The organism is Arthrobacter humicola (genome assembly GCF_022803015.1).
Taxonomy (GTDB): Bacteria; Actinomycetota; Actinomycetes; order Actinomycetales; family Micrococcaceae; genus Arthrobacter; species Arthrobacter humicola_A.
Genome location: NZ_JAFKON010000001.1, coordinates 1 through 115,343, shown reverse-complemented (window position 1 = coordinate 115,343; position 115,343 = coordinate 1). Strand labels below are relative to the sequence as shown.

The window sequence follows — 115,343 nt, the reverse complement described above, 5'->3', positions numbered from 1 at the left end:
GCGAACACCAACTGGTCCTCCTCGGCGAGCTGATGGGCGGTGGCCTGGGTGAAGCGCTCCCCCGCCGGTGACGGAACGATCAGGACAGGCTTGGCGGCACCGTCCGGGCCGGCAGACTCTGGGGTGCCGCCGTCGTCAGGGGCACCGGCGTCCCCGGACCGCCCGGCGGCCACGGCGGTGAGGGCCTGAGCCCAGGGTTCGGGCTTCATGACCATGCCGGCGCCGCCGCCGTAGGGGGTGTCATCGACCGTGCGGTGCCGGTCGGTGGTGTAGTCACGCAGGTCATGGACCTTGAGGTCCAGCAGGCCGTCCTGGCGGGCCTTGCCGATCAGCGACAGCTCCAGCGGGGCCAGGTACTCCGGAAAGATACTGACGACGTCGATTCTCATCTACGCGTTGCCCTGCTCTTCGGAGTTCCGGGCCGCGGCACCTTGGGCTTTGGGATCCTGGGCTGCGGGGTTTTGGGCCTCGGGGTTTTGGGCCTCGGGCGCCTCGTCCGTGTTGACTTCGAACAGTCCGGGCGGCGGGGTGACGAGGACGTACTTTTCAGCCACGTTAACCTCGGGCACAATCTGCTCGACAAAGGGGATCAGGACTTCCTTGCCGTCATCCGTCGTGACCACCAGCAGGTCCTGGACGGGCAGCGTGTGCAGCGCCGAGACCTTGCCGACCACATTGTCGCCCACGCGGACCTCCAGGCCCACGAGCTCATGCTCGTACCAGCCCTCGTCGTCGTCCTCGGCGCCGATGTCTTCGGTTTCGATGAACAGCTTGGCGCCGCGCAGGCCCTCAGCCTCGTTGCGGGTCTCGATCTCGTCAAAGGCCAGCAACAGGATGTCCTTGTTCCAGCGGGCGCTGAACACCGTCAGCGGCCCGGCCGAGCCGGGTTCCACGATGAACTGGGTGCCGGGGACAAAACGGTCGCCGGGCGCGTCGGTGAGCACCTGGACAGTCACTTCGCCGCGGATGCCGTGGGGCTTGCCGATTCGTGCCACCTGGAGCTGCATCTGTTCCTCTGTTCGGGGTTGGTGATTCTGTATTCTCTGGTGCGGAATAACGGGAAAACAGTCCGGCCCCTCCACCATTATCTGGTGAAGGGGCCGGACTCAAGACAAGTAGTGCTGAAAGCGTTACCGGCGGCGGTCGGTGTCGACGACGTCGACCCTGACCGGCTCGCCGTCCGCCAGCGCCGCAACCACAGTGCGCAATGCGCGTGCGGTCCGGCCCTGCCGGCCGATCACCCGTCCGAGGTCGTCCTGATGAACGCGCACCTCGAGGGTTTCCCCGCGGCGGTTGTTCTTCGCACTGACCTTGACGTCCTCGGGGCTGTCAACAATCCCGCGGACCAGGTGTTCGAGCGCTTCTGCCAGCAATTTACTCAGCCTCGGTGGTCTCTGCTTCGGCGGCGTCGGCGGGAGCCTCGGCAGCTTCGTCCTTCTTGGCCTTCTTGGTGATGGCTTCCGGGATGATCACGGAACCCTTTTCCGGGGTAACGAAGGCAGCCTTGGGAGCCTTGGTCTTCAAGGTTCCCTCCTGGCCCGGGAGACCCTTGAACTTCTGCCAGTCACCGGTGATCTTCAGGATCGCGGCAACCTGCTCGGACGGCTGTGCGCCGACGCCGAGCCAGTACTGGGCACGGTCCGTGTCGACCTCGATGTACGAGGGCTCTTCGGTCGGGTGGTACTTGCCGATCTCTTCGATAGCACGGCCATCACGCTTGGAGCGTGAGTCCATGACGACGATGCGGTAGTACGGTGCGCGCATCTTACCGAAGCGCTTAAGGCGAATCTTTACGGCCACTTTTGTGGTCACTCCTGTTTCTGAAACGGGGTCGAGCCCGGCGTTCTGCACCCGTGGGGCGGGCCGTACTTGGGGGTTCTAAAGGACAAGATCCAGACGCGGAGAGAGGGGCCACGCAGATCGAGTACCTTTTCATTGTGCCAGATCACCGGCAGGATTTCGACTTGACACGAGCTTGGCGCACCACCGCGCGGCCTGGAAGCGGCCTCGAGGGCCGGTCAGGACGTCCAGACGAAGAGGCCGGACCTGGTGGCGGGGTCGACGCCGGCGGCGAGCTCGGCAATCCGGCGCACGTAGTCCCGGGCCTCGTCCGGACCGAAGGGCATGTCCTCCTCGGCGGCCCAGTTGGCGGCGACATCCTCCAGGACGTCACCCTCCCCTTCGGTTTCATAGCTGAGCAGTTCCGCCAGCGTGCGGACCATTGCCGCCGGGACGCCGAGCAGCGAGTCGCTGGCCACGTCGACCATGGCCAGTTCATAGTCCGCGCCCGGGGCGTGCACGGCGACGCCGGCGAGGTCCCCCAGCCGCTCCACCTCGAAGTCGCTGATCTCCGGGATGCGGACGGCGCCCGGGGCGGCCGGACTGCCGCCTTCCAGTGCGCCGGCGCGCTCGAGGGCTTCTTCGTGGGTGGACACAAAGAGTTCGGTGAATCCCATGCAGCTGGTCCTTAGGGTTCGGCGGTCCGCAGACCGCTGTTTTCGACGTCGCTTCAGCCTAGCCGCTTCAGCATGGCCCCCCGCCCGCTGCACATGCCCTCCTCCGACTCTGAGCACTGGACATACGGCATCTATGTCGATTCCCGGCCGCGGGCACTGGACATGTTCCGATGTCCCGCCTGGGAACAGTGGACATGTTCCGACGTCCCGCCTGGGAAGAGTGGACATGTCCAGCGGTCCCGCCGGCGAAGAGTGGACATGCCCAACGGTCCCGCCGGCGAAGAGTGGACATGCCCAGCGGCCAGCTTGCCGGGCAGAACTTCTAGCGCACGGCGACGCGGATCCGATTGCGCCACGGGTCCTCGAAGCGCAGCTCGGCGCCGGTGTGGTGGGATTCGACGCCGGCAGCCTTGAGCCGGTCGGCCAGGGCCGCGACGTCGTCGCCGGAGGGCACTTCGATGAGGACCTCGCCCAGGCCCAGCGTGTCGCGCCGGGGGCCCGCGCCGCGGCTGTTCCATACGTTCATGGCCATGTGGTGGTGGTATCCGCCAGCCGAGACGAACAGCGCCTGGCCGTGCCAGCCCGCGGTCTTCTCGAAGCCGAGCGTGCCGACATAGAACTCATGCGCCGACTGGACGTCGCCGACCTGCAGGTGGACGTGCCCGACGCCGGCGGCGGCCTGGCGCTGGCCGGCCACGGACTCCTCGGTCAGGTATTGCTGCAGGTAGCGCTGCGGCGGCAGGGCGAGACTGTCCATGACGACGTTCTTGCCCTCCCAGGACCACGCCGCCCGCGGCCGGTCCCAGTACAGCTCGATGCCGTTGCCTTCGGGGTCGTTGAAGTAGAACGCCTCGCTGACGAGGTGGTCCGCGCTGCCGGTGAAGGACTGGGGCTCGTACTGGGCCGCGGTGGCGATGGTGGCCGCCAGGGAGTGCTGGTCCTCGAAGAGGAGGGCGGTGTGGAAGAGCCCGGCCTCGCCGCGGGAAGGTAGAAACAGGTCCGGGGCAGGCGCCAGATGCACCAGCGGCTTCTGCTGGCGCCCAAGGTAGAGCCCGCCGTCCTGTTCGGCCACAGTCTCCAGGCCGAGGGCGCGCTGGTAGTAGTCGGTCATGAGCTTCATGTCGCCGACCTTGAGCATCACGGTGCCCATGGTGAGTTCGGCAGGAAGGAGGTCCTGGGTGCTGGCTTCTGCGATCATGGCAACGCTCCGTGGATTTGTTAGCCGCCGGCCTTCGGCGACTCTATAAAACTAAATTACTTGAAGCTTCAATTTATTCCTCATGGCCGCTTGGCTCCCGGTCTACCGGCAGCCCACGCAGCACGATATGCCGGATCCGGCGGAGCGTGGCCGGATTGCTCCGCGGATCTTCGGCCGTGACGAGGACATCAGCGCTTGCCCCTTCACCGATGGACTCCGCGCCGAGCCAGGTCCGCGCGGACCAGCTCGCGGCGTTGAGGGCGGCAGCGGCGGAAAGGCCGGCGGCGTGCAGGGCCTGGATCTCGTCCACGATCCTGCCATGGCTGATCACGCTGCCGGCGTCGGTACCGGCATAGATCGCCAGCCCGGCCTCGTGGGCTTCGAGGATCCGCTCCGCCCGGCGCTCCCACAGCGAGCGCATGTGGGCTGCGTAGCGGGGGAACTTGGCGGCCGCCCGGGCGGCGATGTCCGGGAACGTGGCGATGTTGATCAGGGTGGGCACGATCGGAACACCCTGTTCGAGGAAGCGCGGCAGGTGCCGCGGCAGCAGCCCGGTGGCGTGCTCGATGCAGTCGATCCCGGCGTCGAGCATGTCATCGAGGGTGTCTTCGGCGAAGCAGTGTGCGGTGACGCGGGCCCCCTCATCGTGGGCGGCCCGGACGGCGTCCTTGACCGTCCGGGCGGGAAAACTGGCGGCGAGATCGCCGGCGTCGCGGTCGATCCAGTCCCCCACGAGCTTGACCCAGCCGTCGCCCGCGCGGGCCTGCTTCCGCACGGCCTCGACGAGATCCTCCGGCTCGACCTCGACGGCCAGGCCCGGCAGGTAGCGCCGGGTCCTCGCGAGGTGCCGGCCCGAGCGGATGATTCGGGGAAGGTCCACGCGTTGCTGGAGCCAGCGTGTGTCGTGGACGGCGCCGGCGTCGCGGACCAGGAGCGTCCCGGCGTTGCGGTCCGCCAGGGCCTGGGATTCCGCGGTGTCCTCGGTAACGTCCCCGCCCGGGCCCAGGCCGATGTGGCAGTGTGCGTCCACGAGGCCGGGCATGACCCAGCCGTCCAGCACGAGCTCCGGCGCGGCCGCGGGCCGGCGAAAGGTCAGCCGGCCATCTACCGACCACAACCCGTAGCGGACCTGGTCCGCCGCCGTGAGGATGGGCCCGCTGAACTCGATGATGCTGGTCATGGCCTAAAGCCTAGCCCTCTGGCTCCGCCGTCCGCGTCACACTCGACGGCCGGCCGGAGGTGCGTGGTAGCTTCGTCTACGACCACACGGGTGCCCCTGCAGGGGCTGAGATCGGGCTGACGCAGCCCGCGACCGTTGAACCTGTCCGGGTAATGCCGGCGAAGGAAGTGAGTATTTCCGTGAACTCCCAAGTGACACAGCACAGCCCTGCCCACAATGAGTCAGCCCCCACTGGGCTAGCCCAGCACGGGTCTGCCGCAAGCCAGCCTCTGGCCCCCACACAGTCGCTGAAGTCCCACTCGCTGGCCTTCAGCACGGACCCGGAGCACGGCATCCGCGTGCCGGTGACCGAGATCGCCCTGGAACCCTCCCCGGGCGGCGTCCGGAACCCGCCGTTCCGGGTCTACCGCACTGCCGGCCCGGGCAGCGATCCGGTCCGCGGGCTGGAGCCGTTCCGCACCCCCTGGATTGAGGACAGGGCGGACACCGAACCCTACGCCGGCCGCGAACGCGAGCTGCTCGACGACGGCAAATCGGCGGTGCGCCGCGGTGCCGCGTCGGCCGAGTGGCGGGGCGGCCGGCCGGTGCCGCGCCGGGCCGTTGAGGGCAGGACCGTCACGCAGATGCGCTACGCCCGGGACGGTGTCATCACCCAGGAAATGCGGTTCGTCGCGCTGCGCGAGAACTGCGATGTGGAGCTGGTGCGCAGCGAGGTGGCCGCGGGCCGCGCGATCATTCCCAACAACGTCAACCATCCCGAATCCGAGCCGATGATCATCGGCAAGGCGTTCCTGGTGAAAATCAACGCCAATATCGGGAACTCCGCCGTGACCAGCTCCATCGCCGAGGAGGTCGACAAACTCCAGTGGGCCACGCAGTGGGGCGCGGACACCGTCATGGACCTCTCCACCGGGGACGACATCCACACCACGCGCGAGTGGATCATCCGCAACTCCCCCGTCCCCATCGGAACGGTCCCGATCTACCAGGCACTGGAGAAGGTCAACGGTGAGGCGAACGCCCTGACCTGGGAGATCTTCCGGGACACCGTGATCGAACAGTGCGAGCAGGGCGTGGACTACATGACCATCCACGCCGGCGTGCTGCTGCGGTATGTGCCGCTGACGGCCAACCGGGTCACCGGCATCGTGTCCCGCGGCGGTTCCATCATGGCCGGCTGGTGCCTGGCGCACCACCGGGAGAACTTCCTGTACACCCACTTCGACGAGCTGTGCGAGATCTTCGCACGCTACGACGTCGCCTTTTCCCTGGGCGACGGGCTGCGGCCCGGCGCGACGGCGGATGCCAACGACGCGGCACAGTTCGCCGAACTGGACACCCTGGCCGAGCTCACGCAGCGGGCCTGGGACTTCGACGTGCAGGTCATGGTGGAGGGCCCCGGGCACGTGCCCTTCCACCTCGTCCGGGAAAACGTGGAGCGCCAGCAGGAACTCTGCAAGGGCGCCCCGTTTTACACACTCGGGCCGCTCGTCACGGACATAGCACCGGGCTATGACCACATCACCTCGGCGATCGGCGCCACCGAGATCGCCCGCTATGGCACCGCGATGCTCTGCTACGTCACGCCCAAGGAACACCTCGGGCTGCCGAACAAGGACGATGTGAAGACGGGCGTGATCACTTACAAGATCGCGGCCCATGCCGCGGACCTCGCCAAGGGCCACCCCGGCGCGCACGAACGCGACGATGCCCTGTCCAAGGCAAGGTTCGAGTTCCGCTGGCGGGACCAGTTCGCGCTGTCCCTGGACCCGGTCACGGCCGAGGCTTTCCACGACGAGACGCTTCCCGCGGAGCCGGCCAAGACAGCCCACTTCTGCTCGATGTGCGGTCCGAAGTTCTGCTCCATGCGGATCAGCCAGGACATCCGGGACGAATACGGTTCAGCTGATTCGCAGGCGGCCCTGGCGCAGATGGCGGCCGGAATGCGGGCGAAGAGCAACGAGTTCCGCGCCTCGGGCGGCAAGGTCTACCTGCCGCAGCCCTCGGTGGGAGGACGCGCAGCTTCCTAGGAGGCCCGGGCGTGCTGGTGCCGGCTGACTTCGGCGATGTAGGAGCGGATGGCCCGGTCCCCTTCGGCTGAATCCTGGGGCCGGTGCCCTCCTGGTGCCGTGCGGTGCAGGGCGCCGGTCTCGCGCAGGTAACCGGCGATTTCCTCATACAGCGGTTCCCAGCCGCCGGTCAGGACCAGGGTCGGCACGCCCGGCACGATCTGCAGCGGGGCTTCCCACGGCGGCGCCTGCAGGCGGAGCCGGCGCGCAGCCCGGAGGGCCTCCGGCGTCGTGGCCCCGGGGGCGTCCGCCGCGAACGCGCGGCGGATGAACTCCCGCTGGAAGTCGTCGTCGCTGAGGTTGTGGCGGACGTCGAAGAGCGGCTGCATCAGGGCCCGGTGCGCGGCGGTGGCCGGGAGTTCCGCGGTCAGGGACAGGCAGGCCGGTTCCACCAGGGTCAGCGACTGGACGAGGTCGGGCCGTTCGACGGCGGCCATCATCGCCGCGATCGCGCCCTGCGAATGGGCCACAACGTGGCCGCCGGCCTCGCCGCGGCCGTCGTCTGCCAGCGAGGCGAGCACGATGGCGGCGTCGGCGGCGAAGTTGGATTCGAGCGGTTCCGCGACGGCGTCAAACCCGTGCCGCCGCAGGAACAGGGCGTCGTAGTCCAGCGCCATTCCGTGCTGTTTTGGCCACGCGGCGGCGCCGAAGCTGCCGTCCCCATGGACGAAGACTACGCGCTGCTTGAACATTGTCTAACCCTATGGCACTTCAGTGCTGATGCCGCCGGCGACACAGTGCCGGCGGCCGTCAGCACTTATGGCTACTTGCTGCCGCCGAGGAACTTGTCGAAACCCTTGGGCAGGTTCAGCTGGGACGGATCGAAGTCGCCGCCCTGCTGGCCAAACGACGCGCCGGTGGGCAGCGCCTTGGGGCCGGCGGCACGCCGGGCCTCGGCGTCGCGCAGTTCCTGCGCCGCCTTGGCCGGGTTGCCGGAGCGGGCCTTCTTCTTGGGCGCGGATTTGGCTCCCTTGCGGGCTCCGCCCCCGCCGCCCATGCCGGGCATTCCCGGCATGCCGGGCATCCCGCCGCCGGCGGCCATCTTCTTCATCATCTTCTGGGCCTGGGCAAAACGTTCCAGCAGTCCGTTGACCTCGGAGACGTGCACGCCGGAACCGCGGGCAATACGGGCCCGGCGGGAGCCGTTGATGATCTTCGGAGCCACACGCTCGTGCGGGGTCATCGAGCGGACAATGGCCTCGACGCGGTCGATCTCGCGCTCGTCGAACTGCTCCAGCTGCTGGCGGATGTTCTGCGCGCCCGGCATCATCATGAGCATCTTCTTCATGGAGCCCATGTTGCGGATCTGCTGCATCTGCGCGAGGAAGTCATCGAGGGTGAAGTCTTCCTGGTCGGCGAACTTCTTCGCCATCCGCGCGGCTTCATCCTTGTCCCAGGACTTCTCGGCCTGCTCGATCAGGGTGAGGACGTCACCCATGTCGAGGATGCGCGAGGCCATGCGGTCCGGGTGGAAGAGCTCGAAGTCGTCCACGCCTTCGCCCGTGGAGGCGAACATGACCGGCTTGCCGGTCACCGACGCGACGGAGAGCGCGGCGCCGCCGCGGGCGTCGCCGTCGAGCTTGGAGAGCACGATGCCGGTGAAGTTGACGCCCTCGTCGAAGGCCAAGGCCGTGTTGACGGCGTCCTGGCCGATCATGGAGTCGATCACGAACAGGACTTCGTTCGGGACGATCGCGCGGCGGATCTGGCGCGCCTGCTCCATCATGTCGGCGTCGACGCCGAGACGGCCGGCGGTGTCCACGATCACGACGTCGTGGAGGGTGCGCTTGGCTTCCTCGACGCCGGCGCGGGCGACGGCGACAGGGTCGCCGGCAGGGTGGTCCAGCTCGGTGGACGTGGCGCCTGGGTGCGGGGCGAAGACGGGCACGCCGGCGCGCTGGCCGACTACCTGCAGCTGGGTGACGGCGTTGGGGCGCTGGAGGTCGCAGGCCACCAGCATCGGGCTGTGGCCCTGGGACTTGAGCCACTTGGACAGCTTGCCGGCCAGGGTGGTCTTGCCGGCGCCCTGGAGGCCGGCCAGCATGATGATGGTGGGTCCGGTCTTCGCCAGGCGGATCCGGCGGGTCTCACCGCCGAGGATCTCGACGAGTTCCTCGTTGACGATCTTCACGATCTGCTGGCTCGGGTTCAGCGCCCCGGAGACCTCGGCGCCGAGGGCACGCTCGCGGACGCGGCCGGTGAACTCCCGGACCACGGGCACAGCGACATCGGCGTCCAGGAGGGCACGCCGGATCTCGCGGACTGTGGCGTCAACGTCCGCCTCGGTCAGGCGGCCCTTGCCACGCAGATTCTTGAAGGTTGCTGTCAACCGGTCAGAGAGTGAATTGAACACGCGCCGTGCACTTCTTTCAGTGGATCTACAGGTGGCGGCCGGTGCGGCACGCCAGCGTCGCGACTGGTATTCGCCTGGACGAACCGCCTCGACAACAGGACTCGACTATCTAGGGTACCAAGATGCGCCTTCAAGATGGCATGCTGGCGTAGGTGACCAGCCAAACAACTGTAAAAACCCTGCTCATCCTGGGCGCTTCCGGCGATCTCACCGGAAGGCTCCTGTTACCGGGGCTTGCCCGCCTGGTGTCCCGGGGCCGCGCCGACGGCCTCACCCTGGCGGGAGCGGGATCGGACCCGTGGACGCCGGAGCAGTGGCTTGGCCGGATCGAGGAGTCGTTCGCGGACGAGGACTCCAAGGCCGACGCCCACGGCAAGCGGGAGCTCAAGCGGATCCGCAAGGAGAGCACCTACCACCAGCTCGATGTCACGGCCAAGGGCCAGCTCGCCGGGCTCCTGGCGCAACTGGAGGGGCCCGTGGCGGTCTACTTCGCCCTGCCGCCGCGGGTCAGCCAGCTCGCGTGCGAGGCCCTGGCGCCGGAGGATGTGCCCGCCGGCACCCGGCTGGTCATGGAGAAGCCGTTCGGCTCCGACGAGCAGTCGGCGCGCCACCTGAACAAGACGCTGGCGGCGCTGGTCCCGGAGGACCACATCCACCGCGTGGACCACTTCCTCGGCAAGGCAACGGTCCTGAACATCCTTGGCCTGCGCTTCGCGAACACGTTCCTGGAGCCGGTGTGGAACCGGCAGAACATCGAAAAAATCGAGATCATCTTCGACGAGGACCTCGCCCTCGAAGGCCGCGCCCGCTACTACGACGGCGCCGGGGCGCTCCGTGACATGATCCAAAGCCACCTGCTTCAGATCATGGCCCTCATGGCAATCGAGCCGCCGGCATCCGTGGACGAACGCGATCTCCGCGATGCCGTGGCCACCGTGCTGCGGGCCAGCAGCATCAAGGCCCCCTACCGGCAAAGCACCCGCCGGGCCCGGTACACGGCGGGTTCGATCAACGGCCGGGACATTCCGGACTACGCCAAGGAGGAGGGCGTGGACGCGTCCAGGGGTACTGAAACCCTCGCCGAGGTGCAGGTGGAGATCGACAACTGGCGCTGGCAGGGCGTGCCGTTCATCCTGCGCTCGGGCAAGGCGCTGGGCCAGAAACGCAAGGAGGCCGTGGTGACCTTCCGGCCGGTGCCGCACCTTCCGAAGGGGTTCACCGGTGTGGACGCCCCCAACCAGCTGCGGATCGGCTTTGGCCCGGACACGCTGCAGTTCGACGTCGACGTGAACGGACCGGGCAATGTCCTGAGCCTGGACCGGGCCACGCTGCAGGCCGAACTGAGCGCCTCCGAACTCCTCCCCTACGGTGAAGTGCTCGAGGGCGTGCTGACCGGGGATCCGCTGCTCTCGGTGCGGGCGGATACGGCCGAGGACTGCTGGCGCATCCTGGCGCCGGTGCTGAAATCCTGGACCGCCGGACATGTCCCGCTGGAGGAATATCCGGCCGGGACCCCGGGGCCGGAGGGCTGGCCAGCCTAGATTCGTACCGGCAGGGCCCGCGCGGATCCGGCGGTGCGCCGGTGCCGACCAAGCAGCAACGACCAGGCAGCAACGACACAGCGGGCCGGACACCTTCTCAGGTATCCGCCCGCTGTGTCAGTGCCGTGTCAACGCCGCTGTGTCTGTTGGCTCTAGCGGCATGGAGCGGGGAGCAACTAGATCGCTGCCGAACCACGCTCTCCGGTACGGACCCTGACAGCTTCGAACACATCCATCGTCCAGACTTTGCCGTCGCCGGCCCGGCCGGTGTTGGAACTGGCGATGATGACATCCAGGATGTCGTCCGCCTGTTCGTCGGTGGCCAGGACTTCCACCCGGATCTTTGGCAGCAGGTCCACGTTGTACTCGGCCCCGCGGTACACCTCGGTGTAGCCGCGCTGCCGGCCGTAGCCGCTGGCTGCGCTGACCGTGAGGCCCTGCACACCGTAGGCTTCCAGGCCTTCGCGAATAGCCTCAAGCTTTTCCGGTCGGACGATTGCCGTGATCAGTTTCATGCCCCCACACTTTCCTTGCCCGTTGCGTTCTGCTTGCCGTTGGACGCGGCGTCCACCGGCACTTCGGCGGCTGTGCCTTCCTCCTGCGGCTCGCCGCCCATCGGCTTGCCCGTGATCAGTTCGTGCAGCGGCTGGAAGCTGCCGCCGTGCCCGCCGACGCCGAACTCGTAGGCGGTCTCTGCGTGCAGGCTCAGGTCCACACCGACAACTTCCTGTTCCTGGGAAACCCGGAAGCCCATGAGCTTGTGGATCGGGAAGGCAATGATGAAGGTCATCACGGCGGTGAAGACGATGGCCATCATTGCCGCGAGGGTCTGGGCGACCAGCTGCGTGGTGCCGCCGCCGTAGAACAGGCCTGCGGCGCCCTGGGTCGGGGTGGCAAGGAAGCCGATTGCGACCGTGCCGACAACACCGGAGACGAGGTGGACGCCGACGACGTCGAGCGAGTCGTCGTAGCCGAACTTGAACTTCAGGCCGACGGCGAGCGCCGAGGCCACACCGGCCACGACGCCGAGGGCGATCGCACCCAGCGGGGAGACGTTGGCGCAGGCCGGAGTGATGGCGACCAGGCCGGCGACCACGCCGGAGGCGGCACCGAGGGAGGTCGGGTGACCGTCGCGGAAGCGCTCCACGGCAAGCCAGCCGAGCATGGCGGCGGCCGGGGCGGCCAGGGTGTTGATCCAGATCAGGCCGGCCTGCTCCACCGTCGCGGCGGCACCGGCGTTGAAGCCGAACCAGCCGAACCACAGGATTGCGGCACCGAGCATGACGAACGGAATGTTGTGCGGGCGGTGGTTCGGGTCCTTGCCGAAGCCCTTGCGGTTACCGATGATCAGGACCAGGATGAGGCCCGCGACGCCGGCGTTGATGTGGACCACGGTGCCGCCGGCGAAGTCGATGACCGGCGCGAACGTCTGGCCGAACCAGCCATTCGCGGAGAAGAGTCCGCCGCCCCAGACCATGAAGGCCATCGGCGCGTAAACCAGGGTCGCCCAGATGGGGGTGAAGACCACCCATGCGGAGAACTTGGCGCGGTCGGCGACCGCACCGGAAATCAGGGCCACCGTAATGATCGCGAAGGTGGCCGCGTAGCCGACCTTGAGCAGGTCGGCCGGTTCGGTGAAGTTGTGCAGGCCGAAGTGGCTGAACGGGTTGGCGAAGATCTGGTAGAAGTTGTCTTCGTTGGTCGTAGCCATCGAAGCGCCCCACAGGATCCACATGATGCCGACGGTTCCAATGGCGACGAAGCTCATCATCATCATGTTCAAAGCCGACTTGGCGCGGGTCATGCCGCCGTAGAAGAATGCCAGGCCCGGGGTCATGAACAGCACGAGTGCCGCGGCGACCAGGAGCCAAACGAGACCTGCGGTGAGTTCCATGGTCTACGTCCTCTCTTGCTATTAGGTGCGGAGTAGTCCGCCGGTCCCAACGCATTTATTTGCGTTCTAGAAAGAGTTTCGCGGGGCAGTGTTTCGCTGGCGGAGGATTTACATTGCCGGGTTGTTACAAGAACCTCCCGGACGTAAATGGTGCATCTCACACTTGTTACGGTTATGTTTCAGCGGATTATTCCCGCACTTGTTGAACCCGCCGCCAGCCGGCACCGCATCTTCCCAAGGACGAACGCATTATGAGCAAGACCTCCCGCCCCGCCGGCGACGCCGCAGCCAAGGTCCCTTCCCGGGCTGCGGGCCGTTCCCGGCTGCCCCGGGACATCAAGGTGATGCTGGTGGCGGCCTTCCTGATTGCGATCGGCTTCGGCCTCGTGGCACCGGTTCTGCCCCAGTTCGCCACCACGTTCGACGTCGGGGCGACCGCGGCGGCGGTGATCGTGAGCATCTTCGCTTTCATGCGGCTCGTCTTTGCACCGGCCGGCGGCGCCCTGATCGTGAAGCTGGGCGAACGGCCGGTCTATGTGGCCGGGCTGCTGATCGTCGCGGCGTCCACGGCGGCCTGCGCTTTCGCCCAGAATTACTGGCAGTTGCTGGTCTTCCGCGGCCTCGGCGGGGCTGGTTCGGTGATGTTCACGGTGGCGTCCATGGCGCTCGTGGTCCGGCTCGCGCCGCCGGAAAGCCGCGGCCGGGTCTCCGGGGCCTATGCCTCCGCCTTCCTGATCGGCAACGTCTGCGGCCCCATCGTCGGCGGGATGCTGGCCGGCTTCGGCTTGCGGGTGCCGTTCCTGGCCTACGCGGCGGCCCTGGTGCTGGCCGCCGTCGTGGTGCAAACCCAGCTCAGCCATGTCCCCGCCGCCTCGCGGCAGCCCGGCGCCACGGCCCCGGCGATGGAACTGCGGGACGCGCTGCGGGACAGCGCCTACCGGGCCGGCCTGTTTTCGAGCTTTGCCAACGGCTGGGCCACCTTCGGGGTGCGGATGGCCACAGTGCCGCTCTTCGCCGTCGTGGCGCTCGGCGCCGGTCCGGAATCGGCCGGCTGGGCCCTGGCGGTGTTTGCCGGCGGCAACGCGGTGGCGCTGACGTTTTCGGGCCGGCTCGCGGACAGCCTGGGCCGCAAGCCGCTCCTGCTGGCCGGGCTGCTGGTCACCGGCACCGCCACGGCGGCCATCGGGTTCACGCACCAGCTGCCCTGGTTCCTGCTCGCCTCCGCTTGCGCCGGGATCGGCTCCGGGCTGCTGGGACCGGCCCAGCAGGCTGCCATCGCCGATGTGATCGGCAACGAGCGCTCGGGCGGCCGCGTCCTGGCCGTCTTCCAGATGGCCTCGGACAGCGGCGCGATTGTCGGACCGGTGGTGGCCGGGCTGCTGGCGGACCGGCTGGGCTACGGATGGGCCTTTGGGGTCACTGGCGGCATCCTGTTGGCCGCCGCCGCCGTGTGGTTGCCGGCCCGCGAAACGTTCCGCCGGCCGGCCCCGGATCGCGCCTGACCTGCGGCGTTGCCGCCACCGGTCCGCCGGGCACGTGCCCCCTCCGGGAAATTGGACGGGACCGTGCACGGGACGCTGTCCGGGACCTTCCGGTCAGCGTCGGCCGCCGCCCTTGGCTAAGCTGGGGGCACGTGCTACAAACTTCCGGAGGTAATCCCCCATGGCCAAATTCGACTCTTCCCCCGGGAAAGCCGAAAGCCCCGACGCCGCCCAACCCGCCGACGCGGGAGCCGACGCGGGAGCCAACACAGGAGCCAACGCAGGAAAGAGCGCGGGCAACAGGAAGCGCGCAGGGCTGATCGCCGGCGCAGGAATTGTCGCCGTCGCCGCAGCAGTACTGGTTCCCCTCGCCCTCGGAAACCCGACCCCGGCACCGCCGGCCGCTTCTTCCCCCGCCGCCCAGTCAGCCCCGGCACCCGCCCCGGCCGAGGTGGGACCGCCCGTCACCTATTACGCACAGCCGGGTCCGCCGGCCGGGTCGCCGCTGGAAAAGGTTGAGCCCCTCAAGGTCGATGTCTCCAGCGACCTCGTGGGCACTTCCCTGAACAAGGGCATGGCGGGAATTTCCCTGGAGGCCACGGATCTGGCCGATCCCGACCTCAGCAGCGACAACGCGTCGATGGTCAAGCTGCTCAAGGAGATCGACCAGCCGGTCCTGCGTTTCGGCGGCAACGCCGTGGACCGGCGTTTCTTCTGGACCTCCAGCGGCGAGGCTGTCCCCGCCGACTACAAGGGTGACAAGACGCACCCGGTCAAGGCCGTGGGCCCGGCAGACCTGGTCCGGCTCAAGACCCTGCTGGAGGCAGGCGACGCCAGGGTCAGCCTCACAGTGGATCTGGGCCACTACAACCCGGCGCGGGCTGCGGACATGGCCAAGAACGCCTCGGCGATCCTCGGCGACCGGCTGCTGAGCATCACTGTGGGCAATGAGCCCAACGGCTTCGTGTTCAACGATGTGAAGTCCGGCAGCGGCTACAGCCTGGATCAGTACATTCGGGAATTGAAGGACTACGCCAACGCGATCTATGCAGTGGCGCCGAACGTGCCCATCTCCGGCCCGGGCGCCTACGACCAGAAGTGGTGGCAGCCGTTCGTCGACGCGGACCTCCCGCAGAAGAAGATCCTGACGTTCCACCACTACCCGCTCTCCAACTGTGACGGCAGCTTGCCCCAGGACTCGCCTACCTTGGCAAACGCGATGAGCCGAACGATGCACGACCGTGGCGTCAACTACCAGAAGGCGGCCCTCGCGGTGGGTCAGGCCGCCGGCCTGGAAACCTGGATTCCGGAAACCGGGATCTCGGCGTGCCCGGGTTCCAATGAGACCTCCCGTACTCACGCATCTGCGCTGTGGGCGGCAGACTATGCCCTCACCGCCGCCCAGCTGGGCATCACCCGAATCGGCTTCCACAGCTCGCTGCTGACCTGCAAGGGCGGCCCGCCCCTGTCCGCCATCTGCAGCGCCGGGGCCTACCCGTTCGGCAATGGCCAGATGTCCGGCCGTGCCAACTTCTTCGGCATCTCCATGGTGGCCGAGCTCGAGGCCGGCAAGTTCATGAAAGTGAACAGCTCCGGCGGCGGCCCGGCGTTCAGCTATGCGCTGCAGAACGCGGACGGCAGCACCAGCGTGGTGATCGTCAACGAAAACGACCCCGAAAAGGCCGCGCAGACTTTAGTAACCTTGAACCTTCCGGGCAAGCCTGTCACCGGGACCATGACCCAGCTCAGCGGACCCAGCTACGCAGCCGAGGACGAGACCGTCATCGATGGCGCCAAGACCGAGCCCACACCCCTCGCCAAGCGCGCCACGGTGCCCGGCTTCGCGTTCAAGTCCCAGACGCAGCAGTTCAAGCTGACAGCCGGCACAGTAACGGTCCTGAACTTCAAGTACTAGCCACTCGAACAAAGAGTGCCCCGGTCCTGTCTGAACTGACCAGACAGGACCGGGGCACTCTTTTTGTTGCGGTGCGCGCTAGTTCAGCAGCGCGTCCACGAAGCCTTCGGCCTCGAACGGCGCGAGGTCGTCGGCGCCTTCGCCCAGGCCGATCAGCTTCACCGGGACCCCAAGGGATTTCTGGATGGCGACGACGATCCCGCCCTTGGCGGTGCCGTCCAGCTTGGTCAGGACGATCCCGGTGATGTTCACGACCTCGGAGAACACCCGGGCCTGGTTGAGTCCGTTCTGGCCGGTGGTGGCGTCCAGGACCAGCAGCACCTCGTCCACCTCGGCCAGCTTTTCGATGACCCGCTTGACCTTGCTGAGCTCGTCCATGAGGCCCACCTTGTTCTGCAGGCGCCCCGCGGTGTCGATCATGACGACGTCGACTTCCTGGTCGATGCCGGCCTTGACGGCCTCGTAGGCCACCGAGGCCGGGTCCGCGCCGTCGATGTCCGACTTCACGGTGGGCACGCCGACGCGCTGGCCCCACGTGGCCAGCTGCTCGGCGGCGGCGGCGCGGAAGGTGTCCGCCGCGCCCAGCAGCACGTCCTTGTCCTCGGCCACGAGCACGCGGGCAAGCTTGCCTACGGTGGTGGTCTTGCCAACGCCGTTGACGCCGACAACCATCATGACGGCGGGCTTGTCGCCGTGGCGCTCGACGTTCAGGCTCCGGTCCATGGTCGGATCCACGAGCTTGATGAGTTCCTCCCGGAGCAGGGCCTTGACGTGCTCAGGGTCCCGCGTGCCCATCACCTTGACGCGTTCGCGGAGCGAGTCCACGAGCTGCATGGTCGGTTCGGTGCCGAGATCGGCCAGCAGCAGGGTTTCCTCGACCTCATCCCAGACGTCTTCATCGATCTTGTCTGCCGAGAGCAGGGCCAGGAGCCCCTTGCCCAGGATGTTGTTGGACTTGACCAGCCGCTCACGCAGCCGCATCAGCCGCCCGGCCACCGGCAGCGGGGTTTCCACCGGGACGGTTTCCAGCCCGGCTGCGTCGTCCGGAACTTCGAGGGTTGGTTCTTCGAGTTCGACGCCGTCCGGCGAGGTCCGTGCCGGTGCCGGCGCCTGCGCGGGACGGTCCTCCACAAGGGTTCCGGCTCCCGGGGCCTGCACGGGGTCGTTTGCGTCACGCGGGCCGGTGTAGGTCTTGGCGCTCTTCCGGGTCTTCATGAGCACCGGGATCAGCACACCGAGGACCACCAGGACAGCGAAAATGGGCAGAATGATGGGGAGGATATCGTTCACTCCCCTAGCTTCTCACAAACCCCAAATGGGCCGTGGCCAGCGCTTTTGTTGCGCGCGGACGCAGTCGTGCCGGGACCTGGACGTTTGCCTAGATCTCCGCACTGAGCCGCTGGCTGATCACCGTGGAGACGCCGTCGCCGCGCATTGTGACGCCATAGAGGGCGTCGGCGACTTCCATGGTGCGTTTCTGGTGCGTGACGACAATCAGCTGGCTGGATTCGCGGAGTTCTTCGAAGATGGTGATGAGCCGGCCCAGGTTGGTGTCATCAAGCGCGGCCTCGACCTCGTCCATGACGTAGAAGGGAGAGGGCCGTGCCTTGAAGATGGCCACCAGCAGCGCCACGGCCGTCAGGGAGCGTTCGCCGCCGGAAAGCAGCGAGAGCCGCTTGATTTTCTTGCCGGCCGGGCGGGCTTCGACCTCGATGCCGGTGGTGAGCATGTCGGTGGGGTCGGTCAGGACCAGCCGGCCCTCGCCGCCGGGGAACAGCCGGGCGAAGACGCGGACAAACTGCCGGGAGGTGTCCTCGAACGCCTCGGCGAAGACCTTCTGGACGCGGTCGTCGACTTCCTTGATGATGTCCAGCAGGTCTTTGCGGCTGGACTTCAGGTCTTCGAGCTGGCTGCTGAGGAACTGGTGGCGCTCCTCAAGCGCGGCGAACTCCTCGAGCGCCAGCGGGTTTACCTTCCCCAGGGCCGCGAGGTCGCGTTCGGCGCGTTTGAGCCGTTTTTCCTGTTCCGCACGGACGAAGGGCTTGCCTTCGGAAATCTCGCGTCCGTCCTCGTCCACCGGGGCGCGCAGTGCGGCCCATTTGTCCGCCGAGTCGCCGGCAGGGACCGGGACGGGAAGGTCCGGTCCGTAGTCGGCCACGAGCTGCCCGGCAGTCAGCCCGAGCTCCTCCACACTCTTCAGTTCCAGCGCCTCGATCCGCAGCCGCTGCTGCGTGCGGGCGAGCTCGTCGCGGTGCACGGAGTCGGTGAGTTCGGCCAGTTCTCGGGCCAGCGCGTCGTTGCCGCTGCGGACCCCGGCCAGTTCAAGGTCCATGGCGTCCTTGCGTTCCTCGGCGCTGTCCCGCTCGCGGCGGGCCAGCTCCACGGACACGTCGATGAATCCGATGACCTGCTGCACGGCGACGGCGACGGCGGCGGCGCGCCGGGCCTGGAGCCGGCGCCGGCTGGCCCGTTCGGCGGCTTCCTCGCGGGCGCGGCGTTCGGTGGCGGCGGCCCGTTCCAGCGACGCCGCCCGGTTGCGGGTGGCCGTGAGCTGTTCCTCGGTGCTGCGCAGGGCGAGCCTGGCCTCCATCTCGGCCGTGCGGGCCAGCGAGGCGGCCAGGGCCAGGGCATCCCGGTGCTCCGGGGAAGGTTCCTGCTCCGCGGGGGCCTCTGAGGCCGCGGCGAGCCGGGCCGCCACCGCGTCCAATGCACCTTGTTCGCTGACAATCTGGGCCTCAGCCCTGGCCAGGGAGGCGGCCAGCCGCTCACTTTCGGCGACGGCGCTGCGCAGCACCGCGTTCAGGTGGCCCAGGCGTTCGGCGACGGCCGCGAGTTTCGCGTCGGAATCGTGGAGTTTCGCGAGGGCCGCGTCGGCATGGTCCTGGGCTTCAGCGCGCCGGGTCCGGGCGGTGGAGAGGGCGAAGCGGTTGCGTTCGAGCGCGGCGGTGACGGCAGCCAGCTTCGACGCGGCGTCGTCGACGGCGGCCTGGACTTCCAGCAGCGACGGCGCCGACGCGGACCCGCCGGTCACGGTCAGCGCCGTGAAGACGTCCCCGGTCCGGGTCACGGCGGTCAGCTCGGGACGCGCGGCGATCAGCTGCGCCGCGGCATCCAGGTCCTCGACGACGGCGATGCCGGCCAGCAGGGCGGGCAGCGGCAGGCCGGCGGCGTCCGGTGCCGCAGCCGACACAAGATCCACAAGATCCACAGCCCAGCGCGCGCCCGCGGGAAGCGTGCTGCCGCCGGCTAATGCATCGGCCGAAAGCGCATCGGCCACCGGCGGCGGGGACCCGGCCGGGGGGCCGGCCAGCAGCAGCGCGGCACGGCCGGCGTCGTCCGCGCGCAGCAGCCGCACGGCAGCGGCGGCCGCCTGCTGGTCCCGGACCACCACGGCGTCGGACGCGCTGCCGAGTGCGGCGGCGACGGCGGCCTCGAATCCGGGATCCACGGTGATCATGGATGCCAGCGATCCCAGGACCCCGTCGGCCAGGTCCCCGGCTGCCGCGCCGAGCACATGCCCGGAGCCGTCTTTGCGGTTCAGGCCCAGCTGGAGGGCATCGCGGCGGGCCATAAGGGCGCCGCGTTCCCGCTCGCCTTCGCGCTCGGCCGCCTTCAGGGCGTCAATTTCGGCGATGATGGTTTCGAGGGCCTCGCTCGCGGCCTCGTAATCGGCGTCGAGCGATTCCTCGCCGTCTTCGACCCCTGCGACCTGCGCTTCCAGGGCTGTGAACTCGCTGTGCGCCTGCCGTCGGCGCTCCTCGCCGGCCTTTTGCGATTCGCGGAGACGGCCGAGCTCGGACTGGGCAGACTCGACGCGGGACCGTGCCGCGCCGACCTGCCCGGCGAGCTTGGCCAGGCCTTCACGTCGGTCCGCGGCGGCCCGGAGCAGGGCCGCGAGCCGCTTGTCCTCGGCGGCGGCGGCCTGTTCGGCGTCGTGTTTGGCGGCTGTCGCGGCGTCCAGGGCCTCGGTGCGGTCCAGGATCTGCCGTTCCAGCCCGGCCTGCTCGTCGCGGACGCGGGCGGCCTGCTGCTCCAGCTGGTCCGGGTCCCGGCCGGTGTCCGGAACCACATCCGCGGCGCCGAGCAGGCGGCGGCGTTCCTCGGCGAGCGAGCCGAGGGAACGGAGCCGTTCGCGACCGGTGGAGAGCGAATACCAGTTCTCCCGCGCGGCGTTCAGCGCGGGCGTGGCCTCGGCTGCGAGCCCTTCGAGGACGGCCTGGCGCTGCCGCCCCGCCTCGAGGTCGCGTTCGACGACGGCGCGGCGTGCCTTGAGCGCCGATTCATCCGCCACGTCCTGCGCCAGCGCGGACTGCAGCGCAACGAGGTCGTCGGCCAGGAGCCGTGAGCGGGCGTCACGGACCTCGAACTGGACGCTCTGGGCGCGCCGGGCCACCTCGGCCTGTTTGCCCAGCGGGGTCAGCTGCCGCCGGATTTCGCCGGTGAGGTCGCTGAGCCGGGACAGGTTGGCCTGCATGGCTTCGAGTTTGCGGACCGTCTTTTCCTTGCGGCGGCGGTGTTTGAGGATGCCGGCGGCCTCCTCGATGAAGCCGCGCCGGTCCTCGGGGGTGGCGTGCAGGACCTTGTCCAGCTGGCCCTGGCCGACAATCACGTGCATCTCGCGGCCCAGCCCCGAGTCGGAGAGCAGCTCCTGGATATCGAGCAGCCGGCATCCCGCGCCGTTGATGGCGTATTCCGAGCCGCCGGTCCGGAACAGCGTGCGCGAGATCGTGACCTCGCTGTATTCGATCGGGAGGGCGCCGTCGCTGTTATCGATGGTCAGTGAGACGTGCGCCCGGCCCAGGGGCGGCCGGCCCGAGGTGCCGGCAAAGATCACGTCTTCCATCTTGCCGCCGCGGAGGGTCTTGGCTCCCTGTTCGCCCATGACCCAGGCCAGCGCGTCCACCACGTTGGATTTGCCCGAGCCGTTGGGGCCCACCACGGCGGTGACGCCCGGTTCGAATTCAAAGGTCGTCGCCGAGGCGAACGACTTGAATCCCCGGACGGTCAGACTTTTCAGGTGCAAGGCGCTTCGGTTCTCCTGGTCGGCGGACTGGCCCGCTGTCCGACGAAAGCATGATTCGGACGGACGCGGGGGGGTTCGGGGCGGCCCCGGATACATACAATCTACTGCGCATCTGCGGTCATTCCGCGCAGAACCAGCGCGAAGCCGCCGCAGATGGCGGAGGCCGCATATGCGGGAATTGACCTGCACGGGGCATAGTTAAGCTCTCGGGCTTGTGAGCGGCCACCGCCGGAGCGCAGGACGGACATGAACAGGGGCTTGAATTGGTAGGCAATGCAACATTCCGGCACAGCAACACCGCTCTACTTTCGGTAAGCAGCGTCGAAGCTCCGACGATCGTCAGTTCCATGGATTTCGACCGCAGGCTGGCTTCGACCCTGCGGCGGCTGAGGGTCCCCCCGAAACTGCTCGAACGGGTCGCGGGCATCACGCACCGGCGCTGGTGGGCCCCCGGGACATCGTTCGACGACGCAGCCATCGAGGCGGGTGCAAAGGCCCTGGCCGAGTCCGGCATCGAAGCGTCCGAGATTGGCCTGCTGATCAACACCTCCGTGACGCGGCGCAACCTCGAACCGTCCGTCGCGGTAAAGATCCATCACGGACTGCGCCTGCCTTCGTCGGCCATGAACTTTGATCTGGCCAACGCCTGCCTTGGATTCGTCAACGGCATGACCCTGGCGGCCAACATGATCGACTCCGGCCAGATCAAGTACGCGATGATCGTCAACGGTGAAGACGCCCAGGCAACGCAGGAGGCCACCCTGGCCCGGCTGCAGCGGCCCGAGACGACCCGCGAGGACTTCAACCGCGAGTTCGCCACACTGACGCTCGGCTCCGGAGCGGCTGCGGCCGTCCTGGGCCCGGCGGACGAGCACCCCGGGGCTCACCGGGTCCTCGGCGGCGTGATGCGTGCCGGCACCGAGCACCATGAACTGTGCGTGGGCAGCATTGACGGCATGGCCACCGACACCAAAGGCCTGCTCGACGGCGGCCTGCAGCTCGTGGTCGATGCCTGGCACGAGGCCCAGCCGGAGTGGGACTGGGCCTCGATGGACCGGTATGTCACGCACCAGGTGAGCAATGCCTATACCCAGGCCATCATCAACGCCATTGACCTGGACCCGGACAAGGTGCCGATCACGTTCCCGCACTGGGGCAATGTGGGCCCGGCCTCCCTCCCCATGACCCTCGCGGCCGAAGCGCAGACTCTCGCGGCCGGGGATCGCGTGCTGTGCATGGGCGTCGGTTCCGGCCTGAACACCGCCATGGTGGAAATCGTTTGGTAGCCGCCGACTGGCCCGGCGTCGACCCCGAGTGGTCGCGCGAAATCGATGTGGCTTCCACCTCCGCCGCGGATCAGCCCGGCACCGTGCGCCGCTGGCACCTGCTGGACAACGGTGCCCAGCTCGCGCGCCGCGGCCTGACACCTGCCGGCACCCTGCTGTGCGTGCATGGCAACCCGACGTGGTCCTACCTGTGGCGGACCCTGCTGGCCGCCGGATCCGACCCCGCACATCCGTGGCGCGTGGTGGCCGTGGACCAGCTGGACATGGGCTTCTCCGAGCGCACCGGCACGTTCCGGCGCCTGGAGGACCGGATCAACGACCTGGGCGACCTCACCGCGTCGCTCGGCCTGGACGGCCCGGTCGTCACCGTCGGCCACGACTGGGGCGGCGTGATCAGCCTGGGCTGGGCCGTGGCCCATCCGCAGCAGCTCGCTGGCGTCGTGCTGACCAACACAGCCGTGCACCAGCCCTCCGGCGCCCGCATCCCGCCTGCACTGCGGCTTGCCTTGCACCCTGCCGTGCACCGCTGGGGAACGACGGGGACGGACACCTTCCTGCGCGTGACGCATGCCCTGGCCCACCCACCGCTCGCCGCCGATGTCCGTGGCGCCTTCATGGCCCCCTACCGCGGCGCCGGCCGCCGCGCCGGCGTGGGGAACTTTGTCGCGGACATTCCCGCCGACGCGTCCCACCCCAGCTTTCCGACGCTCAGCCGCGTCGCGGAAGGGGTGCGCGGGCTGAGGGTTCCGGCCCTGATGCTCTGGGGCCCGCGCGATCCGATCTTTTCCGACCGGTACCTCAAGGACCTCATCGGCCGGCTGCCGGACGCGAAAGTTCACCGCTTCGAGGGTGCCGGCCACCTGGTCGCGGAAGACAGGGACATCGCCGCGCCCGTCTTCGAGTGGCTGGCCGGGTGCGGCCCGGACAGCGGGCCGGCCAACGAACTGGCCGACGGCCCGGCCGACGACTCGATGCTGGAATTCGGGACAGGGCCCCTGAAGCCCGGCGCCGGGGTCCCGCCCCTGTGGGCGCCCCTCGCCGAGCTGGCGGCGGGACCAGCGGCCGGGGATACCGCCGTCGCGGAAATGGCCACGGACGGCAGCGTCGCCCGCTCGCTCAGCTGGCAGGAGCTCGAACAGAACATCGCCGCCCTCGCTGCGGGCCTGCAGGACGCCGGTGTAGGGAACGGCACCCGGGTGAGCCTGATGGTTCCCCCGGGCGTGGACCTGACCGTGGTCCTCTACGCCTGCCTGCGGCTCGGCGCGGTGGTCATCGTGGCCGACGCCGGCCTGGGTACCCGCGGCCTGAGCCGTGCGGTGAAGGGCGCCACCCCCGACTTCCTCATCGGAATCGACAAGGCCCTGGCGGCCGCCGCGGTACTTGGCTGGCCGGGACGGCGCATCAGTGTGCGGGACCTGCCGGCCCGGCGCCGCGGGCTCCTCGCCGTCGAGACCTCCCTGGCTGCTCTTGCCCGCCGCGGAGCCGGCCTCAGCCCCGGACTCCCTCGCCCGGGCACGGCCCCGGTTCCGGACCCGGACGCCCCCGCCGCGGTGCTGTTCACCTCCGGTTCCACGGGGCCCGCCAAGGGCGTGGTCTACACGCACGGGCGGCTGGCGGCGATGCGCGATGCCGTGGCCGCGACGCTGGAGATCCGCCCGGGCGCACGCCTGGTGGCGGGCTTCGCGCCGTTCGCCCTGCTGGGACCGGCGCTCGGAGCCGTTTCGGTAACGCCCGCCATGGACGTCACCGCCCCCCGCACCCTGACGGCCAGCGCGCTGGCGCACGCCGCAGCAGCCATCGACGCCACGGTGGTCTTCGCCTCCCCCGCGGCGCTGCGCAACGTCCTGGCCACCCGGGCCGGCCTGAGCCGGGCCGGACACGAGGCCCTGGGGCGCGTGGAGCTGCTGCTCTCCGCCGGCGCGCCGGTCCCTGAAGCCCTTCTCGCAGAGGTGCAGCGGCTGCTGCCGCGGGCCTCGCTGCACACCCCGTACGGGATGACCGAGGCGCTGCCCGTCACGGACATCAGCCTCGAACAGATCCGTGCCGCCGCGGCCGACGCCGCCGCCGGAACCATGGCAGGCGCCGGCAACGGCGTGTGCGTGGGCCGGCCGGTACAGGGCGCCCGCGTGGCCATCATCCCGCTGGCCGCGGACGGCACCGCACCCGGGAACGAGCCCGTCAGGGAGGCCGGAGTGAGCGGGGAGATCCTCATCAGGGCCCCGCACGTGAAAGAAGCCTACGACCGGCTCTGGCTGACCCAGCGCGAGAGCGTCCGCACGGCCGGATGGCACCGCACCGGCGATGTGGGGCACCTCGACGCCGCCGGCCGGCTCTGGGTGGAAGGACGCCTCGTGCACGTCGTGACGGCTCCGGGCGCGGTGGTGACTCCGGTGGGCGCCGAGCAGGCCATCGAACGCCTGGACGACGTCGGGATGGCAGCCGTCGTCGGGGTCGGTCCGTCCGGGACCCAGGCTGTCGTCGCCGTCGTCGAAACCGTTCCGCCGGTCCGCCGGGCCGGTCTGGCCGCCCCTCAGCTGGCGGGCCGCGTACGGGACGCCGCCCGCGCGGCAGGGGTCAGCGTCTCCGCCGTGCTCGCTGTCCCCTCCCAGCCGACCGACATCCGCCACAACGCCAAGATCGACAGGAGCCGACTGGCCCGGTGGGCTTCGGCGGTGCTGGCCGGCGGCCGTCCGGGCACGCCGTGAGGGTCCTCGTCACCGGCGCCAGCGGACTGCTCGGCGGGGAAGTCGCGCGGCTGCTGGTGCGGCAGGGCCACGCCGTCAGCACGTTCCAGCGCCGCCCCTCCGGCGTCGACGGCGCCACGGACCTCCAAGGGTCCGTTACTGACGAGGCCGCCGTGCGCCGCGCCGTCTCCGGCGCCGAGGGCGTCATCCACCTGGCCGCGAAGGTCTCCTTTACCGGCCGCGCCGCGGAGTTCGACGAGGTCAATGTCGAAGGCACGCGCCGCCTGCTCCGGGCCGCCCGCGAGGCCGGTGTGCGGGAGCTGGTGTTTGTCTCCTCCCCGTCCGTGGCCAATTCCGGGGCCGCCATCGCCGGGCTGGGCGCCGAGGCGGCGGACCCGGTCCGCGCGCACGGTGACTACTCCCGCACGAAGGCCGAGGCCGAACTGCTGGCGCTGGCCGCGGACTCGCCGGGTTTCCGGGTCACGGCGGTGCGCCCGCACATCGTCTGGGGCCCGGGTGACACGCAGCTGGTGGAACGGGTGCTGGAACGTGCCAGCCGCGGCCGCCTGCCGCTGCTCGACGCCGGTGCGGCCCTGATCGACACGACCTACGTGGACAACGCCGCTTCGGCCATCGTCGCCGCGCTTGACCGGATGGAGTACATCCGCGGCCGGGCGCTCGTGGTCAGCAACGGCGAACCCCGCCCGGTCGGTGAGCTGCTGGCGGGCATTTGCGCCGCGGGCGGCGTCCCTGCGCCGTCGTGGACGGTGCCGGGCAGCCTCGCGCGGGCTGCGGGATCGGTGGTGGAGAAGGTGTGGTCCCGGTCGGGCCGGTCCGGGGAGCCGCCGATGACCAGATTCCTCGCTGAGCAGCTTTCCACCGCCCACTGGTTCGACCAGCGCGAGACCCGTGAACTCCTCAACTGGTCCCCCGCCGTTTCGCTTGACGAGGGCCTGGCGAGGCTGGCCGGGCACTACGCCCGGATTCCCCCTACCAGCGCCCGTTCCGCGGCCGGGGCTGGCAGACGGGGCAGGTGTACGAGGACCGGTTCATGAACTGTTCCCGCAAGAGCCGGCTGACCCGGCCGGCGGCGGCGCAGCGTTTGCACTCGAGCCCCTCCCGGCCGTAGGCGTTCAGGGAACGGTCGAAGTACCCGGAGGCTCCGTTGACGTTGACGTAGAGCGAATCGAAGCTCGTGCCGCCGGCGGCCAGGGCATCTGTCATGACCGCACGGGCGGCGTCGAGGACCCGCAGCGCATCGGGGCGGCGCAGGGTGTCGGTGGGCCGGGCGTAGTGCAGCCGCGCCGTCCAGAGGGCCTCGTCCGCGTAGATGTTGCCGATCCCGGACACCAGGCCCTGGTCCAGCAGCGCCCGCTTGAGCCCGGTTTTGCGGGCCCGCAGGCGCCGGTAGAAGGTCTCGAAGGAGAACCGGGGATCCATCGGGTCACGGGCAATGTGCGCGGCTTCCTCGGCGATGAGCGGCAGCGGCGTTTCGGCGAGGCCGCCAGGGCCGCCGTCGTCGGTGGGGATCAGCGTGGTCAGGAACAGGCCGCCGAAGATGCGCTGGTCCACGAACCGGAGCTGTCCGGGCATGCCGTCGGCTGGGCTGAGCCGCAGCCTGACCTTCAGGTGTTTTTCATCCGGAACGCCGGGGTCCTGCATGAGCAGCTGGCCGGACATGCCCAGATGGGCCATGAGCGCGACGGCGGTGCCCGGCCCGCCGGCCGGGGTACCGTTTCCGGGCGGGGCGGGCGTGTCCGCCAGCGGCATCCACAGGAATTTGCCGCGGCGGACCACGTCCAGGACCCGTGCGCCTTCAAGGTTGCCGGCAAAGTCTTCCGGTCCCAGGGCGTGCCGGCGCAGGGAGCGCGGGTCCAGGACCTCGACGGAGGTGATGGTCCGGCCGCGCACCCAGCTCACCAGGCCGCGCCGGACCACCTCGACCTCGGGCAGTTCAGGCAATGCCGCTGCCTAGCTGCCGGTCTGGGACTGCAGCTGCTGCGGATCCGGCGCGGCCGGGGCGGTCAGCCGGCGCCAGGCGTCGGCGGCGGCTTCCTGTTCGGCCTCTTTCTTGGAGTTGCCGGTGCCGGTGCCGTAGTCCGTGCCGCCGATCCGCAGCACGGCTTCGAACGTCCGGGCGTGGTCCGGCCCGGAGCCGTCGACCGCGTAGTTGATGGTCCCAAGCTGCCGGCTGGCGGCGAGCTCCTGGATGGAAGTCTTCCAGTCGGTGCCCGCGCCGAGGGCGGCGGCGTCCTTCAACAGCGGGCCGACCAGCCGCATGACCAGCTGCCGGGCCGTCTCGATGTCGTTGGAGAGGTAGGTGGCGCCGATCAGCGCCTCCATGGTGTCCGCCAGGATGGAGGCCTTGTTCTTGCCTTCGGTGAGCTTTTCGCCCTGTCCAAGGTAGATGAACTCCCCCAGCCCGATGCTGCGGCCGATGCCGGCCAGCGCCCGGGTGCTGACGACGGCGGAGCGGCGCTTGGCCAGGTCGCCTTCGGGCAGCGTGGGGTTGTCACGGTACAGCGCGTCCGTTACGGAGAACCCCAGGATGGAGTCGCCCAGGAACTCGAGCCGTTCGTTGGTGGGGATGCCGCCGTTTTCGTAGGCGTAGGAACGGTGTGTGAGCGCAAGACGAAGCGTCCCGGCGTCAATAGTGACACCGAGACGCTTCAGAAGCTCTTCAGTTGAAGACATCTTTTTCAGCCTGTTGGCGGATTAGACGTCTGCGACCTTGCGGCCCTTGTACTCAAGGAACAGCGCAGTGCCAGCCGAGTCGGTAACGACCTTTGCCTGGTGCGGCAGGCTGTACGTGACCTGGCCGTTCTCGACAGTCTTCACCAGGTGGGGGGCAGTTGCCTTCCACTGGGAGCGGCGGGCGCGGGTATTCGAGCGAGACATTTTCCGCTTCGGGACAGCCACGGCTAACTCATTTCTCTCTAGAAAAACACTTACAAATCAGTTTTGCCGGTCAGGCTTAGCCAAGTCAGCCAGGGCGGCCCAGCGAGGATCTACGACCTCGTGGTGATGCCCCGGCTCGTCTTCCAGGCGCACTCCACATTCGGAGCAAAGGCCCTGGCAGTCTTCCCGGCACACCGGCTGGAACGGCAGTATGGTGACAACTGCGTCCCGCAACACCGGCTCAAGATCGATCAGATCGTGCTCGACTCGACGTTGCTCTTCTTCGTCTTCTTCGTCGGAGAACACAGCATCCTCGTAGAAGAAAAGTTCTTGCACATCAACCTCTTGGTCATACGCAAGGGGATCCAGGCATCGGCCGCATTCGCCAGTAACTTCAACGTGCGCGGTTCCTGATACCAGAATTCCTTCGTGTACGGCCTCAAGCCGCAGGTCCAGCTCGACATCCGAGCCTTCCTGCACGCCAATGAGCGCCACGCCAAGATCACTTGGCGCGGGTACATGTTCCGTCAGCGTCCGCATGCTTCCCGGACTGCGTCCGAGGTCCTTGACGTCGAACGCCAAGGGCGAACTAGCATCTCGTTTAATGAGAACTCCTGTTGAACATATGACCGACGTACTATCTTAGCCTGAACTTCCGGACGGACTCAAACCGGGGGCACGCCGGCGGTTCACACCACAAGCGGCCTCGGATTCGGGCCACGCAACCGGCAGCAGACCGCCGAGTACCGGTCAAGCTTACACTTTGCGCGCCCGGTTCGGGACCGGCTCGCCCGGGGCCAGCCGTTTCAGCACAGAGCGGGGAACAAAGTCCGAGACGTCCCCGCCGAGGGCGAAGACCTCTTTGATGAGGGTGGAGGACAGGTGCAGGTAGTGGCCTTCCGCCGGCAGGAACACCGTCTCGACGCCGGTCAGCTGCCGGTTCATCGTGGCCATCGGCAGCTCGTAGTCGAAGTCCGAGGACGAACGCAGGCCCTTGACGATCGCCGACACACCGCGCTGCCGGCAGTACTCGGCCAGGAGACCCTCCCCCACGGGTTCAACCACGATCCCGCGCAAGGACGCGAACGTTTCCCTGGCCATGTCGATCCGCTCCTCCAGGCTGAAGCGGTACTTCTTGGAATAGTTCGTGGACACGGCCACGATCACCTCGTCGAAGAGGCCCGCGGCACGCGCAATGACTTCCAGGTGTCCGTTGTGGATGGGGTCAAAAGAGCCAGGGCAAACAGCGCGTCTCATGCTCCGAACCTACCGTATCCGCGCCGCAGCCCGGGATAACATGACTGAATGTCAGCATCGAACAATCGCGCGACTTCTCCTTTCACTGTGCGGCCTGTCACTGTGCGGCCCGTCACTGCGCCGCCTTTCACCGTGGACGGCGGCGTGGTCCTGGTCACCGGTGCCGCCAGCGGCATGGGCCGGCTCTACGCCCTCCGCGCCGCCCGGGAAGGCGCCGAGGTAGTGATCCTCTGGGACGTCGACGCCGATGCCCTGGCCGGCACCGCCGTTGAAGTCGCCGCTTTGGGCGCCCGCGCCGTCCCCCGCACGGTGGACCTGGCGGATCGCGCCGCGATTGCCGACGCCGCCCGGGAGGCCAGGGCTGAGGGACCGCTGGCGCTGCTGGTCAATAACGCCGGGATTGTCCGCGGCGCGTACTTCTGGGACCACGCCCCGGACCGTGACATCGCCCTGACCATGGACATCAACGCCCTCGCCCCCATGTACGTTACCCTGGAGTTCCTGCCGGACATGCTGGCCGGCGCCGGCCGCCCGCGCCGGATCCTCAACGTTGCCTCCGCCGCCGGCACGGTCTCGAATCCGCGGATGAGCGTTTACGCGGCCTCAAAATGGGCCGTCATCGGCTGGAGCGACTCGCTCCGGCTCGAGCTTGAGCAGCAGGGCTACGGCCACCTGAAAGTCACCACCTTCTGCCCCAGCTACATTTCCACCGGCATGTTCGAGGGAGCCCGGGGTCCCCTGCTGACCCCGCTCATGACACCGGAGGATGCCGTGGACAGGGCATGGCGTGCTACGGCCGCCGGGCGGCCGCAGCTGATCGCCCCCGCCATGGCCATGCTGGGGAAAGTACTCAAGGGCATCCTGCCGGTGCGGGCGTGGGACTTCGTGGGCGGAAAGGTCTTTGGGATCTACACCACCATGGACAGCTTCACCGGCCGGGACGAGAAAGCGGGCACCCGATGAGCCCCCGCATGCCGCTGCCGTGGCAGCGCGCCGCAACCGGCGCCAACCTGCTCTCCCCCGATGGCTCTCTGGGCGTGACGATCTTCGAGGAGATGACCACCCTGGCCCTGAGCACGGGCGCCATCAACCTTGGCCAGGGCTTCCCGGACGAGGACGGCCCCGTGGAGATCAAGGAGGCCGCCCAGGCAGCGATCGCCGCCGGAGCCAACCAGTATGCGCCCGGCAAGGGCATCCTGCCGCTGCGGGAGGCGATCTCGGTGCACCAGCAGCGGTTCTACGGGCTGGCCGCGGATCCGCAGACCGAAATTATCGTCACTACCGGCGCCACGGAGGCCATTGCCGCTGCCCTGCTCGCGCTGGTAGGTCCGGGAGATGAAGTGCTCACCTTCGAACCGTTCTACGACTCCTATGGCGCCATCATCGGGCTCTCCGGCGCCACGCACGTCACCGCCCCGCTCCTGGCCCCGGATTTCATGCCGGATCTGGCCGCACTCGAGGCCGCGTTCAGCAACCGCACCAAGGTGGTGCTGATCAACAATCCGCACAACCCGACCGGGGCGGTGTTTCCCCGCGAGGTGCTCGAGCGCGTCGTCGAACTGGCCGCGAAATACGACGCCGTCATCGTCACCGACGAAGTGTACGAGCACCTGACCTTCGGTGTGCGGCACATCCCGGTCGCGACGCTGCCCGGGGCGGCGGAGCGCACGCTGACTATTTCCTCGGCCGGCAAGACGTTCTCCTTCACCGGCTGGAAGATCGGCTGGCTCTCCGGGCCGGAGGAGCTCGTGGCCGCCGCCCGGACGGTCAAGCAGTTCCTTAGCTACAGTTCCGGCACGCCCTTCCAGGCCGCCATCGCGGTGGGCCTGGGGCTTCCGGACGAGTTTTACGCCGGCATCGCCGACACCCTCCGGTACAAGCGCGACATCCTCAGCGAGGGACTGCGCGCGGCCGGCCTCGACGTGCTGACCCCGCAGGGGACCTACTTCGTCAACGTGGACACCTCACCGCTGGGGATCACCGATTCCGTGGAGCTGGCCCGCAGGCTGCCGGCCCTCGTGGGCGTCGCGGCGATCCCTGTGCCCGTCTTCTGCCACGCCGACGGCGCCGAACGCACCCGCAGCCTGCTCCGCTTCGCGTTCTGCAAGCAGCTGCACGTGCTGGAGGAGGCCGCCGAGCGGCTGGCGACCTTGCGCGACAGGCTGTGAACATGGCCGGGCAGCAATTCGGGGCCTCGCGGTTCCTGCGAACCACCGGGCAGCACGCCGTGATCGAACCGGATGCCTTTACCGACGGCGGCTTCGTGCTGAGCATCGGCGGCGCCGAGCAGTCCCACGTCAACCTGGCCGACCCCGCGGACATCTTCTACGAATACCTGCGCAGGATCGGGCACGTGGTGGACCTCGCCGCCCCGTGGGGCGAGCCGATCACGGCGCTGCACTTGGGCGCCGGGGCCCTGACCCTGGCCCGCTACATCCAGGCCACCCGGCCCGGCTCGGTTCAGTACGCGGTGGAGCTGGAGCGGGAACTGCTGGACTTTGTGCTCGCTCAGCTGCCCCTGCCGGAGGGGACCGAGCTGCACACGGTGATCGGCGATGCCCGCGACGCCCTCGCCGGGCTTCCGGCGGGCCTGCGGTTCGACGTCGTGATCCTGGACATCTTCTCCGGGCCGGAGGCGCCGGAACACATCGCGTGTACCGGGTTCTACCAGGAGGCGGCGGCCCGGCTGACGCCGCGCGGCGTGTTGATCGTCAACGTGGGCGACGAACCCGGACTGACCCTGGTCCGGAGCCAGATCGCGGCCATGGGCCGGGCCATGGCCGACGTCTCGGCCTTCGCGGAGGCCGGAATGTTCACTGGCCGGTACCCCGGGAACATCATCCTGACCGGGACGCAGGGGCCGTGGCCGGAGGTCTGGACGGCGGCGCTCACGGCGCGCGGTCCGCATCCGGCCCGGCTGCTCACCGGCGTCGATTTGGACGCGCTGGCCGGCTAGTCCCCTGCTTCCAGGTCCGCTGCTTCCACAGCGTCCACTGCCGCCAGGTCCGCTGCTTCCACAGCGTCCGCGGCTTCCACGCCGGGCTCGGTGAACCACAGCCGGGTTTCGCCGTACTTCTTCTCGGCAAACCGTTCCATGCCCTGGGGCCATGCCGGCTCGGGGCTCCGGGACGAGCGTTCCACCACCACGACCGCTCCCTCGCCCAGGTGCGGCACCAGCTTGGCCAGCACGGCAGCGAGGGCCGGCTCGTCCAAGGGGTAGGGCGGGTCCAGGAACACCAGGTCCCAGATCGCGGAGTCGGCGGCCCGGTCGAGGAAGGATTCGACCTTGGAGCGGTGCACGGAGACCACCTTGCGGCCCGTGACAGTGTTGACAAGATCGGCGTTCCGCTGGCAGACGGCGCTTGCCTTGGCGTCGAATTCGACCAGGTCCACGGAGTCCGCGCCGCGGCTGCCGCTCTCCACCCCCAGCGAGCCGGATCCCGCGTACAGATCGAGGACGCGGGCGCCGGCGATGACGTTGAAGGCGTCCAGCCGGGAGAACAGGGCCTCCTTGACGCGGTCGGTGGTGGGCCGGGTCAGGTTCCCGGGCACGCTGTTCAGCGTGCTGCCGCCGGCCGCACCGGCAATGATCCGGCTCATGCGCGGACCCCCGCGGACGTGTTTGCCTGGCTCGTGGTCCTAGCCGCGTTCAAGGAACGCCTCCTTCTCGGGGTTCAGGTATTCATCGATCGCGGCCGCAAGCCGGGGCTGGCCCGCCAGCGCGGGATCGGCGGCCACGATCCGCTGGGCGTCCTGCCGGGCCCGGGCGATCACGTCCTCGTGTTCGAGCACGCGCAGCAGCTTCAGCGTGGAGCGCCCGCCGGACTGCGAGGCGCCCAGGATGTCGCCCTCCCTGCGGAGCTTAAGGTCCTCCTGGGACAGTTCGAAGCCGTCGGTGGTGGCCGCGACGGCATCCAGGCGGCGCCGGCTCGGATGGCCCGGCTCCAGGGTGGTGACCAGCAGGCAGGTTCCGGGCAGCCCGCCGCGGCCCACCCTGCCGCGCAGCTGGTGGAGCTGGGAGATGCCAAAACGGTCCGCGTCCAGGATCACCATGAGCGTGGCGTTGTGGACGTCCACGCCGACTTCGATCACGGTGGTGGAGACCAGCAGCTTGGTCTGGTTGGCCGTGAAGGAGGCCATGGTCTCGGACTTCAGCACCGGGTCCTGCCTGCCGTGCAGGGGCGCCACAGCCACCCCGGCCAGGGCCGGTTCGTCCTGGAGATGTTCCACGACGCCGGTGACCGAGGCGAGTTCCCGGGAACCGTTCTCGCCTTCGAGGTCCGCGGCGGACGGTTCGGCTTCGCCCGGGGTGAAGTCGCCGTCGTCGTCCGTGCCGATCTTGGGGCAAACGACGTAGACCTGGTGGCCGGCGTCGATCTCCTCCCGCGACCGGGACCAGATCCGGGTGGCCCACCCCGGGTGTTCCGCGAGCCCCACCACGTGGGTGGAGATCGGGGCGCGGCCGGCGGGCAGCTCATCGAGCACGGAGGTTTCGAGGTCGCCGAACACGGTCATGGCCACGGTCCGGGGAATCGGGGTGGCGGTCATGACCAGCAGGTGCGGCGGTTTGCTGGCCTTGGCCCGGAGGGCGTCGCGCTGTTCCACGCCGAAGCGGTGCTGTTCGTCCACCACGATCAGGCCAAGGTCGTAGAAGGAGACGTTGTCGCTGAGCAGGGCATGGGTGCCGATCACGATTCCGGCCGTTCCGGCGGCGGCGTCGAGCATGGCCTGCTTCCGCGCCGCGGTGGGCATGGAGCCGGTGAGCAGGGTGACCTGGACGGCGTCCGGTCCGAACCCGCCGAGCATCCCGTCCCGGGAGAGCGGTCCGAGCGTGCGCCGGATGGATTCATAGTGCTGGGCAGCGAGGACTTCGGTGGGGGCCAGCAGGGCAGCCTGTCCCCCGGCGTCCACCACCTGCAGCATGGCGCGCAGCGCAACGATCGTCTTGCCGGAGCCCACTTCGCCCTGCAGCAGCCGGTTCATGGGCGAGTCCTGGGCGAGCTCGTCGGAGAGCGTCTTGCCGACGGCGGCCTGGCCGGCGGTCAGCGTGAACGGGAGCTGGCGGTCGAAGGCGGGCAGCAGCCCGTCCGGTGCCGGGCGGCGGGCCGTCGCTTCCTCGGCGGCGAGTTGGGCGCGGCGGCGGGCCAGGGCCGACTGGAGCACCAGGGCTTCCTGGTAGCGGAACCGGTCCCGGGCGCGCTGGTAGTCCGCCGGGGTTTGCGGGGCGTGGATCAGCCGGTAGGCGTCCGCGACCGGCAGGAACTTCTCCCGCGCCGCGATCTCCGCCGGCAGCGGGTCGCCGAGGGTTTCGAGCTCCACGGTGTCCAGCAGCGTCGAGATGACCTTCTGGATGGACCAGCTGGTCAGTTTCGCCGTGGCCGGGTACACCGGGATCGGCATGGCGGCGAGCTTCTCCGGGTCGATGCCCGGCGTTTCGGGGTCCTCGTCCAGCAGCAGGAAATCCGGGTTGGTCAGGCCGAGGGATCCGGCGTAGCGCGTAACCTTGCCGGAGAACATGGCACGCCGGCCCGGCTGCAGCTCGGCCTTGGCCCGGAACCCGTTGAAGAAGCTGACCTTGAGCGTGCCCGGCAGTGCGCCGGCCGCCCGCGTGGAAGCGGCACCGCCGGCGTCGTCGGAGATCACGACGTCGGTGAGGGAACCGCGCCGGGCGCGCATGGGCCGGGTGCTGTTGGAGACCACCCGGGCGATCAGGGTCACTTCCTCGTCCAGCGGGACCTCGCTGATGGGCGTGAGCTCGCCGCGGCTGAGGTAGCGGCGGGGAAAATAGTTCAGGAGCCCGCCGACAGTGGTGATGCCAAGGTGTTTTTCGATGACGGCCGCGGAGCGCTTGCCGATGCGGCGCTCCAGGCCCAGTTCAAGTTCAGCGTGCATGTCCGTCGGGGTTTCGGGTTTCGGCGGCACGCGCCGGGGCAGCAGCAGCAGCGACGGTAGCGTCAACAGGTGCGCCTGCGGTGGCGGCAACCGTGGCGGCCGGTGCCTCCGGGTCGCGCGGGACTGCGAGCTCGCTCACGGAAATGTCCGTGGGCTCGCCCAGGGAACGGATCAGCGCGACGGCGAGGTCCCCATCCAGGACGTGGACGTGGACGCGCCAGCGGTAGAGCCCGGCGGCGTCGGCGCCGCCACCGACCTGGCTCATGATCACCGAGTCGCCCATTTCGTCGAGCCGTTGGCGCATCATGGCGGCGTCAAGCGGGGACAGGGAAATGGTGCACATGACTTCGACACCTTCGTCTCGCGGCATGCCGACGTGGATATGCGGATCCTGGACGTCGTAGCCGTGCAGTCCGTCCAGCAGTTCGCTCTGGAGCTCCTCGCCCAGCACGGCCGAGCGGAGGCAGTCCAGGATCAGCAGCATGCCCACGCCGCCGGCGTCCACCACGTGGGCGGCCTGCAGGGCATCGAGCTGCTCTTCCGTGCGGACCACGGCGGCCAGGGCCGCCTCGACGGCGGCGTCCAGGGCCAGGCCCAGGGTCTGGTTGCTGTCATCGCCGTCGTGTGCGGAGTCCACGGCGGCCGCGGCCCTGGCGGCAGCCTCCATGACGGAGAGCATGGTGCCGGGCACGGGATCACTCAGCGCGGACCAGGCCCGGATCTGGGCCCGGTTCAGGGCCGCGGCCAGCAGGGGTGAGCTGATCCGGGTGTGCCCGGCCAGGGGTTCGGCAGCAGCGCAGAGGAAGACGGCGAACAGGGTTCCCGAGTTGCCGCGGGCCTGTTCCATGGCAACCTGGCCGGCCTGCGCAAGGACGGCGCCAACGTCATGCAGGGTCGGGTCCGGTGCCGCGTGCGCCGCCCCGTCCGGGTGTCCCGGCACGGCGGCGTCCGCGGCGTGGGCCGCGGCGCGGACGGTCAGGTAGAGGTTGGTGCCGGTGTCGCCGTCGGCTACCGGAAAGATGTTGATGGCGTTCAGGCGGTCGCTGTGGTTGCCGAGCGTGGTTTCCGCCTTGCCCAACCACCGCTTCATCGCTTGCGCGTTGGCGGCAATCTTAGTCTGCAAAGTGATCCCATCCCACAGCGTCAGCGGGCCTGCCCGCGATCGTTACTCCCGTGCTTTCGGTTGGTGCAGGGGCCTCTACCGAGCCTATCGCAGTGAACCCGGGAGGGAGCGGAACCCCTGCCGGGAAAGTGGCGAGCAGCCCATGGTCTTCACCGCCGCCGAGGACCCAGGCCATCGGGTCTGCCCCCAACAGCTCCGACGCCGGCAACAGCGGGGCGGCCAGCTCCTTCAGGGCGGCGGCGTCCAGGTTCAGCACCGCGCGGCTGGCGGCCGCCATGCGGTTTCCGTCCCGGACCAGGCCGTCCGAGATGTCCATCATGGCGGACGCCCCCGCCTCACGGGCCAGCGGTCCGGCGGCGAGCGGGGGCTGCGGCCTGCACTGGGTGTCCAGGAGGGAATGCTGCCCGGCGGTCAGGGCGCCCACCGGGACGTTCGACTCCAGCAGCGCCAGCCCGGCGGCGGCCCGGCCTACCGTTCCCGCCAGGGCCACGGTGTCCCCCGGCCGGGCCCCGGAGCGCAGGACGGGCGCCTTGCCGTCAAGAGTCCCCAGGATCGCCACACTGACCGCCAGTTCGCGGCCGCGGCCGAGGTCGCCGCCGGCCACCGTGCAGGCCGAAGCCCCCAGCCCCCTGATGCCGGCCACGAGGCCGTCCGCGAAATCCTCCACCCAGGAGACGGGGGTCTCCGGCGGCATGGTCAGGCTGACCACAACGGACGTGGCCCGGGCGCCCATGGCGTTGATGTCGCTGAGGTTTTGCGCCGCGGCCTTCCAGCCGACGTCGTACCCGGTGGTCCGGTAGCCGTTGTTCCATTCGAGCCGGAAATCCTGGTCCGCCACTTGGGTGTCGATGCTCACCACGGTCCGCCCGTCCGGCGCGGCGACAACCGCGGCGTCGTCCCCCGGCCCCAGCAGCAAGTACGACGCCGCCGCCGGTCCGCCATTGGGCTGCGGAATCGTGAGCCGCGGAAAGATGCGTCCCAGCAGCTGGGACTCCGAGAGGCCGCCAACGGTCAGTGCGGCGTCCGCGGGCAGGGCATCGGGCACAGCGGCTTCAGGCACAGCGGTTTCAGGGACAGCGGCTTCAGGCACAGCGGTTTCAGGGACAGCGGTTTCGGGCACAGGTTCGGGCACAGTTTCAGGCACAGCCCTACGCTACCGCGAGGGACTGACCGTGCCGGGCCGTGGCTTCACGTGCTGAGTATTTCCTCCAGCCAGGCCTCGCCCGTGGACCGCATATCGAACCGCCCGACGTATTCGGCGGCGGCCCGGGACTCCTCTGCATACGCCTGGGGCGAGCGGTTGAGGGCCGAGACCAGGGCCCGGACCTGGGACGTTGTCCCCCGAGTCCAGCGGTTGCTGAATATTTCATCCGCTCCGGGCCTTTGCCAGAACAGCGGTACGGCGCCTGATGCCATGCCCTCAGCGGGGGCGAGGTGAAAGCTCTCGTCCGAGCTGGGCGATAGGACATATCCGATCTTGCGCAGCCAGGACGCCATGTCGGGGCCAAACGGTTCGAAGACCACGGCATCCCGCAGCGCCGGGGACCTGCCGATACGGTCAAAAATCTCCAGGTACGCCTCGCGTTGGAACGGCTTCTTCCATTCGTACGGATACTCCCACGGCATTCTTCCGCGGACATGCAGGGTGTACCTGGGGTCCTCATCCAACAGCTCCTCGAGCAGGTCAAGGGCGCGGTCCAGGCGCTTGCGCATGGGGACGATGCCCACCAGCCCCAGCCGGAAGCGATGATCCGGTTCCTTGGATCTGCGGAGGTCCATGACGTCCACGGCGTTCGGGATGACCCGGATGGCGGTGCCGGTCCAGCCGGTACTTGCACGGGTGCGATCCACGTAGAGCTGCGAGACGCAGATCAGGGAGTCAATGTTTTCGGCGGCCACGTCGCTCATCCAGGGGCCGTTGAGCTCGAACATGTGAAGACGCACAATGAGCTTCTGCCTCCGCCGTTTATTGTTCGAGTACCAGACGGCGTTGGGCCCGCACCATTCACAGATGATCACGTCGGCCCAGTCCCTGAGCCGCTCGGACTCCTTGACGTCGTGCTGATGAAGTGAGGTCCAGTGGTCGAAGGCGAGTTCGATGTCGTCCCGCATCTCGAGGACGGACACCAGCTCGCCCGCAAACTTGAGGTCGTGACCGGCAATCAGCACCCGCGTCTTTTGCCTGGACCGCGGGCTGCGGGCGTAGTCGCCCTCGGACCGTTCGAAATAGGCTTTCAGCCGGGCCGCCGATGCTGAAATCGAGTAGTACCGGACACGATTGGACACTTCCTCCTTCAGCCCGGCAACGGTTTCCCTCGCCGCCAGAAGGGTGCTGAGAACGCCCTCCGCCGAATCGTCGTCGACATACAGCGGATAGTCCGCGCCGAAAAGCTCCAGGTGCTGCGCATTCCGGTTCACCATCGGCGGCACCCCAAGGGCCGCGTACTCGAGCACCTTGGTCGAAATTTCGAGGCTGGCGTCCATGCTTCGATCCCGCCAGCTCAACCCGACGTCGTGCCGGCTGACTTCCTTTGCGGCCTCATCACGGGACATCCCGCCCAGCCAGTCGATCCCCGGCGAGCTCACCGCCGTCTCCATCGTGGCCGACCACTGCGGGTCCTGGAGGTCGTGCTGGAACTTGTCGCCGATCATCGTCAACGCCAGGGGAAGGTTGTGTTCCCCGGCCGTCGCCGGGAGGGAGCACATTTCCAGGGTCCGCCATTTCCTGGCGAACTTGCCGGAGTAGACCGCACTCAGTTTCCGCCCGGTGCCAGATGAGCCTCCCCGCAGGTCAAAGTATTCATCGGGCACCATGGGCGTGAGGACCAGGGTCTTTCCCCCGGCCTCGGGAATCGTCGCCTCAACGTAGGAGCGTGCGGCCTCAGTCTGCACGAAGAAGCGCCGGCATTGTCCGACGGTCCTTCTGAGCACCGCGCGGTCTTTTTCGGAAAGCCGGGAGCCGGGATGGGCGATGTCCGTGATGTAGAGCCACGACTTGGGGCCCAGGACTTTGGAGTTTGCGACGTGCGCCGCGACCTGGGTGCCGCGGGCGATCACGACGTCGAACGGCCGCTGCGCGTCAAGCTGGGCCATGCGCTGGGCTGCGGTTCGGGGCTGCAGCGCCTCGATGTCCGCGCTCTCGCCAGGTTGGGCGATTTCCACGCCGGGCATGTCAGCTATCCGGTCAAGCAGCCGCGTCTTCGTGACGTGGGTCTTGAGAAGTACGCAGACTTCGGAGCCCGTTCGGGATAACGCCTCGGCCATGGAGACGAGCCAGACGGCGGACCCGTCGATGATGTTGAGGTCGACGTCCCCGTAGAGGAGGATCTTCCGCATGGACCCGGTGGTATCAGGGCGAGCCAATGAGCGCTCCTCTGTTCATTTTGGCAAAAGCTTCCAGCGAAGTGAGCAATCCGAACCGGTAGTCTTCGGTCCACTCCGCCAGGGATGAACGCTCCGAAAACACAACATCCGACGCTGCTTCGAAATCCGTGGTGTAGATATCGGTCTCCAACCGTGTTCTCACAAAATAGGCCGGCATCCCTTGGGACCTGCACTCAGCGAGGGCACGGAGTATTTCGTTGGCAAGCAGCGTCCCTGCAGCGGAATCGGCTCCGAACCAGATTCCGGCCGTGAAGGCGCTGTCATCGATCACCAGCGCGAAGCCCCGGCCGTTCGCGATCTGGGCAGCGATGGTGCTCGGCCGCAGTGGTTCCAGGGCGTGGGCATCGCCCAAGTACCGGTAAAGCTCCTGGCCCATGATTGAGTAGACAACCCGTCCGCCCCACGGCGCCGTTACAGGCGCTCCGAGGTAGCGGAGGATTTTGGCCTGGCGGTCCCGGTCATCTGTCACAGCGGCCGCGAGCCGGCCGACTGCCCGTCCGGCAGTCGGAGCCGCGGTGGGAGCGGACTTTGTGCGCTCCGCCGCGGGATTTGTGCGCTCCGCCGCGGGATTTGTGCGCTCCGCCGCGGGATTTGTGCGCTCCGCCGCGGGATTTGTGCGCTCTGCCGCGGGGGCACTGGCCTTCGCCGCCGGTGCGGACAGTCCGCGTACCAGCTCGCGCAGTTCCCTGTTGCGCGAGTGGGCCTTCCGGGCTTCGGTTTCCTGTAGCCACCGCATACTGACCAGCTGCGAGACGGCCATCACCGCCATGAGTGCGAACAGTGCCAGGGGCAGAACCGCGAGCGCCGGCTGCCTGAGCACGAGGCAGAGGATTCCACTGAGTACTGCGGCCGCGCCGCAGAAGGCCATCGCCATGACCACCCGGCTTTTGAAGGCTGTGCGCAATGTCTGAACGAGCCGATCGATCATGAGCTGAAGACTCCCCGGGTATCGACGAGGAGCTTGCCGGCCAAGGCTTCGGCGGGCAGCGCCCGGACGGCGTCGTGGTCGACAAGCACCACCACGAGCGAGGAACGGCTCACTGCTTCCTCCAAGGGCACCAGCCGGACGTTCTCCCGGTGCTGCAGGCGCCCGGGCAGGCTGTCGATGTGGGGCTCGGCGACGTTGATCCGGGTGGCCGGCATCGATTCGGCGATGCCATGGGCAATGTCAATGGCGGGAGACTCACGCAGGTCGTCAATGTTTGCCTTGAACGCGAGCCCCAGGACGGCAATCTCTGCGTTCCTGGGCAAGCCGGCAAACGCGTCACGCACCTGGTCCAGGACCCAGCGCGGCTTCTCGTCGTTGACGGTCCGGGCCGCTCTGATCAAGCGCGACTCGGCAGGTGCTGCAGCGACGATGAACCAGGGATCGACGGCAATGCAGTGACCCCCGACGCCGGGTCCCGGCTGCAGGATGTCGACGCGCGGGTGATGGTTTGCCAGCCGGATCAGTTCCCAGACGTTGATGCCCAGCTTTTCGCTGATGACCGAAAGCTCATTCGCAAACGCTATGTTGACGTCGCGGTAGGAGTTTTCCACCAGCTTGGCCATTTCCGCCGTCACGTCGTCGGTGATCAGGATCTCGCCCTGGCAAAACACCGCATACAGGTCTTTCGCGAGATCGGCGGCGCGCCGGGTGATCCCGCCAACAATCCTGTCGTTGGTGACAAGCTCGATCATGACTTTGCCGGGCAAGACGCGCTCGGGGCAATGGGCCAGGAGAATCGCGGGCCTGCCGTCGGCGCCGTCCAGCGATAGGTCCGGCCGGAGCGAGACGATGTACTCGCCCAGATGGCGGGTTGCCCCCGGGGGCGACGTGGACTCAAGGATGATCAGTTCGCCACCTTGCAACACCGGCGCGATCCCGCGTGCGGCCGCCTCGATGTAGCTCAGGTCAGCCCTCTTGTCCGCCGTGAACGGCGTCGGAACGGCGACAATAAACGCATCAGCGGCGGGCGTCCCGGTGGTTGCCTTGAGCCGGCCCTGGCTGACGGCACCGGCGACGTGGATCCCCAGGTCTGGCTCGACGAAGGGCACACGCCCCTCGTTGACTGCGTCCACCGTCCGCTGATTGACGTCAACGCCGATGACGTCAAGGCCGTTGGTCGCCAGTATCGCGGCTGTGGGCAGCCCGATGTACCCCAGTCCAATGACGGCGATGGTCCGAAAGTCAGTCAATCTGGTAACCCCTATCAAAGCGTGATGAATTCACGTGGATTTTCGAGAATGTGAATTTCGCCGTCCGTTGCGGGCTCCCCGGCCGGTACGCCCGGCCCGTTCCCCGCGCCGGGGCGGATCTGGCAGTAGTTGAACCTGTCGGCTGCGTAGATGGAGCCCTGGGACGCCGCGACGGACGCCAGGAAGGCGGTGTCCTCGCCCCGGTCCAGCGCCTCAAACGGGTGCGCCTCGAAGACCTCCCTGTGTGCAGTGATGGTTGGTCCCATCACCCGCCGGCCGAACCGGTGCTCCTGGTGTGCGGCGCGGAGCATGGTGGTCCGGCTGGAACGCAGGTGCGTGTAGTGGGACTGCTTCCCCACCACGTCCGCCCCGGAATAGCTGAGCGCGTACAGCAGATCGGCGACGTAGTTTGGCGCGTAATAGTCGGCGTCGTCCATCCTGGTGAGCACCGCACCCGTCGATGCTTCAACGCACCGGTTGAGGCACTCGCCGAGGGTCAGTGCGGCCGGGGCGGCGAGCACCTGGTACTTCGCCACGCCGTGGGCGTGCGCCAGTTCGGCGCAGAGACCCTCGGCGGCCGCAAAGCCGCGGGTCAGCACGATGAGCTCCAGGTCGACGTCGGCCTGGCCGCCGGCGGTCTGAAATATTTGGTCCAGCTGTTCCGGACGGGTTGTGCTCACCAGCGCACTGACGGAGGGAAGGACCACGGGCCGGCATCGCTCCGGCGCGACCGCCCGGACAATGGATTCTGCCCGGTGCGCGTACGTATGCGCTCCCCAGATCCGGCGCTGGGCCTTGTGGACCACCCGTTCGTTGAACTCCGGGTTGGACGTCAGCTTGCGCAGCATGATTTCCGCCTCCGGCTGGGCTGCGGCGACCAGAACCTCATCGTCCTCGAAGAACTGCGCTATGGCCGCGCTGGGAGCGGAGACGACCGGTGTGCCCGAGGCGGAGATCTCGAAGATCCGGCGGGCGCACATGCTGGGCGATTCGATCACCGAGTTGACGTTCAGGAACGCCTTGTACGCCCGGTATGCCGTCAGCATCTGGGCGTAATTCAATGAGCCGACTACGTGCTGGTCGAACGGCTCCGGGAACTGGTAGTTCTGGTCCCCGCCCAGCTGGCGGGAGAATATTTCCAGTTCGGCGCCGCCGGTTCCGGCTTCGGTCATGGCCGCGCCCAGGAGCATGTCCATCTGGGCGCGGCGTTGAGGATACTTGTGGGCGAAATACATTCCGGCGAAAGCCACGCCGCGCGAGTGCCATCCGTGTCCTGGCCGGACGGGGTTGTGGAGGGCGGGCTGCGCGGCAAAGGGAAGGGTGCCCACCCCGTGGTGGCCCAAGTCCCTCACGTAATCAGGAATGCGGTCCGAATCACTGGTGAAGACGTGGTCAAACAACTTTGCTGCCGGAAGAAAGTCGTCGTAATGCGGTGGGTCCTCCTTGTTCCAGAAGACGGTCGGAATGCCGCGGGCACGGCACCACTCAACAAGCCGGACCAGCTCGACCCCCGGCCCCTTGGAACCGGTGAGCTGGTATTGCCAGGAGCCGGAATTTCCGTTCCAGGCAGATTCCACGAACAGGAAATCGATGCGGGTCTCCCCCAGTTGGTCACGCCACAGTTCCTTGCGCAGTTCGAGCAGGTTCCATTCGAACGCAAAGGACGTACGGGTGAAATCGTCCAGGATCACGCCCACGCTCAGGTCCGGGCGCCGCGGTCCCGGACCGGAAGCTTCGTATGGGGTGAACTGCAACTGCCGGTTTGGCCCCCGCCCCGCCCACTGGCCCGCTGAACCATTCGTCCCGGGCGGAACGGCGGGGGTCCGTTCTGTTCTCCGGTGTGGCCTCCGCCTTTGAAGATGGGCCTTGCCTCGAATTTTCAACTGCCGCAGGGCTCGTTCTGCGTCCGCCGGGATGCCCATCAGTTCCGGTCCTCCTCCATGATGCGTCCAATACGGCGTTGCGTCAGCGCAGGGGCACCACCGTCGGGCAGCCAACAGGAAGTCCGTCTAAGGGCCAAGAAGCCGCTGAGCCCCCTACCTTCATCGAAGGTAGGGGGCTCAGGTAAAGGGAATGGCGGTCCGAGGTGAACGATGGCCAAACAGCGCCGGGCCAGTCAGCCCGTCAGTAGCTAAGGGACTGGCACCCCAGCGCGGACACCCCGGTCCGCAGGACGCCGGCCCCGGCGCTGGAGACACAGACGGTGTACTTGCCCCGCGCCTTGATGGGAATGGCGGCACGGTAGCCGTGGTTTCCCGGCACGCCCAGCGCGCTATTTACATCCGGCCGGGCCAGGTTGGCCGTGACGCTGTAGCTCTTGGAGCTCGAATCCGGTGACTTCACGGTGACGCGGACCGGAACACTCTGGCTCGTGAAGCCCGGATCCATGGCCCAGCCGGTCGCCACGATCGATTTATTCGTGCTGGTCCCGGACAGGCGGGCGGTGTCGAGGTAACCCCGCACCGGGGCGGCGGGCTGCGCAACCACATCCCGGCAGCCCAGCAGTGTGTTGCCCGCACTCAGCGGGCTCACGGAGATGCCGTAAGCGCACACGCGGTAGCGGCCGGACAGGGTGATCGGGATGCTGTTCTGGAATCCGTGGCTTCCGGTCAGCGAAAACGCGGCATTGACGTCCGGCCGGGTCCCGTTCGCGGTGAAGGGGTAGCCCTTGGTCTTGCCGTCCGGGCCCGTGACGTAGATATGCACGGCGTTGGAGGCCGCCGGTGTACCGGGTTCGTACGTCCAGCCTGACGCCGTGATAACCGCCGACGGCGTCCTGGTCTGCACCACAATGGAGTCCACGTAGCCGACCGGCCGCGCAGCAGGGGTCGCCGTAGCGTTCACGCAGCCCAGGAAGCCGTTGCCCTTGGTCAGGGTCGCGACCGCGATTCCGGTGGCGCAGACGCGGTACGTACCGGCCTTCGTCACGCTCACGGATGTCTGGTACCCGTGCGAACCGGCGATCCCCATGGCGGCATTGACATCGCTCCGGGCAGCGTTGGCGGTGGTGGTCACTGACTTGGTGCTGCCGTCGGGCGCCGTGACACTCAGCTGGACGGGGATCGACGCCGACGGGACGCCGGCGTCGAAGGACCAGCCGGCGACGTCCAGCCGCGCCGAGGCCCCGGCGTTGATGAACGCCACGGAATCCAGGTATCCGGTGGGCGGGTCACTGACGGCCACCGGGACGTTGCGGCAGCCCAGGGTGGTGTTACCGGCAGCAAACGGGGCGACGGGGATGGCGTAGGCACAGACCCGATACGTGCCGGTCTCGGTCGCCGGGACAGTGACCGCAAACCCGTGCGCGCCGCTGACCCCCAAGGCCTGGTTGACGTCCGGGCGCAGCAGGTTTGCGGTGAAGGCCTGGCCGGTGGTGGCCCCTGCGGGGGTGGTCACGTAGACGTGGACCGGGATGGACGCGCCTGCCTGGCCGCGGTCCACGGCCCAGCCCCGCAACTTGATGGACGGTTTGCCAGACACCATGGCGGTGGTGACCTCATCGAGGGATCCCTCGGGAGCGGGAGTGCCGGCCAGGGTGAGGGTCCGGCAGCCCAGCGCTGTGTTGTTGAAGATGCCGATCGCATAGGCGCAGGCCTGATACTGTCCGGCCGCTTTGACGGTGATCGACTCCTGGAAGCCGTGGTTTCCGCTGATGCCCAGCGCCGCGTTGACGTCGGCGCGCGGCTTGTCCGCGGTGAAGGCGTGGCCCGTCGTCGTCCCGTCAGGTGCTGTGACGTAAACGTGCGTCTGGGTGGAGGTGGAGGCCGCCGCCGGATCCACCGACCATCCGCGGACGTTGATGGTGGCGCCGGACGAGGTGACCGCGAGGGCTGCGCTGTCGAAGGAGCCCTTCGCGGGCGCACCCGGCGGACGGATCGTCACGGTGGCCGCGGTGTTGCTGACAGCGTCAATGGAGACCTTGGTGCCCGCGTGCGTTGTAAAAGCCTGGCCGGCCTGCCAGGCCTGGGTGTTGCTGTAGTAGCCGTTGAATGCGGTCGCCCGGGTGTTGGGAGGAAGCAGGATCGAGGAGTTGCCGCCGCCCTGCTGGGTGATCTTCACGCCGCGGTTTCCGTCCTGCGCAATGACGGAGTCGTAGCCGACCGGGGTGCGGAGTTCCAGGAAGTACACCTCGCCGGATTTCGGGTCCGTGAACTTCGCCGCGCGGTTGGCACCTGCTCCGGCCCAAGGCTTGAGGTTCACCGTGCGGGGGGCGGATACCGTGCCCAGGTTGGCGATCTCGTTGCCGTTGCCGAACCGGCCCATTTCCCAGAAGCTGGCGCTGATTTCCGGCATGAGGTCGAAGTGCGAAATACCCATGAGATCCAGGTTGTCGCCGTAGGTCTTGATGCTGCAGGTGGCATCCGCAAACCCGGCGAACGGCCCGGAGGCCACGTCCATGGCGCCGCTGCCGCACAGCAGGCTGTTGGCATGGTCCATGCCGAGGGCGTGCCCGAATTCATGTGCCAGGACCGGCGTGGAGAGCCGGCTGTTCTGCGGCATCAGGATGCGGCCGCCAATGTTGCCGTTGCTGTAGGTCATTCCCGCGGCGCCGTTGGTGAGGTAGGCGCCGGGGATGAACATGACCAGCGCCGTGTAGGAACTCTGCGTCCAGCCCAGCTCCTGGGAGACGATGTCCACGATCTGCGCCGGCGACTGCTTGGAGGTCGCGGCGGACTTGTGCAGCTGGCGCGAGGAGGCCAGCGCAATGTCCACCCGGCCCGCGGTGGCGTAGGCCCAGTAGCGGTTAGCGGCGCTGAGCGAGGCCTTCGCCGCGGCCATGGGGACGGCCGCGTCCGTTTCGGCTGCAGTCTTGTCGGCCAGCTGCACCGTCACCAATGTGGTCTTCAACGTGCCGGCCAGCGGCGCGCTGACGTAGGTGTACTCGGACTTTGCCCTGCCTGCGGGAGGTTCCGGGCGCACAAAGTCATCCACCTGCGGCTGCGGGCTCGGGTCCGACACCGCCGGCACCGCGCCAGTCTGCATGCCAGCCGACGGCGCCAGTGCGCCGGCGGACACCTGTCCGGCGGGCGGCACCTCGACAGCGGCCTCGGCGGCCTGCGGCAAGGTTGCTGCCAGCATCACGGCGGCAATCACGGTTGCCGCTATGTTTAGTTTTCGCAAGATTGCTCGCTTAGGGGTGAGACCGAAGGTGGAGACCTGTGGTGGGAGCGACGTAAGTTGCCTATAGCATAAACGGCAATCCACATCTGTCACCCCAGTAACTTTGATCTCCAAAATCACAACTGCATCACGCATTCTTTTGTGCAAGTTTTGGCGCAGAACCGGCGCACCATTTCGCCACCTGAAAACCCCGTGCCAAACTCTTAGCCGTGCCTCCTTCCGTCGCCGCGGTGAATACCGCCACCCGCAGGGTGCTCGCCGTCGCCGTCGGAGGCCTCCTGCTGTGGCTGATCATCGCCCTCCAACTTTTCGTCAACGTGGACCCGCTCAGCCTGCACCGGACGGACGCCGTCATCATGCTGGGCGGCGCGGCGTCCGAGCGCCTGCCGGTGGCGCGCCAGTTCCAGGCCGATTTCCACGTTCCGGTCCTCGTGATCTCGCACACGGACACGTTCGGCAACCGGGCGGCGGATGAGGCATGCAATTCAGCCGCCTTCCCCAACGCGGCCGTCATCTGCTTCCGCCCCCCGGACCTGGACACCCGCGGCGAAGCACTGGCAATCTCCGGCCTGGTCAAGGCCAACGGCTGGAAGTCCGTCACCGTAGTGACGTCCAGTTATCACCTCACCCGCGCGGGGCGCCTGATTGGCCAGTGCACGACGGCGGACGTACAGATGGTTGCCTCACATCCGGACCTGGATTTGGGCCAATGGCTGCGGCGGTTTGTGATCGAAACCGGAGGACTGATCGACGCTTCCCTGCGGCCGGAATGCGCCAATCAGTGAGCGAAAATGTAAGAATTGAAGCCGTCAGGTCGAAGCCGGACGATTCATTGAACTGAGGAGGACGATACGTTGGAGAACCCTGCCGACGGCGCTCCCCCACTGACCGCAGCACCGCGGCACTTGCGCCGGCGCCGCCTGCACGAGGACATACCAGATACACTCCTGGTCCCGGACGCCGAGCCGCTTCCGCTGCCCGCAGGCCGCGCAGCGCGTGAACAGGCGGCCGAAGAACCAACGCCCCGGGATCGACCAGCCTCGGCCAAGCGGGCCGCCGAACTGGACCCCACCGACGAAGAAATGGCCTACCGCCGCAAGCGCCTTGCGGCACTGATCGCCGTTCTGGTCGTAGTGGTCAGCGTCCCGGCCCTCGTGATCGCCTTGTTGCTGCTGGGCTGAACCCGCCCGGCCTAGCCGTTACAGCACAACCAACCTTCTGGGGGATAGTCCATGCACAGCATCATGCCGATCTTTGGAACCAGGCCGGAAGCCATCAAGATGGCCCCGATCGTCAGCGCCCTGCAGGAGTCTGCGCACTTCGACTGCATCGTGACTGTCACCGGGCAGCACCGCGAGATGCTGGACCAGGTCAACGAACTGTTCGGCATCGTCCCGGACCACGACCTCAATATCCTGCGGCAGGGCCAGACCTTATCCGCCATCATGACGCGCACCATCGACGGCCTGGAGACACTCTTTGCCGGGTCGAGGCCGGACGCCGTCGTGGTCCAGGGCGATACCACCACGTCCACGGCCGCCGCCATCGCGGCCTTCTACCACGGCATCCCCGTGGTGCACGTCGAAGCCGGGCTGCGCAGCGGCGACCTGCTCTCGCCGTTTCCCGAAGAAGCCAACCGCAAGATCACCAGCCAGATCGCCCGCCTGCATCTGGCCCCCACCTCCACCAGCAGGGAAAACCTGCTGCGGGAAGGCGTCAGCCCCGAGGACATCGTCGTGACCGGCAACACGGTGATTGATGCCCTTCTGGCCACGGTGGACAAACAGCTCCCCTTCACGGACCCCAGGCTGGAAGAGCTGGCCACCAGCGGCCGCCGAATCCTGCTGGTGACCACCCACCGCCGCGAAAACCAGGGCGATGCCATGCGCAATATGGGACGCGCGCTGGCCCGGATCGCCGACGCCGAGCCGGAACTGACGATTGTCCTTCCCGCGCACAAGAACCCGGTGGTGCGCGAGGCGGTGCTGCCCGCGCTGGACGGCAAACCCAACGTGCTCGTCACCGAACCGCTGGCCTACGGCGAGTTCACCCGCCTGCTGTCCGTTGCCCACCTCGTGTTGACGGATTCGGGCGGCGTCCAGGAAGAAGCCCCAAGCCTGGGCAAGCCGGTCCTGGTGATGCGGGAAAACACCGAGCGGCCCGAGGCTGTGGATGCAGGGACGGTGCTGCTGATCGGCACCGACGAGGAACGGATTGTGTCCGAAGTGTCCCGGCTGATCCACGATCAGGGGCACTTCGCCGCAATGGCCAACGCCGTCAACCCGTATGGGGACGGCAAGGCCGCCGCGCGCACCGTCGCAGCCATCGAAGAACTGGTAGGCGTGGGATCCCGGATTGGCGAATTCGACGGCGCGTAGGCGCCCGCCGGATTGCCACCATGTCGACGCAAAGTTAACCCAGCATTAACGTCGAGTGGCCAGCGCCATTCGGCGCCACCGACGCTGAACCCTTATGCTTGGACGCGGGGGAAGCGCCTCCTGGCCCGTGCACAGGGTCCCGGGGCGATCTCTAGCGATGCAATGGCTCGCCGCTCCCGCCACCAGGATCGCTCGTAGAAGAGGAAAAGACACATGAAAGTCCAGGCCGTAATTCTTGCCGCCGGAATGGGAACGCGGCTGGCGCGCCCACACCCGAAGCCCATGACAGAGCTCAGCGATGGGCGCACCATCATGCACCAGCAGGTCCAGAACCTGCAGAATGCATTCGGCAAAGGCCTGCGCCTCACGATTGCTGTCGGGTTCAAGCTCGAAATGATCCTGGAACACGTACCGAACGCGTCGTTTGTGTACAACGAGAACTTTGACCAGACCAACACCTCCAAGAGCCTCCTGAAGGCAATCCGGAATTCGGCCAAGGGCGGCGTGCTCTGGATGAACGGCGACGTCGTGTTCGATCCGGACATCCTCCAGATGCTGATGCCCTACATCAAGCGCGATGAATCATTCATCACCGTCGATGTGTCCTCGGTTTCGGATGAGGAAGTGAAGTACACCACCGACGCCGACGGCAACATTCTGGAGCTCTCCAAGGCCGTGCCTGCGGACGTTGCCCGCGGTGAGGCTGTCGGCATCAACTACGTCAGCTCCAAGGACAAGAAGAAGCTCCTCAAGCGGCTCATTGAAGTCGATGACCAGGATTACTTCGAAGGCGCGATCGAGCTGACCATCAAGCAGGACGACGTCAAGTGGACCCCGGTGGACATCAGCGAGTTCTACGCTGTGGAAGTTGACTTCCCGGACGACCTGGTCCGGGCCAACGCCAGCATCTAAGGGCAGCATCAAAGGGCCACATCAGCAAGTGCGTGAGCAAAGCAAGAAGGAACTATCGCGACGGGACGCCGCTCGCTGGGCGTTTGGCGGCGCGATCGGTGTCACCCTTTTGGGGATATCGGAGTCCTCCGACGGAACTCCGAGCACACCCCCGCCGGGTGCAGCGGCGCTACGGACAAGTGGCTCGTCAACAACGTTGGACGCCACGGTTGTGCTGGGACCCCGGAAGGTGTCGAAGCTTCCCTACCGGCGGCTCACACGGGGTCCGGGTATCGAAGCACAGGTACGCGAGGAGCTTTGTGCCCGCATACGCCCGGCAAACGGCGCGAGGAGCGGGCTGGCTGCTTTTGGGCACCTGACTGATAGTCATGTGCTGGATGCGGCCAGTCCGGGGAGACTGTCCTTTCTTTGGCAGTACCTCGACTTCTCGGACGGATTTCCGAACTCGGGGAAGTTTCGCCCGCACGACCTTCTGACCGCCCATGTCTTGGACGCGATGGTCCGCAAAATGAATGTCATCGGGCGCGGACCGGTCAGCGACCGGGCTCTGGACTGCCTGGTAATTACGGGCGACCTCACGAACTCCTTTGCCGTCAGTGAACTGTCGGCGGCGATCGGCGTAGTTAAGGGCGGTCCCGTGACGTCGTCTCCGAATGGAGTGTACGAGGGGATCCAGGATCATGGTCCGGCCCCGGTGGAACTGTCCAAATACATCTGGCATCCCGAACCGGAATCCACGCTGAGGTCTCCGGATGAGTGGAAGAGCCGTTATGGGTATCCCACAATTCCGGGATATCTCTCGGCCGCACTGCAGCCGATAGCGGCGGAAGGTTCGGATTTCCCCTGGTACATCGGCGTCGGCAACCATGATGAATCCGGCCAGCCGGCGTCCGGTCCCATTTCTCCAAAAGCCGAGTTCGTCGGTGCTCTTCGAATCGGCGACCGGCTGCCCACCCGGCTACCGTCCGGCATGGACACGACTGACTTCTGGGAAACAGTCAGGACCTCCAATGACAGTGAACGCCGGAGCCTCATCGCTTCGCTGCCGTCGAGAAAAGTGCCGCCATCGAAACTTCGGCGCGCATTCAGCAAGACGGAATTTATGGACGCGTGGCCGAAGGACGCAGGAAATCCACGGTTCCGCTCCGGTTCCGGCAAGGGTTCCCGGGCCGATCCGTGCTACACGTTCGACCTGTCGCCGGATGTTGTCGGCATCATGTTGAACACCGCAAGTCCCGACGGCGGCACTGAGGCGGCGCTGGACGCCGCCCAGGCGGATTGGCTGGAGGAACAACTGCAGCGGGTTTCCGGGAAGTTCTACGATGCCGAGGGCAAACTCGTCACCTCGAAGGCCGGCGACCGTCTCGTAATCCTGTTTGGCCATCACCCGCTGTCAGCCTTTGCCGCCAAGCAGCCCTCGTCCGGCGACGGGCCCACTTTCCTGAGCCGATCGAAGGTCCTGCGACTCATCGCCCGTTTTCCCAACGTGGTCGCCTGGGTGAACGGTCACGGACACAAACACCGGGTGACACCGCACAAAGCCATTTTTGAGCATGGCGGATTCTGGGAAATCACTACAGCCTCGCTGATTGACTATCCGCAGCAATCGAGAATTGTTGAATTGCTGGACAACGGCGACGGGACCCTGTCAATCGTGGCGACTCTGGTTGACCACTCTGAGCCCGACAGCGTGACGTACGGAGAAAGCCAGACTCCGGGTTCCCTTGCGGCCTTGAGCCTTGAGCTCTCCATGAATCGTCCAGGGCTTGATGTCGAGGCCGTGCGGGGAAGCGCCGGAGACCAGAATGTTGACCTTGTCCTGCTGAAACCGTTCTGACGTAGACTGCCCGGCAGCGGTCGGGCGTTTGCGCTCGTGCAACGATTTACTCGGACCAAAAGATCATGAAGCTACAACCACCGGTTGGAACAGACGAAAGAAGCGAATCAGACAATGCCAGGTCACGACCAGAGCCAAGCAATAGCTTCGCTGAAAGCCACGGCTAAGAGGAACCTTCGGCGTGTGTGGCGGGCATTGCCCAAGGAGCAGCAGACCAAGTTCCGGAGAATGGCACACCCCGCGAACCTGGCCCGGGTCCAGCGGATGCTGGGGACAACGGGGGTTGCACGCCTTCAGCTAGCGCGGCTCACTGTTGTCGTCCTGGTCACAGACTATGCTCCCAATCCGGAGGCCACGCTGCGCAGCGTGGTGGGCCAGCAGCCGTCCGCACTGGACATGATCGTCGTCGACACGTCCTTGGCCGGCCTGGGCAGAACATCCGCACAGGCGTTCGTGCGGCGGGACGGCCGTGTGAAGTACCTCGCCCTGCCCGGCACCGGCGAGGAGGAAGCCCGGAACCGGGCTGTGGCTTCGTCGCGGGCCCCGTACCTGATGTTCCTCACGGCCGGCGACGTGGTCGAAAACCGGGGCCTGGACATCATGTACCGGTCGCTGCGTGAGACAGGCTCATCCTTCGCCGTCGGCATGACAGGAATATCCAAGGGCAAGTCCAGCACCACCCCATCCTGGCAGCGGGAGATCCACGCTGAACCCCGGGCCGCCGCGGCCGTCGCGGACGTGCCGGAGATACTGCTCGATGGTGCACTCGCCAACAAGCTTTTCACCCGTGACTTCTGGATCTCGGCCACTGCCGACGTTGCACTCGCCCGGGAGCACTGGCAGTACGAGGCAGTCGCGACCCTTTACATGCGCGCCGAGTCATTCGACATTCTTGATGCCCAGGTCATAAACACGTCCATTGACTCCGCAGTTCGCCCTCCTGCCCGCGAGCTTCTGTGCCAGACGGAGTACCTCAGTGACCGCTTGCACCGGCTTGAGGCCCTGGCCTCCGTGGTCAACACGGTCTCGGCTCCTGACCACTACCGGCGCTGGCTATCCGGAGAACTGGGCAATGGGCTCTTCCGTTACTACGAGGTCGTGCCGCGTACGGAACCCGAGTATTGGGATCTGTTGCACGCCACCGTGCTGCGCCTCAGCGACGGCCTGGATCTGGACTGGAATGCCATCCGGATCCACAACCGGCTGATCCTCTCCGCCGTGCTCACGGACTCACGCGCGGACGTAGTCCGAATCTGCAACCACCGGAGCGACTACGGTTCCAGCTTTCCGACGCTGATTACGGACTCCGGGATCCTGGCGCAACCCCGGTACCTGGCTGAGCTTTCAGGCTACGATCCGGATCTGCTGGCCTGCAGCGATGACGATCTTCAAATGGTGAGCAGGATGACTCACTTCGACTGGCAGCCCGACGGCCGGCTGATGATCGGAGGGCATGCGTACATCTCCTCCGTGGACCCGGCTGACGGCAGCCTCTCCATCCATGCGTCCTTGGTCAACGCCAGCAGCGGGGCGACAGTCGCTCTGGCGGTGGAGCGCCACTCCGACAAGTCCATCGACTGGCAGTCCAACGACAACTGGACGTCCTACGCCGAGGCAGGATTCAGTGCTGTCATCGATCCGGCCGTGATGTTGGCAGACGATGAGGCCACGGCGCCCGCCAACTGGCACGTCCTCCTGACTGTCAGCGCCGGCGGCCGGACAATCGCAGCGCCGTTGAGGCTCCGTGACCTGACCGGGTCCACCGGGCAGTTGCCCGTGGGGCCCATGGTGGGCTCGTCCCGGATGGCAGTGGAGATGCGCGCTGCCACCACTGGCCTGACCTTCGTTCCGGTGACGCCGCTCTACGTGGCGACATCCGTGGACCTCACCGGGCGAACCCTGCGGCTGACTGTTGAAGCCGCTGACGGGGCCCCCGTTCCCGCCAAAGTATCCATCGAGAGCCGAAAGTTTGGCATCCGGAAGACTGCGACTTTCCAGGAAGTTGACGGAAACCGGGCTGTCTACGTCATCAACGTCCCGGCGCTGGGCAGTGGCGCCGGGAATACGACCGAATATGAATGGCAGCTGCGCCTGGAAAGCGGCGCCAAGGGCCCGCAGCCGGTGGCGTGGCCGGAGGGAACCGCGGAGTTGGAGTCCCGCTCGGATCAGACGCGAAGCCTCAGGCTGGGACTGACCGGTTACGGCTTCATCACCGTCGAAGAGCGCAAGAGCCGAATCATTGCTTCGACCGTCGAAGTCTCAGCCGACAAGCGGACCCTGCGCATTGCAGGCACAGCGGACATGCATGTCATACGTGCACCGCGGGTTGTCCTCTCCAGCGGGAAGGCCGTCATCCCGGCGACGGACGTTGTCCTGCAGGTCCGCACCAACGATGGAAGCAATGCGTTCACCGCCGATTTCCTGCTTCCGCAGAACCCGTGGGGCGGCGAGGAAGTGATGCCCGAGGCGGGCGCCTACAGCGTGCGGTTCGTTTCCCCGGGAGTCGCCGACACCCTCGGCCACTGGATCCCGGCGTCATCCGGTCTGCAGAAGCAGATGCCGGCAAGGATGGACGCGGACCGGCTGGAGGTAGGCGTGAGCCGCACCTCCAAAAACGGTGCGCTCACTATCCACCTGCGTCCGCCGTTCGCGGCGGACGAGGTGGGAAGGTTCGAGCAACAGACGCTGCGCACTCCGGTCACGCTGGCCGGGAGCAATGAACTCAAGGACGCCGTTCTGTTCATGTGCTTCGGCGGCCGCCGTGCCACGGACAGCCCGCGACGCCTTCTGGAAGAGTTCCAGCGCAGGAGCAGCCAGTGGCCGATGTACTGGGCCGTCGCTGATTTCTCGGTGCCAGTGCCGGCCGGAACCGAACCGGTGCTGATCGGCTCCCGCCTTTGGTACCAGCTCCTGACCGAGTCCCGGATCCTGATCAACAACAACAATTTCCCGTTCTACTTCCGTAAGCGCGAAGGTCAGGTCTACATCCAGACCTGGCATGGCACTCCGCTCAAGAAGCTGGGCAACGACGTCGCGCGGACGAGCTTCTCCCTCTCCTACTGGAACCTCATGTGGCGCGAGGCGGAGTACTGGGATGCCCTCCTGGCGCAGAATGAATACGCCGCCGGGGTCCTTGCAAATTGCTTCGGCTTCGAAGGGCGGGTAGTAACCGAGGGCTATCCCCGCAATGACAGCCTTACCCCCGAACGGATGGAACAGAGCCGGGCCGCCATCCGGACCAAGCTGGGCATCCCCGAGTGCAAGACCGCGATTCTTTATGCTCCCACCTGGCGCGACGATGCAAAGAACGCCTCCAGGCAGTACGAGATGGTCACGTACCTCGATTTCGAAAAAGCCCAGCAGCGGCTGGGCAGTGATTACGTGCTGCTCCTGCGCGGACACCACAACATCGCAAGCCAGCGGCAGACGGCGGCCAACAAGTTTGTGATCGATGTGACCGAGTACCCGGAGGTCAACGACCTCTACACCGCCGCAGACATCCTGGTGAACGATTATTCGTCCGTCATGTTCGATTTTTGCGTGACGGGCAAGCCGATCATCTTCCTGACCCCGGACATCGCGCAGTACCGTGACTCGACCCGCGGCTTCTACTTCGATCTTGAGGGAAAGGCTCCGGGCCCACTCCTCAGCACGACGGAGGAAGTCGTTCATTCCATCCAGAACATCACGGACGTCTCCCGCCAGTTCGCCCCGAAATACGAAACGTTCGTCAAGATGTTCGCGCCCTACTGCGACGGGCAGGCGACGGCGCGCGTGTTCGATGCCCTCTGGCCGAATGGCCCGAGCGAACCGCTGATGGTGGGCACTGACAGCTCACCGTCCCTCCGCGAGAACTAGTCGCACCCGACAGCACAGGAATACCGGAATGGCCACCGCCAGCCGGTCATGCCACACGGCAGCAACCAATTTAGGACCCATTACAAATGAGCCCAGCGCAAAACACGATTGAACATGGCCTGCTTCTCGAGGAAAAGATGGAGTGGGAGACGGCCGTCGAGGTCTACACCGCCCTGCTCGCCGGGGCAGCAGGCGCCGACGCCGAACTGGCATTCCGTCTTGGGCATGCCCACTTCCACCTCGGGCAGTTCGATCAGGCTGCGACGCACCTCCAAACAGCTACGTCGCTGCAACATGGCATGGCTTCATGGCACTACCGGCTCGGTTACGTCCAGGAACAGTTGGGGCTCTTGGCGGACGCTGCCGAAAACTACGTCATTGCACTTGAGCTGGAGCCACACCGGGACCGCTGGCAGCGAAGGCTAAGCGCCGTGCGGGCTGCATACGCTATATCTGAGCCGGAACTGGCCCTTGTCCTGGCACAGCGACGGAACCCTGACTACCACTCGGAAAAGCTCACACGTCTTCGGGAAAACAAAGGCCCATTGTGGCAGGAACTGGAAATTCTGACTGCTGGAAAAGAAGCCCATGAAGGCAATGCCGCATGGCTTGCCCAGCTCGGGGCTGCACAGTTCGGCATGAAACGCTTCGGGGAGGCTGCGGCGACCTACGCCGAAGCTAACGCAATTCTTCCAGGGAACGCCGAATGGTATTTCTACGAGGGACACGCCAATGCTCTCAGTGGCCAGACCCAAAAAGCCGACGAAGCGTACGCCCTGGCCGTTAGTCACGATAAGAATTTCAAATCAGACGTCGTGGGTATCGGTGCATTCTTCCAGAAAAAGGGCGCGTGGGTAGAGGCGCTGGGACATTACCAGGATCAGCTGCGCAGGCAACCGGCCAATGCCGAGGTGGCCTACCGGGTCGGGCTGGCATTTGACCGGTGCTACCGATGGGCCGAGGCGGCTAAAGCGTACGAAGATGCAATCACACTCAAGCCGGATGTCCCGTACTGGCACTATAAGTTGGGGCTTGCCCGTGAGCGCAACTTCCAGTGGCTTGAAGCCGGAGAAGCCTACGGGGACGCGTGGCGGCTGGATGCATCCAAGAAATATTGGGCGTATCGAGCCGGCTACGCATTGGAGACAGCCGGTCGGGCCGAGCAGGCGTGTGAGTATTACCTGGTCTCAGCGTCCTACCCGGTGCCGCCGTCGCCCGCCGGCAGCCCAAACGCCGCAGAGGATAGTGACGGGTCACACCTCAAGGATTTACTGCACCAAATGGTGCCGGCACTGGCGGCGAAACAGTCGTCCGAGATTATGCAGCGTGCCGGCGACTTTTCCGCCCTGCTCGGCGCCTGGGACAGCGCAGAATCCGCGTTCGCTGAGTCCGTTGCCCGGAACAATGACTTCAGTCCCCGCTCCTTTTACTATCTCGGCGTCGCGCGCCACCGGATCGGGGACTTCACATCCGCCTGTGCTGCCTTCCGTCAAATGCGGATCTTCAAGACATCAGATGGCATCGACGTCGAAAGCTACCTGAAGAACAAGGCTCAGAAGAACAGCCTGGAGTACGTTGAGTACTACGAGACCCTTCCGCTGGAGCCGAAAATCATCCTGTGGGAAAGCAACCACGGCTCCTCCATAGGGTGCCACCCCCTGGCACTTTTCGACGAGGTCTGCTCCGATCCGCGTTACCAGGAATTCAGTCACTACTGGGCCATTAACAATGAGGACAACATCCCCGATCGTCTCCGGGGCCGAAAGAATGTGAGGTTTGTCCAGACAAACTCGGACTTGTACAAGAGAGTCCTGTCCTCAGCCGCACACCTCGTGAACAATGTGTCGTTTCCGCCGTATTTCATCCGCAAGGATGGCCAGAAGTACCTCAACACCTGGCATGGGACACCGTTGAAGACCCTGGGCCGGGATATGGCCGGCGGTCCCGTCGCCCACGCCAACATCGCCAGGAACTTCCTGCAGTCAACCCACATGATGAGTCCGAACCGCCACACGTCCCAGGCCTTGATCCAGCGCCACGACATTGAGGGCCTTTTCCGGGGCAAGATTGCGGTCACAGGCTCACCACGAATTGACGGCCTGGTAAACGCTGACGAGTCCAAACGCCTTCAATTGCGGTCCCAGCTGGGCATCGCCGCGGATGACTCGAAGCCGGTGGTTCTCTACGCTCCCACCTGGCGCGGCGCCTCGGACGACAGATTCGTCGACGCCAGCAAACTTCAGGAAGACCTCGCCGCCATGCGCGGAGCCAACCATCACTTGTTTTTCCGGGCCCACCGCCTCACGGAGGGACTCCTCGACGGATTCGATGCCGGCTCCTCGATTGTCCCCGGTGATATCGACACGAATGACCTGCTTTCCGCGGTGGACGTGCTCATCACGGACTATTCGAGCATCTTCTTCGACTTCCTCCCCACGGGCCGGCCTATCGTCTTCTATACCTTCGATCTGGACGACTACTCACAGGACCGCGGTCTCTACTTCGACATGGAGGAGATGCCCGGCACCCTCGTGCGGGAAAGGTCGGATCTCGCGGCAAGCATCCAGAATTCGCTGACTAGTGATCCGGCGTCCGATCCTCGGTATCTGGCTGCCAAGGATCAGTTCTGCCCCTGGGAGGATGGCAACTCCGCCAAGAGAGTGGTCCGGTTCTTCCTCGAGGACGACCCCGACGGACTGGCTGATGAACCTGCCGAGGAGAAGACCACTCTCCTGTTCCACCACGGACTGCTCCCTAACGGCATTGCAACGTCCTTTCGGAACTTGGTCTCCAGTCTGGACACCTCGCGTTTCCGTGCCGTCCTGGTAGTTGAACCTGCAGTCCTGGCAGCCAATCCCGCGAGGCTGGAAAAATTCAGGGAACTGCCTGACCACGTCCAGATCATCGGCAAGGTCGGTGTCCAGTCCCACACACCGGAGGAACGCTGGATCGCGCGAAAGTTGACGGCGAACCTGGACCTGCCTTCAGCGGCACAGTGGCAGATCTATCGCTCGTCCTTTGCCCGTGAATTCCGTCGAATCTTCAGTGACAGCCAGTTTGATTCGGTCATCGAGTTCGACGGGTATGCGCCGTACTGGTCAAGTTTGGTGGCCTATGGTCCGGACCATGCGCATAAATCGATTTACATGCACAACGACATGGCCAACGAAAAGCTGATGAAGTTCCCCGTGCTGGAAATCATTTTCCGGCTGTACCGTGATTTCGACGCGCTCATCTCCGTGGCGTCCAGCGTTTCCGACAGGAACCGCCGCGAATTGGCCGGACCCTACGCCCTCGAGAGCACAGCGTTCACGCACTGCGATAACCAGATCGACCCGGGCCGGGTTAACAAGGGAGCCGCGGAACCCCTCGACAGCGACATCGCCGAGTGGTTCGAGGGCGGACTCTACAACTTCATCGCAATTGGTCGGTTGTCCCCGGAAAAGGACCATCGAAAACTGATCAGGGCCTTCGTGCGTTTCCACGACTCCCATCCCGGAGCCAGGCTCATGATCGTCGGTGACGGGCCCCTCCGCTATGAACTCGAGAAGCTGATCGTCGGCCAGAAGGCTTCCGACTACATCTGGCTGGCCGGCCAGCGGGCGAATCCGTACCCGGCGCTGAAGCACGCCCATTGCTTCGTCCTGTCATCTCTCCACGAGGGCCAACCTATGGTCCTCTTTGAGGCCATGATTTTGGGTGTTTCGATTGTCTGCACCGAGATGCCTGGACCGCGGGATGTCCTGCAGGACCGCTATGGCCTGATTGTGGAGAACTCGGAGGACGGTCTGCTTGCGGGGCTGGCAGCAGCCGAGCGTGGCGAGCTTCCCCATGAACACTTTGATCCTTCGACCTACGTTGCGAGCGCGCTGAACCAGTTCTTGACCCACAATCTCACTGAAGGGGACCCGGCCAGGGTCTAATTGGATTGCGGCAGGCCGCGACCACGATACTGTCAGTAGCGAAGTTCCCGGAAGGAATGAGAAGTCCACATGAAGTTGGTTAGTCCCTATACATCCTCCGCGCGTCCCGTAAACTTCAAGTTTCGAGCCGCGCGGAAGGGGGCTAAGCACCTCATTGTCATATTTACCTCCATCCGCGCCGATAGAAGTTGGCTTGACTTCGACCACGACGGTCCACTGCTGGCCCACAACAGGGCCAATCTCCTTTGGATCTACGACGACTTTGGCGCGGAATATTCCTATTACCTGACCGAGAATCGTAACTTCGAAATCGAGGTGGCGGTTTCGCAGCTCATCGCTGAAGTAATAGATCAACTGGGCCTGAGCAGCAGCGACTGCACGATGGTGGGGATGTCCAAGGGCGGTTCGGCCGCACTGCGTCTTGGAATTAGGTGCAATGCCAAGAATATTTTGGCCCTAACACCCCAGCTCGCCATAGGCTCCTACCTGTTGAATCGAAAAAGAACAGCGATCATCGAGTACATGAGCGGCAATACGCTCGCGACGGACATCGAGTGGCTGAATTCATTAGTTCCGGAAGTTGTCCGGTCCGACTCCAACAGAGATCGAAACATATACCTGATCACTTCTCCGTACGATCCCCATTGCATAGATTATCTCGATGAGGTTCTGCCTTATTTCCGCCGTTACTCGAATTTTAGTCTCATTTCGACAGCGTCAGATCTGACCCGAAATCATCTTCAGACGCTCCACTACAATGTTCCGTTCGTCGTTTCCCTCCTAACAATACTTGCCGAGGGACTTGCACCACGGTTTGGAGAGGATTCCAACGGGTTTGGTTTTGACGGAAGCGGCCACAGGGACAAACACTTCAAGCTCGGTCCAAAACACGGAGGACTCCTGGCGGGCCCCGGATAGAAATAATCCAAAGAAGTTTATTCGCGGAGCTGGAAGCCAGGCGCGAAGAACCGTCTGGTCGATTTGAAGAATTTTCACATGCAGAGAGAGAACGAACGCTGTCCATGGCGCGCAAACAAAACGTTCGGATGGTTGTAGAGCCATCCTCAATCACGATGGCCGGGGCGACTCCTCTGGTGCGATCCGCGCCCAGGCCCCTCAATCAGAGACAACACAGCTACAGTGAGGAATTCGATTCTACGACCCTCTTTTACGACGTCTTTCAATCCGATGATAGAATCGTGCTTTCTGGACCACCGCTCCTCAATTTGAAGGCGGCGCTTGATCGCGCTGAATTCACTGACGACAGTGGCCGTGTTCTTCCGGCGCATCTTGAAGATATGGACCGCACGCAACGGTCATTTCTTCCGTCGCCGCAGGGATCCACGTTCATTTCGATCTTGTCGGATGAATTCTCGATTTCTACTTCCGTAGGCCCCGACCTGCGAGAAGTTTTCGCCGGGTTGAATGTCCTGTTCACGAAGTCTAAAGACAACCACTTGATCTGGATCCGCGATTGGGCGGAATTCCACGTCAAGCACCATGGCATCACCGGCCTGCTGATTTACGATAACGGGTCGACTGCCTACTCACCTGAGGAAGTCCTGCAGACTGTCGGATCCGTTGACGGGCTCACGTCAGTAGTAGTCGTGCGCTGGCCTTTCAAGTTCGGCCCCCAGGGCGGCGGTTGGGACGGGTTGAACGATGCCCCTTGGGACTCGGATTTCTGTGAATACGGGATTATGGAACACGCACGGTGGAGATTTCTCCCCTTGGCCAAAGCAGTCATCAACGCAGATGTCGACGAGTTGGTCCTGGCCAACGACAGGAAATCCGTTTTCGACGTGCTGGACTCCTCGTCGGCTCCGGTGCTCCGGTACCCCGGCCGATGGATCGAAAAGACGTCGGCCGTGCCCGGACGCGTCCCCCGGCATTCGGACTTTTCCACGTATGACATTTCGAGGGGGAACGCTACTGCCAAGTGGGCAGCAAGGCCTGCCGATATCCCCGAAGTAGCACAGTGGAAAACACACGGCGTCCCGGGCGCCGACACCACAGAGACCACAGACGTGATGCACCGACACTTCATGGCCATTAGTTCTGACTGGAAGCGGTCTCGAACGGGCACGCGAAAGTTCACGCCAAGTAATCAAAGGACCGATCAAGCCCTCGTAGATGCGGTGAGGCATGCCTTTGACCTGGATTCAGCTGAGGTTGACGGTCCAGTCGCTGCGGAGAGTCCCATGCTGGTGGTCCCCCACAAAACCCTGGTTGCACTTCAGGGGATACTGGAGCAGGACAAGACACTCGGTTTGCATGCCACAAAGCTATGGTTCTATTCCACTCGCTGCCTGGTCCTGGACATGGAATGGAGCCGTCGGCGAGTCGCGATCGATATGGTACTGACCGACGATGACATCGTTGTCAAATTGCATGCCAGAGATGCGGTCGGCCAGAAGCTACTGGAGAGAGTGGTTTCCCAAACCGGCTGCCTTTTTAGGTCGGGGAAATATATCGTCGCGCGAGTTCGACTTGAGGCGGTTCCGAGCGCGACTGCTTCGGCGCTTCTCCGGATTATCAATAATCTTTATGTGAGGGGCCAGGAGCCGGACGACAATCCCGCTGTCGGACTCGTGGCTGAGGGCCTAGCTTCCAACTAGCTCATCAGCGGAAAAGATCGAAGGGACGGTGTCCGGAATCTCGTTCATTTGGAGATGCTTGCGGACCCAATTGATTTTTTCGCGATGAACCGTGGCCGGCGACCCCAGGGCGAGAGTGAACGGCGGGACTGGACGCGACCGTGTGACAACACTTCGTGCCCCGATCACGCACCCGCTGCCGATCGTAGAGCCAGGCATCACGAAAACTTCCTGGCCTATCCACACATGGTCACCGACCGTGATGGACTCGGAATGGTTGATGCGCTCACCCGTGACGCCGTCATAGATCGGGTGGGAATCGTCAGCGCGGATGCGGCACTGGTTGGCGATCAGCACATCATCGCCGAACGTAATGTTTGCGCCTTCCGCCGTCGTTATCTGCAGGTCAAACCCGCTGTAAAACTTGTCGCCCATTGAAACAGTGCAGTCCAGGCCCAAGGTGATCCGGCCCCGGTACCAGGCCCACACCCCCATCGTCACCGATGAGTTGTCCCGGTGAAAAACAATTGATCCGCCGAACTTGGATCCGCTTCCAAAGACGACCAGGCAATTGGAGCCCTTGAACTCTATCGAGGCGCCAGGGGAGCAAGCGGGCGACCCTACAATTCTGTTCCCTTTTGCGTCCGAGTACTCCCGGATGTCCTGGCCCTTCAGTATTACCGTCATTGCTGTCCCTCAGTGTCTCTAATGCCCGCTCTCTGGACCATCAGCAACCTTACCGCAGTGCGGTCCCAGGCACGTGCTGGCCGAAGGAGAATGGGAGTCGGCAAACCTCAGGTGAAACGCAGTTTTTCCGCAATATGACCCGCGAATGGTCAACGAGCACTTACCATCCAAGAGCAGGGTGTGAGCAATTGAGGGCTAAATCACAGTATGGCCTTGCGCGTTGTGCTGATGGATTAGCGCGTGCCAGACTATGGTGTCCCACAGCACCTTGCATCGCCTAAGCGCAGCATTTACTCGCACCGTCTCGTGCCTTTCTGGTGCCAACGTCCCATTGATAAGGTCTCGCATGCCAACAAACAGTCGCGGCTCAACGTTTCGTCTTCGTCCGCTCTCTATTCTGATCATGGCAATACTCCTCCTTCCTTTCGGCGCCGCCGGTGCAAATGCCGCCACTCCGGCCCCATCTGGTCTCAAGTCGCCCGCTCAAACAAGCACGTCCGTCTTCCTTTCCTGGAACGCTGTTAGCGGCGCGCCGAGATATCGTGTCCAGTACTCCGCCAAAGCCGACTTTTCGGACTCGACCTACAACCGGTACACAACCACTTCCACCGAGATGCGCGGACTTAAAAGCAACACCACCTATTACTTTCGGGTCAGGGTCATCTCTGCGGACGGCACTACGAATCTAAGCCCGTATTCAGCCTCCATAACCGCCAAAACAAAGGCTGCACTCGTGATAGCCCCCGTGGTCAATCCACTAACGATTGCAAGCTACAACGTGAAGTGTGCCAACTGCTTCGCGGGAGCCGCCAATGAACTGACGTGGGCTGGTCGCCGGGCCTCCGTTGTCGCCAATATCAAGGCGCAAATGCCAGACGTGATGGGTGTACAGGAAGCTTCCCAGGGGTGGCTCAAGGATGACTCAAGGCCAGGTGGGGTCTCCCAATTTGAGGATCTCCAAGAGCGGCTCCAGGCGGCCGGCGCCAACTACCAGCTGGCCAATAACAAGCGCAATAACTGCGTGAAGGACACTACGCCCACTGCCTGCGTGTACGCCGATAAGGGCGCTTCGCAGGGCACGAAGCTTTTCTACAATGCTTCCAAGGTGTCCCTGGTCAGCCAGGGTTCCCTGGCACTTCCGGTAATCCGGGCAACAGACAACCCCCGCTACTTGGCCTGGGGCATCTTCACCCAAAAGTCGACAAACAAGAAATTCTTTGTCGGCGACACGCACCTAGAGCCCGGCGGCGGAACTGACCTCCAGGATCTGCGTAAGCGGCAGACACAAGCCATCACAGCGGAAGTCAAGAAACGGAATCCCAGCAACTTCCCCGTGCTCTTGACCGGTGACTTGAACTCGCACAAGTGGACAGCACCGACAAATGCCCCTTACGACGTCCTGACTGCAGCCGGATATATTGATCCGCTCGGCAACACGTATGCCTCCGATCTGCCCAGTGGAACGGCGACAGCTGAGAAGACGGTGGGTGCGAACTACGATAGCTTCAACGCTTTCAACCGTCTCGCGAACGCGCGCAACTCATGGGGCAACGGCACCTACTTGGACTATATCTTCACGTCCAAGATGCGCGTGGTCGAGTGGCGCACTGTGGTCAATGTCGATTCGAGTGGGAACTTCATCGGCACCATTCCCTCTGACCACAACATGGTCAAAGCGACAGTCCAGCTCCCCTAGGAGACAGTTCCCGCGCACGTAAATTGAGGACCCGTGGTTCTGTTCGGCAGGATTTCAACTACATCCAGGCCAGATTAACAGGACCACGGGTCCTCTGCCTTTTGCTCGTGACGTTATGAGTAGAGCGATCCCGCCATCTGGTGCAGTTTGCGGTCAACGGCCTGCGACATCACACGGCCCCATTGGAGTGTCACGGAGCGGTCATCAAAGCGCTCAGCGGTCTCCCTGGCGGCATGCCGCATGGCTTCCATTTCCACGCTCGAAAGTGATCCCTGCCGGGCGATCCCCTTGGCCAGCCCCTCGATATCCCCGGCCTCGACCAAATATCCATTGACACCATCAACAATGATGTCGGCCGGTCCGTAGGGCATGTCGTACGCGATCGGAATGCAGCCAACGCTCATCGCTTCCAGGAGCACCAGCGGGAGGCCTTCCATGCGGCTGGTCAGAAGCATGAACGAAGCCTGCGAGAGCCGCTCCCTGGGCTCGCTGTCAAAGCCGCCAAGGTGGACACTCTGGTTCAGGCCCAGCTTGGAGATGAGTGTCTCCAGCTGTTTCCGGGCCGGGCCTTGGCCATAGATGGTCAGGTCGAACGGCGCTCCGGCCAGGGCATTTGCCTTCCCAATTCCTCGTATGGCGTGGTCTATGCGCTTACGGTGCGTAAGGCCCGCCAGCATCACCCCGTGGTCCTGGGAGCGTCCGGCCGAAGACGGCAGTTGTTCCGGTAGTTCGGTGCTGTTGGGCACCACGAATGTGTTGCCGGGCCCGAACGCCGCATCCACATCATCCTTCTGGCGCTCAGTCAGCAGCACGATCCCGTCATAGGTATCCAACCGCTCAAAGACATAACGGCGTACGGAGCTCAACTCGCCGTTCGGGGGTACCTGGCCGGATGCCATGTGCGAATTGTGGATAAGGTGCAGGGTCACCACATTGTCGCGGCGGAAACGCGTGATGAAATTCGCGGTGGTCTTACTGTCCACGATCATAAAGGTCTCCTGGGTGCCCACAACCATGTCCAGCCAGAAAAGGTACAGAGGCCACATCTTGTTCCAGCCTGCTACAGGCTCCCCGTTGTGGTCACAAAGGGTAATAAGCCGGCCGCCCTCCACACCCCGGTCGTTGATGTCGCGCTGATCCGAGACGAAAAGACTCCCGTCCGCACGGAAATAATCAATTTGAAGCGTTTTTTCCGCCGCGGCATCGAGGCGTATTCTCCGTCCGAGGGATCCCCGGGAAATTTCCGCAGTATAGGGCTCCTCGTCAGAGATTGGCGCGAAATTTCCCACAAGGTTCTTGTCTCCGCGGGCCGCAGACACGTCCGGGTCCGGCAGGGCTGCCAATTCTTCCCAGAGGTTCCGCAGACGCATGCCCGGAACCAGTTCGCCCGCAACCTGCATCTCGCAGCGCAAGTCGTCGAGTCCGCTGTCGTATTCGAAGGTGAGGACGTCGACCGGCACTCCGGCTTCACGGACAAAGGCCCTCGAGCGTCGCAGAAGAGCGCTGGTCATCCCGCCGAAGTCCGCGGGTATCCCCCACGTGACGGCACAGTGATACCCCGACGGTAGTTCTATCGGCGAACGCAATTGGTCATTTGTTGAAGACATTTGTGACTCGTATCTGTGGTTTTCAAGTATGAGGTCAGGCGAAGCTGATACTCATGTTGCCGTGCACTGTTGCATACACACGGGGAGCTGCTTTGACTTCCGCCAACGGCATCCGTGTCACCGTAGTAGCCTCGCCGATTCTCGTCTCAAGAAAGACGTCGGCCGTGCTGCCGCCCATGGCGTTAAGAACGTCCGACTCGAACGGGAATCTGACGGCATACCTGCCCGATGCGTCTTTGCTAAAGCCTGTTGATGCAACGCGGAAGAATGCTTCACCAGGCCGGAGGCGGAGCCTGCAGTAGAAGGCCGGGACGCGTTCCTGCCAAATCGGCTGCTGCAGGTGCAGCCTTAAGGTGGCGCGCACCTCCAGGCCACCACCCGCGCTGTACAAACACGCTGAGTCTTCTATCTCTACCGTGTGGTCGATCCCTTTGGTTCGCTTGCCCTCAGCTGCATGATTCATGGCCTCCACCCATTGCCGCACGACATTCGCATCGGAGAAGTCGTCGGCCCTGGTTCGCGCAGCCTGGCGCATCTCCTGGACTTGCAACGGAGGCATGTCGACGAACTCGGCTATGCAGCGTGCAAGTTCCTCCACGTTGCCATACTCGACAAGAAAGCCATTGACGCCATTGGTGATGATAGAGGCGGGTCCGTACGGCAGGTCATAAACGATAGGGATGCACCCGGCGGCCATGCTCTCCACAATTACCAGGCCAAACGCCTCGGACGTGCTGGTCAGCAGCGAAAAGGACGCGTCTTTGAAATGAGATTGGGCGTTCGTGACATGGCCCATCAGCTGAACATTTCCGGTTTCGTTGAGATCGGTGACCAGTTCTTCCAACTGGGACCGCTGGGACCCATCGCCGAAGATCTTCAACCCGACAGGGGCCGACAACGTGGTGTTCGCCAAGTGGATGGCCCTGACAGAATGGTCAACGCGTTTCCGGTGGCTGAGGGTCGCGGCGTGCATTCCGGTTCGTTCGCTGCGCGCACTGTCAGCTTCCGGCCCGGCGGCAAGGGACCGTCCGTTCGGGATCACGTACCAGTTACCAGCCTGCGCATACCTCCGGCGCACGTCAACAGCTTGTTGCTCGGTGAGGAATACAACACCGTCGAAGCCTTCCAAGCGAGGGAACACTTCCTCAGCGGACGCGGTAAGCTCCGAGGCGAAGCCTGCGGAGGGGTCTTCCAAGTGGTTCTCATGGACTTGATAGAGCACCACGGCGTGTTCACGCTGGTAACTCGCCATGAAGCGCGCCGTGTTCTTGTTGTCGACCACAAAGTACGCTTGCTCCCCCGCCAGCACGTAGTCGAGCCACGATCGATACAAACCCCAGGCCGATCCCCACTCCTGAAGCGGAAGGCCTGCAGCGTCACAAAGTGTTAGCGACCGGCCCCCGTGCACCCCGAGCAGCTTCGCATCGTGCCGATCCGATAAGAGGAGCGAGCCGTCCGAGCGAAAATGATCGACCTGCAACAGCGTCTTCCCGTCGTCCGCATAGCGGGCCAGACGCTTATGAGGGCCCTCCAGCTCGACAAGCTTCGCGGAAGGCTGCATGGCCAACGGAGAGTACGAAGCAAAAGCGCCCTCTTCGTATTCCGAGTCAAGCGCCGGCTGGGAGCCGATGAATTGAGCCATGGCTGGGAGGTCTTCCCAGAGATTCAGGATGCGCGTGCCTTCCGACAGGAAACCCCGGTCTGTCAACACTCCGCGGAGTGTTGAATAGTCCCGGAAGTCGTCGAAAGTCAGGATGTCGACAGGAGCCCCACCCTCGGACGCGAAGGATCGTGAACGATGCAACATGGCGTTCGTTCGTCCCGCAAATTCCGATGGCAGGCTCCACGTCACCGCGAAATGCCTGCCGGCGGGAAGCAGCCTGGCAGTTGGATCAGAATTCAATTTGTCCCCATTTTCTTTATTGCACGCGAAACCTCTGCCTGAACATCGAGTGTCAGTTTCGCCTGTTCCGTCAGCGCCAGAAACCGCGGGTATCGATGAGCCGCTTGCCTTCGAGGCTTCTGGGCTCGATGTCGCGGAATTTGTCGTGGTCCACCAGCAGCACCACTACCTGGGCAGCCTCAATGGCTTTGTCCGTTTCCACCAGCCGGATATTCTCAATCACGGCGAGTTCCTGCGGCAGGTGATCCTTGTGCGGTGCTGCAACCAAAATCTCGGCATCCGGATGCTGCATAGCCACACGCCGGACGATCTCCACGGCCGGAGATTCCCGGACGTCGTCGATATTTGCTTTGAAGGCCAGGCCCAGGCAGGCAATAGTCGGACGGCTGTCGTCGCCGACAGCCTTCCGGACCTGTTCCACAATGTAGCCAGGCTTGCCGTCGTTGACCTCGCGGGCAGTCCGGATCAGCGTCGAATTCTCGGGGTCGGCGGCCACGATGAACCAGGGGTCCACGGCGATGCAGTGGCCGCCGACGCCGGGGCCGGGCTGGAGGATGTTGACCCGGGGATGGTGATTGGCCAAGCGGATGAGTTCCCACACATCGATGTCCAGGTTGTCGCTGATGACGGACAACTCGTTCGCGAAGGCAATGTTGACGTCGCGGTAGGCGTTCTCGACGAGCTTGGACATTTCCGCCGTTGCGGCGTCCGTGAGATGGATTTCGCCCTGGCAGAACACTGCGTACAGGGCGGCGGCGGCTTCCGCAGCCTCAGATGTAAGACCGCCGACCACCCGGTCGTTGGTCACCAGCTCGATCATTATCCGGCCCGGCAGCACCCTTTCAGGGCAGTGCGCCACCAGAAGCTTCGGCTTCCCGTCGTGGCCGTCCAGGCTGAGGTCCGGGCGCAGCCCAAGGATCAGCTCGGCGAGGCGGCGCGTGCTGCCGGGAGGCGACGTCGACTCGAGGATTACCAGTTCCCCGCCGCTCAGCTGCGGGGCGATAGCGCGGGCGGCGGCAGCAATATAGGACATGTCGGCCGACTTGTCCGCCTTGAACGGGGTCGGCACGGCCACGATGTAGGCATCCGCGGCGGGCGTTTCGAGCTGGGCCCGGAGCCTCCCCTGGCTCACCGCGCCCGCGACGTGGACGCCCAGGTCAGGTTCCACGAAGGGCACGTCGCCGTTGTTGATGGCGGTCACGGTGATCGGATTGACGTCGACGCCGATCACCTCGAGACCATTGGTGGCCAGGATGGCCGCCGTGGGCAGCCCGATGTAACCGAGTCCGACGACGGCGACTGTCCTGATGGGTGCCTCGGTCTCGGCAGCCTTAGATGTCAACATGTTCATTTAACTTTCCATAGAATTTCAAGTCTCCGGACGCGAGCAGCTCTGCGTCCTCCACCTGCCAGGTGTGTCCGTCACCGGTGCGGACCTGGAAGTAATTGAAGCGGTCCGCCGAGTAAATGATCCTACCGGCGGCATGGGCGGCACGGAGAAATCCTGTGTCCTCGCCGATGCTGACCTGGAGGAAGGGGTGGTCCGTGAAAACTTCCCTATGGGCCATGATGGTTGGCCCCATCACGAAGTCGGTGAACCGGTGTTCCCGGGCCGCGAACCGCAGGATCGCGGCGTTCGTCGTCTCAAGATGCATGTAGTGGGCTTGTTTCCCCACAACATCGGCGCCGGAGTAGGACAGGGCATGGAGCTGGTCACTCAGATAGTGCGGGCCGTAGTGGTCGTCGTCGTCCATCTTGGTGAGGACCTGCCCGCTGGCCGCGGCGACGCACATATTCAGGCACTCCCCCAGTGACACGTCCCGCGGTGCCTCAAGGAGCACGACGTTGCGGAGCCCGGACTTTTCGGACAGCTCCGCCAGGCGTTCGGCTGAGAGCTGGAAGCCGTGGGTGAGCAGCACCAGCTCCGGCTCCACGCCGCGCTGGCCGGCCAGTGTCCGGAAGACCTTTTCCAGGTTTTGGGGCCGGATGGTCGGCAACAGCACGGACAGGGACGGCCGCGGCGCGCCCGCCGCGATTGCTGGCACGGCATGGTGCAAGACAGTGGCCGCCCGATGGGAGTACGTGTGGTGCGACCAGATGGTGCGTTGGGCCAGGTGGGCCGTGCGGTCGTTCAGCTCCGGGTTGGAAACCAGCGCCCGGGTGAGGTGCTCCGCTTCCTTGCGGGTGGCGGCCACGGGCACGGCCGCGGGGGTGAAAAACTGTCCCATGGCCTGGCTGGGCGCGGTGATCACCGGTGTCCCGGACGCCGAGATTTCAAAGATGCGCCGGGCGCACATGCTGGGCGAGTCCACAACCGAATTGACGTTGAGGAAGACCTTGTAAGCCTTGTAGGCGGACAGCGTCTGCGCGTACGTCAGCGAACCGACCACGTGCGAGTCCAGCGGTGCCGGGAACTGGTACTCGGCGTTGCCGCCGAGCTGGCGGGAGAAGATTTCCAGCCCTGTCTTCATCCCGGTGGACGCGTCCAGCGCCCCGCCGAGCAGGAGGTCCATCTGGGCACGGCGTTCGGGATATTTGTGGGCAAAGTACATCCCGGCAAAGGCAACGTCCCGCTGGTGCCGGCCGTGTCCGGGCCGCACGGGGTTGTGGATGGCCGGCTGGGCCGCGAACGGGAGCACGGCTACGCGGTCATGCCCGAGATCCTCGGTGTACTGGGCTATGCGGCCGGAGTCAGAGGTGAAGACGTGGTCAAACAGCCGGGCAGCGGGCAGGAAGTCGTCATAGTGCGGCGGGTCCTCCTTGTTCCAGAAAACTGTGGGAATCCCCTGCTCCCGGCACCACTGGACCAGCGCGCGGAACTCGCTGCTGGGCCCGCTGGGGCCGGTCAGCTTTCCGCGCCACAGGCCGCCGTTTCCCGCCCAGGCCGACTCCACGAACAGGAGGTCGACGGCGTCGGATGCAAGATCGCTGCGCCAGGTGTGGGGGTGTACGGCGCTGGTGGTCCACTCATAGCCGAAGGCCAGGGCGGAAAAGTCGTCCAGGATCACCGCGGCCCGGACGTCGGGCCGGGACGGTTGGTGCTGTGGAAGGGCGGCCGGAATGAGCGAGAGCCGGCGTTTGCGCCCCCGCCCCGTCCAGGCCGCTTCCACGCCCTGCACGTTGCGGGGCGCGGCGAAGCCCTGTTCGGTCCGCTCGCGGGACCGCCAGGTCTTGTACTGCGCCACACCGCCCCTGCGCAGATGCCACATGCCTTTCCGGACCTCCCGGAGACCCGGCATCAGCCTCGGCTCCGGCGTGAGGACCGCCCACGGACCTCGGTTGCCACAAGATTCGCTTTGGCGTCGTCGAGAATCTTGGCGGCTGAAATGTTGTTGCCTTTGGACAGGTGACGGGTGAAGTCCTGATAGGCCTTGATCGCGATTTCCGGCTCATCGTCCATGATGAGATCGCCCTTGTCGAGCCAAATCACGCGTGTGCACATTGCCTTGATCGTGTCCAGGCTGTGGCTGACCAGAAAGACGCAGCCGGCCTGCTCGCGGAGTTCGTCCATCCGCAATTTACTGCGGTCACCAAACTGGGCATCACCGGTATTGAGCGCCTCATCCACCAGGAGAATCTCGGGATCGACGCTCGCGGCGATGGCAAACCGGAGGCGGGACGCCATGCCCGACGAATAAGACTTCATCGGTAAGTGAATGGACTTCTCGAGTCCGGACAGTTCGACAATACTGTTGAACTTTTCGTCCACTTCGGCCCGGCTCATGCCCATGGCAAGGCACCCCAGGATGACATTCTGGTCCCCCGACAGGTCTTGGACCAAGGCTGCGTTGACGCCGAGCATGATCGGCGTGCTGGAGGCATAAACGGCCCCCGACGTCGGCTTGGATTGACCGCTGATGATCTTCATCAGCGTGCTTTTTCCGGACCCGTTGCGGCCAATGATACCGACGGATTCGCCTCGCTCCACCACCAGGGAGAGCTCGTTCAGGGCCTGCACGGTCACCATGTGCGGCTTGTTGACGGCGCGGCGCAGGAACCGGGGCTTGGCGGTGTCAGCGTCAGTGTCCGAAGCAGCGCTTGAGGCGACGCGATAACGCATCCGCACGCTGTCCACGACCACGCATGGATGTCCCTCGATGAAGATTTCCCTTTCACCCGCGTCCATAGGATTCCTCCCCCTTCCAGAAGTAGACAAGCCCAACAGCCAGCGCTCCCAGGGCCCAGGCCGCAAGGATTGCCCACGACTGCCACTGGGGAACCCGGGCGTAGAGGACGCAATCCCGGATTATGTCAATGACGTTGAACAAGGGATTGAGCTTGATGGCGGCGAGCATTTGGGGATGCGTGACAAAACGCTCGTAGGTGTAGAAGATCGCGGATCCGTACATCCACGCCCGCAGCGCGAAGGGCAGCAGGTGCGTGACGTCGTGAACGCGGGAGATAACCCGGGCAAGGATGAGCCCCACTCCGAGGTTGAATAGCGACTGCAGGAGTATGGCCGGTACCACCAGTACCCACAGCCAGGTGATGTTCTCGGCTGGAGGCAGCACCACCACGATCAGGAGCATGGCGAGCATGAGGGGCACAGCCGAAAGCAGTTCGCGCACGTTGGCGCCGATGGGGAGTGCGGCGCGCGGGAAGTTAAATGCCTGAACAATCGACTTGTTGCTCCGGATCGAGCGTGCGCCGGAGGTGATGGCACCGGAACTGAACTGGAACACGAAGATTCCCACCACCAGGTAGCCCACGTAGTTCTCAACACCGCGGCTGGTCTTCAGCAACAATCCGAAAATCAGAAAGTAGGTCAGGCCGTTGAAAATGGGGTTCAGGAGCAGCCATGCGCTGCCCAGTCGATCTCGCCGCGTTCCGCTTTGCACCCGGGCGCGGGCATCGTAAAAAATGAACTGCCGGAAGTCCCAGAGCTGAACAAGATAGTCCAGGAAGTTGGGCCGCGAACCGACACGGGTCAGCCGCCGCATGTCCACGGAGAGAGGCTGAACAGCCACCGGCTCCGGGTCTATTGCACTATCTGCGGACACTACTCGATCTCCTCATGTTCATGGTGCAGCCCAGCGTAACGCGCGGCCAGCGCCTCGGCGTTGGCCGCCCAGGTCCTCTCGGCCAGGACTGCGGCCCGGCCAGCGCGCCCCATCGACGCCCGTCGGCTCGCGTCGAGCAACAGCGCCGAGATCGTGCGCGCAAGCTCGACCGGTGACGCGGCAGGGACCAGAAGCCCGTTGCCGCCGTCGTCTATTATCTCCCGAAGTGCGGGCAGGTCGCTTCCAACCACCGGCCGTGCACTCGCCAGCGCCTCGACCGGCTTGAGCGGGGTCACGGCACGGGTCACGTCCAGGTCCTTGCGCGGCACCACGAACACGTCCAGGGCCTGATGATAAAGCGGGGTCTGATCCCGGGGCACCCTGCCCGTGAAGATCGCCCGCTCGGCCAGGCCGAGGCCCCGGACTTGCTCCCGCAACGCGGGACCGGCCACGCCGTCCCCAACAATCAGCAGGCGCAGCTGCGGAAATTCCGGCGCCAGGAGGGCGAACGCGCGGACCAGGTCATCCAGGCCTTCATACGCGACCAGGCTGCTGACCGTGCCGATGTAGAGTCCGTCCCCGGGCAGGCCGAGTTCGCGGCGCGCGTCGGCGGCGCCCCCGGGCTGGTCGAGGAACGCCCCGCCCACGGCATTGGGAGCGATGACGATCTTCCCGCCCGGAATGCCCGCGGCCACAATATTGGCTTTCATGGCATGGCCCAGCGTCACCACCAAATCGGCGTCGCGCATGACTTCGGTTTCCCGGGCCTGGAATTGCGCGTACTTTTCGCTGTCCCGTGCCGCAGGTCCCCGCGTGGCGGCCCACGTGTCTGCCAGTTGGCCGCGGACCTCGTACACCCACGGGATGCCCAGGGCCTCGGCCACGGCCCGGACCACCAATCCATTGACGAAGTGTGTGGTGGTGTGCAGGACGCTCGGCCTGAATTGCAGGGCCACCCGCAGTAATTCCTCAGCCTGTTGCTGCAGACGCGCGTCCATGGTGAGGGCCAGCCGCGACGGGAGGAGACGCCGGTAACGGACGCCATCCACGACGTCGGTGGCCCGCGCCAGGAATTTGCCGACCTGCACGGGGTACCCGAGCCTCGTGACCGCCAGGACGCCCCAGCCCGCTTCCCGCTGGGCCACCATGATGGAGTGGGATCTCTGGGCGTAGCCGCTGGCAGTGTGCGGCAGTGAATTCGTGAGCAAATGCAGGACCCGGCCCGGAACCGGTTCGAAATCCTGCCGACGGAGCACCGGGGCTGCGCCGGCGTAGACCGCCGCCTCACCGGCGAGGCGTGCCTGCTGCCGCCGTCCTGCAGCGCCGGAGCCGTCGAGGGCCTTGACGGCCCCGCTGAGGTCCCCGTCATGCCACAATCTGCGGGCCCGCGCAGACTTCAGGCCGCGAGCATTTCCTGCCTTGGCCAATAAGTCGTCCGATATCTCCAGCAGGCCGGCGGACAGGGCAATGTCCGCAAGGCGCCGGGCCGGTTCCCCCTGGGTGGGGCCATCCGCGGCCAGTTCGAGGCGGCGCTTGGCATCGGCGTCGTTTCCGTTGCTGAGCGCGGCGAGGATGACGGGAACCGCCACCGAGTTCCTCGGAAAGGCGGCGGTCACAACCCGGCCGAAAGGGCGCACGACGGCGGGCAGACGGCGGGCAGCTTGCAGGTACAGGAGTACCGGGTCATCAACCAGGTGTTGGCTGATGACACTCGCGGCCAGCCGGGCATTCTTGAGGAGCTGGATCATTTGCTGGGAACGTCCGCCAGAAGCTCGGAGATGAGTTGCATGTAGCGGCCGGCGAGGTGTCCATATTCTGCGTTGGATTTAACCCACTGACGGCTGTCCCCGTTGCGGACCAGCCTGCTTCGGTCGGCTGCGAGCTCGCGCCACAGATCCGCCACAGCTTCCGGAGAGCTGGCAACAATGTCCCCGGCTTCCGCGTCCATGACTATGCGGGCCGCTTCGCCGCGCACCACAGCAGTGATGTGGCGGCCGATGGCCAGAACTTCGTAGGTCTTGGATGGAACGGTGGTGTCGAAGGACTTCCAGTCGTCTCGAAGGGACACCAGGCAGGTGTCGGCCGACGCATAGCGCTCGAGCATGGCGTCCCCGGTCAGGGGTGCGTGAAACGTGACCGGGGCCTTCAGCTCCCGCGCCAGCTTCTCCAGCGCCGGCCGCTGAGTCCCGTGGCCCACCAAGTGCAGGTGCATGGAGTCCCCCACGAGGGCGCTTGCCCTGATGGCCACGTCCAGCCGCTGGCTCTCGCCGTGGTTCCCCAGGTACAAAGCTTCAAAGACGTCGCGGTCGAGTTCCGGCGGTCCCATGACGGGGATGGAGTCCAGGTGCACGCCGTTGCTGACGGTCGCTACGTTGCGGATGCCGCGCGCCCGAAGCGTCGCGGCGAATCCCTCGGTCACGGTGACCACAAGGTCGGCGCGGTGCTGGACAAAATCCACAACGCGCTCAACGATGCCTTTCACGCTGCCCTGGACCAGCCGGGCGTCGCGGGCCAGGTCGGGCCACGCGTCCCGCATTTCCACGATCAGGGGCACGCCGCGGGCCTTGGCCAGAATGTAGCCGGCTGCCAGGGAGGGCAGCCCCGGCGCCGTGACAATGACGACGTCGGGCTTGCGGACCATGAAACCGGCCGGAATCGACAGTGCCGCGGAAAAGCACTGGTCCAGCAAACGTGCAGCCCGGGAGTTGCCGTGGCGGAGGTAGGGGACGCGGAGTATCTTCTCGGTAAACTGCCCTTTTTGCGGCTGGAAAGGCCTCCCGGCCATCTTGCGCGGCAGCGCCCGCCGGCCGAAAGGATAGTGCGCTACGGGTGTCACGACGTCGACGTCCCAGCCGGATGCGGAAAACTCCTTGATCATGGCGGTCCAGCGGCGCTGGGGAGGGCTCTGTTCCGGCCAGTAGGAGTGGGTCAGCAGCGTTATCCGAAGGCCCTCGGCCTGCGTCCCTTGTGGTGTGCGGTCAACGAAGTCGTGGCGCATGTCTAGAGTGTTACTTTCCCGCCTTGGCGGGGACGGACCATGGTCTTCCCGCCGAGGAAACGGAAGTAGGCCAAACCCGCGCCGAGCAGGATCAGGACTGTGATCAGCTGAATCCCCAGCGGGCTGCCGGTGGCTACCGCAACGGCGGCCTTGACTTCAGACTTCACCATGACGGGGGGCTCGCTGGGGGTGGCGATCACCGCAGGGGCCGTCGACGGCGCTGATGTCGGCGAAGGTGTGGGCGTCGGTGTTGCCGACGCTTCGGCGGGGGCCTCTTCCACTGGCTCGGGATTGGCAGCGGGCGGCGCGAGGGCCGGCGCCAGCGCCGGCGGTGCGGTTACTCCGGGAACCGGCGCGGGATTTGCGGCGGTGGGCACGGTGACGGGGGCAGGAGCGGGTGCGGGTGCGGGCGCGGGTGCCGGGGCGGGTACCGCGGGGACGGGAGCGGGCGCGGGGACTGGCACGGGAGCCGGCTCGGGCGCGGGGTCAGCAGGCTGCTCCGGGGCAGGCACGGGTTCAGGAACAGGATCGGGAGCCGGAGCAGGAGGCGGCTCGGTCGGCGATACTACTGGTGGGACCGGAAGACCCAGATCATCAGCGTGGGCAGGAACAGCCGTTCCCGCGATGGAGAGGGCCAGGAGCAGTGCTCCCAGCCCGACGCGTGCTGACTTCAGTTTTTGGCTGCGCGACGTCATCGACAGGCCCTCCCCCAGGTGCGAGATTGAATCAAGTTTGTGCGGTCGTGGCCATCACTAACGTCGTTGTCGGCAAAACCCCAGCGGTGCACGGTCCCCCCAGTCTACTTGACGGCAAGACAAGCTGTTCACCTCAGTGCCACCGGGCCATGATATAGGGCAGTCCGGGCCGTGACCATAGCGCCACGCGGACCGGGATAAGCTGGATCAATGCTCCCTCTCAGCCGTCCGGTTTCCGCGCGCCTGTCCTTGACTGTGGCGGCCGCCGCAGCCGGCCTGGCCTTGACCTCATGTTCCCCGGTTGTCGACGTCACGCCCGCCAAGGATGCCGCGAACGCGGCGTGCGCGCCAATGATGCTTGCCCTGCCGGACGCGATCGGCGATGCCAAGCTGCGGAAGACCAATGCCCAGGCCACGGCGGCCTGGGGCGATCCGTCCCAAGTGATTCTGCGCTGCGGCGTCAACGTTCCCGGCCCCACGACGGACCGCTGCGTCAGCGTCAACGACGTCGACTGGGTCATCAAGGAAGGCGACCCCGTGTGGACGCTGACCACGTTCGGCCGCGAACCGGCCACGGAAATCCTGATGGACCCGGACAAGATCAGTTCGGCCACCGTGCTGGCGGACCTCTCCGCCGCCGCGCTGAAGATCCCGGCAACCCGGAAATGTGTGGGTCAAGAGGACCTGCAGAACCTCCCCACCAGCAAGTAGAACCGGGCAGGCGCGTCCGCGCCCGCCCCGTTCTAGCGCAGGCCGGTCTTGCGGTTCAGGGCCAGGTGGATCAGCTCGTCAATCAGGTCGGCGTAGCCCAACCCTGAGGCCTTCCACATCTGCGGGTACATGCTCTTGGGCGTAAACCCGGGCATGGTGTTGATCTCGTTGATGATCAGTTCGCCATCAGGGGTGTAGAAGAAGTCAACCCGGCTCAGTCCCTCGCCGCCGACGGCGTCAAAGGCGAGCGCGGCCAGTTCCCGGACACGGGTGATCGCTTCTTCGGGGAGGTCGGCCGGGCAGCTGAGGGCCGCGGCGTCGTCCACATATTTGGCGTTGAAGTCATAGAATTCATGGCCGCCGCCCGCGACCGAGATCTCGCCCGGCATGGACGTCCGGGGAGCATCGGTCCCCCGGCCCTCCAGCACGGCACATTCGATCTCGCGGCCCGTGATGCCGGCCTCGATGACCAGCTTGGGGTCGTGCTCGCGGGCGATCTCTATGGCGGCGTCGAGGCCCTCGAGGGAGTCCACCTTGGAGATGCCCATGGAAGACCCTGCCCGGGCCGGCTTGACGAATACCGGGAAGCCGAGCTGGTCCACGCGCTTGCGGACGGTCTCGGGATCGTTGCGCCACTGCCGGTCAGTCACGGCGATGTAGGGTCCCACGTGGAGCCCGGCCGATTCAAAGACAACCTTCATGAAGTGCTTGTCCATGCCGACGGCGGACGCGAGCACTCCCGCGCCCACGTAGCGGGTGTCGGACAGTTCCAGGAGGCCCTGGATGGTTCCGTCTTCGCCGAAGGGCCCGTGCAGCAGCGGGAAGACGACGTCGACGGCGCCCAGCTCCTGCGGGACGGTGTTCGGGGCTGCGACGATCAGCTGGTGCTCGCCGCCGATCTCGGCCAGGGTGACGGTCTGCGCCGAGGGGGCCACCTCGGGCAGCGACGAGGCAGAGAGCGACCACTCGTCGGTTCCGCCGGACGCCAAAACCCACTGGCCGGTCTTGGCGATCCCGATAGGGATCACGTCGTATTTGTCCTTGTCGATGGCTCCCAGGACGCCGGCGGCTGTCACGCAGCTGACGGCGTGCTCGCTGGAGCGGCCGCCGAACAGCACCGCCACGCGGGGTTTGGACTGGACCGGACGGTCTTTTGTGGTCATGTTCCCTGACACTCTCAGTGGTCGCCTTCGGCTTTCAGGTCCCGGGACAGCAGCAGCGGACCCAGTTCATCGACGGACAGTTTTCCGGCAAGGACCGCGACGACGGCGGCCGTGATCGGCATGTCGACGCCGAGCTTTCCGGCGAGTTCGTTGACAGCCTGGCTGGACTTGATGCCTTCAGCCGTCTGCTTCATTTCGGCGGTGACCTGGTCAAGGGTCAGCCCCTTGCCGAGCAGCCTGCCGGCCGTGTGGTTTCGGGACAGGGGCGAGGAGCAGGTCGCCACGAGATCGCCCAGGCCTGCGAGCCCCGCCATGGTCCGGGCTTCGCCGCCCAGGGCGAGGGTCAGCCGTGAGGTTTCGGCCAAGCCGCGCGTGATGACGGAGGCCTTGGTGTTGTCCCCCATCTTCTTTCCTTCGCAGATTCCCACGGCCAGTGCGATCACGTTCTTGACGATGCCGCCGATTTCGACGCCGATCACGTCGCTTGTGGTGTAGGGGCGGAAGTAAGGGGCAGTGCAGCTGCGGGCGATCCAGCCTGCCGTGATCGGGTCCGTGCAGGCTACCACCGAGGCTGTTGGCTCCTCCCGTGCGATCTCCATGGCCAGGTTGGGGCCGGAAACCACGGCGACCCGGTCGGCAGGCAGGTCCAGCTCCGCACTGATGACCTCGCTCATGCGCGCATCGGTGTGGAGCTCGAGGCCCTTCATGAGGGACACCACGACGGCGCCGGGCGCCAGATGTTCTTTCCAGGCCTGCAGTTGCGGCCGCAAGGTTTGTGCCGGCACGGCCAGGATGACCAGCTCCGCGCCCGAGAGGACCTCGGAAACATCTTTCGATGCAGTGATGCTGGACGGCAGCGTGATGCCGTTCAGGTACTGCTCATTGCGGTGCAGGGTGTTGATCTGGTCCACGATTTCGGGGCGCCGTCCCCAGAGGCGGATGTCTCGTTCGACCCCGGAGGCCGTGGCGGCGTCAGCAACAACCTTGGCGAAGGTTGTACCCCAGGAACCTGCCCCCAGAACGGCCACTGTGGTGGCGGATGCTGCTCGTTCAAAGTTAACCGTCATCCGGTGCTGTCCCCAATGTTCTCGTTCGATGCGCCACCCTCTTGGATGGCTTTATCTTCGGCGCCGCCCCGTTCGACGAAACGGCCCTGTGTGGACTGGTTGTGCGCCGCCGGGTTCCACCGTTGCGCGGGCGGTTGCTCTCCACGCAGTCCTGCCAGGAGGCCGGTGATGGCGTCCATGATGGCATTCGTGGCTGCGTCGAGCGTCGCCTTGTCCAGCGGGTGGCCCTCAAACGCGCTCAGGTCCACGGGATCCCCGACCACCAGGCGGGAGGTCTTGCGGGGGAAAATGTAGAAACGTTTCGCATACCGCGGGAAGACCTCTTGGGCACCCCAATGGGCGATGGGCACGACGGGAATGCCGCTCTCCAGTGCCATCCGCGCGGCACCGGTGTGCCCTTTCATCGGCCAGAGTGCCGGGTCCCGGGTCAGGGTTCCCTCTGGGTAGATGATGATCGCCCCGCCTTCGTTCACGATCTCTTTGGCAAGTTGCAGCGAGCGGTTCGCCCCCGTCGTCGAACGTTCCACCGGGATCTGCTTGGTGGACCGCAGGACGGCGCCAAGGACCGGCACCTTGAAAAGGCCGGCCTTGGCGAGGAAATGCGGCATCCGTTTCTGGTTGTAGAGCATGTGCCCCACCACCAGCGGGTCGATTTCCGTGCAGTGGTTGGGCGCGGCGATGAAGCCCCCGGCGGGGAGCTTTTCGAGGCCTTCCCACTTCTTTCCCATGAGGAGGTTCATCACGGGCCGGATGATCCCGGCGACTGTCACGAACGTGGCGTGGCTCTTGGCCGATTCCTTCACGGGACCCCCGCTACTTGGCCGAGGTGATGTCGAAATCGGCGCCGAGGCCCGCGAGCTTCTCGGTAAAGCGCTCGTAGCCGCGGTTGATGATGTCGATACCCGTGACACGGGAGGTGCCAGTGGCGGCCAGGGCGGCAATGAGGTGGCTGAATCCGCCGCGCAGGTCCGGGACGTCGATGTCGGTGCCCTTGAGCTGCGCCGGACCGGAGATGACGGCGGAGTGCAGGAAGTTGCGCTGGCCGAAGCGGCACGGCACGCTGCCGAGGCACTCGCGGTGGACCTGGATATTGGCGCCCATGCGGATCAGTGCATCGGTGAAGCCGAACCGGTTCTCGTACACGGTCTCGTGGACAATCGAAACGCCCTCGGCCTGGGTCAGGGCGACGATGAGCGGCTGCTGCCAGTCCGTCATGAATCCGGGGTGCACGTCTGTTTCGAGGACCAGGGGGTTGAGCTTGCCGCCGCGGTGGTAGAAGCGGATGCCGTCGTCGCCGATGTCCATGCCGCCGCCGACCTTGCGGTACGTGTTCAGGAAGGTCATCATGTCGCGCTGGGTGGCGCCTTCGACAAAGATGTCGCCGCGGGTGACCAAGGCCGCGGAAGCCCAGGAGGCGGACTCGTTACGGTCCGAGAGGGCGCGGTGGTTGTAGCCGCCGAGATCCCTGACGCCTTCGATGCGGATGGTGCGGTCAGTCTGGACGCTGATGATGGCACCCATCTTCTGCAGCACCGCGATGAGGTCCACGATTTCCGGTTCGGTGGCCGCCCCGGAGAGTTCGGTGATGCCTTCTGCGCGCGTGGCGCTCAGCAGGACCTGCTCAGTGGCGCCCACGGACGGGTAGGGCAGCGCAATCTTGGCGCCCTTGAGCCCGTTGGGCGCGGAGATGTGGATGCCGCCGGGGCGCTTTTCCACGACGGCGCCGAACTGGCGCAGGACATTGAGGTGGTAATCGATCGGACGGTCGCCGATCTTGCAGCCACCCAGGTCCGGGATAAAGGCCTCGCCGATGGCGTGGATCAGCGGCCCGCACAGCAGGATCGGAATGCGCGAATCGCCGGCGTGGGCGTCGATGGCCGTACTGGACGCGGTCTTGGCGCCCTTCGGGTCAAGCGTCAGATCGCCGGTCACGGGATCCTTGTCGACCCTGACGCCGTGGAGCTGAAGCAGGCTCGTAACAACCTCAACGTCCTTGATTTCAGGGACGTTGCGCAACACCGATGGCTCGTTGCCCAAAAGGGCAGCAACCATGGCCTTGGGGACAAGATTCTTGGCCCCGCGAACGGTGACGCGGCCAGTTAGCGGGACGCCTCCGCGGATTGTCAGAACACTACTCATATACCGGTTTCCTCACGACTACTCGCCCCCAAATCCTTACAAAGGCTCCAGCTAAGCATAGGAGCATCCGTTACCGATCTGAAATACGGAGCGGTTCCAGGGGCCTCGTGTTGGCCCTTTCGGCACGGATGCGGCGGCGCGTTCGGGCCTGCGGACGTTGCATCGGGTGGGCGCTGAGGGTTTGCCGGGTGGGATCGAAGACCGGACCGACTCCTGAGAAAAGGAGAACCCTTCGAATACGATCGTGTGATGCCTCGCCTTATCGCTCCCGACGTCCGTTATCACTCCTCCTGGTTGGAAGGATATGCCGAATTTGACGGTGCGCACCGGGACGGCGCGGGTGCGGAGGACTGGCCACTGGAAGAACTCGAAGATGACCAGTCGTTCCGCCGCTTCGTCGATGCCCTCGTCAACGATGCCAGGCCGGAGAGCCCGAGGAAACCAGGGTACGTGCCCTGCACGTACCTGTGGATCGTGGACGGTGACACCTTCCTTGGCTCACTGGCCATCCGGCACGAGCTGAACGATTTCCTCCTCAACCAGGGTGGGCACATCGGCTACAGCGTGAGGCCCTCCGCCCGGCGCCGCGGCCACGCAGCTGCCGCCTTGGCCAACGCCCTGCCAATTGCCCGGGAGCTGTGCATCGCCCGGATTCTCCTCACCTGCGATGAAGATAACGCCGGTTCAAGGGCCACAATCGAAAAGAACGGTGGCGTCTACGAAGACAGCCGCAACGGCAAACGCCGCTACTGGATCGTGCCCGCCTAACCGGAAGCTCAAGTAGAAGGAACGGATCCCGGCGCCCGCGGCTTTTGGTACACACGAGTCCGACGAGCACGCATTGACGTTCCAGCTCAGTCCCAGGCACCGTTCGGCGGTCTGCTCAGGGGGTCGGATTTGCGAGTAGATTGTTCACATCCGCTGAGGGCCCGCATATCAGCGAAACGACGTGGACAAGGATCCGGATGGGCCGGCCGTACCGCATTGACACTCACCAGCACATCGTTCCGCCTGGGTATGCGCGCTGGATGCTTGAAAAGGGCATCCGCCCCGGCGGCATTGGCCTGCCGTCGTGGTCAGAGCGCTCAGCGTTGAAGTTCATGGACAGGCACGACGTGCAAACCGGCATCTTGTCCCTGTCCACTCCCGGCGTGTACTTCGGGGACGCCGCGGAGGCGCGGCGGCGGGCGCGGGAGATCAACGAATACAGTGCAGAGGTGGTCGCTGCCCGGCCTGAGCGGTTCGGGTTCTTCGCGACGCTCACGCTGCCGGACGTGCAAGGCGCCCTGGCGGAGGCCGAGTACGCCCTGGACACCCTGCTCGCGGACGGGATCGTATTGCTGGCCAACAACGCCGGCCGCTATCTGGGCGATCCTGGCTTTGAGCCTTTGCTGGAGTTCCTGCACCACCGCCGGGCCGTAGTGTTCATCCACCCCGCTGAACTGCCCGGTCCGGCGGTGCCGGGCATACCCGCCTTTGCCGCAGATTTCATGCTCGACACGACCCGCACCGCTATCAGCCTGATCCTGTCCGGTGCGATGGAAAAGTTCTCGGGAATCAGGTTCATCCTGGCCCACGCGGGCGGCTTCGTGCCTTACATCGCCTACAGGATCCTGCTGACGATGCTCAACGATAAGGACCTGGCCCTCAGTGCACTGGCGGCGCTGGGAGATAAGAAGCAGTCCATCTTGCGGCGGTTTTATTACGACGTGGCCCTATCCGCCAGCCCGGCGGCCCTGCCCAGCCTGCTCGAGGTAGCTGACCCGGGCCGCATCACATACGGAACTGACTTCCCGTTCGCACCCTCTGCGGCGATCGACGTCCTCAATATGGAGTATGAGAATTATCCGCTGGACCCCTCCGTGCGCACGGCGATAGACCGCGGCAATTCCGAGGCGCTCTTTCCCCGGCTGAGGCCTGAGCAGACTTAGTTCATATTGTGCGCGTTGCGCTCCCTGGCAGGAGGGGTTCCGGTGGAGGACGGTTGAGCCGGTGGAGCGGGCACGTACGATCCGGAGGAAAGAACCTGGTTGTCAGAGGTCCCTGAAACACTGGGTTCATGGACGGCAATCACGGGCCCGAAGTGGCTCCGGCGGGACACGGCGACACCGGCTTCGGCCGCGCCGCGGGCGATGCCGCCGCCATTCCGGGCACCGCAGAGGCAGCCGTCGCGGACGTGGCGGGCCGGCTGGCCGCCGGACCGCTGGGCTTAGGCTGTCCGCCCACGGACAGTGCCGGGATCATTGACCGGATCCGGGAACTGGAGGACTGGAAGTCCGCCGCGTCCGCGGAACAGGCCCGGCACGCCGTGGCGTTCGACCTGCTCCAACGCCGCGAACAAGCCGCCGCCGGGGTTCCGGCCAAGGAACTCGGGACCGGTGTCGGCGCGCAGATCGCCCTCGCCCGCCGCGAATCACCCGCCAGGGGCGGCCGGCTCCTGGGCCTGGCCAAAGCCCTCGTGACTGAAATGCCCCACACCCTCACCGCCCTGGAAACCGGGCAGCTGAACGAATGGCGCGCCACCCTGCTCGTGCGCGAAACCGCCTCCCTGACCGCCGCCGACCGGGCCGCCGTCGACGAGGAACTCGCGCCCGACACCGGGACGTTCGCCGGTGCCGGTGACCGGTCCCTGGTCGCCGCGGCCCGGGCCGCCGCCTACAAGGCCCTCACCGGGCACGCCCACACCCTCCGCGCCGCCGGGGACCCGAGGGCCGCGGGCAGCTCATGGCCGATGCCCTGGTCGAACGCACCACCGGCACCCCCGGCGGGATCAGCGGCGTCGAAATCCAGCTCGTCATCACCGACCGCGCCCTCTTCCATGCCGGCGCCGAACCCGCCCGGCTCCCCGGCTACGGCACCGTCCCCGCCGGCTGGACCGCCCACTCCGCACCCGGCCCCCGCCACACGCTCGAACTCACCAACCCCACCGGCCACAGCTACCAGTCCACCGCACCACCCCTGCCGGGGTCACTGCTTCGCCCACCAGCCACAGACCAGCCAGGCTCCGGGCCGGGTTCCCGCCAGCTTCACCTGATCCGGGTTCGGGCGAAGGCTCTCAAGAGCCGCAAACGCGCTGCCGTTGCGGCGGCCTAAGCGCGATGAGGGCCGGACAAGACGCGAGCACCGCACAAACACGAGTGCCGCCGTCGAGTCTTACAACTCGACGGCGGCACGTCATTGCCAGGCGCATCACTGGGCTCCGGCCCTCGGCCCGGGAGCCTCAGGTCTGGAACTCTACGACAACCGGGCGGGCAGCGTCTTGGGCTTGAAGGAAGGCCGGGTGGCCTCGTACGCGGTGATGTCGGGTTCGTGCTTCAGGGTCAGCCCGATGTCGTCCAGGCCCTCGAGGAGGCGCCACCGCGTGTAGTCATCAATCTCGAACGGCGCCACAATGTTGCCGCACTGCACGGTCTTGGACACGAGGTCCACCGTCACCTCGGTGCCCGGGGCGTTTTCAAGTTCTTTCCAAATGAGCTCGATGTCATCCTGGGCGACTTCGGCGGCAAGCAGGCCCTGCTTGCCGGAGTTGCCCCGGAAGATGTCGGCAAAGCGCGAGGACAGGACCGTCTTGAAGCCGAAGTCCTTCAGCGCCCAGACGGCGTGCTCGCGGGAGGAACCGGTGCCAAAATCGGGACCGGCCACCAGAACGGATCCTGCATTGAACGGCGCCTGGTTCAGGATGAAGGACGGGTCCTTGCGCCACGCGGCGAAGAGCGCGTCCTCAAAGCCGGTGCGCGTGATGCGCTTGAGGTACACGGCGGGGATGATCTGGTCCGTGTCGACGTTGCTCTGGCGCAGCGGGACACCGATTCCGGTGTGAGTGGTGAACTTTTCCATGGCGGATCCTTCGGGACTGTGTGGATCGAAACTGTATGGATCGAGGCTGTGTGGAGCGAGGCTTCGGATCTGGGCGGGAACTGCGCGGCGGAGACTACGCGGCGCCGACTCGGACCGCCGCGGACTCCGGAGCAGGGTCCAGATCCGACGGCGAACTGAGGGTGCCTCGGACCGCCGTCGCCGCAGCGACCACGGGCGAGACGAGGTGGGTGCGGCCGCCCTTGCCCTGGCGCCCCTCGAAGTTCCGGTTGGATGTGGAGGCGCAGCGCTCCCCCACCTCCAGCTGGTCCGGGTTCATGCCCAGGCACATGGAGCAGCCGGCGAAGCGCCACTCGGCCCCGAAGTCCTTGAAGACCTTGTCCAGGCCCTCAGCCTCAGCCTCAAGCCGGACGCGGGCGGAGCCGGGCACCACCAGCATGCGCACGGCCGGGTCCTTGGTCCGGCCCCGGATGATGTCGGCGGCGGCCCGGAGGTCCTCCATCCGGGAGTTCGTGCAGGAGCCCAGGAACACCGTGTCCACCCGGATGTCCTTCATCGGGGTGCCGGCCTCAAGCCCCATGTACTGCAGGGCGCGTTCGGCGGCGGCCTTGGCGTTCTCATCGCCGAAGTCATCGGGCGAGGGCACCTTTGCGGACAGCGACACGCCCTGGCCCGGGTTGGTTCCCCACGTCACGAACGGTTCCAGGGTGTCGGCATCGAGATCCACCTCGACGTCGAACGCTGCGTCGTCGTCGGTGTGCAGCGTGTTCCAGTATTCGACGGCGGCATCCCAGTCGGCGCCCTCGGGCGCATGCGGGCGGCCGTGCATGTAGTCGTACGTGGTCTGGTCCGGAGCCACCAGCCCGGCGCGGGCGCCGGCCTCGATGGACATATTGCAGATGGTCATCCGGGCCTCCATGGACAGCGCACGGATGGCGGAGCCGCGGTATTCCAGCACGTAGCCCTGCCCGCCGCCGGTGCCGATCTTGGCGATGACGGCCAGGATGATGTCCTTGGCGCTCACGCCGGGGCGCAGCGTGCCCTCAACATTGATCGCCATGGTCTTGAACGGCTTCAGGGACAGCGTCTGGGTGGCCATGACGTGCTCCACCTCGGAGGTGCCGATGCCCATGGCGAGCGCTCCAAAGGCGCCGTGGGTTGAGGTGTGCGAGTCGCCGCAGACCACGGTCATGCCGGGCTGCGTGAGGCCCAGCTGGGGGCCCACCACGTGCACGATTCCCTGCTCGGCGTCGCCGAGGGAGTGCAGGCGGACGCCAAACTCCTGGCAGTTGTTGCGAAGGGTCTGGATCTGGGTCCGGCTGGTGAGATCGGCAATTGGCTTGTCGATATCCAGCGTGGGAGTGTTGTGGTCCTCGGTGGCGATGGTGAGGTCCGGGCGGCGCAGCTTGCGGCCGGCGAGCCGCAGACCTTCAAAGGCCTGCGGCGACGTCACCTCGTGCACCAGGTGGAGGTCAATGAAGAGGAGATCCGGCTGGGCGTTGACTCCTTCGCCGTCCCCCTTGCGCACAACGTGCGCGTCCCAGACCTTCTCGGCCAGTGTCTTTGCCACGGCCTGCTCCCTTCACTGCGGTAAGTATTGTGCGTTCCGACGGACTATCTCTTCCACTGAACCAGCACAGCCAAGTAATACGCCAGCGCGTTGACTTGCATCTCAGATAATGAGACGTCAATATCATTACATGGACAATTCTAGTGGAGTCGGTGTCATCGATAAAGCGGCCCATGTGCTTGACGCACTTGAGGCCGGCCCCACCACCCTGGCGCAGCTGGTGGCGGCCACGGGACTGGCCCGGCCCACCGTGCACCGGCTGGCTCTCGCCCTGGTGCACCACAGGCTCGTGAGCCGCGATATCCAGGGCCGCTTCGTGCTCGGGAGCCGTCTGGTGGAACTGGCCTCCGCCGCTGGCGAGGACCGCCTCATCGCCTCCGCCGGCCCCGTGCTCATGCAGCTGCGCGACGCCACCGGCGAAAGCGCCCAGATCTTCCGCCGCCAGGGCGACTGGCGCGTCTGCGTGGCCTCCGCCGAACGCCCGATCGGGCTGCGCGACACCATCCCCGTCGGCACCCAGCTGTCCATGAAGGCCGGCTCCGCCGCCCAAGTGCTGCTGGCGTGGGAGGACCATGACCGCCTCCTGGAAGGCCTCCAGTCCGCCCGCTTCACCCCCACCGTCCTGGCCGGAGTACGACGCCGGGGCTGGGGCCAGAGCCTCGGCGAACGCGAGCCCGGTGTCGCCTCCGTTTCCGCCCCCGTCCGCGGGCCGTCCGGCCGCGTGATTGCCGCGGTGTCCATCTCCGGCCCGATCGAGCGCCTGACCCGCCAACCGGGGCGCCTGCACGCCGAAGTGGTCTGCAACGCCGGCCGTGTCCTGACGGAAGCGCTGCGCAAGACCAACGACTAAGTATGCTGTGCCCATGAACAGCTATGCGGTCTTTCTGCGGGGCATCAACGTGGGCGGCATCAATATCAAGATGGCCGATCTCAAGAACGCCCTGAAGTCCCGGCCATTTTCGGGTGTCGTGACCCTGTTGGCCAGCGGCAACGTCGTGCTGGCCAGCGAGCTGGATCCGGCCGGCGTCAAAAAGGAATTCGAGGCGTGCCTGCGGGAAACCTTCGGCTACGACGCCTGGGTAGTTGTGCTCACCGCGGGCCGTGTGACAGCCCTGGTCGACGCGTGCCCCTACCCGGCCGACGACGCGTCCACCCATACGTACCTGACGCTCGCCTCTGATGAAGAGGTCCTCTCGGAGCTGCTCGAGGCAGGCAGGGCCTTGGACAGGGCCGAGCTCACCCGGCTGGGCCCGGAAGCCCTGGCCTGGCTCGCCCCCGCCGGCGGCACTCTGGACAGCCCTTTCAGCAAGCTCTCCTCGAAGGCGAAGTACAAGGCTGCCACCACCACACGCAACCTCCGCACCATGATCAAGGTCCGCGACGCCGCGGCCGGGATTTAGGCAAGCCACATCCGGCCGGCCGCGCACGGACGGCTCACTGCCGACCCGCGGCGGCCTTCAGCGTGGCAGTGAACTTCGCCAGGCGGCTGACCTCACGTTCCACGGGCACCACGACAAGTTCCCCCGCGACGGCGGCGACGGCGGCTGTCAGTCGCTTCCGTGCCACGGCACTGCGTGACGCTGCCGCAGCTCTGGAGATGAACCGCGCCCCAATCGCCAGGACGATGCCCAGCAGCAGTCCCCCGGCGATCATCACGGTAGGAACCGGCCAGCCCTGGACCCGTGGGACCTCGGGCACGGGCAGTTGCAGGTAGCCGAGCGCAGCCAGTACTCCCAGCCACGCGAACCCGGCCAGGGCCGTTACCAAGGCGAGCCACTGAACCGCATTGAACCCACCCCACCACCAGGACTTCGTGCCAGCGGACAACTCTGTGGAGGCAATTGCCTGGTCCAGGGCATCCGGCAGCCGGTCGTTTGCTTCCCGGGCGGCGCCGCGGATGGCCGCCCGCCACGGGCCAGGGGCACCTGCGGACGCCGCCTCAGCGAATTCCCGGACGGCGGCATCGGTCCGCGCCTGTTCCGGCGCCCCGGCAGGAGGCAGCGAGGTCCGGTTCAGCTCAGGTATGGCGCCCTCGCGGCGCAAGTTCAGACGTCGCAGCGGATCCGGCCGGAACCTTGCCAGCCAGCGGGTCACCGGCCAGCCCGTGCGCCGGGTTGCCTCCAGCCGGTAGGACCGGGCGACGGCGTCGACCACCAACGGCACATTGGCGGCCACAGCCAACTCCCCCGCCAGCCGGGCCTTGGACGCGGCCGTCGCACCGGCGGCCGTCCCGCCACCCGCGGCCGTCGTGCCGCCCGCGGGCAGGCCGGACGCCTCGGCAAGCCGGGCGGCGGCCAGCGTGACATCTGCCGCGAGTCGCTGTGACATCGCTTTACGCTGCATCGCCACCTGCCGGATCGCGGTGCGCACCTTGTCCACCCCCGTCCCCAATACGGCGGAAGCCCCGAGGACCTGAACTTTGTCCAGCCCGTCCTGCGCCAGGATAGCTGTGAGGGATTCCAGGACCGGCCGGACCTCGTGCTCCGGGAGCCTGTCGATCTGGTTGAGCACCACGATCGTCACGGCCCCGTGCGAGGACAGCGGGGCCAGGAAATCGTTGTGCACGGCGGCGTCGGCATATTTCTGCGGATCGAGGACCCAGACGAGGACGTCCACGAGGCCCACCATCCGCTGCACAATCTCCCGGTTGGCGGCCCTGGTCGAGTCAAAGTCCGGCAGGTCCAGAAGGATCAGCCCGGTGTCGTCGTCGGCGAACCCTTTGATCGGCGCCGCAGCGTGGCGCTTTCGGACCTCCAGCCAATCCAGCAGCGCATCGCTGCCTTGGACGCCCCAAATGCCCGCCAGCGGCTCGGTGGTGGTCGGCCTGCGCACGGCCGCCGTCGCGATCTCCTCGCCGCTTACCGCATTGAAGAGCGATGACTTGCCGCTGCCTGTGGCTCCAAAAAACCCAACCACCGTGTGCTCTCCGGACAGCGACCGCCGCGAACTCGCGCGGTCGAGCACCTGCAGGACACCGGCCAGGGTCTCCTCCGGGAGGACTCCGGATGCGAGCTCTGTGGCGCTGTTGAGCGCTTCCAGTCTGCGATCGAGCTGGGACGCCTCGCGGGCGGCGCCATGACGGCTCATGACGTGGCCGCCAGCCGGCGCAGTGCCGCCGCATGGCCGGCAATGGCTGAGGGCGGCACGCCGCCGTCGACCTCGAGCCGGGTCAAGAACCGCTGGCACTCCGCCGCCAGCAGGCTCTGGCACCGCAGATGCAGGTCTTCGCGCGCGGTCCGGGCGAGCCGGCGGACGGCGTCCTCCCCGAATACTGCCTCCAGGAGGCGCTGACCCACGACGGCGGTGCCGCCGGCGACCCCGATCTCAAGCCCGGTCAGGCCCGCGGTCATGGAGAACACCACAATCATCAGGGCAGCGCCGAGGCCGTTGATGCCGAAAGACAACCAGCGGGCCTGGGTGCGCTTGCCCTGGCCTTCGGTGCGGATAAGTTCCATCAGGCTCCCCTGCCAAGCGCGGATTTCGGCCGCCACAGCGTCCGCGAAGCCCTCGGAGGCACCGGAAACATCGTCGGTGCCCAGCACCTGCCTGCCGGCGGGGTCTGAACGCCACCGCTGGTCGGTGTGCTCGGCGGCCTTGGCGGCTTGATCGACAATCACCGCCTGCAGTCCCGTTTCGATCGCGGTTTCCACCCTGACTGCAGGCGCCGGTTCACCCCGGACGAACGCGCCCACGCGGTCACGGAAGCGTCCGATGTTCTGTTCCATGGCGCGGAAGAACTCCCCGGTCCCGACGAAGTCCTGCCAGCGTGCCAGCACTTCGCCGCGCAGCAATGCGCCGTCGCGGGTGGCGTCGAGGATCCTGGCCACGGCGTCGTCATAGGCGTTGCGGGCGTCGGCTGCGAGAACATCGGCTGCGTGCTGCTGTTCGGACAGCGCCTGCTCCGCCGCGTCGACGCGGTGGGCGAGGGCGAGGAGGGTGCCGTTGAGGGTGCGACGGGCTATTCCGGCCCGTCCCGCGGCGTCCCCTGCCAGCTTCCCGAGCCAAACGCGCAGCGGCCCGACGGCCTCTGCCGGAAGCATCCCTGCGGCATCCAGCGGCAGCTCCGGCACCACGAACAATTGGGCGGCCCCCAGCCCTTCCCGGCTGAGCATGGCCTGCAGATCGGCGCTAACTTCCGCTTCCGCGGCTGGCGGCACCCGGTCCAGGACCACGGCCACCATGATGTCGCGGGAGGCCGCATCCAGGAGCAGGCGCCAGGGCACGGCGTCGGCATACCGGTTGGCTGTGGTGACAAACACCCAGAGGTCCGCGGCGGCAAGCAACTGCCCGGCCAGCCGCCGGTTGTTCTCGGAAACGGAGTCGACGTCGGGCGCGTCGACCACGGCGATTCCGGGCGGGACCGCGGAGTCGGAGACCAGGACCAGGGAAGTCACCGGGCCGGGATCCAACGCCGCATCAGCCGGGGCCTGCGCCCGGCCGTCCACGAGGGCACCCCGGATGCGGCCCAGGGCCGGCAGCACCCGCTGGCCCTCAAACCAGGCGGCGTCGGCGGGATGGTGGAGCAGGATGGGCTGGCGGGTGGTGGGGCGGATCGCACCGGCCCGCGTGACGGGGTGGCCCACCAGGGCGTTGACCAGGGTGGATTTTCCGGCCCCGGTGGAACCGCCCACCACGGCCAGCAGGGGCGCATCGAGGCTGCGGTACCGGGGCAGGATGTAGTCATCGAGTTGAGCCACGGCCCTTCGAAGGTCCAGGCGCGTTTGGTCCGTCCCGGGCAGGGCGAGCGGCAGCCGGAGGGCCGCGAGGTCCTGCCGCACTGCCTCCAGAAGGGCCACGCCGGTTGCGGCCCCGGGGCCGGTTTCATGGGAGCTCACTGCATCATCATGCCAGTTCAGAACGTGGTTCCTGCGGGGGCGCCGCTGCGCGGAACCAAAGCGCATGCGCAGCGCTTAGCGGGACCCGGCGCGCCCGGCAATACCCCGGCGGACGAGTCGCGCCTGGAAGCCCAGCCAATCCGGGAAACGAAAAACGGCCCCGGGCTGATGCCCGGGACCGTTTTCATTGTGACCCCAGCGGGATTCGAACCCGCGTTACCGCCGTGAGAGGGCAGCGTACTAGGCCGCTATACGATGGGGCCGCGTACTTCCTGAACAGCACTTCTGCCATTCAAGCCAAATGATTGTTTCATACATTTGGCCGCCGTTTCAAATCGGACCAGCCGATTCAAAACTTCCGAATTTCAGCGGAAACCCGCGGAACTTCAGAGCTGGGATACCAGGACTCGAACCTAGAATGACGGTACCAGAAACCGTAGTGTTGCCAATTACACCATATCCCAAAGGCACTTTCGCTCCGGATGTTTGGGCCTAAACCCTCGCTCCCGGCGCCTCAGCACGAGTAATTACTTTACCCGAGAGTTTTCACTTCCACAAATCGGGCGTAAGACGGCGGGATCGGGCCGCCGGGGCGGGCCGCGCGCGGCGCCGATGGCGGCAATACCCGCGCCAGCCCCTGCCAATCCGGCGGAAACACGTTTACGCTCGGTAAGTTACCAACGAGTAACCACCCCTCCCCCACTCCGCTGCGGGCAGCTTTGCGCTCATTTTCCGGTGTTAGCTGCGTCACAGCTGCTGGGGTGGCCGTCAGCGGAGCCGCTGCCGGCGGGAACGTCGAGAGGAATCATGTGCCACAGAGTCGTGCCGCTATCAGCAAGACCCGGACCCGTGAGCAGCAACTCGCCATCGCCACCCTGGCGTTGCTGCTCATTGCCCTGCTGGGGTTCTATACCCTCGTCACGGGCCGCATCACGGACGGTTCGGCCAAGCTCAGGGACGGGGCCGCCCAGGCGTCCGCCGGAGCCGGCCAGCTGGACAACGGCGCCGGGAAACTCGCCAACGGCGCCAGCCTGGCCGATACCGGGGCTGGAAAACTTTCCGCGGGGGCGGAAAAGATCTCCTCGGGCATCAGCACCAAGCTGGCACCCGGGGCGGACAAGCTCCAGGCCGGTGCCGGCAAGTTGGCCGAAGGTGCCGTCAGGATCGAAGCCGATGACACCAGCAAGCTGGCCCCCGGCGTCTACAAAGTCGACGACGGTGCGCAGACGCTCGCGGCGGGGGCCGTACAGCTTTCGGCCGCGCTGACGCCGACGCCGGCGGGCAACGCAGAGAACAACCTCGCCGACGGGGCCACCCGTCTCGACGGCGGCGCCGCCCAGCTGGCCGGCGGCACCGCCGCGCTGGCAGGCGGCACGGACCAGCTCAAGGGCTACCGCGGTGCCAACGGCAATCCGGAGGCCGGAACCGGGACCGCGGCCCTGGCTCAGGCGCTGGAACTGCTGGAGGCGGCGGCAGATGACCCGGTCAAGGGGCTCGTTCCGCTTTCCGTGGTGAAGGACAAGATCGCCAAGATCACCGCGGGCGCGCACAAGCTCGACGCCGGTGCCAGCCAGCTGCAGGCCGGCGCGCAGCGGCTGCAGGCCGGCGCGGGCCAGCTGAACGCAGGAACGGGCAAGCTCAAGGCCGGCTTCGCGACGCTGGCCGCGAAGCTCAACAGCCAGGACCCCGGCAGCCCGGGCGTGGTGCTGGGCACCCGGCTCCTGGCCGACGGCACGTCCAGGATCCGGGTCGGGATGGACGGGGTCCCCGGCGACCCCGAGCACCCGGGCCTGCTCAAGGCCGCCGCCCGGATGACCGAGGGCAGCTCGCGCCTGGCCGACGGAACCGTGGCCCTGAACGCCGGCATCCAGGGCAATCCGGCCGATCCTGCCAACCCCGGCCTGCTGGGCGGCTCCCAGGCCCTGGCCTCCGGGGCCTCAGAACTCTCGGCCGGCAGCACCAAGCTGGCGTCCGGCTCCTCGCAGCTGGCCACGGGGGCGGACAAGCTCGCGGACGGCAACGCCCGGATTGCCGATGGCACCGGCACACTGTATTCCGGAGCTGCCGCGGTGTCGCCCACCAGCTTGCTCCGGCAGTCCGACGCCGCCACAGCACTGGGACTCGTCGCAATGCTGGCCCTTGGCGCCGTTGGCGCCTTCCTGGCGCTGCGGAAGAGGCAGGCCGGATAACGGTAGCTTCCGGTGCCGGTTGCAGCGCCGGTTACAGCGGGGGCTGCGCCAGCAGGTCCAGCAGGGAGCCGACCTCGCGGCCCAGGAAGCCCGGGGCCGGTTCCCCGCCGCGGTTCAGCCAGACGCCGAGGAGGCCGGCCGCCGTCGAACCTTCCGCATCGAGCAGCCGGTTGTCCCCGACGTACAGCGTTTGGCCGGGACCAGTACCGATCCGCCGGACACCCTCGAGGTAGATCGCCGGGTCCGGCTTTGCGGCGCCAACGGTGTCGGTGCCAACCAGAACGGTAATCCGTTCCAGCCCGGCCGCGTCCAGCTTCACGCGCTGGTAGTCGTGGACGTTGTTGCTCACGGCCCCGTAGGGAATGCCGGCGGCATCCAGGGCGTCCAGCAGGGGCCCGACGTCGTCGAACGCCCGGATGTAGCCGTGCTGGCGGCTCGCGTAGGAACTCACCCAGTGGTGGGCCTGTTCGCCGTCGGCAAGTTCGACGCCGAAGTACCCCAGTGCCGCCCGGCCGCGGAGCAGGCGCTGTTCATTGAACGTGATCTCGCCGGCCAGGTAGCGGTCGTAGAAGTGGGTGGTCTCATGGGTGAAGATCCGCCCGAACCTCTCCCACCCGGCCTCGTCCAGACCGGGCAGGAGGTGCTCGCTGACGTCGCGGAGGGCCGTCGTCATGGCGAATTCGAGGTCCACCAGGGTGTCATCTATATCGAAGAGGATCCCTTTGACACCGCTTGCGCCCAGGCCCGCTGCCAGCATGTCAGCCGCGGAAAGCGCGCAGGCGGGCCAGGGAGGAATCCTTGCCCAAGATGACCATGGACTCGAACAGCGGCGGGGAGATCCGCCGGCCCGAGACAGCCGTGCGGACCGGGCCGAACGCCAGGCGCGGCTTGACGCCGAGGCCTTCCACGAGGGCTTCCTTCAGGGCGGCCTGGATGTTCTCGGCCGTCCAGTCGGCAACGGGCTCCAGGGCGGCCAGGGCGGCGTCGAGCACCTCGGTGAGGTTCTCCGGCAAGCCCTTGCGGGCGTCGTCTGCGACGTCGATGGCGTCGTCGGCCTTGAACAGGAACGCGATCATTTCGGGGGCCTCGCCCAGCAGCGAGATGCGCTCCTGGATCAGCGGTGCGGCCTCGGCCAGGATCTCCTCATCGCGGTCCGTGAGGCTCTCCCCCACGAAACCGGCGGCCTGCAGGTAGGGCACCAGGCGGCCGCGGAAGTCCTCGGCGCCGAGCATGCGGATGTGGGTGCCGTTGATGGCTTCGGCCTTCTTGATGTCAAAGCGTGCCGGGTTGGCCAGCACGTCGTTGACGTCGAAGTGCTCGATCAGCTGATCCACCGTGAAGATGTCCTCGTCGGCGGAGAGGCTCCAGCCGAGCAGGGAGAGGTAGTTCAGCAGGCCCTCGGGGATGAAGCCGCGGTCCCGGAGCAGGAACAGGTTGGACTGGGGGTCGCGCTTGGAGAGCTTCTTGTTGCCCTCGCCCATGACGTACGGCAGGTGGCCGAAGACCGGCATGTAGCTCGCGACGCCGATGTCCATCAGCGCCTGGATCAGCACCACCTGGCGGGGCGTGGAGGAGAGCAGGTCCTCGCCGCGGAGCACGTGGGTGATGCCCATGAGGGCGTCGTCGACGGGGTTGACGAGGGTGTAGAGCGGGGAGCCGTCGGCGCGGACAATGACGTAGTCCGGGATGCTGCCGGCTTTGAAGGTGATCTCGCCGCGGACCATGTCCGTGAACGTGACGTCCTCGTCGGGCATCCGGACGCGCAGCACGGGCTGGCGGCCCTCGGCCTTGAACGCGGCGAGCTGGTCCTCGGAGAGTTCGCGGTCGAAGTTGTCGTAGCCGAGCTTCGGGTCGCGGCCGGCGGCGCGGTGGCGGGCTTCAACTTCTTCCGGCGAGGAGTAGCACTCGTAGGCGTAACCGGCGTCGATCAGCTTGGCCACGACGTCCTTGTAGAGGTCCAGGCGCTGCGACTGGCGGTAGGGCTCGTGCGGGCCGCCGACTTCCACGCCCTCTTCCCAGGTGATGCCGAGCCATTTGAGGGCCTCGAGCAGCTGCTGGTAGCTCTCCTCCGAGTCGCGGGCCGCGTCCGTGTCCTCGATCCGGAACACAAAGGTGCCCTTCGTGTGCCGGGCGTGGGCCCAGTTGAACAGGGCGGTGCGGATCAGGCCGACGTGCGGGGTGCCCGTGGGTGACGGGCAGAACCGGACACGGACCGGGGTGTCAGCGGTGACTTCACCGGTGGAGGCAGCAGGGGCGGAGCTGGGAACGGCGTCGGCCGCGGAAGCAGTAGTCATAGTGGTACCAACATTACCAATCTCTCCCAGCGCCACCCGCCCGGAATGCGGCCAGGGAAATACCGCCACGGAAACGGACAGCCGCCCCGTGGATCCACGGGGCGGCTGTCTGAAATCGGAGCTCTTGGTCCTGACGGACAGTTCTAGCGGCGGACCACCGGGTTGGAGAGCCGTCCGATGCCCTCGATCTCGACCTCATAGCGGTCGCCTGCCTGCACGGCGCCGACGCCGGCCGGGGTACCGGTCATGATGACGTCGCCCGGGAGCAGGGTGAAGGCCTGCGAGACGATGGAGACGAGCTCCCGGACGCCGCGGATCATCTGGTTCGTGCTGCCGTCCTGGCGCAGTTCGCCATTGAGCCGGCCCTGGATCTGCAGGTCCTCGGTGTCGAGCTCGGTCTCGATCCACGGCCCGAGCGGGGCCGAGGTGTCGAAGCCCTTGGCCCGGGCCCACTGCAGGTCCGTCTTCTGGACGTCGCGGGCGGTGAGGTCGTTGCCGCAGGTGTAGCCGAAGATCACATCATCGACCCGGTCCTCGGGCACGTCCTTGCAGATCCGGCCAATGACGACGCACAGCTCGGCCTCGAAGGAGACGTCCTCGGAGAACTCCGGCAGGACAATGGGATCGTTGGGCCCGATCACGGACGTGTTGGGCTTGAGGAACAGCAGGGGCTGCGCCGGGACCTCGTTGCCGAGCTCCCGGGCGTGCTCCGCGAAGTTGCGGCCAACCCCGATCACCTTGCTGCGGGGGATGATCGGCGCCAGCAGGCGTACGTCCTCCAGCTTGTGCTTCACGGGGGTTCGTTCCACGCCGTGGAAGAAGGGGTCGCCCTTGATGACAGTGACTTCCTCACTGCCGGGCTCACCTTCCACGATGCCGTAGAGGGGATCAGAATCGACTACAAACCGGGCGATACGCATGGTTCCTAGCCTACCGTCCCCTCGGTGCGCAGGTAGTCCAGCTGCGCGGCGACGGAGAGCTCCGCGGCGCGGCGGACGGAGGGGTCGACGTCGGCGTACACGGCGTCCGTGACGGCTCGGACATCGGCGTCGGCGCCCAGTGCCGCGAGGGCTGCCCGGACCTGTTCGAGCCGGCCGCGCCGGTGGTCCCGGTAGGCGCGGGCGACGGCGTCCAGGGCCGGCAGCACCGGGCCGTGGGCCGGCAGCACCGTGGCCGGCCCGAGGCGTTCGAGCCGGTCCAGCGAGTCGAGGTAGTCCCGGAGGGTGCCGTCGGGGTAGTCCAGCACCGTGGTTCCGGAGCCCAGAATCGTGTCCCCGGTCAGCACAGAGCCGTGCGGTCCGTCCTGCGGCAGGTGGAAGCACAGCGAATCCGAGGTGTGGCCCGGCGTCGCCAGGACCCGGATGTCAGTGCCGGCCGCCCGGATGGTTTCGCCGTCCTGCAGCGGGGGTGCGCCGTGGCAGTGGGCGGGGCCCGCGGCCCGGACCGGTGCGCCCGTCAAGGCGGAAAACCTCTCGGCGGCCGCGGTGTGGTCCGCGTGCCGGTGTGTGATCAGGATGAGTTCGACCGGTCCCTCGCCGGCCAGCGCCTGCAGGTGCGGCTCGTCGAGGGGCCCGGGGTCGACGGCCACCCTGGCCGCCGCCCCCGGGGCGGCAATGAGATAGGAGTTGGTGCCGTCCAGGCTCATGGGGCCCGGATTCGGGGCGAGGCGGAACCGGGTCAGCTCACTGCTGCGGACAATGCCGCGGGATGTCTCGGAGGTCACGGACCCATCCTTGCATTGAATCGGGCGTCGTTGGCTCCAGCCCGGGACCACAGACGCCGACGGCGGCCCTCACCGAAAGGTGGGGACCGCCGTCGTGCACTTAGACGTTCTGTGGCTATGCCAGCCGGGTCAGCCAACCGTGGGTGTCCTCCACGGTGCCGGTCTGGATCCCGAGCAGCTGGGCGCGGATGGCCAGGGTGGTCTCCCCCGCCGTGGCGTCCTCGGAGCCGATGAACTCGGTGGCGTCCTTGAGCACGCCGATGGGGGTGATGACCGCGGCGGTGCCGCAGGCGAAGACCTCGGCAATGTCTCCGGAGGCAACACCGTCGCGCCACTCATCCAGGGTGATCTTGCGTTCAGTGACGTCCCGGCCCATGTCCCGGGCCACCTGGATCACGGACATCCGGGTGATCCCTTCCAGGATGGTGCCTGAGAGCGCGGGGGTGACGAGCGAGCCGTCCTTCATGACGAAGAAGACGTTCATGCCGCCGAGTTCCTCGACGGCGTTGTCGTTGAACTGGTCCAGGAAGAGGACCTGCTTGCAGCCGTTGGCCTCGGCCTCCTGCTGGGCGATCAGCGAGGCAGCGTAGTTGCCGCCGCACTTGGCGGCGCCTGTTCCGCCGCGGCCGGCGCGGGCGTATTCGCGCGAGATCCAGATGGAGACGGGCTTGAGTTCGCCGCCGAAGTAGTTGCCGGCCGGGGAGGCGATCACGCGGAAGGAGACCTCGCGCGCTGCCCGCACGCCAAGGAACGCCTCGGTGGCGATCATGAAGGGCCGCAGGTACAGGGCTTCGCCGTCGCCGGCGGGGACCCAGTCCTTGTCTGCCGCGACGAGCTCGCGGATGGCGCCGAGGAAGTATTCTTCCGGGAGTTCGGGCAGGGCCAGGCGCCGGGCGGACTTGTTCAGCCGGGCGGCGTTGGCCTCGGGCCGGAACGTCCAGACCGAGCCGTCGGCGTGGCGGTAGGCCTTGAGGCCCTCGAAGATCTCCTGGCCGTAGTGCAGCACGGCGGCGGACGGGTCCAGGGAAATCGGGCCGTAGGGCTCAACGCGCGCGTCGTGCCAGCCGCCGTTGCCGGCGGCGTCGACGCTGTAGTCCACAATCGCGGTGTGGTCGGTGAAATAGTCGCCGAATCCCGGGTTTGCCAGGATGGCGGCACGCTCTTCAGCAGACTTCGGGGTCTCCGACAGGTGCTGGGTGAATTCGACGCCATGGGCAGTCTGAGTCATGGTTCCTCCACGATCGGCTGCCTGGTGTGGGAACGTGGTTCACCCTCGGACCACGGCAGCATATTGGTGATTCGAAACAAGCTTACGCCCGTTGGCAGCACGGTTTTGCGGTGTCCGCAGTCGCCTGCAGTCCAGGAAATGCAGCCCGGGCCTAAAGCGCCGCCGCGATGGCGTCGCCGATCGCGCTGGTGGTGCGGACGGCGCCGTCGCGGGCTTCAACGTCGGCCGTGACGGCCGCCTCGATCTTCCGGGCGGCGCCGGCGAAACCGAGGTGGTCGAGCAGGAGCGCCGCGGAGAGGATGGCCGCGGTGGGGTCGGCCTTCTGCTGGCCGGCGATATCCGGGGCGGACCCGTGGACCGGTTCGAACATGGACGGCGCTGTGCGGTCCATGTTGAGGTTGCCGGAGGCGGCGAGGCCGATCCCGCCGGTCACGGCCGCCGCGAGGTCGGTGATGATGTCGCCGAACAGGTTGTCGGTGACAATCACGTCGAAGCGGGCCGGATCGGTGACCATGAAAATCGTGGCGGCGTCGACGTGGAGGTAGTCGTGCGTGACCTCGGGGAACTCCTGGGCCACGGCCTCGACCGTGCGCTTCCAGAGCTGGCCGGCGAAGACCAGGACGTTGTGCTTGTGCACCAGGGTGAGCTTCTTGCGGGGGCGGTCGTTGGCCCGGCGGAACGCGTCGCGGACCACGCGCTCCACGCCGTGGGCGGTGTTCAGGGACACCTCGGTGGCCACCTCGTGGGGGGTGCCGGCGCGCAGCGTGCCGCCGTTCCCCACGTAGGGGCCCTCGGTGCCTTCGCGGACGACGACGAAGTCGATCTCGCCGGGGTTCGCGAGCGGGCTGCCGACGCCGGCGTACAGGCGGGAGGGCCGCAGGTTGACGAAGTGGTCCAGGCTGAAGCGCAGCTTCAGCAGGAGCTCGCGCTCGATGATGCCGGAGGGGATCCGGGTGTCGCCGGGGGCCGCGCCGACGGCGCCGAACAAGATGGCGTCGCGGGTGCGGAGGTCGGCGAGGGTGGCCGCGGGCAGGGTCTCCCCCGTCGCGAGCCAGTGCTCCGCACCCAGCTTGTAGTGGGTCTGCTGGAGCACGATCCCTTCTGCGGCCGCGGCCTTTTCAAGGACCTTCAGGGCTTCGGCGGTGACCTCCGGGCCGATGCCGTCGCCCGGGATGACTGCCAGATCAATCGTGGATGCGCTCATATTTTCAGGGTAGCCAAGTGATCCACATTCTGGTCAAGTTGTCTCACTATTCGGCCACCCCTACGGACGCTCCCTCACTTTCGGCAGGAAAAGACGAAACGCTCCCGCACTTCCGAAACGGAAGTGCGGGAGCGTCACTCGAAACGCCGCCGGATCTGCGGGAGCGTCCGGGTGGGGGGCTCAGGCTTCGGCGGGTTCCTCGTACTTCGGGAACACCGGGGCCGGGGCGGGCAGTTCCGTGCCGGCAGCGATCGGAGTGCCCAGGGCCGAGAACTGGCGCGCCCCGCCCTCGGGCTGGCCGAGCGTGTGCAGGATCGCCGCCGTCGCCACCGGCATGACCGGCTGGGCCAGGATCGCGACGATCCGCAGCACCTCGAGCGTCACGTAGAGCACCGTGTTCATGCGTTCGACGTCGGTCTTGCGCAGCACCCACGGGGCCTGCTCGGCGAAGTAGGCGTTGGTGTCCCCCAGGACAGCCCAGATGGCCTCCAGTGCGCGGCTGAACTCCTGCTTCTCGAACGCGGCCCGGGCGGCGTCCAGCAGTCCGTTGGCCTGGGCCAGAATCGCGGTGTCCTCGGCGGAAAATGCGCCGGGCGCGGGCACGCGGCCCTCGCAGTTCTTGGCCACCATGGACAGCGACCGCTGGGCCAGGTTGCCGAAGTTGTTGGCGAGGTCGGAATTCATCCGGCCCACGATTGCCTCGTGGTTGTAGTTGCCGTCCGCGCCGAAGGGGACCTCGCGCAGGAAGAAGTAGCGGACCTGGTCCAGGCCGTACTGGGCCACGAAGTCCGAGGGGGCCACCACGTTGCCCAGCGACTTGGACATCTTGACGCCGTTGTTCTGCAGGAAGCCGTGGATCATGATCCGCTTCGGCAGCTCCAGTCCGGCGCTCATGAGGAACGCCGGCCAGTAGATGGCGTGGAAGCGGGAGATGTCCTTGCCGATCACGTGCACGTCGGCCGGCCAGAACTTCTTAAAGGAGTCCGAGTCGACGCCCGGGTAGCCGACCCCGGTGAGGTAGTTGGTCAGCGCATCGACCCACACGTACATGACGTGCTTGTCGTTGCCGGGCACGGGAACGCCCCAGTCGAACGTGGTGCGGCTGATGGAGAGATCCTCCAGACCGCGCCGGACGAAGCTGATGACCTCGTTGAAGCGGGACTGCGGGGCGCCGAATTCCGGGTGGGCCTGGTAGAGCGCCAGGAGTTTGTCCTGATAGGCGGAGAGCCGGAAGAAGTAGCTCTCCTCGGCCGTCCAGGTGACCTCGGTGTCGGATTCGCGCGAGTAGCGGATCCCGTCGTCCTTGACCACGGTCTCGTCCTCGACGTAGAACGCCTCGTCGCGGACCGAATACCAGCCTTCGTACTTGGACAGGTAGATGTCCCCGTTGGCTTCCATCTTCTTCCAGATGGCCTGCGACGCCGCGTAGTGGTCGGCGTCCGTGGTGCGGATGAAACGGTCGTAGGAAACCCCGAGGGCCGCGTGCGCCGCCTTGTAGATCTCGGCGTTCCGGTCCACCAGTTCCTTGGGCGTGACGCCTTCCTTCTCGGCGGTCTGGGCGATCTTCATGCCGTGCTCGTCGGTGCCGGTCAGGAAGAAGACGTCGTACCCGTCCAGGCGCTTGAACCGGGCCATCGCATCGGTGGCGATGTACTCGTACGCATGGCCGATGTGCGGCACCCCGTTGGGGTACGTGATGGCCGTGGTGATGTAGAACGGGGTCTGATCAGTTGAAGTCACGGTCTAAATCTAGATCAGTTCTGTGAGGGTATCGCTCTGGCGGACCAGTTCGTGGTCATGTGAAGCCACCAGCACGGCAATGCCGTCCGAGGTGGTGTCCTTGAGGATGCTGATGATGCGGTTGGCCGCGGCACGGTCCAGGCTGGCCGTGGGCTCGTCGACCACCAGGACGCGGGTGCCGAGAATGAGCGCCCGGGCGATTGCGACGCGCTGGCGTTCACCGCCGGAAAGCTGCGCCGGGCGGTGGCGCATGCGCCGGCCCAGGCCCACGAGGTCCAGGAGGTCCTTCGCCATGTCGCGGCGCTTCTCGACCTCGCCGTCCGGCACGGCCGGCAGCAGGACGTTCTCGAGCGCGCTCATCCCGTCGATCAGGGCACCGCCCTGGTCGACGTAGCCGATCAGGGCCCGGCGGCGGTCGGCGATCTCGTCGTCGCCCATGGTCTCGAGCGAGTCACCTTCCCAGAACACCCGGCCCGACGTCGGCAGGGTCAGTCCCGCGCCGACGGTCAGGATGCTGGTCTTGCCCGAGCCGGAGCGGCCCGCGACGCAGTGCATTTCGCCGGCATGCAGAGTCATGTTGAAGTCGTCCACGACGTTGACGGCCTCGGCACCGCCCTTGCCGCCGCCGTAATGGATGGTGATGTTGCTCAGTTCCAGCGGGGTGGCGTGGTCCGTGGCCTTCACGATCGTGTTGGCGCGGGTCTTGTGCGCACCGCGACGGGTGCTGGCGGTCATCCGGTCGTGTGCCTCCCGGTCAAGGTTCAGCTCGTTAGTCATTGGACCACTTTCGTTGCAATCGGAATCCAGCAAAGTACAGCTACGAGACCGGCAATTGCGGCCCACAGCGCGGCGTAGGGTGCCAGGAGGAGGCCGATGCCGAGGGCGCCCACAACACCCAGCGGCAGCGCGACGGTTCCCACCATGGCGTTTTCAAAGAAGCGGACCTGGCCCAGCATGTCCGGGTTCCAGCCCATGGCCCGCAGCGTGCCGAGGTACTGGCGCTTGGCCTGCAGCTCGAAGCGGCCGGTGACCATGGTCAGCAGCAGCCCGACGGCAACACCGGACACGCCCAAGATGATGCTGGGCAGGGCGATGCTCGCCGCGGCCAGCCCGCTGAGGGCGCTGGCGCCGGCGGCCCGCGGAATATCGATCAGCAGGGCGACGAGTCCGCCGACGGCCGCGGCGAAGACACCGACGGCAACAGCCAGGGAGATGGTGTTGAACTTGTTGGTGCTCAGCTGCCGGTTGGCGAAGGTCAGCGGGGAATCGACCGCCATGAGCCGTTCATCGTGTTGCGGCTCCTGGTCCACGACGTCGCGGTGGCGCAGCTGCTGCGCCGCGACGAACGCGGCACCGGCGTACAGCACCAGGACCGACGCCGAGACCACCGCGGTGGCGGTGCTCCAGCTGATCAGGCTCAGGACGACACCGACGACGGCAAGCAGCGCGGCGCCGACGCCGAATTCGGCCAGCACCCAGGAACGGATCTTGCGCTGGGTCCAGCCCATGGCGCGCAAAGTACCGGCCTCGCTGCGCCGTTTGCGGATGTAGCTGACGGTGGAGGCTCCGGTCAGGAGGGCAGCACCGCAGAGGGTCAGGAACAGCAGGGTCAGGTTCGTGGCGGTCAGCGAGCCGGACACGGCGTCCGCGGCGTCCTGGCGGACCCACGACTGCTGCACGGTGCCCAGCGGCGATTCCTTGCCGGCGTCGTCCTTGGAGTAGCCGGGAACGGCGATGCTGGCGTCTTCGCGGGCCGAACCGGCCACCACGGTGGCCTGCAGGCCCATGTCGCGGATCTCGTTGGCGAGCTTCTCCACCTCGGGCTGTGCCTGCTTCCAGCTGCCCGGAACCTTGGCGCGGACCCGGACGGCGTCGATCACGTTGGCGTTCGCATCGTAGCCGCGGGCGGCGGCGAGGCCGTAGTAGTCCGTGATGGCTCCGGCGGACTGGCTGACCAGCCCCGTGGCGCTCAGCGAGGGCTTGAGTTCGGTGTTGACGTCCTTGCCCGACGCGTCTTTGGTCAGGGTGAACGGCGCGGGGTCATAGCCGCCCAGGGGCAGCCGGTTGACGTCGCCGGCAGCTTCCTTGACGTTCGCGGCGTCGAAGGTGCCGTAGACCATGGCCAGCGGCGTGGCCAGCTTCTTGCCGGTTTCGAGGTTCTGGCGGTAGGAGCGCTCGTCTACCGGCTCGCGCTGGGTCTGGTCGACGGCTTCGCCGTTGGCGGCCTTGTCCGGCAGCCGGTTCACGGTGACCCAGTCACCGGGCGTGGCGCTCTTGTCAACGGCGCCGTTGGCGGCGGTTTCGCCGTCCTTATACGCCGGGGCGGCGGCGAAGTTGGTGGTCCAGGTGGCCGGGTTGTAGAGGCCCTGGCTGAAGGATCCGGTGTCACCCATGAGCTGGGAGAGATCCTTGGACCCGGGCCAGGCGAGGGCGAACGGGGACTTGGAAACGAACGGCAGGTAGTCCTTGTCCAGCGAGCGGGTCACGGTGCCGACGTCCTTGGTGACGTTGCCGGAGTCGTCGATTTCCTCGATTTTGACCGAGTACTTCAGGTCCAGGGCGGTGCCCGAGCGCACGATCAGCGGGATGGCCTGCGAATCGTCGGTGAGCTGGCCGTCGCGCTTGGCCTGCTGGTACTGGGTCATCAGCGGTGCCCAGTACTTGAGCTTGACGCCGAGGAAGTCCGGGCCTTCCTTGAGTTCGTCCATGCTGATGCCGTTGGTGAAGAGGCTCTCGAAGTGCCGGCCGATCGCGCCGGCGTTGCGTGCGTCCGCGGGCGGGGCTTTCTCCAGCGGGGACAGGAAGTCACCGGCCGTGCCGAGCAGCGCGCGTTCGGAGACGGGGTCGACGGCGACGACGGACTCGGTCACCTGCGGAGCCATCGGCAGGGAAACGGAGAGGTTGAAGAGGTTGTGCTCGGAGCCGCCGGCCGGGGTGGGGAACTTGATGCCGGTCTCGCCCTCCGGGCCCTGGATGCGGACGTTCTTGCCGCCCTCAACCTGTTCCTCGACCAGCTTCGCCTTGCCGAGGGAGCCCTCGGCCGTGGTCTTGAACAGGGTCTGGTCGGAGTGGCCGTCGGAGCTGACGGCACTGGCCGTGAGGCGGTATTTCTTCGGCGTGTCGCTCAGTACCGATTCCGCGGCCGGCCACTTGCTCGGATCCGTGGCGGTCGGGTCGCCGGAGGTGCCCGCGAGGCCCGCGTTGAAGCCCAGGTAGTCGGTGGCGTCCAGCCGCGGCGACTCCAGGTTCTGCGTCACGCGCGAGACCAGGCTGATGGGTGCGGCCACAGAGGTGCCGGTGAGCTTGCGGATCGAATCCAGCTGCTCGAAGCTGATGCCGCCCTGGCCGGTGGCGATGTCGGGCTGCATCAGGCCGCCGTTATCCTTCGCCTTGGCCTGCACCAGGACGTCATAGAGCCCCCGGGAGTTTTGGTCCACGGTCCTGCTCAGCGCCGCCTGGGACTGACCCTGGACGAGCACGGACAGGCACATGGCCACGATCAAAATGGACGCGGTCAGCAAAAGCACTCTGCTTCTGATGAACCTCTGGACGGCGTTCATTGGGCTCCTGAAAGCTGGATTGCGTGCGCACGCCGCAGTTCATTTCCTGAGGAAGTGAAGGCGCCCCGTGCCGGGCGTGCAAAAGTAAAGGCCGGTCTGCCGGCCAAGACCCGAAATTCGGTCCTAGCCATTGTACGCAGACCGGCCGGCCTCTCGTGGCCGCCGGCGGCGGTCATGCCGCCGCCGGGGCCACGCGGGGAGGATTTCAGTCCTCGAGGTCAACCTCGCGGACCATGTCAGCGCCGATCCCGGCCTTGATCGCGTCAAGGACCTGCTGGGGCACGGAGCTGTCGATGGTCAGCAGGGCCAGCACCTGGCCGCCTTCCGTCTGGCGTGCCACCTGCATGCCGGCGATGTTGATGTTGTTCATGCCCAGGATGTGGCCGATCGTGCCGATCACGCCGGGGCGGTCCGAGTAGGCAACCACCACGAGGTGTTCGCTGATCGGGATTTCCACCTCGTAGCCGTTGACGCCGACCAGTTTCTGGATCTGCTTCGGGCCCGTCAGGGTTCCGGCGACGGAGATCTGGCTGCCGTCGCTGAGGGCGCCGCGCAGGGTCAGGACGTTGCGGTACGACTCGGTGTCCGGCGTCGTGATGAGGCGGACGTTGATGCCGCGCTGCTCGGCGATGACGGGTGCGTTGACGTAGGAGACCTGCTCGGTCACGACGTCGGCGAAGATGCCCTTGAGCGCCGCGAGTTCCAGGACCTTGACATCGAGCGAGGAGATCTCGCCGGCCACCTCGACGTCGAACTGGGTGAGGGAGGCATGGGTCAGCGCGGTGAAGATGCGGCCCAGCTTTTCCATCAGCGGGATGCCGGGGCGGACGTCCGGGGCGATGACACCGCCGGCGACGTTGACGGCGTCGGGGACCAGTTCGCCGGCCAGAGCCAGGCGGACGGACTTGGCGACGGAGACGCCGGCCTTCTCCTGGGCCTCGTCGGTGGAGGCGCCCAGGTGCGGGGTCACCACGACGTTGTCGAGTTTGAAGAACGGCAGGTCGGTGCTGGGTTCCTTGGAGAAGACGTCGACGCCGGCGCCGGCGATGTCACCGGCCTGCAGCGCGGTGTAGAGGGCTTCCTCGTCCACCAGGCCGCCGCGGGCGACGTTGACGACGTACGCCGTGCTCTTCATCTTCTTGAACGCCTCGGCGCCGAGCATGCCGACGGTTTCCGGGGTCTTGGGCATGTGGATGGTGATGAAGTCCGACTGGGCCAGGAGCTCGTCGAGCGTCACCAGCTGCACGCCGAGCTGGGCGGCCCGGGCGGAGGTGATGTAGGGGTCGTACGCGAGGATCTTGGTGTCGAAGCCCTTCAGGCGGGCCGCGACCAGGGCGCCGATCCGGCCCAGGCCGATGATGCCGATCTTCTTCTCGAAGAGCTCGATGCCGGTGTACTTGGAGCGCTTCCACTCCCCGTCCTTGAGGGCGGAGCTGGCCTGCGGGATGTGGCGGGCGAGGCTCAGGATGTGCCCGACGGTCAGTTCGGCGGCGGAGACGATGTTGGAGGTCGGCGCGTTGACCACCATGACGCCGGCCTGGGTGGCCGCCTTGATGTCCACGTTGTCCAGGCCGACGCCGGCGCGGGCGATGACCTTGAGGTTCTTGGCGGCGGCGATGGCCTCGGCGTCCAGCTGGGTGGCGGAGCGGACCAGGATCGCGTCGACGTCGGCGATCGCGGAGAGCAGCTGGGAACGGTCGGAGCCGTCAGTCTGGCGGATTTCAAAGTCCGGGCCGAGGGCCTCGACTGTGGCGGGCGAAAGTTCCTCAGCGAGGAGTACGACAGGTTTGGTGCTTGTCACCGGTGACCTCTTTAGCTCTCTTATGTATCTGGTGGGGATTTTGGTGAATCGGGTGGTGCTGGACAGCAGGGAAGCCGGACCCCAGGATGTGGTGTCCGGCTCCCCTGCCGGGCAATGCCTAGCGGGCGACTGACCCTTCGGTGTAGTCGTCTTCGTTCTTGATCCAGGAGAACAGCTTGCGCAGTTCGCGGCCGGTGGCCTCGATCGGGTGGTCTTCACCCTTCTTGCGCAGCGCCTTGAACTCCGGCGCGCCGGCGTCCTGGTCGTCGATGAAGCGCTTGGCGAAGGTGCCGTCCTGGATGTCCGCGAGGACAGCCTTCATGTTTTCCTTCACCTGCGGGGTGATGACGCGGGGGCCGGAGACGTAGTCGCCGTATTCCGCGGTGTCCGAAACGCTCCAGCGCTGCTTGGCGATGCCGCCCTCGACCATGAGGTCGACGATCAGCTTGAGCTCGTGCAGCACCTCGAAGTAGGCGACCTCGGGCTTGTAGCCGGCCTCGGTGAGGGTTTCGAAGCCGTACTGGATCAGCTGCGAGGCGCCGCCGCAGAGGACAGCCTGCTCGCCGAAGAGGTCGGTTTCGGTCTCTTCGGTGAAGGTGGTCTCGATGACGCCCGCACGGGTGCCGCCGATCGCCTTGGCGTAGGAGAGGGCCAGTTCCTTGGCCTTGCCGGACGGGTTCTGCTCGACGGCGATCAGGTCCGGCACGCCGCGGCCGGCTTCGAACTCGCGGCGCACGATGTGGCCCGGGCCCTTGGGGGCGACGAGGGCGACGTCGACGTCGGCCGGGGGCTGGATGTAGCCGTAGCGGATGTTGAAGCCGTGGCCGAAGAACAGGGCGTCGCCCGGCTGCAGGTTCGGGGCGATGTCCTCGGCGTAGACGTGGCGCTGAACCTGGTCCGGGGTCAGGACCATGATGAGGTCGGCCTCGGCGACGGCGTCGGCAACGTTCAGGACCCGCAGGCCCTCGGCCTCGGCCTTGGCGCGGGACTTCGAGCCTTCCTTCAGGCCGACGCGGACGTCAACGCCGGAATCGCGGAGGCTGAGGGCGTGGGCGTGGCCCTGGGAGCCGTAACCGATGACGGCGACGGTGCGGCCCTGGATGATCGACAGGTCGGCGTCGTCGTCGTAAAACATTTCAGTCACTGGGGTGTCTCCTTTTGAGTGGATTCTTCGTAGATATTGTCTGTGGTGCTGCGGTACAACGGGGCGGCTCCGGCGGTGTTACGCGCTGCGGAGGGCCCTGTCACTCATGGAGCGGGATCCCCGCCCAACGGCCAAGGTGCCGGACTGCACGATTTCGCGGATGCCGAATGGCTCAAGCACTGACAAGAGTGCTGTGAGTTTCTCGGGGTGGCCCGTTGCCTCAATGACCACCGACTCTGTGGAGACGTCGACCACTGATGCGCGGAACAGGTCTGCAGCCTGGGTGACCTGCAGGCGTGTTGCGGCATCCGCACGTACCTTGACCAGGATGTGGTCACGCTGTACGGAAGATTCGGAGGTGAGCTCGACGATCTTGATCACGTTGACCAGCTTGTTCAGCTGCTTCGTGACCTGTTCGATCAGCTCGCCATCGGCGTCGACCACCACGGTCATCCGGGACATGCCCGGGACCTCGGTGGGGCCGACGGCCAGGGAATTGATGTTGAAGGCCCGGCGGGCGAAGAGGCTGGCGACGCGGGTCAGCACACCGGGCTTGTCTTCGACCAGAACGGACAATGTGTGGCGGGTCATGTTCAGTCCTCCTCTTCCCATTCCGGGGTCATGTTGCGGGCAACCTGGATCTGGTCGTTGCTGACCCCCGCGGGGACCATCGGCCACACCATCGAGTTGGGGCTCACGACGAAGTCAATGACCACCGGGCGGTCATTGATCTCCAGCGCCTTCTGGATGGTCGCGTCGATGTCCTCGTCGCGTTCGCACCGGAAGGCAGCGCAGCCGTAGGCGTCCGCCAGCTTGACGAAGTCCGGGATGCGGACCGTGTCGTGGCCGGTGTTGAGGTCGGTGTTGGAGTAGCGGCCCTCGTAGAAGAGGGTCTGCCACTGCCGGACCATGCCCAGGGAGGAGTTGTTGATGATGGCGACCTTGATGGGGATCTTGTTGATCGCGCAGGTGGCCAGTTCCTGGTTGGTCATCTGGAAGCAGCCGTCGCCGTCGATCGCCCAGACCACGCGGTCCGGTTCGCCCACCTTGGCGCCCATGGCCGCCGGCACGGCGTAGCCCATGGTGCCGGCGCCGCCGGAGTTGAGCCAGGCGTGCGGGCGTTCGTACTTGATGAACTGTGAGGCCCACATCTGGTGCTGTCCGACGCCGGCGACATAGACGCCTTCGGGACCGGTCAGGGCGCCGATGCGTTCGATGACGCGCTGCGGGGCGCTGAGGCCGTCCTCGGGTTCGGTCCAGCCGAGCGGGTAGGTTTCCTTGAGGTTGTTAAGGAAGGCCCACCAGGTGGTCAGGTCCGGGGTGCCGAAGGCTTCGAACTGCAGGCGCAGGGCCTCGGTCAGCTCCGGGATGATCTCCTTGACCGAGCCGACAATCGGGACGTCGGCCGTGCGGTTCTTGGAGATTTCCGCCGGATCGATGTCGGCGTGGATGACCTTGGCGTTCGGGGCGAAGGACTTCAGGATGCCGGTCACACGGTCATCGAACCGGGCGCCCAGGGTGATCAGCAGGTCCGACTGCTGCAGGGCTGTCACGGCGGAAACCGTGCCGTGCATGCCCGGCATGCCCACGTGCTGGGGATGCGAGTCCGGGAAAACGCCCCGCGCCATCAGGGTGGTCACCACGGGGGCGCCGGTCAGCTCGGCCAGTTCACGCAGCTCGGCCGAGGCGTGGGCCTTGACCACTCCGCCACCGACGTAGAGCACGGGCTTGCTGGCACCGGAAATGAGCCGGGCGGCTTCGCGGACCTGCTTGCTGTGGCCGCGCACCACCGGCCGGTATCCCGGGAGATCGATCTTGGGCGGCCAGGAGAACGTCATCTGGCCCTGCTGGGCGTCCTTGGCGACATCCACGAGGACCGGGCCCGGGCGTCCGGTGGACGCCAGGTGGAAGGCCTCGGCCATCACATGCGGGATGTCGTTGGGGTCCGTGACCAGGAAGGAGTGCTTCGTGATCGGCATGGTGATCCCGACGATGTCCGCTTCCTGGAATGCGTCGGTGCCGATCACCCCGCTGGAGACCTGGCCGGTAATGGCCACTATCGGCACGGAGTCCATGTGGGCGTCCATGATGGCGGTAACGAGGTTGGTGGCACCCGGGCCCGAGGTGGCGATGCAGACGCCAACCCGTCCGGTAACCATGGCGTAGCCTTGCGCGGCGTGGCCGGCTCCCTGTTCGTGACGGACCAAAACGTGGTTCATTTTGGAAGCCATCAAGGGGTCGTAGGTGGGCAGGATCGCGCCACCGGGCAAACCGAAAATGTCCTGGACGCCGAGTTCTTCGAGCGAGCGGACAATTGCTTGCGAACCGGTCATGACCGTCGGGGGTACGACGTTGTTCGGTCCGAGGACAGGAGAGACGGCAGCAGAGTCGACGCCGGCGTCAGCCGGACGTTCGACGCGTTCCGGAGCCTTGTGGGCTCCAGTGGACTTGGTGGCCATCAGCGAGGGGCTGATCGGCGATCCTTTGCTCATCGGACTCTTCCTTTGTGGATCTTCGGTGATCGTGGAACTACTGTTTTTGTTCTGGTGGTGCGGCTGGTGCTGCGGGAAATAAAAAAACCCCTCAGCCGGCGGGCTCTTCGAGGGGTTGCGCGTGACGGTTCGTTACCAGTGAAGGCTATTGAGCCACGCGCTTGGTAAGTACGACGGAAACACCTGCAGCGCTCTCGACTGCAGTGCACTCAAATTCAGTGGCTCCGGCTGTAACGATCTCGGTCATGCGTTCAGTTTTCCCTCTGAGTGAGACGGGTGTCAACGAGCCCGGCCCGTGTCTCACTATTTGGACAACGGTGTCCACTAGCTGGTCCTCCCTGGGTGGACGGCGCTCAGCGCCGTCCACCCAGGGAAGGCACTACCCGCAGTATGCGCCCGTGGAGGCGCTGTGGACGAGCTTGGCGTACTTGGCGAGCACGCCCTTCGTGAACTTGGCCGGGAGCGGCTCCCAGCCGACCTTGCGGGCCTCGAGCTCGGCGCCGTCGACCAGGAGGTCGAAGGTGCGCGCCGCGATGTCCACGCGGATCCGGTCGCCGTCCTTGACGAACGCGATGGGGCCGCCGTCGACGGCTTCCGGCGCGACGTGGCCGATGCACAGGCCGGTGGTTCCGCCGGAGAACCGTCCGTCGGTCAGCAGCAGGACGTCCTTGCCCAGGCCCGCGCCCTTGATGGCGCCGGTGATGGCGAGCATCTCGCGCATGCCGGGGCCGCCCTTGGGGCCTTCGTAGCGGATCACAACGACGTCGCCCTTGTGGATTTCACCCTTGTCCAGGGCATCGAGCGCGCCCTGTTCGCGTTCGAACACGCGGGCCGTGCCCTCGAAGACGTCGGCGTCGAAACCGGCGCTCTTGACGACGGCGCCTTCCGGGGCCATCGAGCCGTGCAGGATGGTGATGCCGCCGGTCTTGTGGATCGGGTTGTCCAGTGCGCGCAGGATCTTGCCGTCCAGGTCCGGCGGGTTGATCGCGGCGAGGTTCTCGGCCACGGTCTTGCCGGTGACGGTGAGGCAGTCACCGTGCAGCAGGCCGGCGTCGAGCAGTGCCTTCATGATCACCGGCACGCCGCCGATCTTGTCGACGTCGGTCATCACGTAGCGGCCGAAGGGCTTGAGGTCGCCCAGGTGCGGGATCTTGTCGCCAATCCGGTTGAAGTCCTCCAGCGTCAGCTCCACCTCGGCTTCGCGGGCGATCGCGAGCAGGTGCAGCACGGCGTTGGTGGAACCGCCGAAGGCCATCGTGACGGCGATCGCGTTCTCGAACGCCTTGCGCGTCATGATGTCGCGGGCAGTGATGCCCAGGCGCAGGAGGTTGACCACGGCTTCGCCGGACTTGTGCGCAAAGGCGTCGCGGCGGCGGTCCGCGGAGGGCGGTGCGGCGGAGCCGGGCAGGGACATGCCCAGGGCCTCGCCGATGCAGGCCATGGTGTTGGCGGTATACATGCCGCCGCAGGCGCCCTCACCCGGGCAGATTGCCTTTTCGATGCGGTCCAGGTCCTCGCGGCTCATCTTGCCGGCGGCGCACGCACCGACGGCCTCAAACGCGTCGATGAGGGTGACTTCCTTTTCGGAGCCGTCCTCGAGCTTGACCCAGCCGGGCATGATGGAGCCGGCGTAGAGGAACACGGCGGCCAGGTCCAGGCGGGCAGCGGCCATCAGCATGCCCGGCAGCGACTTGTCGCAGCCGGCCAGGAGCACAGAGCCGTCGATCCGTTCGGCCTGCATGACCGTCTCGACGGAGTCGGCGATGACTTCGCGGGACACCAGGGAGAAGTGCATGCCCTCGTGGCCCATGGAGATGCCGTCCGAGACGGAGATGGTGCCGAACTGCATGGGGAACCCGCCGCCGGCGTGGACGCCTTCCTTGGCGCCCTGGGCGAGCCGGTTCAACGAAAGGTTGCAGGGGGTGATCTCGTTCCACGAGCTCGCCACGCCGATCTGCGGCTTGGCGAAGTCGTCGTCGCCCATGCCGACCGCCCGGAACATGCCGCGCGCGGGGGCGGCGTGGATTCCATCGGTAACGACCCGGCTGCGGGGCTTGATGTCCGGCTTGGTGTCTGCTGCTGTTTGGGTGTCCTGACTCATGGCTCAAAGTCTAGGGCTCTGCCACAGGCGCCAACGACCCAAGAACGGAGCGTTAAGCGGAAAACCGGGAATATTTCGATCAAATAGTGGACTCTCGTCTCACATCATGAAACCGGGGCCCCCTTTGACCTAGGCCCGGTGAGCCGCGTCACGCAGTTCCGGGGCCTCGGCGACACCTTGGGCCTCGGCCTTGAGCATCGCCAGGACCTGCTGGATGGTGGTCCGGGCCGCGACGTCCGGACGGGCCAGCGCCACGATGCTCCGGCTGGCCTTCACGCCCTCGAGCGGGCGCAGGACGAACCCCCGGCCCTGGTTGCCGACCGCTGTGTACCGCGGCAGCAGGCTCAGCCCGTGCCCGGCGCTGACCAGGGCTTCCAGGACCCGCAGATCCGGGAACTGCTGGGCCCGGACCGCCTGCGAGTCGGCCCGCACCTCGATCTGGCGCAGCACGGTGTCGAAGGGAAAACCCTCGGGGACTCCCATCCACGGAAAGCCGACGACGTCCTCGGCGCACAGTGTGGCTTTGCCGGCCAAAGCGTGCCCGGCCGGCAAAGCCACGTCCAGGGGTTCGTCCAGCAGCGGCACCACCGTCAGGCCCTGGCCGCCGAAGACTTCCGGACCGTCGACGCTGTGCGCCAGGACGATGTCGTAGTCCGCGGTCAGCCCGGCGAACCCGGCAACGCCCGGGTCCTCGAAGTGCGCCTCGAACCGGAGCCCCTCGACGGCTTTGACCCGGTGCAGCATGCCCGGCAGGAACATCTCCGCGGCGCTGGGAAAGAAGGCTGCCACCACCCGTGTCTGCCAGCCGCGCCGGTACGTGTCAATGGTTGCTTCCGCCCGGGCCATGGCCGTCGACACGTCGGCGGCGGCGCCGGCCATGGCCAGCCCTGCCTCTGTAAGGCGCACTCCCCTGCCGGATTTCTCTACGAGGACGACGCCCAGTTCCTCCTGCAGGGTCTTCAGCTGCTGCGACACTGCAGATGGCGTGACCTTCATGGCCTCGGCCGTGGCGCCTACGGTCCCGCGGCCGGCGAGTTCACGCAGTATCTGCAGTCGCTTGAAATCCATGAGGCGAGGCTACACGCCGGGCCGGGTTTGATTCCCGTTCCTGGTTGCTCACCGGGCCGGGGATCCGCTCCAGGAATGCCCGGCATTTGGCCGCCGGGAGGGTGGACAGCCGGCTTTGCCCGGACGTAACGTCAAGCATCGGCAACCATGCCTCATGGGCTGAATACGGACTGAAAGGCTCTGCTATGGACTGGATCGTCTGGCTCGTTGTCATCATCGTGGTGGTCGCTGTGGTCTGGCGGCTGCTGAACCGCAACAAGAGCCGCCCGGGCGCAGATTCCTCATCCGCCGCAGGCACCAGCACCGGCACCTCGGCCGGCATTTCTTCTGGCACCCCTGCCGATTCGACGCCGGTGCCTGACGCGGCGACGGCGAGTCCGGCGGCCAGTTCGACGGTGGCGACCAGTCCGGCTGGCCCGGCAGCGGCCGCGGCCGCGGGTCCGACGGCGGCCGGGGGTGCCGCCGGTCCTACGG

General features: G+C 66.3%; 87 protein-coding genes, 2 tRNA genes, 2 pseudogenes and 1 riboswitch (1 of these 92 running past the window's edge). Of the genes and pseudogenes, 28 read left to right on the top strand and 63 right to left on the bottom strand.

Annotation, left to right across the window (positions count from 1 at the left end; all coding sequences use genetic code 11):
- The 7 genes from trmD to ARTB_RS00425 form a co-directional block, all read right to left on the bottom strand.
- Positions 1-389: the 5' end (the start) of a tRNA (guanosine(37)-N1)-methyltransferase TrmD gene (gene trmD, locus ARTB_RS00455; protein WP_243177170.1), read on the bottom strand. Its footprint begins 457 nt before the window's first position; the window shows 389 of its 846 coding nt (coding positions 1-389); it begins with the start codon at positions 387-389; its stop codon lies beyond the left edge, outside the window.
- Positions 390-1,007 (bottom strand): ribosome maturation factor RimM, encoded by a 618-nt coding sequence (rimM, locus tag ARTB_RS00450; RefSeq protein WP_243177169.1) that lies wholly within the window; start codon positions 1,005-1,007, stop codon positions 390-392.
- 123 nt (positions 1,008-1,130) lie between these two features.
- Entirely contained in the window at positions 1,131-1,373 is a 243-nt protein-coding gene (locus tag ARTB_RS00445; protein ID WP_018773450.1) for an RNA-binding protein, read from the bottom strand.
- Between the two features lies 1 nt (position 1,374).
- The gene (gene rpsP, locus ARTB_RS00440) at positions 1,375-1,800 is read right to left on the bottom strand and encodes a 30S ribosomal protein S16 (protein WP_026266438.1); all 426 of its coding nucleotides are present in this window, start codon (positions 1,798-1,800) and stop codon (positions 1,375-1,377) included.
- Between the two features lie 218 nt (positions 1,801-2,018).
- Complete coding sequence (locus tag ARTB_RS00435; protein ID WP_243177168.1) at positions 2,019-2,456, bottom strand: hypothetical protein; 438 nt, start codon at positions 2,454-2,456, stop codon at positions 2,019-2,021.
- 322 nt (positions 2,457-2,778) lie between these two features.
- A complete protein-coding gene (locus tag ARTB_RS00430) occupies positions 2,779-3,654 on the bottom strand; it encodes a VOC family protein (protein ID WP_243177167.1) in 876 nt (291 codons plus the stop codon).
- 73 nt (positions 3,655-3,727) lie between these two features.
- Positions 3,728-4,834 (bottom strand): amidohydrolase family protein, encoded by a 1,107-nt coding sequence (locus ARTB_RS00425; protein ID WP_243177166.1) that lies wholly within the window; start codon positions 4,832-4,834, stop codon positions 3,728-3,730.
- A 76-nt stretch (positions 4,835-4,910) separates the two neighbouring features.
- A riboswitch (TPP riboswitch) is annotated at positions 4,911-5,018 on the top strand.
- On the opposite strand from ARTB_RS00425, the gene thiC reads away from it, so the two are divergent.
- The gene (gene thiC, locus ARTB_RS00420; RefSeq protein ID WP_308197199.1) at positions 5,014-6,864 is read left to right on the top strand and encodes a phosphomethylpyrimidine synthase ThiC; all 1,851 of its coding nucleotides are present in this window, start codon (positions 5,014-5,016) and stop codon (positions 6,862-6,864) included. (Overlaps the previous riboswitch by 5 nt.)
- Here the strand turns inward: thiC and ARTB_RS00415 are convergent.
- Together ARTB_RS00415 and ffh are read right to left on the bottom strand one after the other, a co-directional pair.
- Positions 6,861-7,595 carry an alpha/beta fold hydrolase gene (locus ARTB_RS00415; RefSeq protein ID WP_229992666.1) on the bottom strand — a complete coding sequence of 245 codons (735 nt, stop codon included), beginning with the start codon at positions 7,593-7,595 and terminating at the stop codon, positions 6,861-6,863. The two genes, thiC and ARTB_RS00415, sit on opposite strands and share 4 nt — an antisense overlap.
- Positions 7,596-7,666: 71 nt before the next feature.
- A complete protein-coding gene (gene ffh, locus ARTB_RS00410) occupies positions 7,667-9,256 on the bottom strand; it encodes a signal recognition particle protein (protein ID WP_028276849.1) in 1,590 nt (529 codons plus the stop codon).
- A gap of 152 nt (positions 9,257-9,408) precedes the next feature.
- Here ffh and ARTB_RS00405 point away from each other — a divergent pair, with 152 nt between their 5' ends.
- Complete coding sequence (locus tag ARTB_RS00405) at positions 9,409-10,797, top strand: glucose-6-phosphate dehydrogenase (protein WP_243177165.1); 1,389 nt, start codon at positions 9,409-9,411, stop codon at positions 10,795-10,797.
- 176 nt (positions 10,798-10,973) lie between these two features.
- On the opposite strand, the gene ARTB_RS00400 is transcribed toward ARTB_RS00405, so the two are convergent.
- Positions 10,974-11,312, bottom strand: a complete 339-nt coding sequence (locus tag ARTB_RS00400) for a P-II family nitrogen regulator (RefSeq protein WP_028276847.1) — start codon at positions 11,310-11,312, stop codon at positions 10,974-10,976.
- Positions 11,309-12,691 carry an ammonium transporter gene (locus ARTB_RS00395; protein WP_243177164.1) on the bottom strand — a complete coding sequence of 461 codons (1,383 nt, stop codon included), beginning with the start codon at positions 12,689-12,691 and terminating at the stop codon, positions 11,309-11,311. Before ARTB_RS00395 ends, ARTB_RS00400 begins: the two co-directional genes overlap by 4 nt.
- Before the next feature lie 251 nt (positions 12,692-12,942).
- On the opposite strand from ARTB_RS00395, the gene ARTB_RS00390 reads away from it, so the two are divergent.
- A complete protein-coding gene (locus tag ARTB_RS00390) occupies positions 12,943-14,193 on the top strand; it encodes an MFS transporter (protein WP_243177163.1) in 1,251 nt (416 codons plus the stop codon).
- 160 nt (positions 14,194-14,353) lie between these two features.
- Positions 14,354-16,087, top strand: coding sequence for a hypothetical protein (locus tag ARTB_RS00385; RefSeq protein WP_243177162.1), 1,734 nt, complete (start codon positions 14,354-14,356; stop codon positions 16,085-16,087).
- A 78-nt stretch (positions 16,088-16,165) separates the two neighbouring features.
- Here the strand turns inward: ARTB_RS00385 and ftsY are convergent, their stop codons facing one another.
- Together ftsY and smc are read right to left on the bottom strand one after the other, a co-directional pair.
- Complete coding sequence (gene ftsY, locus ARTB_RS00380; protein ID WP_243177161.1) at positions 16,166-17,377, bottom strand: signal recognition particle-docking protein FtsY; 1,212 nt, start codon at positions 17,375-17,377, stop codon at positions 16,166-16,168.
- Between the two features lie 88 nt (positions 17,378-17,465).
- Positions 17,466-21,110 carry a chromosome segregation protein SMC gene (gene smc, locus ARTB_RS00375; protein WP_243177160.1) on the bottom strand — a complete coding sequence of 1,215 codons (3,645 nt, stop codon included), beginning with the start codon at positions 21,108-21,110 and terminating at the stop codon, positions 17,466-17,468.
- A 263-nt stretch (positions 21,111-21,373) separates the two neighbouring features.
- On the opposite strand from smc, the gene ARTB_RS00370 reads away from it, so the two are divergent.
- From ARTB_RS00370 to ARTB_RS00360, 3 genes are read left to right on the top strand one after another with little or no spacing between them, the layout of a single operon-like run.
- Positions 21,374-22,396 carry a 3-oxoacyl-ACP synthase III gene (locus ARTB_RS00370; protein WP_028277960.1) on the top strand — a complete coding sequence of 341 codons (1,023 nt, stop codon included), beginning with the start codon at positions 21,374-21,376 and terminating at the stop codon, positions 22,394-22,396.
- Positions 22,390-25,101: an alpha/beta fold hydrolase gene (locus tag ARTB_RS00365; RefSeq protein WP_243177159.1), complete on the top strand. Its 2,712-nt coding sequence runs from the start codon at positions 22,390-22,392 to the stop codon at positions 25,099-25,101. Before ARTB_RS00370 ends, ARTB_RS00365 begins: the two co-directional genes overlap by 7 nt.
- The gene (locus tag ARTB_RS00360) at positions 25,098-26,135 is read left to right on the top strand and encodes an NAD-dependent epimerase/dehydratase family protein (protein WP_243177158.1); all 1,038 of its coding nucleotides are present in this window, start codon (positions 25,098-25,100) and stop codon (positions 26,133-26,135) included. The genes ARTB_RS00365 and ARTB_RS00360 overlap by 4 nt, the downstream gene beginning before the upstream one ends.
- On the opposite strand, the gene mutM is transcribed toward ARTB_RS00360, so the two are convergent.
- From mutM to coaD, 5 genes are all read right to left on the bottom strand, one after another.
- Positions 26,071-27,042: a bifunctional DNA-formamidopyrimidine glycosylase/DNA-(apurinic or apyrimidinic site) lyase gene (mutM, locus tag ARTB_RS00355; protein WP_243177157.1), complete on the bottom strand. Its 972-nt coding sequence runs from the start codon at positions 27,040-27,042 to the stop codon at positions 26,071-26,073. The genes ARTB_RS00360 and mutM overlap by 65 nt on opposite strands.
- A 9-nt stretch (positions 27,043-27,051) precedes the next feature.
- Positions 27,052-27,774, bottom strand: coding sequence for a ribonuclease III (gene rnc / locus ARTB_RS00350; protein ID WP_243177156.1), 723 nt, complete (start codon positions 27,772-27,774; stop codon positions 27,052-27,054).
- 21 nt (positions 27,775-27,795) lie between these two features.
- Positions 27,796-27,999, bottom strand: a complete 204-nt coding sequence (gene rpmF / locus ARTB_RS00345) for a 50S ribosomal protein L32 (protein WP_009356569.1) — start codon at positions 27,997-27,999, stop codon at positions 27,796-27,798.
- 36 nt (positions 28,000-28,035) lie between these two features.
- Positions 28,036-28,560, bottom strand: a complete 525-nt coding sequence (locus ARTB_RS00340) for a YceD family protein (RefSeq protein ID WP_079553424.1) — start codon at positions 28,558-28,560, stop codon at positions 28,036-28,038.
- A gap of 174 nt (positions 28,561-28,734) precedes the next feature.
- Positions 28,735-29,235, bottom strand: a complete 501-nt coding sequence (gene coaD / locus ARTB_RS00335; protein ID WP_028277957.1) for a pantetheine-phosphate adenylyltransferase — start codon at positions 29,233-29,235, stop codon at positions 28,735-28,737.
- A gap of 87 nt (positions 29,236-29,322) precedes the next feature.
- Here coaD and ARTB_RS00330 point away from each other — a divergent pair, with 87 nt between their 5' ends.
- The 3 genes from ARTB_RS00330 to ARTB_RS00320 are packed head-to-tail and all read left to right on the top strand — an operon-like array spanning position 29,323 to position 32,191.
- Positions 29,323-30,198, top strand: a complete 876-nt coding sequence (locus ARTB_RS00330) for an SDR family NAD(P)-dependent oxidoreductase (protein WP_308197198.1) — start codon at positions 29,323-29,325, stop codon at positions 30,196-30,198.
- The gene (locus ARTB_RS00325) at positions 30,195-31,403 is read left to right on the top strand and encodes an aminotransferase class I/II-fold pyridoxal phosphate-dependent enzyme (RefSeq protein ID WP_243177155.1); all 1,209 of its coding nucleotides are present in this window, start codon (positions 30,195-30,197) and stop codon (positions 31,401-31,403) included. Before ARTB_RS00330 ends, ARTB_RS00325 begins: the two co-directional genes overlap by 4 nt.
- 2 nt (positions 31,404-31,405) lie before the next feature.
- On the top strand, positions 31,406-32,191 hold the full coding sequence (locus ARTB_RS00320; protein WP_243177154.1) for a spermidine synthase: 786 nt from the start codon (positions 31,406-31,408) through the stop codon (positions 32,189-32,191).
- Here ARTB_RS00320 and rsmD read toward each other — a convergent pair.
- The 9 genes from rsmD to ARTB_RS00275 form a co-directional block, all read right to left on the bottom strand.
- On the bottom strand, positions 32,188-32,835 hold the full coding sequence (gene rsmD / locus ARTB_RS00315; protein ID WP_243177153.1) for a 16S rRNA (guanine(966)-N(2))-methyltransferase RsmD: 648 nt from the start codon (positions 32,833-32,835) through the stop codon (positions 32,188-32,190). The genes ARTB_RS00320 and rsmD overlap by 4 nt on opposite strands.
- Before the next feature lie 39 nt (positions 32,836-32,874).
- The gene (locus tag ARTB_RS00310) at positions 32,875-35,127 is read right to left on the bottom strand and encodes an ATP-dependent DNA helicase RecG (protein ID WP_243177965.1); all 2,253 of its coding nucleotides are present in this window, start codon (positions 35,125-35,127) and stop codon (positions 32,875-32,877) included.
- Positions 35,117-36,217, bottom strand: coding sequence for a DAK2 domain-containing protein (locus tag ARTB_RS00305; protein ID WP_243177964.1), 1,101 nt, complete (start codon positions 36,215-36,217; stop codon positions 35,117-35,119). Before ARTB_RS00305 ends, ARTB_RS00310 begins: the two co-directional genes overlap by 11 nt.
- 22 nt (positions 36,218-36,239) lie before the next feature.
- A complete protein-coding gene (gene thiL, locus ARTB_RS00300; RefSeq protein ID WP_243177152.1) occupies positions 36,240-37,310 on the bottom strand; it encodes a thiamine-phosphate kinase in 1,071 nt (356 codons plus the stop codon).
- A 128-nt stretch (positions 37,311-37,438) separates the two neighbouring features.
- On the bottom strand, positions 37,439-39,613 hold the full coding sequence (locus tag ARTB_RS00295) for a glycosyl transferase (protein ID WP_243177151.1): 2,175 nt from the start codon (positions 39,611-39,613) through the stop codon (positions 37,439-37,441).
- On the bottom strand, positions 39,600-40,562 hold the full coding sequence (locus ARTB_RS00290; protein ID WP_243177150.1) for a hypothetical protein: 963 nt from the start codon (positions 40,560-40,562) through the stop codon (positions 39,600-39,602). Before ARTB_RS00290 ends, ARTB_RS00295 begins: the two co-directional genes overlap by 14 nt.
- Complete coding sequence (gene wecC, locus ARTB_RS00285; protein WP_243177149.1) at positions 40,559-41,812, bottom strand: UDP-N-acetyl-D-mannosamine dehydrogenase; 1,254 nt, start codon at positions 41,810-41,812, stop codon at positions 40,559-40,561. The genes ARTB_RS00290 and wecC (ARTB_RS00285) overlap by 4 nt, the downstream gene beginning before the upstream one ends.
- 14 nt (positions 41,813-41,826) lie before the next feature.
- Positions 41,827-43,566, bottom strand: coding sequence for a glycosyltransferase family protein (locus ARTB_RS00280; RefSeq protein WP_243177148.1), 1,740 nt, complete (start codon positions 43,564-43,566; stop codon positions 41,827-41,829).
- A gap of 370 nt (positions 43,567-43,936) precedes the next feature.
- Entirely contained in the window at positions 43,937-46,933 is a 2,997-nt protein-coding gene (locus tag ARTB_RS00275) for a M10 family metallopeptidase domain-containing protein (protein WP_243177147.1), read from the bottom strand.
- Positions 46,934-47,142: 209 nt separating this feature from the next.
- Between ARTB_RS00275 and ARTB_RS00270 the strand changes: the two genes are divergently transcribed.
- The 6 genes from ARTB_RS00270 (at position 47,143) to ARTB_RS00245 (ending at position 55,918) form a co-directional block, all read left to right on the top strand.
- Positions 47,143-47,718: a YdcF family protein gene (locus ARTB_RS00270; protein WP_243177146.1), complete on the top strand. Its 576-nt coding sequence runs from the start codon at positions 47,143-47,145 to the stop codon at positions 47,716-47,718.
- 69 nt (positions 47,719-47,787) lie between these two features.
- The gene (locus ARTB_RS00265) at positions 47,788-48,114 is read left to right on the top strand and encodes a hypothetical protein (RefSeq protein ID WP_243177145.1); all 327 of its coding nucleotides are present in this window, start codon (positions 47,788-47,790) and stop codon (positions 48,112-48,114) included.
- A 51-nt stretch (positions 48,115-48,165) separates the two neighbouring features.
- Positions 48,166-49,311 (top strand): non-hydrolyzing UDP-N-acetylglucosamine 2-epimerase, encoded by a 1,146-nt coding sequence (gene wecB, locus ARTB_RS00260; protein WP_243177144.1) that lies wholly within the window; start codon positions 48,166-48,168, stop codon positions 49,309-49,311.
- A 213-nt stretch (positions 49,312-49,524) separates the two neighbouring features.
- The gene (locus ARTB_RS00255) at positions 49,525-50,223 is read left to right on the top strand and encodes an NTP transferase domain-containing protein (RefSeq protein ID WP_243177143.1); all 699 of its coding nucleotides are present in this window, start codon (positions 49,525-49,527) and stop codon (positions 50,221-50,223) included.
- A 229-nt stretch (positions 50,224-50,452) separates the two neighbouring features.
- Positions 50,453-52,060 carry a TIGR03767 family metallophosphoesterase gene (locus ARTB_RS00250; RefSeq protein WP_243177142.1) on the top strand — a complete coding sequence of 536 codons (1,608 nt, stop codon included), beginning with the start codon at positions 50,453-50,455 and terminating at the stop codon, positions 52,058-52,060.
- A gap of 228 nt (positions 52,061-52,288) precedes the next feature.
- Positions 52,289-55,918, top strand: coding sequence for a bifunctional glycosyltransferase/CDP-glycerol:glycerophosphate glycerophosphotransferase (locus ARTB_RS00245; protein WP_243177141.1), 3,630 nt, complete (start codon positions 52,289-52,291; stop codon positions 55,916-55,918).
- Between the two features lie 80 nt (positions 55,919-55,998).
- On the opposite strand, the gene ARTB_RS00240 is transcribed toward ARTB_RS00245, so the two are convergent.
- The gene (locus ARTB_RS00240; protein WP_243177140.1) at positions 55,999-56,214 is read right to left on the bottom strand and encodes a hypothetical protein; all 216 of its coding nucleotides are present in this window, start codon (positions 56,212-56,214) and stop codon (positions 55,999-56,001) included.
- Between ARTB_RS00240 and ARTB_RS00235 the strand changes: the two genes are divergently transcribed.
- The 3 genes from ARTB_RS00235 (at position 56,125) to ARTB_RS00225 (ending at position 62,459) form a co-directional block, all read left to right on the top strand.
- Positions 56,125-59,841: a CDP-glycerol glycerophosphotransferase family protein gene (locus ARTB_RS00235; protein WP_368859390.1), complete on the top strand. Its 3,717-nt coding sequence runs from the start codon at positions 56,125-56,127 to the stop codon at positions 59,839-59,841. The two genes, ARTB_RS00240 and ARTB_RS00235, sit on opposite strands and share 90 nt — an antisense overlap.
- A 69-nt stretch (positions 59,842-59,910) precedes the next feature.
- Positions 59,911-60,759 carry a hypothetical protein gene (locus ARTB_RS00230; protein WP_243177138.1) on the top strand — a complete coding sequence of 283 codons (849 nt, stop codon included), beginning with the start codon at positions 59,911-59,913 and terminating at the stop codon, positions 60,757-60,759.
- Positions 60,760-61,040: 281 nt separating this feature from the next.
- Positions 61,041-62,459, top strand: coding sequence for a hypothetical protein (locus tag ARTB_RS00225; protein WP_243177137.1), 1,419 nt, complete (start codon positions 61,041-61,043; stop codon positions 62,457-62,459).
- Here the strand turns inward: ARTB_RS00225 and ARTB_RS00220 are convergent.
- Positions 62,445-63,125: an acyltransferase gene (locus ARTB_RS00220; protein WP_243177136.1), complete on the bottom strand. Its 681-nt coding sequence runs from the start codon at positions 63,123-63,125 to the stop codon at positions 62,445-62,447. The two genes, ARTB_RS00225 and ARTB_RS00220, sit on opposite strands and share 15 nt — an antisense overlap.
- A 403-nt stretch (positions 63,126-63,528) precedes the next feature.
- Here ARTB_RS00220 and ARTB_RS00215 point away from each other — a divergent pair, with 403 nt between their 5' ends.
- Positions 63,529-64,821, top strand: coding sequence for an endonuclease/exonuclease/phosphatase family protein (locus ARTB_RS00215; RefSeq protein ID WP_243177135.1), 1,293 nt, complete (start codon positions 63,529-63,531; stop codon positions 64,819-64,821).
- 113 nt (positions 64,822-64,934) lie between these two features.
- On the opposite strand, the gene ARTB_RS21700 is transcribed toward ARTB_RS00215, so the two are convergent.
- From ARTB_RS21700 to ARTB_RS00170, 9 genes are all read right to left on the bottom strand, one after another.
- Positions 64,935-66,281 carry a glycosyltransferase gene (locus tag ARTB_RS21700; RefSeq protein WP_243177134.1) on the bottom strand — a complete coding sequence of 449 codons (1,347 nt, stop codon included), beginning with the start codon at positions 66,279-66,281 and terminating at the stop codon, positions 64,935-64,937.
- A gap of 181 nt (positions 66,282-66,462) precedes the next feature.
- Positions 66,463-68,331, bottom strand: coding sequence for a glycosyltransferase (locus ARTB_RS00205; protein WP_243177133.1), 1,869 nt, complete (start codon positions 68,329-68,331; stop codon positions 66,463-66,465).
- A 70-nt stretch (positions 68,332-68,401) separates the two neighbouring features.
- Positions 68,402-69,682 (bottom strand): UDP-N-acetyl-D-mannosamine dehydrogenase, encoded by a 1,281-nt coding sequence (wecC, locus tag ARTB_RS00200; protein ID WP_243177132.1) that lies wholly within the window; start codon positions 69,680-69,682, stop codon positions 68,402-68,404.
- On the bottom strand, positions 69,663-71,540 hold the full coding sequence (locus ARTB_RS00195) for a glycosyltransferase family protein (protein WP_243177131.1): 1,878 nt from the start codon (positions 71,538-71,540) through the stop codon (positions 69,663-69,665). Before ARTB_RS00195 ends, wecC (ARTB_RS00200) begins: the two co-directional genes overlap by 20 nt.
- A gap of 29 nt (positions 71,541-71,569) precedes the next feature.
- Positions 71,570-72,457, bottom strand: a complete 888-nt coding sequence (locus ARTB_RS00190; protein ID WP_243177130.1) for an ABC transporter ATP-binding protein — start codon at positions 72,455-72,457, stop codon at positions 71,570-71,572.
- A complete protein-coding gene (locus ARTB_RS00185) occupies positions 72,444-73,298 on the bottom strand; it encodes an ABC transporter permease (protein WP_243177129.1) in 855 nt (284 codons plus the stop codon). Before ARTB_RS00185 ends, ARTB_RS00190 begins: the two co-directional genes overlap by 14 nt.
- Before the next feature lie 32 nt (positions 73,299-73,330).
- On the bottom strand, positions 73,331-75,079 hold the full coding sequence (locus ARTB_RS00180) for a glycosyltransferase family 4 protein (RefSeq protein ID WP_243177128.1): 1,749 nt from the start codon (positions 75,077-75,079) through the stop codon (positions 73,331-73,333).
- Positions 75,076-76,329 (bottom strand): glycosyltransferase family 4 protein, encoded by a 1,254-nt coding sequence (locus tag ARTB_RS00175; protein ID WP_243177127.1) that lies wholly within the window; start codon positions 76,327-76,329, stop codon positions 75,076-75,078. The genes ARTB_RS00180 and ARTB_RS00175 overlap by 4 nt, the downstream gene beginning before the upstream one ends.
- A gap of 2 nt (positions 76,330-76,331) precedes the next feature.
- Entirely contained in the window at positions 76,332-76,793 is a 462-nt protein-coding gene (locus tag ARTB_RS00170; RefSeq protein ID WP_243178004.1) for a hypothetical protein, read from the bottom strand.
- Between the two features lie 441 nt (positions 76,794-77,234).
- Between ARTB_RS00170 and ARTB_RS00165 the strand changes: the two genes are divergently transcribed.
- Positions 77,235-77,735: a DUF3515 family protein gene (locus ARTB_RS00165; protein ID WP_243177126.1), complete on the top strand. Its 501-nt coding sequence runs from the start codon at positions 77,235-77,237 to the stop codon at positions 77,733-77,735.
- 32 nt (positions 77,736-77,767) lie between these two features.
- Here the strand turns inward: ARTB_RS00165 and ARTB_RS00160 are convergent, their stop codons facing one another.
- From ARTB_RS00160 to murA, 4 genes are read right to left on the bottom strand one after another with little or no spacing between them, the layout of a single operon-like run.
- On the bottom strand, positions 77,768-78,898 hold the full coding sequence (locus ARTB_RS00160; protein WP_243177125.1) for a D-alanine--D-alanine ligase family protein: 1,131 nt from the start codon (positions 78,896-78,898) through the stop codon (positions 77,768-77,770).
- Positions 78,899-78,912: 14 nt separating this feature from the next.
- Positions 78,913-79,965 carry an NAD(P)H-dependent glycerol-3-phosphate dehydrogenase gene (locus tag ARTB_RS00155; RefSeq protein ID WP_243177124.1) on the bottom strand — a complete coding sequence of 351 codons (1,053 nt, stop codon included), beginning with the start codon at positions 79,963-79,965 and terminating at the stop codon, positions 78,913-78,915.
- Positions 79,962-80,768 (bottom strand): lysophospholipid acyltransferase family protein, encoded by an 807-nt coding sequence (locus tag ARTB_RS00150; protein WP_243177123.1) that lies wholly within the window; start codon positions 80,766-80,768, stop codon positions 79,962-79,964. The genes ARTB_RS00155 and ARTB_RS00150 overlap by 4 nt, the downstream gene beginning before the upstream one ends.
- Positions 80,769-80,778: 10 nt before the next feature.
- Complete coding sequence (gene murA, locus ARTB_RS00145) at positions 80,779-82,104, bottom strand: UDP-N-acetylglucosamine 1-carboxyvinyltransferase (RefSeq protein WP_028278332.1); 1,326 nt, start codon at positions 82,102-82,104, stop codon at positions 80,779-80,781.
- Between the two features lie 249 nt (positions 82,105-82,353).
- On the opposite strand from murA, the gene ARTB_RS00140 reads away from it, so the two are divergent.
- The 3 genes and pseudogenes from ARTB_RS00140 to ARTB_RS00130 form a co-directional block, all read left to right on the top strand.
- Positions 82,354-82,872, top strand: coding sequence for a GNAT family N-acetyltransferase (locus ARTB_RS00140; protein ID WP_243177122.1), 519 nt, complete (start codon positions 82,354-82,356; stop codon positions 82,870-82,872).
- Positions 82,873-83,069: 197 nt separating this feature from the next.
- Positions 83,070-84,035 carry an amidohydrolase family protein gene (locus ARTB_RS00135; protein ID WP_243177121.1) on the top strand — a complete coding sequence of 322 codons (966 nt, stop codon included), beginning with the start codon at positions 83,070-83,072 and terminating at the stop codon, positions 84,033-84,035.
- 128 nt (positions 84,036-84,163) lie between these two features.
- Positions 84,164-84,978 (top strand): annotated as a pseudogene (locus tag ARTB_RS00130) (HNH endonuclease); the annotation flags it as partial.
- 360 nt (positions 84,979-85,338) lie between these two features.
- Here ARTB_RS00130 and leuD read toward each other — a convergent pair.
- Together leuD and leuC are read right to left on the bottom strand one after the other, a co-directional pair.
- Positions 85,339-85,941, bottom strand: coding sequence for a 3-isopropylmalate dehydratase small subunit (gene leuD, locus ARTB_RS00125; protein ID WP_018773513.1), 603 nt, complete (start codon positions 85,939-85,941; stop codon positions 85,339-85,341).
- Positions 85,942-86,035: 94 nt separating this feature from the next.
- Positions 86,036-87,490 carry a 3-isopropylmalate dehydratase large subunit gene (leuC, locus tag ARTB_RS00120; protein WP_243177120.1) on the bottom strand — a complete coding sequence of 485 codons (1,455 nt, stop codon included), beginning with the start codon at positions 87,488-87,490 and terminating at the stop codon, positions 86,036-86,038.
- Between the two features lie 130 nt (positions 87,491-87,620).
- On the opposite strand from leuC, the gene ARTB_RS00115 reads away from it, so the two are divergent.
- Together ARTB_RS00115 and ARTB_RS00110 are read left to right on the top strand one after the other, a co-directional pair.
- Entirely contained in the window at positions 87,621-88,340 is a 720-nt protein-coding gene (locus ARTB_RS00115; RefSeq protein ID WP_026266447.1) for an IclR family transcriptional regulator, read from the top strand.
- 13 nt (positions 88,341-88,353) lie between these two features.
- Complete coding sequence (locus tag ARTB_RS00110; RefSeq protein ID WP_243177119.1) at positions 88,354-88,890, top strand: DUF1697 domain-containing protein; 537 nt, start codon at positions 88,354-88,356, stop codon at positions 88,888-88,890.
- A 34-nt stretch (positions 88,891-88,924) separates the two neighbouring features.
- On the opposite strand, the gene ARTB_RS00105 is transcribed toward ARTB_RS00110, so the two are convergent.
- The 4 genes from ARTB_RS00105 to ARTB_RS00090 all read right to left on the bottom strand — a co-directional run bounded on the left by ARTB_RS00105 (position 88,925) and on the right by ARTB_RS00090 (position 92,789).
- Positions 88,925-90,577 carry a GTPase gene (locus tag ARTB_RS00105; protein ID WP_243177118.1) on the bottom strand — a complete coding sequence of 551 codons (1,653 nt, stop codon included), beginning with the start codon at positions 90,575-90,577 and terminating at the stop codon, positions 88,925-88,927.
- Entirely contained in the window at positions 90,574-92,346 is a 1,773-nt protein-coding gene (locus ARTB_RS00100; RefSeq protein WP_279293874.1) for a dynamin family protein, read from the bottom strand. The genes ARTB_RS00105 and ARTB_RS00100 overlap by 4 nt, the downstream gene beginning before the upstream one ends.
- 169 nt (positions 92,347-92,515) lie before the next feature.
- Positions 92,516-92,588: transfer RNA gene (locus ARTB_RS00095), tRNA-Glu, on the bottom strand.
- A 129-nt stretch (positions 92,589-92,717) separates the two neighbouring features.
- Positions 92,718-92,789, bottom strand: a tRNA-Gln gene (locus ARTB_RS00090).
- Positions 92,790-93,134: 345 nt separating this feature from the next.
- On the opposite strand from ARTB_RS00090, the gene ARTB_RS00085 reads away from it, so the two are divergent.
- A complete protein-coding gene (locus tag ARTB_RS00085) occupies positions 93,135-94,514 on the top strand; it encodes a hypothetical protein (RefSeq protein ID WP_243177116.1) in 1,380 nt (459 codons plus the stop codon).
- Between the two features lie 31 nt (positions 94,515-94,545).
- Here the strand turns inward: ARTB_RS00085 and ARTB_RS00080 are convergent, their stop codons facing one another.
- The 15 genes from ARTB_RS00080 to ARTB_RS00010 all read right to left on the bottom strand — a co-directional run bounded on the left by ARTB_RS00080 (position 94,546) and on the right by ARTB_RS00010 (position 114,869).
- The gene (locus tag ARTB_RS00080) at positions 94,546-95,271 is read right to left on the bottom strand and encodes an HAD family hydrolase (protein WP_243177115.1); all 726 of its coding nucleotides are present in this window, start codon (positions 95,269-95,271) and stop codon (positions 94,546-94,548) included.
- Between the two features lies 1 nt (position 95,272).
- On the bottom strand, positions 95,273-96,808 hold the full coding sequence (gene gltX, locus ARTB_RS00075) for a glutamate--tRNA ligase (RefSeq protein WP_243177114.1): 1,536 nt from the start codon (positions 96,806-96,808) through the stop codon (positions 95,273-95,275).
- A 143-nt stretch (positions 96,809-96,951) separates the two neighbouring features.
- Positions 96,952-97,728 (bottom strand): fumarylacetoacetate hydrolase family protein, encoded by a 777-nt coding sequence (locus tag ARTB_RS00070; RefSeq protein WP_243177113.1) that lies wholly within the window; start codon positions 97,726-97,728, stop codon positions 96,952-96,954.
- Positions 97,729-97,733: 5 nt separating this feature from the next.
- Positions 97,734-98,531 carry an MBL fold metallo-hydrolase gene (locus ARTB_RS00065; protein WP_243177112.1) on the bottom strand — a complete coding sequence of 266 codons (798 nt, stop codon included), beginning with the start codon at positions 98,529-98,531 and terminating at the stop codon, positions 97,734-97,736.
- Positions 98,532-98,646: 115 nt separating this feature from the next.
- Positions 98,647-99,759: a branched-chain amino acid aminotransferase gene (locus ARTB_RS00060; RefSeq protein ID WP_243177111.1), complete on the bottom strand. Its 1,113-nt coding sequence runs from the start codon at positions 99,757-99,759 to the stop codon at positions 98,647-98,649.
- 151 nt (positions 99,760-99,910) lie between these two features.
- The gene (locus ARTB_RS00055) at positions 99,911-100,963 is read right to left on the bottom strand and encodes a 3-isopropylmalate dehydrogenase (RefSeq protein WP_243177110.1); all 1,053 of its coding nucleotides are present in this window, start codon (positions 100,961-100,963) and stop codon (positions 99,911-99,913) included.
- A gap of 180 nt (positions 100,964-101,143) precedes the next feature.
- On the bottom strand, positions 101,144-102,703 hold the full coding sequence (gene metG, locus ARTB_RS00050) for a methionine--tRNA ligase (RefSeq protein ID WP_243177109.1): 1,560 nt from the start codon (positions 102,701-102,703) through the stop codon (positions 101,144-101,146).
- Between the two features lie 9 nt (positions 102,704-102,712).
- Positions 102,713-103,480: an ABC transporter ATP-binding protein gene (locus ARTB_RS00045; protein ID WP_018773527.1), complete on the bottom strand. Its 768-nt coding sequence runs from the start codon at positions 103,478-103,480 to the stop codon at positions 102,713-102,715.
- A complete protein-coding gene (locus ARTB_RS00040) occupies positions 103,477-106,263 on the bottom strand; it encodes an ABC transporter permease (protein WP_243177108.1) in 2,787 nt (928 codons plus the stop codon). The genes ARTB_RS00045 and ARTB_RS00040 overlap by 4 nt, the downstream gene beginning before the upstream one ends.
- A 205-nt stretch (positions 106,264-106,468) precedes the next feature.
- Positions 106,469-108,064, bottom strand: a complete 1,596-nt coding sequence (serA, locus tag ARTB_RS00035) for a phosphoglycerate dehydrogenase (protein ID WP_028277927.1) — start codon at positions 108,062-108,064, stop codon at positions 106,469-106,471.
- 118 nt (positions 108,065-108,182) lie between these two features.
- The gene (gene ilvC / locus ARTB_RS00030; protein ID WP_026538933.1) at positions 108,183-109,208 is read right to left on the bottom strand and encodes a ketol-acid reductoisomerase; all 1,026 of its coding nucleotides are present in this window, start codon (positions 109,206-109,208) and stop codon (positions 108,183-108,185) included.
- Between the two features lie 78 nt (positions 109,209-109,286).
- Positions 109,287-109,799: an acetolactate synthase small subunit gene (ilvN, locus tag ARTB_RS00025; RefSeq protein WP_018773531.1), complete on the bottom strand. Its 513-nt coding sequence runs from the start codon at positions 109,797-109,799 to the stop codon at positions 109,287-109,289.
- 2 nt (positions 109,800-109,801) lie between these two features.
- A complete protein-coding gene (locus ARTB_RS00020) occupies positions 109,802-111,700 on the bottom strand; it encodes an acetolactate synthase large subunit (protein WP_028277928.1) in 1,899 nt (632 codons plus the stop codon).
- 379 nt (positions 111,701-112,079) lie between these two features.
- Positions 112,080-113,801 carry a dihydroxy-acid dehydratase gene (ilvD, locus tag ARTB_RS00015; protein WP_026538934.1) on the bottom strand — a complete coding sequence of 574 codons (1,722 nt, stop codon included), beginning with the start codon at positions 113,799-113,801 and terminating at the stop codon, positions 112,080-112,082.
- 129 nt (positions 113,802-113,930) lie between these two features.
- On the bottom strand, positions 113,931-114,869 hold the full coding sequence (locus ARTB_RS00010; RefSeq protein WP_243177107.1) for a LysR family transcriptional regulator: 939 nt from the start codon (positions 114,867-114,869) through the stop codon (positions 113,931-113,933).
- 185 nt (positions 114,870-115,054) lie between these two features.
- Between ARTB_RS00010 and ARTB_RS00005 the strand changes: the two are divergent.
- Positions 115,055-115,343 (top strand): annotated as a pseudogene (locus ARTB_RS00005) (hypothetical protein); the annotation flags it as partial.

What these genes read in the sequence shown, in the direction of transcription:
- ARTB_RS00040 (WP_243177108.1), bottom strand. Translation starts at nt 106,263, where the DNA reads ATGAACGCCGTCCAGAGGTTCATCAGAAGCAGAGTGCTTTTGCTGACC.
- ARTB_RS00105 (WP_243177118.1), bottom strand. Translation starts at nt 90,577, where the DNA reads ATGAGCCGTCATGGCGCCGCCCGCGAGGCGTCCCAGCTCGATCGCAGA.
- ARTB_RS00320 (WP_243177154.1), top strand. Translation starts at nt 31,406, where the DNA reads ATGGCCGGGCAGCAATTCGGGGCCTCGCGGTTCCTGCGAACCACCGGG.
- ARTB_RS00290 (WP_243177150.1), bottom strand. Translation starts at nt 40,562, where the DNA reads ATGATCGATCGGCTCGTTCAGACATTGCGCACAGCCTTCAAAAGCCGG.
- ARTB_RS00160 (WP_243177125.1), bottom strand. Translation starts at nt 78,898, where the DNA reads ATGACCACAAAAGACCGTCCGGTCCAGTCCAAACCCCGCGTGGCGGTG.
- ARTB_RS00240 (WP_243177140.1), bottom strand. Translation starts at nt 56,214, where the DNA reads ATGTTGCAGCGACGTAGCTGTTTGGAGGTGCGTCGCAGCCTGATCGAA.
- wecB (WP_243177144.1), top strand. Translation starts at nt 48,166, where the DNA reads ATGCACAGCATCATGCCGATCTTTGGAACCAGGCCGGAAGCCATCAAG.
- ARTB_RS00045 (WP_018773527.1), bottom strand. Translation starts at nt 103,480, where the DNA reads ATGACTAACGAGCTGAACCTTGACCGGGAGGCACACGACCGGATGACC.
- rnc (WP_243177156.1), bottom strand. Translation starts at nt 27,774, where the DNA reads ATGTCTTCAACTGAAGAGCTTCTGAAGCGTCTCGGTGTCACTATTGAC.
- ARTB_RS00195 (WP_243177131.1), bottom strand. Translation starts at nt 71,540, where the DNA reads ATGTGGCATCTGCGCAGGGGCGGTGTGGCGCAGTACAAGACCTGGCGG.
- ARTB_RS00430 (WP_243177167.1), bottom strand. Translation starts at nt 3,654, where the DNA reads ATGATCGCAGAAGCCAGCACCCAGGACCTCCTTCCTGCCGAACTCACC.
- ARTB_RS00425 (WP_243177166.1), bottom strand. Translation starts at nt 4,834, where the DNA reads ATGACCAGCATCATCGAGTTCAGCGGGCCCATCCTCACGGCGGCGGAC.
- ARTB_RS00190 (WP_243177130.1), bottom strand. Translation starts at nt 72,457, where the DNA reads ATGGACGCGGGTGAAAGGGAAATCTTCATCGAGGGACATCCATGCGTG.
- ilvN (WP_018773531.1), bottom strand. Translation starts at nt 109,799, where the DNA reads ATGACCCGCCACACATTGTCCGTTCTGGTCGAAGACAAGCCCGGTGTG.
- ARTB_RS00390 (WP_243177163.1), top strand. Translation starts at nt 12,943, where the DNA reads ATGAGCAAGACCTCCCGCCCCGCCGGCGACGCCGCAGCCAAGGTCCCT.
- ARTB_RS00310 (WP_243177965.1), bottom strand. Translation starts at nt 35,127, where the DNA reads ATGCACGCTGAACTTGAACTGGGCCTGGAGCGCCGCATCGGCAAGCGC.
- ARTB_RS00055 (WP_243177110.1), bottom strand. Translation starts at nt 100,963, where the DNA reads ATGAGCGCATCCACGATTGATCTGGCAGTCATCCCGGGCGACGGCATC.
- ARTB_RS00435 (WP_243177168.1), bottom strand. Translation starts at nt 2,456, where the DNA reads ATGGGATTCACCGAACTCTTTGTGTCCACCCACGAAGAAGCCCTCGAG.
- ARTB_RS00175 (WP_243177127.1), bottom strand. Translation starts at nt 76,329, where the DNA reads ATGCGCCACGACTTCGTTGACCGCACACCACAAGGGACGCAGGCCGAG.
- rimM (WP_243177169.1), bottom strand. Translation starts at nt 1,007, where the DNA reads ATGCAGCTCCAGGTGGCACGAATCGGCAAGCCCCACGGCATCCGCGGC.
- wecC (WP_243177132.1), bottom strand. Translation starts at nt 69,682, where the DNA reads ATGAACATGTTGACATCTAAGGCTGCCGAGACCGAGGCACCCATCAGG.
- ARTB_RS00215 (WP_243177135.1), top strand. Translation starts at nt 63,529, where the DNA reads ATGGCAATACTCCTCCTTCCTTTCGGCGCCGCCGGTGCAAATGCCGCC.
- ARTB_RS00180 (WP_243177128.1), bottom strand. Translation starts at nt 75,079, where the DNA reads ATGATCCAGCTCCTCAAGAATGCCCGGCTGGCCGCGAGTGTCATCAGC.
- murA (WP_028278332.1), bottom strand. Translation starts at nt 82,104, where the DNA reads ATGAGTAGTGTTCTGACAATCCGCGGAGGCGTCCCGCTAACTGGCCGC.
- ilvD (WP_026538934.1), bottom strand. Translation starts at nt 113,801, where the DNA reads ATGAGTCAGGACACCCAAACAGCAGCAGACACCAAGCCGGACATCAAG.
- gltX (WP_243177114.1), bottom strand. Translation starts at nt 96,808, where the DNA reads ATGACTACTGCTTCCGCGGCCGACGCCGTTCCCAGCTCCGCCCCTGCT.
- ARTB_RS00415 (WP_229992666.1), bottom strand. Translation starts at nt 7,595, where the DNA reads ATGTTCAAGCAGCGCGTAGTCTTCGTCCATGGGGACGGCAGCTTCGGC.
- leuD (WP_018773513.1), bottom strand. Translation starts at nt 85,941, where the DNA reads ATGGAAAAGTTCACCACTCACACCGGAATCGGTGTCCCGCTGCGCCAG.
- ARTB_RS00230 (WP_243177138.1), top strand. Translation starts at nt 59,911, where the DNA reads ATGAAGTTGGTTAGTCCCTATACATCCTCCGCGCGTCCCGTAAACTTC.
- ARTB_RS00135 (WP_243177121.1), top strand. Translation starts at nt 83,070, where the DNA reads ATGGGCCGGCCGTACCGCATTGACACTCACCAGCACATCGTTCCGCCT.
- ARTB_RS00220 (WP_243177136.1), bottom strand. Translation starts at nt 63,125, where the DNA reads ATGACGGTAATACTGAAGGGCCAGGACATCCGGGAGTACTCGGACGCA.
- ARTB_RS00325 (WP_243177155.1), top strand. Translation starts at nt 30,195, where the DNA reads ATGAGCCCCCGCATGCCGCTGCCGTGGCAGCGCGCCGCAACCGGCGCC.
- ARTB_RS00305 (WP_243177964.1), bottom strand. Translation starts at nt 36,217, where the DNA reads ATGAAGCGGTGGTTGGGCAAGGCGGAAACCACGCTCGGCAACCACAGC.
- ARTB_RS00400 (WP_028276847.1), bottom strand. Translation starts at nt 11,312, where the DNA reads ATGAAACTGATCACGGCAATCGTCCGACCGGAAAAGCTTGAGGCTATT.
- ARTB_RS00395 (WP_243177164.1), bottom strand. Translation starts at nt 12,691, where the DNA reads ATGGAACTCACCGCAGGTCTCGTTTGGCTCCTGGTCGCCGCGGCACTC.
- ARTB_RS00010 (WP_243177107.1), bottom strand. Translation starts at nt 114,869, where the DNA reads ATGGATTTCAAGCGACTGCAGATACTGCGTGAACTCGCCGGCCGCGGG.
- rsmD (WP_243177153.1), bottom strand. Translation starts at nt 32,835, where the DNA reads ATGAGCCGGATCATTGCCGGTGCGGCCGGCGGCAGCACGCTGAACAGC.
- ARTB_RS00245 (WP_243177141.1), top strand. Translation starts at nt 52,289, where the DNA reads ATGGCACACCCCGCGAACCTGGCCCGGGTCCAGCGGATGCTGGGGACA.
- coaD (WP_028277957.1), bottom strand. Translation starts at nt 29,235, where the DNA reads ATGAGACGCGCTGTTTGCCCTGGCTCTTTTGACCCCATCCACAACGGA.
- ARTB_RS00070 (WP_243177113.1), bottom strand. Translation starts at nt 97,728, where the DNA reads ATGCGTATCGCCCGGTTTGTAGTCGATTCTGATCCCCTCTACGGCATC.
- ARTB_RS00155 (WP_243177124.1), bottom strand. Translation starts at nt 79,965, where the DNA reads ATGACGGTTAACTTTGAACGAGCAGCATCCGCCACCACAGTGGCCGTT.
- ARTB_RS00115 (WP_026266447.1), top strand. Translation starts at nt 87,621, where the DNA reads ATGGACAATTCTAGTGGAGTCGGTGTCATCGATAAAGCGGCCCATGTG.
- ARTB_RS00140 (WP_243177122.1), top strand. Translation starts at nt 82,354, where the DNA reads ATGCCTCGCCTTATCGCTCCCGACGTCCGTTATCACTCCTCCTGGTTG.
- ARTB_RS00165 (WP_243177126.1), top strand. Translation starts at nt 77,235, where the DNA reads ATGCTCCCTCTCAGCCGTCCGGTTTCCGCGCGCCTGTCCTTGACTGTG.
- ARTB_RS00020 (WP_028277928.1), bottom strand. Translation starts at nt 111,700, where the DNA reads ATGAGCAAAGGATCGCCGATCAGCCCCTCGCTGATGGCCACCAAGTCC.
- ARTB_RS00110 (WP_243177119.1), top strand. Translation starts at nt 88,354, where the DNA reads ATGAACAGCTATGCGGTCTTTCTGCGGGGCATCAACGTGGGCGGCATC.
- ARTB_RS00385 (WP_243177162.1), top strand. Translation starts at nt 14,354, where the DNA reads ATGGCCAAATTCGACTCTTCCCCCGGGAAAGCCGAAAGCCCCGACGCC.
- ARTB_RS00080 (WP_243177115.1), bottom strand. Translation starts at nt 95,271, where the DNA reads ATGCTGGCAGCGGGCCTGGGCGCAAGCGGTGTCAAAGGGATCCTCTTC.
- ARTB_RS00255 (WP_243177143.1), top strand. Translation starts at nt 49,525, where the DNA reads ATGAAAGTCCAGGCCGTAATTCTTGCCGCCGGAATGGGAACGCGGCTG.
- ARTB_RS00060 (WP_243177111.1), bottom strand. Translation starts at nt 99,759, where the DNA reads ATGACTCAGACTGCCCATGGCGTCGAATTCACCCAGCACCTGTCGGAG.